Below are 114,524 nucleotides of genomic sequence, written 5' to 3' on the forward strand. Positions count from 1 at the left end.
CACCGCCTACTGGGAAAGCCAAGGCTTCACCGTCACCAGAACCGTCGACTGGACCGACCCCAGCGGCGAGCAGTCGGTTCTCCTCCGCGCCACACGACCGGACGGCGTCTACTACGGGCTCGACGCCTCCACCGGCCTTGTCGCCATCGATGTCTACACCGAGTGCTCCGCGCACCCCTCCATCGACGACTGGGCGGAGGAAGGGATGCAGGAGCGGCTGGACCAGCTGCCCACATACACGCCCTCCCCGTCGAGGTCGTCCCCCGGACAGGGCCGAGCCGACACCGAAAACCAGACAACCGCCACAGCGATTACCGACCCGTCGAACCTGTTCCGCGAGTTCCACGAGGACACCACTCCCCTCGACTCGACGGAGCTGTTCCGCGAGTTCCACGACGACGCAGACGACACCGAACCCGCAGCGACCACCGACACCTCAGACCTGTCCGCCCCGTCCACGACGACGCGGGCTCAGACAGCCCTCTCCCGACGGCGAAGCGGACCCGCGACGACTACAACTGGAGGTGGTGACCGACGATCTCCTCCGCACACCGACGCGCGGCTGCGCATCCGGTCATGAGACGCGCGGCCACACAGGGCCTCATGGGTGTACGCCGCCCATCCAGCAGCACCGAGCGCGCGGTGGTGAATCTCTGTGACGGGAATACCCCCGGGAATAGGCGGGCGCTCAGTGCGTTGATCTACACTCGACAACGAAACACGTGCTCCGGGGTCGGTGAGAGTCCGAACCGGCGGTGACAGTCCGCGAGCGGGACGCGAGAGCGTCCTGCTGAGCCGGTGGAATTCCGGCACCGACGGTAATGCGTCAGGCGAGAGCCTGCCGCTCAGTCCGGATGGGAGGCAGCACGGTGGGCGGCCCGCATGGGCCGACGCCCGCGCGACCCCGGCGACACGTCTCGAACGAGAGACAGGATGGCAACCGGATGACGTGGGAAGCCCCCATGCGCACGGCGCTGCAGCTGGCGGCGAACGGTCCCGCCGCGGGCGTGAACCCGCGGGTCGGCTGCCTGCTCCTCGATGCGGAGGGGAACGTCCTGGCCGAGGGCTGGCACCGTGGTGTCGGAACCCCGCACGCCGAGGTCGACGCGCTCGGCAAGCTGCCGGCGGGGGCAGCGCGCGGCGCCACCGCCGTCGTCACCCTCGAGCCCTGCAACCACTGGGGCCACACCGGCCCGTGCTCCGTCGCCCTCATCGAGGCCGGCGTCTCGCGCGTCGTCTACGCCATCGACGATCCGGGGCATCACTCCGGCGGGGGCGCCGAGCGGCTGCGGGAGGCCGGCGTGGAGGTGGTCGACGGCGTGCTGCGCGACGAGGTCGAGCGGTTCCTCGGCGACTGGCTCACGGCCGCGCGCCTGGGGCGCCCGTACATCGTCGTCAAGTGGGCGAGCAGCCTCGACGGCCGGGCGGCGGCCGCCGACGGGACGAGCAAGTGGATCACCGGCGCCGCCGCACGCCAGCGCGTGCACGAGCAGCGCGAGGCCTCCGACGCGATCGTCGTCGGAACCGGGACGGTGCTGGCCGACGACCCCAGCCTGACCGCCCGCGGAGACGCCGGCGAGCTGCTGGGCACCCAGCCGACGCCGGTCGTCGTCGGCACCCGGGCCATCCCGAACGACGCCGCGGTGTTCCGCCACCCCAACCCGGTGATCTTCGAGGGCACCCACGACCTGCAGGCGGTCGTGGCCGACCTGCACCAGCGCGGGTTCCGACGGGTCTACGTCGAGGGCGGCCCGACTCTCGCCAGCGCGTTCGTCGCGGCGGGGCTGGCCGACGAGTACGCGGTCTACCTGGCGCCGACGCTGCTCGGCGGCCCGCGGCTCGCGCTCGGCGACATCGGCGTCGAGACCATCGGCGATCAGCGGAGGCTGCGCATCCTCGACGTCGAACGGCTCGGCGGCGACCTCCTCATCCGGGCCGTTCCCGTTCCCGCCGGAGCGCCCCGCGCCGCCGGCACCGACCCGGCCGATGTGGCCGGCGCCGACATCTTCCCCGAGACCGAGGAGGTCTGATCACCGTGTTCACCGGAATCATCGAAGAGCTGGGCGAAGTCACCGCCGTCGACCGCACCGCCGACGCCGCGCGCGTCACCGTGCGCGGACCGCTGGCCGTCAGCGACGCCCGCCACGGCGACTCCATCTCGGTCAGCGGCGTCTGCCTCACGGTGATCGGCAAGGACGCCGAGACCTTCACCGCGGACGTGATGGCCGAGACCCTCGCCATGAGCACCCTCGACGGCGTCCGGCCGGGACGCCGGGTCAACCTCGAGCGCGCGGCGCAGGTCGGCGACCGCCTGGGCGGCCACATCGTCCAGGGCCACATCGACGGCACGGCGACCGTGCTCTCGGTCGCCGACGGCAGCGCCTGGCGCGTCCTGCGCTTCAGCCTCGACCCGGAGCACGCGCCGCTCGTCGCCCGGAAGGGCTCCATCGCGATCGACGGCGTCTCGCTCACCGTGAGCGACGTCGGCGGCGGCCGGGAGGACGGCTGGTTCGAGGTGTCGCTCATCCCCGAGACGCTCGCCGCCACCACCCTCGGCGCCCTCACCGCGGGCGACCGCGTCAACATCGAGACGGACATCCTGGCCCGTCACGTGGAGCGCATGCTCGCGCTCGAACCCCGGCTGACCGAACGGAGTGCGTCATGAGTCTGGCCACCATCCCCGAGGCACTGGCGGAGCTGCGCGCCGGCCGTCCCGTCATCGTCGTCGACAACGAGAGCCGCGAGAACGAGGGCGACGTCGTGCTCGCGGCGGAGCTCGCCAGCCAGGAGTGGATCGCCTGGACGGTGAAGAACTCCTCCGGCTTCATCTGCGCGCCGATGACGAACGAGATCGCCGACCGCCTCGAACTGCCCGTGATGGTCGCGCACAACGAGGACTCCCGGGGCACGAACTACACGGTGAGCGTGGACGCGGCCGACCGCCTCTCGACCGGCATCAGCGCCGCCGACCGTGCGCACACCCTCCGCGTCCTGGCGAACCTCGACTCGACGCCGTCGAGCCTGCACCGGCCGGGCCACATCCTGCCGCTGCGAGCGGTCGAGGGCGGCGTGCGCGAGCGCGACGGCCACACCGAGGCCGCGGTCGACCTGCTCAAGCTGGCCGGCATGACCCCGGTCGGCGCCATCGCGGAGATCGTCGCGGACGACGGCGAGATGATGCGCCTGCCCGGGCTGATCGAGCTGGGCCAGCGGGAGGGCGTGCTCGTCGTCACGATCGAGGCGCTCATCGACTACCTGCAGGAGTTCCACTGCGACCAGCCGCTGGAGACGGTGACGCCCATCCCCGAGACCTCCCGGGTGATCTTCGAGGTCGAGACCACCGTGCCGACCACGCACGGGCCCTTCCGGATGCGCGCCTACCGCGACCGGATGACCGGCGCCGACCACGTCGCCATCGTCGCGGGGACGCCGCAGCGCGACGGCACGCTGGTCCGCGTCCACTCGGAGTGCCTGACCGGGGAGGCGTTCGGCTCGCTCAAGTGCGAGTGCGGCCCCCAGCTCGACGCCGCGATGGACACCATCCAGCGCGAGGGCGGCGTCGTCGTCTACCTGCGGGGGCACGAGGGGCGCGGCATCGGCCTGATCAACAAGCTGCGCGCCTACAAGCTGCAGGAGGAGGGCCTGGACACGCTCGACGCGAACCTCGCCCTCGGCCTCCCGATCGACGCGCGCGACTACGGAGCGGCGACGGCCATCCTGCAGGACCTGGGGATCGAGTCGGTGCGCCTGCTGACCAACAACCCCGAGAAGGTGCGCCAGCTGGAGGAGCACGGCATCGAGGTCGAGGAGCGCGTGCCGCTCGTCGTCGGCGTCGGCGCCTTCAACGAGGGTTACCTGGAGACCAAGCGCGACCGCATGGGTCACGCGATCGGCGACATCGACGCGGTGTCGTCCGAGGAGACGGCCGCGGACCTCGCGGCGGGAAGGACGACACGATGAGCGGTGCGGGAGCGCCCAGCACGCAGGAGCGGATCGACGGGAGCGGCCTCAAGGTCGTCATCGTCGCGGGCACCTGGCACGAGACGATCACCGACGGCCTGATCGCCGGCGCGACGCGCACGCTGGACGAGGCGGGCGCGTCGTACTCGCTCGTGCGCGTCCCCGGGAGCTTCGAGCTGCCCGTCGTGAGCAAGGCGGCGCTGGAGGCCGGCGCGGACGCGGTCGTGGCGCTCGGCGTCATCATCCGCGGCGGGACCCCGCACTTCGAGTACGTCTCGGCGGCGGCGACCGACGGGCTCACCCGGGTCGCCCTCGACACCGGCAAGCCCGTCGGTTTCGGCGTGCTCACGCTCGACGACGAGGCGCAGGGCATCGACCGCGCGGGCCTCCCCGGCTCGAAGGAGGACAAGGGAGCGGAGGCGGCGCACGCCGCCCTCGCCACCGCCATCACCATCCGGGAGCTGCGCGCGCGCACCGACCTCGCGCTCTAGTGGACGTGACACGCCGTCGCCGCCTTCGGTGCGGCGGCGTGTCACGTCACCCAGGTGCGAATCAACTCACGTCGTAGAGGACGTGCGTCGCGTGCGGCGTCACGACGACGGATCGCTGCACCAGCTCGTGGCGCACGGCTCCCGCGAAAAGCGGGGTGCCGCCGCCGAGGATGAGCGGCGAGATGTGCAGGCCCAGCGTGTCGACCAGCCCGGCGGACACGGCGGAGCCCACGAGCGCTCCCCCGCCCATCAGCACCACGTCGACGTCCCGGCCGGTCGCCGCGGACCTCGCCTCGGCCGCCGTGCGCGCCTGCTCGATCGCGTCCGCCAGCCCTGTGGTCACGAACGTCCAGTCGAGCCCGGAGAGCCGCACCTCGGTGGGCGGCGTGCCGGTCACGACGAAGAACGGCGGCCTGCCGACCTCGTGCGCGCCATAGCCGAGGTCGTCGCTCCAGCCGTCCGGCGCGTCGATCACGTCGAAGAGCGACCGGCCCATGATCACGGCGCCCGACCGCTCCGTGCCCTCCTTCAGGATGCGTTCGTCCTCGGGGTCGCCCGCGAACACCCAGCGGTGCAGGGGCTCGCCGCCGTCGCCCAGTCCGTTGCCGGGACCGGCGTTCGGGCCGGTGACGAAGCCGTCGAGCGACATCGTGATGTCTGCGACGATGCGCGTCATGGCTCAGCCCTCCCCGAGCAGCTCGTCGAGCTTCTCGTAGCCCTCGCGCACGCCGTACTCCATGCCGCTCGCGATCATCCCCTCGAGGGCCTCCCGGGAGGTCATCACCGACCGGCCGACCAGGCGGGTGCGCCCCCCGGGCAGCGGCTCGAACCGCAGCCGGTCGAGGCTGACCTCGCCCGGCGCACCCTCGAACTCGAACGTCTGGATGAGCAGCTCGTTCTCGATGACGGTGTGGATGACGCCGCGGAAGGCGTAGACCGAGCCGTCCTCGTCGCGCTGCTCGAACGCGTAGCGGCCGCCGGTGCGGAAGTCCCAGTCGGTGATCGTCGTGACGAGCCGGCGCGGACCGATCCACCGGGCGTACAGCTCCGGGTCGGCGTGAGCGCGGAAGACGGCCTCGACCGGTGCGTCGAACTCGCGCGTGATGTCGGCGTACGAGGTGCCCTCGACGGCCTCGATGGTGACGGGGTTGCTCATGATGCACTCTCCTTATCGGTGTTCTGCTGCCCCTCCGCGAGGAGGTCGTCGAGGCGCCGGTAGCGCGCCTCGGCCTCGAGCCGGTAGCGGTCGATCCAGGAGGTGAGCCGCTCGAGCGCCGCCGCGTCCAGGTGGACGGGCCGGCGCTGGGCCTCGCGGGTGCGCCAGACGAGCCCGGCGGACTCCAGCACGCTGATGTGCCTGGACACCGCCTGGAGGGTGATGGCGAACGGCTCGGCGAGCTGGTTCACGGTCGCCGGCCCCCGGCTCAGGCGGGCGACGATCGCCCGCCGGACCGGGTCGGCCAGTGCCGCGAAGGCCCGGTCGAGAGATCCGTCATCCATCATTGCTCAACTCCCGGTTTGATCAACCTATTTGTTGAATACAAATTAGAAGAAAGCGCCGCCCGGGTCAAGACCCGAACGGCGCCCTAGTTCACGGCTTCCAGACCATCAGCACCACGACGGCCAGCAGCAGCAGGCTCGCGACCCCGGATCCGGCGGCGATCGCCGGGTAGCGGGACGCCGACCCGTCGCGCAGCGCCTCCGCGGCACGGCGCATGGTCGGCACCACCAGGAACAGCGTCAGCGCGAGCGCGACCACGTACAGGATGATCGACCACAGGATCCACGGCGTCGTCACGCTCAGTCCGTACTTCTTGTCGGCCAGCCCCATCACGCCGAACCCGAACACCACTACGAGGAGCGAGAGCAGCGAGAGCAGGTTCGTCGACTTGGCGAGCGTCTCGACCTGGCGGGCGTCCCCGGCGCGGACGGCGCGCATCGCCGTCATGGGGAGGATGGCCATCGGTCCGACGATGAAGACGGCGGTGACGACATGCAGTACGGCGAAGAGCGTTTCCATGCCCCCAGGCTACCGATCGCGCGGATTCGGCGTCCTCACCGCGCGCGCATAGGGTAGAAGGTGCGCCACAAGCGCTCTCCGACCTCCGCCCCCGCGCGCTTCCGCCCGACCGACGCCGCGCACGCCGTGCGACCTCTCTCGCTACACCGGAAGCTCTCCACACGCATGTCTACGACGGCCCCCGTCCTCTCCCCCGCCCCCGCGAACACCCGCGGACGCGTCATCCTCGCCAGCCTCATCGGCACGTCGATCGAGTTCTACGACTTCTACGTCTACGCGACCGCCGCCGTCCTGGTCTTCCCCGCGCTGTTCTTCACCACCGAGGACCCGACCACGGCGCTCCTCTCCTCGTTCGCCGTGTTCGGCGTCGCGTTCATCGCGCGGCCGGTCGGCTCGATCCTGTTCGGCCACTTCGGTGACCGCATCGGCCGCAAGGGCACCCTCGTCGGCTCTCTCCTCACCATGGGCATCGCCACCGTGCTGATCGGCTGCCTGCCGACGGCGCAGGTGCCGGGCTGGGAGTTCTGGGCGCCGTTCCTGCTGGTCGTCATGCGCTTCTGCCAGGGCCTCGGGCTGGGCGGCGAGTGGAGCGGCGCAGCGCTGCTCGCGACCGAGAACGCCCCGGCGGGCAAGCGCGCGATCTACGGCACCTTCCCGCAGCTGGGCGCGCCGATCGGCTTCATCGTCGCGAACGTGCTCTTCCTCATCCTGAGCTTCACCATCGCACCGGAGGCATTCGCCGCCTGGGGCTGGCGCATCCCGTTCCTGCTGAGCGCGGTGCTCGTCATCGTCGGCCTGTACGTGCGCCTCAAGCTCGTCGAGACGCCGGCCTTCCAGAAGGTCGTCGACACGGGTGAGGTCGCCAAGCTGCCGCTCGCGCGCGTCTTCCGCACCAGCTGGCGCCAGATCGTTCTCGGCACGTTCATCATGCTCGCCACGTACGTGCTCTTCTACCTGATGACCGCATTCACGCTGACCTACGGCACTGCCGCCGCGACCCCGGCCCAGGCGCAGGCCGCCGCGGAGAAGGCGGGCAAGACGTTCTCGGCGGCGACCTTCGTGCCCGGGCTCGGCTTCAGCCGCAACGACTTCCTGATCATGCTCATCGTGGGCGTCGTGTTCTTCGGCGTCTTCACCCTGGTCGCCGGCCCCCTGGCCGAGCGCTTCGGCCGGCGGAAGACGCTGATCTGGGTCACCATCGGCATCATCGTGTTCGGTCTGCTGTTCGTGCCGCTGTTCGCCGGCGGAACGGTCGGCACCATGGCGCTCCTCATCGTCGGCTTCACCCTCATGGGCCTCACCTTCGGGCCGATGGGCGCCGAACTGCCGGAGCTGTTCCCGACGAACGTCCGCTACACGGGCTCGGCGGTCGCCTACAACCTGTCCAGCGTCCTCGGCGCGGCCGTCGCCCCGACGATCGCGGTCTACCTGTGGACGCTCGGCCACGGCAGCACGTTCTGGGTCGGCGTCTACCTCTCCGCCTCCGGCGTGCTCACCCTCATCGCCCTCCTGCTCTCCAAGGAGACGCGCGACGTGGACTTCACCGACAACGTCAGCTGATCCGCACCGCCGAGTGGTGACATGATGTCGCAATCCGCGCCGGATAGCGACGACGAGTCACCACTCGGCGGGGTGTCTGCTCAGTCGAGGAACAGGGCGCGCAGGCGACGGGTCGTCAGGATGAGGCCGAGCACGATCATCACGGCGAAGTACAGCACGTGCCACAGCATCCCGACGTCGACCTGGCCCGTGGTCAGACCGCGGACGAGCTCGACGCCCTGCCACAGCGGGAGCGCCTTGATGACGACCTGCAACGGCTCCGGGTAAACGGTGATCGGGTAGAACGTGGCCGAGAGCAGGAACATCGGCAGCAGGATGAAGTTGATCCAGTCCATCTGCTGGAACGTCTTCATGTAGCTCGTGATGCCCATCCCGAAGCTCGCGAAGCCGAAGGCGATCAGCAGCACCGCGGGAAGCGCGAGCAGCGCCCACCAGGAGAGGTTGAGGCCGAGCGCCTGCATCACCAGCATGAAGCCGAGGGCGTAGAGCGCACCGCGGAGCAGGGCCAGCAGGATCTCGCCGAGCGCGACGTCGAGCGGCCCCAGCGAGGTCGCCAGCATCCCCTCGTACAGCTTCGCGAAGTGCATCTTGAAGAAGACGTTCCACGTCGAGTCGTAGACGGCGCCGTTCATCGCGGCCGTCGCCAGCAGCGCGGGCGCCACGAAGGCGGCGTACGGCACGGTCTGGCCCGACGACGTCTGCACGTCGCCGACCAGGTTGCCGAAGCCGAAGCCGAGCGACAGCAGGTAGAAGATCGGCTCGAAGAAGCCCGAGACGATCACCAGCCAGTTGGTGCTCCGGGTCGCCGACCACCCGCGGTGCATCACCGACCGCGCGTTGCCGGCGTAGAGAGCGCGCAGCGGCCGCGAGCGCGGCGTCTCCGCGGTCAGGAGCTCGTCGGTGGCGGTCACTTGTTCAGCCGCTTCCCCGCGATGTGCCGCGACCACTGCCAGAACACGACGAAGAGCACGGCCAGGTAGAGCACGTGGACGACCGACAGCCAGAGCGGTTCGCTCATCCCGTAGGTGAAGACCCGCGAGAGCTCGGTGGAGTGCCACAGCGGCGAGATCCAGCCGATCCACTGCAGGTACGACGGCATGCTCGCGAGCGGGAAGAAGGTGCCGGAGAACAGCGTCATGGGCAGCAGCACGAAGCGCATGAGCATCGCGATCTGCCCGGTGTCCTGCTCCAGCGTGGCGACGTACGCCATGATCGGTGCGCCGAAGGCCAGGCCGCCGAGCGTCCCCACCAGGATGCTCAGCCACCCCCACGGGCTCGGGACGGCGCCGAACAGCAGCATGAACGCGAAGTACACCACTGACGTGCCGAGCAGCCGCGCGACGACCGCGATCACCACCCCGTCGATGATCTGACCGGGCGAGATCGGCGACGCGTTGATGCCGAAGAAGGTCGGGTTCCATTTGAACCCGAGCATGACCGGGTAGGTGAACTCCTCGCTCGCGACCGTCACGGCGGCGGTGCAGAGCAGCGCGGGCGCGACGAACACGAGGTAGCTCACCCCGTCGACCGCGTGCGGGCCGAGGTTGGCGCTGACCAGGCTCCCCAGGCCGAAGCCCATCGCGAGCAGGTAGAGCAGTGGATTGCCGAACCCGGTGACGAGCACCGTCTGCAGGTACGAGCGCATCACGCGGAAGCGGTGCTCCGCCACGTACCAGGCGCCGAACCGACGCGGGCGGAGCGCGCCGGCGAGCGCCTCGTGCATCTCGTGCGTCTCGACGGTCATTCGATCAGGCTCCGTCCGGTCAGCCGGAGGAAGACGTCCTCGAGGCTGGAGCGGCGCACCAGGCTGGTGAGCGGGTGGAGGCCGCGCTGCGTGATCCGCACGAGCTCGGCCTCGCCGTCGTGGCTGTAGACCAGGATGCGGTCCGGCAGCACCTCGACGCGTTCGCCGATGCCCTCCAGCTGCCCGGCGACCTCCGCGTTGCGGTCGGAGCCGAAGCGCACCTCCAGCACCTCGCGGGTGGAGTACCGCCGGATCAGGGCGGCCGGCGACCCCTCCGCCATGATGGTGCCCTTGTCGACCACGACCAGGCGGTCGCAGAGCTGCTCGGCCTCATCCATGTAGTGGGTGGTCAGCACCAGGGTCGTGCCCTGTTCTTTCAGGCGGAACAGCCGGTCCCAGAGGATGTGCCGCGCCTGCGGGTCGAGGCCGGTGGTCGGCTCGTCGAGCAGCAGGATGCGCGGGTCGTTGATGAGCGCACGCGCGATCGTCAGGCGGCGCTTCATGCCGCCGGAGAGGTCGTCGACCTTCGCCTTCGCCTTGTCCTCCAGCTGGGCGAACGCGAGCAGCTCGTCGGCCCGCGCGCGGACGCGGGCCGAGGGCAGGCCGAAGTAGCGGCCGTAGACGATGAGGTTGTCGCGCACCCGGAGCTCGGTGTCGAGGTTGTCGGACTGCGGCACGACGCCGAGGCGGCTGCGGATCTCCGGACCGTAGCGGTCGGGATCGAGCCCCAGGATGCTGAGGTCGCCTCCCGTGCGCGTGGAGACCGCCCCGATCATGCGCATCGTGGTCGACTTGCCCGCGCCGTTCGGGCCGAGCAGCCCGAACGACTCCCCCGGCTCGACCTCGAAGCTGATCCCGTCGACGGCGGGGAAGTCTTTGTACTTCTTGACCAGGTCGCGGGCGGCGATGACGGGCGTCGGCATAGTTCAGCACTGTAGCCGCGACCGGTGACATCCGCCGGGGGCAGGACGTCAATCCAGGTTGACCATTGACTGGTCGTCAACTACGGTTGACGACATGGACAGCTCGACCCTCCACACCCTCGCCGGCGACGCCGACTCCGACGACCCGATCGTCGCACTCCGCGCCATCGCCCGCATGCACCGCGAGCTCGACCGCGTGGAGGCCGTCGCCGTCCGCCGTGCCCGCAACGCCAACGCCACCTGGCAGCTCATCGCCCTGGCCCTGGGTGTCAGCAAACAGGCAGTCCACAAGAAGTACGGTCGAAGCTAGCGGAGCGCCGCCCGACGCCCCGCACGAATCCTCACTCCCGAACGGAACGCACCCCCATGTCCAGCACGTCCACCACCGCCGCACCGCGCCGCCGCCGCGGCTTCGGACGCCCCTCCGACGACGCCGGCCCCCGCGCCCGCTTCTCGCAGCTGCTGCCCTACCTGCTCGAACACAAGCGCGTGCTCGCCTTCGTGGTGGTGCTCAGCATCCTGGGCGCCGCCGCGAGCCTCGCCCAGCCGCTGCTGGTGAGCCAGGTGATCACCGCGGTCGGAGCGCAGCAGCCGCTCGGCGGACTGGTGTGGGGACTGGTCGCGCTCGTCGTGATCTCGGGACTGATCTCCGGCTATCAGCACTACCTGCTGCAGCGCACCGGCGAGGGCGTCGTGCTGTCGTCGCGCCGCAAGCTGGTCGGCCGGATGCTGCGCCTCCCGATCAGCGAGTTCGACACCCGGCGCACGGGCGACCTGGTGTCCCGCGTCGGGTCCGACACCACGCTGCTGCGGGCGGTGCTCACCCAGGGACTGGTGGAGGCGATCGGCGGCGCACTGACCTTCGTCGGCGCCCTCATCGCGATGCTCATCATCGACCCGGTGCTGCTCGGGCTGACCGTGCTCGTCGTCGCGATCTCGGTCGTCACGGTGGTGCTGCTGTCCGGCCGCATCCGGGTCGCCAGCCAGAAGGCGCAGACCAAGGTCGGCGACCTGGCGGCTGCGGTGGAGCGCGCCATCAGCTCCGTGCGCACCATCCGTGCCGCCAACGCCACCGAGCGCGAGATCGCCGCGGTCGACGAGGACGCGACGGGAGCCTGGAAGATGGGCATCCGCGTCGCCAAGATCTCCGCGCTCGTCGTCCCGGTGGCCGGGATCGCGATGCAGGTGTCGTTCCTGGTCGTGCTCGGCGTCGGCGGCTTCCGCGTCGCGAGCGGCGCGATCACCATCGCGAGCCTGGTGTCGTTCATCCTCTTCCTGTTCATGATGATCCTGCCGCTCGGTCAGGCGTTCGGCGCGATCGCGGCCGTGAACTCGGCGCTCGGCGCGCTCGGCCGCATCCAGGAGATCCTCGACCTGCCGACCGAGGACCAGCGCGACCGCGAGCTCGCCCCGCTCGCCCTGACGGTCGGGGCCGCCAACGAAGGGCTCGCCCCGGATGCTCCCGCGATCGAGTTCGTCGATGTGCGGTTCGCCTACCCGGACACGGCGAAGGAGGAGCCTGCGGTCGCTGCGCCCGCGGTGAGCGCGGAGCCGTCGCCCGAGAGGCTCGCGTTCGAGGCGCTCACCGGCGCCGACGTGGTCGCCGAGGCCGAGGCGGCTGCAGGGTCGGGCGGCGGCGAAGGCCCGCTCCACCCCGGCGGCGTGCTCCACGCGGTCAGCTTCCGGGTGCCGCGCGGCAAGCGCACGGCGCTGGTCGGTCCGTCCGGCGCCGGCAAGTCCACCATCCTGGCGCTGGTCGAGCGGTTCTACGACCCGCAGGCCGGCGAGGTGCGGTTCGGCGGGATGGACGTGCGCTCGCTCGACCGCGTCGCCCTGCGGTCGCAGATCGGCTACGTGGAGCAGGATGCGCCCGTGCTCGCGGGCTCGCTGCGCGACAACCTGACGCTGGCGACGCCGGACGCCACCGACCAGCAGTGCACCGACGTGCTGCACGCCGTGAACCTCACCGAGGTGCTGGAGCGCAGCGAGCTGGGGCTGGACGCGCCGGTCGGCGAGGACGGCATCATGCTCTCCGGCGGCGAGCGTCAGCGCCTGGCGATCGCCCGCGCGCTGCTCGCGGCACCGCCGGTGCTGCTGCTCGACGAGTCGACGTCCAGCCTGGACGGACGCAACGAGCAGCTGATGCGGGAGGCGATCGACGCCGTCGCCGAGGACCGCACGCTGCTGGTCATCGCGCACCGCCTGTCGACCGTCGTGGACTCCGACCAGATCGTCGTGCTCGACCACGGACGCGTCGTGGGCACCGGCACCCACTCCGAACTCGTCGAATCCACCCCCCTCTACCGCGACCTCGCCAAGCACCAGCTCCTCGTCTGACCCCTCCCCAGCCAACAGCTCCGGACTTTTTCGACCGAATCGTGCGATTCGAGTCGAAAAACTCCGGAGCTGATGGCTTGGCGGCCGGGCTTAAGCGGGCGGTGGGGGGTCAGGCGCGGAGGTGGTAGCGGAGGGAGGCGAGCTCGGCGCGGAGGGCGGCCGGGACGCGGGAGCCGAAGCGGTCGAAGAACTGCTCGGTCAGGTCGCACTCGGCCTGCCAACTCTCGGGGTCGACCTCGAAGAGCGCCTCGACGTCCGCCTCCGCGAGGTCGAGGCCCGCGAGGTCGAGCTCCTCGACGATCGGGAGCCGGCCGATGGCCGTCCCGACGCTGCCGGCGGTGCCCTCGACCCGGCGGGCGATCCACTCGATCACGCGGGCGTTCTCGCTGAACCCGGGCCACAGGAAGCGGCCGTCGTCGCCCTTGCGGAACCAGTTCACCTGGAAGATCGCCGGCGCCTTGTCGCCCAGCTGCTCGCCGACCTCGAGCCAGTGCGCCCAGTGGTCGGCCATGTTGTAGCCGCAGAACGGCAGCATCGCGAACGGGTCCCGGCGCAGCTCGCCCACGACACCCTCGGCGGCAGCGGTCTTCTCGGACGAGATGGTCGCTCCGATGAACACGCCGTGCTTCCAGTCGCGGGCCTGCGCCACCAGCGGGACGTTGGTCCCCCGGCGTCCGCCGAACAGGATGGCGTCGATCGGCACGCCGTCGAACGCATCCCAGTCGTCCGCGATGGACGGGCACTGCGCGGCGCCCACGGTGAACCGGGAGTTGGGGTGGGCGGCCGGGCGGCCGGAACCCGGCGTCCAGTCGTTCCCCTCCCAGTCGACCAGGTGCGCCGGCGGCTCGTCGGTCAGACCCTCCCACCACACGTCGCCGTCGTCGCGCAGTGCCACGTTGGTGAAGATCGTGTTGCCCCACAGCGTCTGGACCGCCGTGCGGTTGGTACTGAGGCCCGTGCCGGGCGCGACGCCGAAGAAGCCCGCCTCCGGGTTGATCGCCCGCAGCCGGCCGTCCGGACCCTGCCGCAGCCAGGCGATGTCGTCGCCGATGGTCTCGACCGTCCAGCCCGGGATGCTCGGCTCCAGCATCGCGAGGTTCGTCTTCCCGCACGCCGAGGGGAAGGCTGCGGCGAAGTGGAACACGCGCCCCTCCGGCGAGGTCACCTTGATGATCAGCATGTGCTCCGCCAGCCAGCCCTCGTCGCGCGCCATCACCGAGGCGATGCGCAGCGCGAAGCACTTCTTGGCCAGGATGGCGTTCCCGCCGTAGCCCGAGCCGTACGACCACACCTCCCGCGTCTCCGGGAACTGCACGATGTACTTCGTCGGGTTGCACGGCCAGGGCACGTCCTCGCGGGCGACCCCGTCCGCGTCGACCAGCGGGTAGCCGACGCTGTGCACGGTCGGCACCCACGGCTGCCCGGCGTCGATCAGGTCGAGCACGACGTCGGTGACGCGGGTCATCATCCCGAGGCTGACGGCGACATAGGCGGAGTCGGTGAGCTGAATGCCGACCTGCGAGATCGGGCCGCCGACCGGTCCCATCGAGAACGGGACGACGTACATCGTCCGCCCGCGCATGCTTCCGGCGAAGACCTCCCGCAGTTCGGCGCGCATCGCGTCGGGCGCGCGCCAGTTGTTGGTGGGGCCGGCGTCCGACTCGTCCTCCGAGCAGATGAACGTCCGGTCCTCGACGCGCGCCACGTCTCCCGGGTCGGTGCGGGCGAGGAAGCTGTTCGGGCGCCACTCCGGGTTGAGGCGGATCAGCTTGCCCTCGGCGACGAGCTGCTTGGTCAGCCGGTCGGCCTCGCCGAGGGAGCCGTCGCACCAGACGACCTCGTCGGGCTGCGTGAGGGCGGCGATGTCGTCGACCCAGGCACGGACGGCGTCGACGCCGCCGGCGGGAACGGTGTCGGTCAGCGGAAGCTCGGCGATGCTCATGTCGGGTCCTTTGCGTGAAAGAATCGGTTGCACATCCAGGATCAGGGATGTTCCCCACCCTTGAACCGTCCATTTGCTTGCAAGAATCGCGAATCTTTCGCTAACGTGAAGCCATGAGCACCGTCGACACGGGCGACATCGACGTCGCCACCCTCGGCCATCGCATCCGTCACTTCCGGGTCCGCCGGGGCATGACCCTCGACGACCTGGGCGCCGCAGCGGGCGTGGCCCCCAGCCAGCTGTCGCTCATCGAGAACGGCAAGCGGCAGCCCCGGGTCTCGCTGCTCAGCGCACTCGCCGCCGCCCTCGGCGTGCAGCCCGCCGACCTGCTCTCGACCGAGCCTCCGGACGAGCGCGCCGCTCTGGAGATCGAACTCGCCCGGGCGCAGCGCGGCACGCTCTACGCGTCCCTCGGGCTGCCCGCGGTGAAGCCGACGAAGGGCACGCCGACCGAGACGCTGCGCGCCCTCGTCGGGCTGCACCGGGAGCTCGGCCGCCGCGCCAGCGAGGCGATCGCGACGCCGGAGGAGGCCCGGCGCGCCAACACCGAGCTGCGGGAGCGGATGCGGGCGCAGAACAACTACATCCCCGAGATCGAGGAGCTCGCGGAGCAGCAGGTGAAGGCGTCCGGGCACGTGCGCGGCGCGCTCACGCACCGCGAGGTGAGCGTGATGGCGGAGCGTCTCGGCTTCGAGCTCATCTACGTCAACGACCTGCCGCGCTCGGCTCGGTCGGTCACCGACCTCGAGAACGGCCGGATCTACCTCCCGCCCGCGTCCATCCCCGGCGGCCACGGCCTCCGCTCGATGGCCCTGCAGGCGATGGCGCACCGGCTGCTCGGGCACACCCGGCCGGAGTCGTACGCCGACTTCCTGCGCCAGCGGCTGGAGATCAATTACTTCGCCGCGAGCTGCCTGATGCCGCGGGAGGCCGCGGTCGGCTTCCTGCAGCAGGCGAAGAAGGAGAAGGACCTCGCGGTCGAGGACTTCCGCGACGCGTTCGGCGTCACCCACGAGGCGGCCGCGCTGCGGCTGACGAACCTGGCGACGAGCCACCTCGACATGACGCTGCACTTCCTCCGCGTCGGCGACGACGGCGCGCTCTACAAGGGGTACGAGAACGACGGGCTGCCGCTGCCGACGGATGTGACGGGATCCATCGAGGGACAGATCGTCTGCCGCAAGTGGGGCGCGCGCAGTGCGTTCACGCACACGAACCGCACCACGGAGCTGTACCAGTACACCGACACCCCGGCGGGGACCTATTGGTGCGCGACGCAAACCGGGACGACCGCGGAAGGCGGCTTCTCGATCAGCGTGGGTGTGCCGTTCGACGAGGCCAAGTGGTTCCGCGGGCGCGAGACGACGGCGCGCGCGGAGTCGCGCTGCCCGGACGAGTCGTGCTGCAAGCGACCGCCGGCGGATCTCTCCGGGCGCTGGGCGGGCAAAGCGTGGCCGAGCGCACGGCTGCACGCGCACATCCTGTCGCCGCTGCCGTCGGGTTCGTTCCCCGGCGTCGACGACGCCGACGTCTACGCCTTCCTGGAGGCCCACTCCGGCGTCTAGCCCGGCCCCCACGCCATCAGCTCCTGAGTTCTTCGACCCGGATACGGCGTGTCGGGTCGAAGAACTCAGGAGCTGACGGCTGGGGAGCTGGGGGCGGGGGGAGTTGGGGGCTACTTGGGCTGCATGCGGATGGCGCCGTCGAGGCGGATGGTCTCGCCGTTGAGCATGGGGTTGTCGACGATCGCGCGCACCAGGGCTGCGTACTCGGCCGGCTTGCCGAGACGCGAGGGATGCGGCACCTGCGCGGCCAGCGAGTCCTGCGCCGCCTGCGGAAGGCCCGCCATCATGGGCGTCTCGAAGATGCCCGGCGCGATCGTCATCACGCGGATGAGCGACCGCGCGAACTCGCGGGCGAGCGGCAGCGTCATGGCCGCGACCCCGCCCTTCGACGCCGAGTAGGCCGGCTGCCCGATCTGCCCGTCGAACGCCGCCACCGACGCGGTGTTGACGATCACGCCGCGCTCCTCCCCCACCGGCTCGGTCTGCGCGATCGCCGCGGCGGCGAGCCGCACGACGTTGAAGGTGCCGATCAGGTTCACCCGGATGACGCGCTCGAAGTGCTCGAGCGGGATGAGCCCGTCGCGCCCGATGACCTTCTCGGCCGTGGCGATGCCCGCGCAGTTCACGACGACGCGCAGCGGAGCCATCCCGCTCGCGGCGTCGACGGCCGCCTGTACCTGCGCCTCGTCGGTGACGTCGGCGGCGACGAACCGGGCGTTCGGACCGAGGGCGGTGGCCGCCTTCTCGCCCTCCGAGGCGGGGAGGTCGAGGATGACGATGTGGGCTCCGCCGTCGATGAGGGCCCGCGCGGTGGCGTTGCCGAGTCCGCTCGCTCCGCCGGTGACGATCGCCGAGCATCCGTCGAGTCGCATGGTTCTCCTTCTGATCGTGAGTGGATGGGGTACCCGCGCGGTCAGCGCAGCACTTCGATGAGGGTGGCGTTGGCGGTGCCTCCGCCCTCGCACATGGTCTGCAGGCCGTAGCGTCCGCCGCGTGCCTCGACCTCGTTGAGCAGGGTCGCCAGCAGCCGCGTGCCGGACGAGCCGAGCGCGTGCCCGAGGGCGATCGCGCCGCCGCGCGGGTTCAGTCTGGAGGGGTCGGCCCCGAACTCCTGCCGCCAGAGCAGCGGCACCGGCGCGAACGCCTCGTTGACCTCGTAGGCGTCGATCTCGTCGAGCCCGACGCCGCTGCGCTCGAGCAGCTTGTGCGTCGCGGGGAGGATGCCGGTCAGCATGAACAGCGGGTCGCTGCCGGCGACGGCGAAGGAGTGGAAGCGCGCCCGCGGCCGCAAGCCCAGCCGCTTCGCGGCGTCCGCGCTCATGATGAGCGCCGCCGAGGCACCGTCGGTGAGCGGAGACGAGTTGCCCGCGGTGATGCGCCACTCCAGCTGCGGGAACCGCTCGGCGAGCCGCTCGCTGCGGAACACCGGCCTCAACCCGGCGAGCGCCTCCGCGGTGGTGCCGGGACGGATCGTCTCGTCCGCCATGACGCTCCCCGAGTCGGGGGTCGGGACGCCGACCAGCTCGCCCTCGAACGCCCCGTTCGCCGCCGCCCAGGCGGCGCGGCCGTGCGACTCGGCCGCGTAGTCATCGAGCTGCGCCCGGCTGAAGCCCCACCGGTCGGCGATCAGCTCCGCCGCGACGCCCTGGTTCACCAGACCCTCCGGGTAGCGCTGCCGCACCAGCTCCCCGCCGAGCGACGCGCCCTGCACGTTGGAGCCCATCGGGACGCGGCTCATCGATTCCACGCCGCAGGCGATCACGACGTCGTACGCGCCGGAGATCACTCCCTGCGCGGCGAACGCCGCCGCCTGCTGGCTGGAACCGCACTGCCGATCGACCGTCACGGCCGGAACGCTCTCGGGGAAGCCGGCGCTCAGCAGCGCCGTCCGCGTGATGTTGCCCGCCTGCTCGCCGGACTGCGTGACGCATCCGCCGATCACGTCGTCGACCACGGCCGGGTCGATGCCGGTGCGGTTGACCAGTTCGATCAGGACCCCGGCGAGCAGGTCGGCGGGATGGATGTCGGAAAGCTCGCCGTCGGGCTTGCCGCGCCCCGACGGGGTGCGGATCGCGTCGACGATGACCGCCTCTGCGCGGGTCATGTCAGGCTCCGAACGGGTTGGGCGTGAGCGTGTACTTGGTGTTCAGGTACTCGCGGATGCCCTCGAAGCCTCCCTCGCGCCCGAGCCCCGACTGCTTCACACCGCCGAACGGGGCGGCCGCGTTGGACACGACGCCGACGTTGAGCCCCATCATCCCGGTCTCCAGCCGCTCGATCATGCGCTGTCCGCGGGCGAGGTCCCTCGTGAAGACGTAGGAGACCAGGCCGTACTCGGTGTCGTTGGCGAGCCGCACCGCCTCGTCCTCGTCAGAGAACCGGACGATCGAGAGCACCGGCCCGAAGATCTCCTCCCGGAGGATCTCGCTTCCCGGCGGCACGTCGGCGACGACGGTCGGCTCGAAGAACGTGCCCGTCCCCTCCACCCGCGAGCCCCCGGCGAGCACCGAGGCGCCACGGGTCACCGCATCGCGGAGCAGCTCCGAGACCTTGGCGACGGCGTCCTCGTTGATCAGCGGCCCGATGGCGACGCCGTCCTCCGTCCCGCGGCCGACCTTCAAGCCGTTCACCCGCTCGGTCACGCGGCGGGCGAACTCGTCGGCGACGGCCTCGTGCACGATGAACCGGTTGGCGGCGGTGCACGCCTCCCCGATGTTGCGGAACTTGGCGAGCATCGCGCCGTCCACGGCCTTGTCGAGGTCGGCGTCGTCGAAGACGACGAACGGGGCGTTGCCGCCCAGCTCCATGGAGGTGCGCAGCACGTTCTGGGACGCCTGCTGCAGCAGCTTCCTGCCCACCTCGGTGGAGCCCGTGAACGACAGCTTGCGCAGCCGGGGATCCGCGATGATCGGCGCGGAGACCTTCCCGGAGGTCGTCGTCGTGACGACGTTGAGCACGCCGCCCGGAAGGCCCGCGTCCTCCAGCAGCTTGGCGAAGTACAGCGTGGTCAATGGCGTCAGCTCCGCCGGCTTGATGACCACCGTGCAGCCCGCGGCGAGCGCCGGGGCGATCTTCCGTGTGGCCATCGCGAGCGGGAAGTTCCAGGGCGTGATGAGGAAGCTCGGTCCGACGGGATGCTGCGACACGATCATCCGCCCCGTGCCCTCCGGGTTGGCGCCGTACCGACCGGTGATTCGCACCGCCTCCTCGGAGAACCAGCGCAGGAACTCGCCGCCGTAGGTGACCTCGCCGTTCGCCTCCGCGAGCGGCTTGCCCATCTCCAGCGTCATCAGCAGCGCGAACTCGTCGCGCCGCTCCTGCAGCAGGTCGAACGCGCGGCGGAGGATCTCGCCGCGCTGCCGGGCCGGCGTGGCCGCCCAGTCGTCCGCCGCGGCGACCGCCGCGTCTAGGGCACGGATGCCGTCCTCCGGCGAGGCATCGGCGATCTCCTTGATGCGGTCGCCGGTCGCCGGGTCGAAGACAGGGAACGTCCCGGCCGAGCCGGCCGCCCACTCCCCGCCGATGTACAGCCCGTCGGGCACGCGCTCCAGCAGCGCCTTCTCATCCATCACCCGTTCTCCTCCTTCGTTGCGTCGTCGTCCGCCGCGACCGCGGCCTGCACCAGCGGGACGGTGCGGTGCGGGATCGCGGTCGCCAGCGCGATGACCGTCGAGGTGCGCACGATCCCTGGAGCGCCGACGATACGCCCGATCACACGCTTCAGGTCGGCGTTGCTCCGCGCGACGGCCCGGATCATCAGGTCGCCCGCGCCGGTGATCGTGTGCGCCTCGAGCACCTCGGGGATGCCCCGCAGGTGCTCGACGGCGGCCTCGCCGTCCTCCCCCGCGGCCAGTTCCGCGGTGACGAAGGCCGTCACCGGGTAGCCGAGCAGCTCCGGGTCGATGGCCGGCGCGAAGTCCCGCACCACGCCGGATCGCTGTAGCCGGTCGAGCCGCGCCTGCACCGTCCCGCGCGCGACGCCCAGCCGCCGGGACGCCTCGAAGACGCCCAGCCGGGGTTCGGCGGCCAGCAACGCGATCAGCTCGGCGTCGAGCTTGTCGACCATGCGGCCCTCCTTCGGTCCTCGCACATCGTACGACGCGAGGCCCGGACTAGGCAGGGTCGTCGTCCGTGAGGAACGGCAGTGCGGCCGCCTTGAAGCCGCGGGCGCTGAGCGCCGTGACATGGTTGCGCTTGGGCAGCTCCACCAGCCGTGCGCCGAGCAGCCGGGCGGCCTCCGCCGCATCCTGAGCGACCGGGTCGGCGTCGCCCGCGACCAGCAGCGTCGGCACCGTGCTGGCCAGGGGAAGCGGGTGCGCCGCCATCCCGGCCGCGCAGGCGGCGAGCGCCTCCCGGTCCACCCCGGGCGCCTGACGGAGCGACGCCAGCAGCGGAGCGACCGGACTATCCGCGTCGAGCGCGGCCGGCTCGCCGCGGAGGGCCGCCTGCACGGGCTCGACGCCCCACCGGCCGAACTGCTCCACCGTGCCGATCCCGCCGACGACGAGGCGCCGGACCCGCTGCGGCGCCAAGCCGACGAGGGCGAGCGAGACCCAGCTGCCCATGGAGTACCCGATCACGTCGACGCGGTCGACGCCCTGCTCGTCGAGCACCGCCACCAGGTCCTGGGCGAGCAGGTCGGGCGAGTAGGCGCTCGCGTCGTGCGGTGCGTCGCTCCGGCCGTGCCCGCGCAGGTCGGGGACGATCGCGCCGCGCCCGGCCTCGGCGAGCGCTGCGACCCATCCCGTCGCCTCCCAGGTGAGTGCTCCCGTCGACGCGAAGCCGTGGACGAGGAGGACGGGGTCGTCTCCGGGGTGCCGGTCGACGTGCAGGTGCGCCATCCCCCCACTCTCGTTCACGCGCGACAGGCGGGCAACTCCGTGCGGGTCAGGACGACAGCTCCGCCCGCGCCTCGTGCTCCTTCTTGCGCCACAGCTTCGACGGCCACCAGATCGCCCGGCCGATGTCGTACGACACCGCGGGCACGAGCAGCGACCGCACCACGACCGTGTCGAGGAGCACGCCGAACGCCACGATGAACGCGATCTGCACCAGGAACAGGATCGGGATGACGGCGAGCGCCGCGAAGGTCGCCGCCAGCACGACCCCGGCTGAGGTGATGACGCTGCCGGTCAGTCCGAGCCCGCGCAGGATGCCGGGCCGCGTGCCGAGGTGCAGCGACTCCTCGCGCACCCGCGTCATCAGGAAGATGTTGTAGTCCACCCCGAGCGCGACCAGGAACACGAAGCCGAAGAGCGGCACCGCAGCATCCGCGCCGGGGAACCCGAAGACGTGGTCGAAGACGAGGGCCGAGACGCCGAGCGCGGCCGCGTACGAGAGCACCACGCTGCCGATCAGCAGCACCGGCGCGACGATCGAGCGGAGGAGCAGCATCAGGATGAGCAGGATGACCCCGAGCACGATCGGGATGATCTTCTGCAGGTCGCTCTGCGCCGTCTCGTTGGTGTCGAGCGCGATCGCCGTGACGCCGCCGACCAGCACGGAGCCGTCGTCCGAGAGCGACGTGCGCAGCTTCTTCACGACGGCCTCGGCCTCGGCCGAGTCGGGCTCCGAGGCGAGCGTGGCCTGGATCAGCACGTGCCCGTCCTTCACCACGGGCTCCTGCTGCACACCCGGCTGCGGCCTGCCGCCGCCGGTGTAGAACGCGGCGGAGGCGATGCCGTCCGTCTTCTCCGTCGCCGCCAGCACCGCGTCGCCGTCGGATTTCGGCGCGACGATGAGCACAGGCGACCCGGAGCCCGCGTCGAAGTGCTTCGCCACGACGGCCTGGCCGTCGACCGCGTCGGACTGGGAGAGCACGACGTCGGTCTGCTGGACGCCGTTCGCCTTCAGCTGCGTGAGGCCGAGCGCGCACGCCGCGAGCAGCACGAACGACACGATCCACGTGACCCGCGGGCGTCGGGCGATCAGGCCGCCGACGCGCCGCCACAAGCCGCTGACGCCCTCCAGTCCGGTGAGGGTCGCCCCCTCCTGATGCGCGTGCCGGCGACCGCCGACGACGGGCCGGAACGGCCAGAACGACGCGCGCCCGAAGATCGCGAGCAGTGCGGGTAGGAGGGTGAGGGCCGCGAACAGGGAGAACACGATGCCGATGGCTGCGATCGGCCCGAGGCTCTTGTTCGAGTTGAGGTCGGAGAACAGCAGGCAGAGCAGCGCCAGGATGACCGTGGCGCCCGAGGCGACGATCGGCTCGAACGCGGCCTTCCAGGCCTTGAGGATGGCGACCCAGCGGGACTCGTCGCGCTCCAGCGCCTCCCGGTAACGGGCGACCAGCAGCAGCGAGTAGTCCGTGGCGGCGCCGATCACGAGGATCGAGAGGATGCCCTGGCTCTGCCCGGAGAGCTTGATCCAGCCCCACAGCGCGAACAGGTAGACCACGAGGATCGCGGCGCACAGCGCGAAGATCGACGTGAACAGCACCAGGAACGGCAGCAGCAGCGCGCGGTACACCAGCAGCAGGATGACGAACACGGCCGCGACGGCGACGAGGAGCAGGATGCCGTCGATGCCCCCGAAGGCGGCGACGAGGTCGGCGGTGAGACCCGCGGGACCGGTGACCCACGCCTTGGCGCCCTCGGGCACGCCCTGGTCGGCGACCGAACGCAGGTCGGCGACGACCGTCTTCAGCTCGTCCGACTGCTCGACGGGGACGATGTACTGCACCGCCTTCCCGTCCGCCGAGGGGATGGGGCCGGCGACACTGGTCGACTGGCCCTCCGGCGGCGCCTGCACACCGTCGACCTCGCCGAGCTTCCGCCCCAGCTCGGCGTAGGTGGTGGCGAGCTCGCTCTTCTGGATCGTCCCGTCCGCCTGCACCACGACGATCGCGGGGATGGCGCCGGAGTCGGTGAACCGCTTCTGCCAGTCCTGCACCTCGGTCGACTCCGCGCTGGCGGGCAGGAAGGAGGCTTGGTCGTTGCTGGAGACGCCCGAGAGCTTGCCGAACGTCGGGCCGCCGAGGCCGGCCAGAGTGAGCCAGATCAGCACGAGGGCGGTGGGGACCACGATGCGCAGCCAGCGTGCCGGCTGCCTGATCGTTCCCGGCTCGTTCGCCTGTCCGTTAGACACTACGCCTCCTGATTACTAGATGGGCTAGCAATCAGGGTAGCGCGGATGCCGCGCTCAGTCCACGAGCTCCGCACCGGCGTGCGCGAGCTCGGCCAACGCGGCCTCCGACGAGGCCGGATCGACACCTGCGACCAGCCCGGTCAGCACGCGCACGTGCTGTCCGCGCCCCACCGCGTCCAGCGCCGAGGCCCGCACGCAGTAGTCGGTCGCGATGCCCACGACGTCGACCTCGTGGATGCCCCGCTCGTCGAGCAGCTCGTGCACGGTCTCCCCCGCCTCCGTCCGCCCCTCGAACAGCGAGTACGCCGGAACCCCCTGGCCCTTGTGGACGTGATGCGTCACCCGCGTCGTGTCGAGCGCCGGGTGGTAGTCGGCCCCCGGCGTTCCGGCCACGCAGTGCGCCGGCCAGCTCTCGACGAAGTCAGGCTCGGCATCGGTGGCGAAGTGGCCGCCGTTGTCGTTGTGGCCGTCGTGCCAGTCGCGGCTGGCCACGATCAGGTCGTAGTCGTCCGCGTGGTCGCGCAGCCAGGCCGTCACGCCCTCCGCCACCGCGGCGCCGCCCGTGACACCGAGCGCACCGCCCTCCGTGAAGTCGTTCTGCACATCCACGATGAAGAGCGCCCTGCCCATGTGCCGCCTCCTCAGGTCAGCCGTTGGTGAGGTTGTCGCCGCACTTGTAGAAGCCGGTGACGAGGGTGTCGATGGCCTGCTTGGCGTTGTCGCCGACGTTGCCGAGCGCGAACACCGCGAAGGTGAGTGGGGTCCCGTCTGCCGCGTTCACGATGCCGGAGAGCGTGTAGCCGTGGTCGATCCACCCGGTCTTCGCGAACACCGCGCCCCGGGCGGCGGAACTGGCGCCGGTGAACCGGTTGTAACCCGGGCCGAGCGTGCCGGACTTGCCCGCGACGGGCAGACCGTCGTAGACCACGCCGAGACCGTTCTGCCGGTTCATCACCTTGATGAACAGCTGCGTCAGGTACGACGGCGGCACCGCGTTGTCATTGCTCAGGCCGGAGCCGTCGGCGATGTGGATGCCGGAGGTGTCGATCCCGTAGCCCTTCAGGCCGGCGAGCACGCCCGCATTCAGGGCGTCGAAGGTGTTGCCCGCACCGTTCTTGATGGCGACGAGCCGGGCCAGCTCCTCCATGATCGTGTTGTCGGAGACGCGCATCGCCTGGTCGATCAGCGTGGTCACCGGCTGCGACTGCACCACTCCGAGCTGCCGCGCCCCCGCCGGCGCGGCGCCCTGGCTGACGCCGACGTTCGTGCCGAGGTACTGCTGGAAGTACTGCACGGCCCGCGAGACGGGATCGGTGCTCCGCGGGGACTCGACCGCGGTGGGGTCGTCGCGGTCGCCGTCGACCATGAGCGAGGTCATGTACGACGTCGAGCCTTCAACGACGCGCTCCTCGCGCTCGTCCCAGCTCGGCTGCCAGACCGGCGCACCGAAGAGGGACGTGTCCACGACGATGGAGGTGATCGGCTGGCCGCCCATGGCCTGCTTCACCTGGTTCGCGAGGTCCTGGATCTTGGGCGCCCCGGTGTAGAACGACGCCTGGCCGTCGGGCAGGCGCGAGAGCGTCACGTCACCGCCGCCCACGATCACGACCTGACCGGGGGTGCTCCCCGCGACGACGGTGGTCGAGACGCGGTAATCGGGGCCGAGGGTGGCGAGCGCCGCGGCGGAGGTCAGCGTCTTCAGGACGGACGCGGTGGGTGCCGGCTTCCCGCCGTTGCGGTCGAACAGCACCTGGCCGGTCTTCGCGTTCACGACCTGCGCTTCGAGCGTGCCGAGCCGGCCGTCGGCGGCGAGGCCGGCGACGGAGCAGGTGCGGACACGCGTCGCCGCGCCCTGGTTGGCGGGCACGGGGCGTCCGGGGTCGACCGTCGGTGTCGGGGTCGGGGTGGCCGTGCGGGTCGCCGTCGCGGTCGGAGACGCGGGGCCTGCGGCGGCAGCGGGCGCTCCGACGGTCGCGCCGAGCGCGACGCTGCCGGAGGCGAGCAGGAGGAAGGCCACGGCCGCTCCGGCGGCCATCCAGGTCTTGGGGTGCGAGCGCACCGCGGTCATGATGCCGGCGAGCGGTCGCCGCGGCGGGCGCGCGGGCGCGCCGGTGTCGGGCTGATCCGATTCGTGCATCCGGGTATGTTACCCGGGCTTCCTGAACGTCGGAACTCCGGTCAGCCCTTGTCCTTGCTGAGCGCCTCCGGCTTGTGCACGGCCTCCTTGCCGCTCTTGTCGCTCTTCACCAGGTACTGGGGGTCGTCCTTGGAGGCGCGGACGGTCCTGCCGGCCGCCTCCGTGTCCTCGGTGATCTTCTTCTCGACCTCGCCTGGCACGTCCACCCCGTGGGAGGACCACTCGACCCGGTCGCCGTGCTTCAGCTCATCCGCCATGCCCGCAGCCAACCACCGCGGCTCAGATCCGACCAGGGGGGCGGCCGGCTCACGGCACGGCGGTCACCCGGTAGTTGTCGAAGGACACGGTCACCGGCGTCGCCGTCGCGGTGGCCGAGAGGTACGCGCGCAGACCGACGCTTCCCGCGGCCTGCAACCCGGCCGTGGAGTCGGTGGCCGTGACCTGCCAGGAGGCCGGCTCGGCCTGCGCCGCCGCCCACACCTTCGCACTCAGGACCGTCGGCGAGGAGCCGACCGCCTGGATCCGGACGCTCAGCTGCTGTCCCGGCGAGTAGGAGAGCCCGCTGACCGTCGAGGTCCGGAGGGCCGTCCCGTTCGCGAGGAGCTGGATCTGGACGGCACCGCTCGCGCTCAGCCAGACCCGCCCCTCGTACGCCGCCGACCCGACCTGGCGGCCGATCGCCGACACGAAGGCACCGCCCCCGGTCGGCGCGAGGTCGGTCGTGAACGACACCGTGGAATCCGTCCGGCTCGACGAGACGCCGCCGAGGGTCTGGGTCTTCGTGGATCCGGCCGGGTCGTTGATGCGGCCGGCGCCCGACGAGACGGAGTACGAGGATGTGGTGCCCGCCCCGGTCCACGCGCCTCCGGTGTCCGCCGCGCCCCAGCCTCCGGTCACCGTGCGCTCGAACCCGTCCCGGGCGATCGTCGTCCCGGTGTTCGCCGCCACGGTCGCCTGACGGGTCGTCGACGCCGTCGCTCCCGCGTTGTCTTTCACCGTCAAGGTGATCGTGTAGGTGCCTGCCGCGGCATAGGTGTGCCCGGCTGTCGAGCCGCTCGCGGTGCCGCCGTCGCCGAACGACCACGCGTACGACGAGATCGTCCCGTCCGGGTCGCTGGAGGCGCGGCCGTCCACCGAGACGGCGAGACCGTTGATCCCGACCGTGAAGGACGCCGTCGGCGGCTGATTCGCCCCGCCGCCGGCGATCACGACCCGGTTGCCCGTCCGGGCGATGCGGTTGCCGTCCGGGTCGGTCACCGTCAGCGTGTAGGTGTGCGCGCTGCCGCCGGCCAGCCCGCTGTCGGTGTACGACATCCCGGGGAGGCTCCAGAAGTTCGTCGAGCGCGTCACCTGGTAGACCGGATGGGCCGTATCGCCGTCGCGGGAGAGCGCGTAGGTGAGGGCGGCGTTGTCCTGGTCGTACGTCGCGGTCCAGCTGATTCTGGCCTGGCCCGCGGAGGGCGACGTGGCGTTCGGCGTCAGCGCGGTGTTGTTGTTCGGGCCCGTCGTGCTGCGCACCACCGAGTCGAACGCATACCGGGTCAGTCCGTACTGCGCGGTGCCGTTGACGGTCGGGAACTCCCCGCCTGCGACCAGGTACCGGCTGTCGCCTGCCAGACTCCACACCGCCTGGTACTGCCCGGTGTACGTGCCGACCGTGTAGTTCGGGAACCAGGTCTGCAGCGTCGGCGCGGGCTGACCGCTGAAGTTCGCGTACGACCGGTTGCCGTCGTTGGTCAGGGTGCCCGTCCTCGCCTTCGAGAACGCGATCGTGTGGTGGAACGTGCGCGGATTCGTCTCGGGGAACCCGCCGACGTTGCGGCACATGTGGGGATGACCGGCGACGTAGAGCGCGTTGCCGATCGGCGCGACCGTGTAGGTGTCGCCGTGGCAGTCCTCCAGCCAGATCAGGGCGCCCGTGACGGCGTCGGCGGAGAAGCTGCCTTCCAGGTTGCCGCCGGAACCGTAGACGTACCCCGAGCCGTAGATGCGGTCGGAGGTCGCCGCGAGCGACGTGATCCCCGCCTGCGTTCCCGCGTCGCGGACGACGTTGTTCGCCGGGAACGGGAGCGTGCTCCCGGTTGACCCGGTCAGCATCGCGAGCCCGTAGTGCGCCTCGCCGTTCACGTTCTTGAAGCGGCCGCCGGCGTACACGCGCGCCCCGTCCGGGCTGACGGCGAGCGCATCGACGACGTAGTCGGCGGAGGCTCCCCAGGAGCCGATCAGCGCGCCGTTCGTCGGGTCGATCTTGGCGAGGTAACCGCGCCTGACGCCGTTGACGCTGGAGAACGTCCCACCCGCGTAGACCGCCGTGTTCGTGACCGCGAGGGCGCGCACCTGGCTCTCCATGACCGGGCGGAACGACGCGATCGGTTGGCCCGTCGCGGTGCTGATGGCGACGATGCGGTAGTACGACGCGCCGCCCGCCGAGGTGAAGTCGCCGCCCACGTAGATGCGGGAGCCGTCCGGGCTCGCCGCGATCGCGAGCCCCTGGGCGTTCAGCGGCACGTTGAACGACGTCAGCGCTCCGGTGGTGACGTTGTAGGCGAGCAGGTTGCTGCGCGGGGTCGTGTTCGACCCGGCCGGCGAACCTGCCGGCCGGGCGGTGGCGAACTTGCCGGCGACGTACACGGTGTCGCCGACGACCACCTGCGCCCAGGCCACGCCGTCGATCTGGGTGGTCGGCAGCGCCGTCGCCCCGACCGTCGGCGGCGTCGCCGGATTGTTCGGGTCCGGCGGCATCGTGTCGGCGGAGGCGGGGACGCCCAGCCCGACGCCCCCTCCGATCAGCAGCAGCGCACTCAGCGCCGCGGTGAGCAGGCCGAGCGCGCGCGTCCGGCGGGACCCCTTCGTTGCATCCATCACAGCCCCCGGAAGACCTGATTAATTCTCAATTTGCGCACAGCGTACTCCGCGAGACGCGGCGGCGCAGCAGAATCGGGGATTCCGGCGAGAGAGGAGGGGGTGGAGCCGCCCAAGGGAATCGAACCCTTGACCTTCTCATTACGAGTGAGATGCTCTGCCGACTGAGCTAGGGCGGCGTGGGCCGGGCTGACGCCCGACGCACAGTCAGATAGCTTACCCGATCCGGCGGGGTGCTGCCGACCAGGGCGGGCTGCGGTCAGCGCACCTGCGTTCCGAGGGCGGAGAGCTGCTCGAACGAGCTGCGCAGGCGGTCGGAGAGCGGCTCGACGCCGCCGTGGTCGGCCCAGCACGACCAGGCGTGACGCATGCCCGCGAACGCCACATAGGTGACCAGCCGCGCCCGCTGGTGCAGCGCCTCCTGGTCTGCGGCGAGCTCGGGGTCGTCGTGGGCGAGGCGGCGCTGCACGACGCCGCTCAGGGCGTCCTCGAACTTGTGCATGCTGGCCATGCGCAGGGCGAACAGCTCCGGGTTGTCCTTCAGCAGGGCGCGGCGCAGTTCATGGAGGCGGTGGACGCTCTCCGGTCCGGACGCCCGGTCGTCGCCGTCGGGCTCTGCCGTGTCGCCGAGGTCGATCGCCGCGATGAGCAGGGTGCTGATCCCGTCCAGGATCGGCCGCTCCGGACCGGCGGCCACGAACTGTTCGATGGTCTCCTGGTCGGGCAGCTCCGGCAGCTCGCCGATGATGGCCGACTCCTTCGACGGGAAGTAGTTGAAGAACGTACGCGGCGAGACGTTGGCGACGTGACTGATCTCGTCGATCGTGACGCGGTCGAAGCCGCGTTCGCTCGCCAGCTCGACGGCGGCGAGCTGGATGGCGCGGCGGGTCGCGATGCGCTTGCGTTCGCGGAGGCCCGGCTCGCTCACCAGGGCATCGGGGGCGGCAGACACATCCACGATTATTTCACTCGCTGCAAAGTTGCACCACTCACTCTGTCACCACTCGTCGCTCAGCAGGTCTTGCCCTTCTCGGGCACCGTCCCGGAGACGAGGTAGGAGTCCACCGTGTCGTTCACGCAGGAGTTCGACTTGTTGTACGCCGTGTGCCCCTCGCCCTTGTAGGTCAGCAGGTGGCCGTTCTGCAGCTCGGAGGCGAGGTTCTTCGCCCACACGTACGGGGTGGCCGGGTCGTTCGTGGTGCCGACGACGAGGATGGGGGCGGAGCCGTCGGCCGAGATGGGGCCGCGGTCGCCGGTCGCCTTGTACGGCCAGTTGGCGCAGCCGATGTCGCCGTACGCCATGTAGGGGCCGATGACGGGTGCGGCCTTGGCGAGCTCCGCCGCCTGCTGCCGCATCACCGCGGGGTCGGCGTCGTACGTGTAGTCGAGGCAGTTGATCGCCACGAACGCCTCGGTGGAGTTGTCGGAGTAGGTGCCGTCGGAATCGCGGTTGTTGTAGGTGTCGGCGAGCGTGAAGGCCACGGACGCGCTCCCCTTCATCACCGACTCGAACAGCTTGTCGAGATACGACCACGCTGTGGCGTCGTACAGCGGCGTGATGATGGCCGTCACGAGCGTGTTCGCGCCGAGCTCACGGCCGTCGGAGTTCTGGATGGGACTCTTCTCCACCGCTGCGAGCAGCTGCCCGACGGTGGTCATCGCGTCGTCCACCGTGCCGGTGAAGGGGCAGTCCTTCCGGGTCAGGCAGTCGGCGAGGTAGGCACGGAGTGCGCTCTCGAAGCCTTTGGCCTGCACCTCGGTGACGTCGAAGTTGGTGGCGGCCGGATCCAGGGCGCCGTCGAGCACCAGCCGGCCGGTCTTGCCCGGGTAGAGCCCCGCGTAGACCGCGCCGAGGTAGGTGCCGTAGGAGTAGCCGAGGTAGTTCAGCTTCTTGTCGCCCAGGGTCGCCCGGAGCAGGTCGAGGTCGCGGGCGGCGGACACCGTGTCGACCCGAGGGAGCGGCGCGCCGGTGTTCTTCTTGCAGGCGTCGCCGAAGTCCTTCGCGACCTTGGTGTTGGCCGCGATCCACTCGTCGGAGCCCCGCTGGCCGGGCGTGATGCCGTAGAGGTAGTCGTCCATCTGCTTGGCGTCGTAGCACTTCACCGCGGTGGACCGGCCGACGCCGCGAGGGTCGAAGCCGACGATGTCGAAGTGGTCCTGGAGCGTCTTGTCGGCGACGAAGTCGACCGAGTCCTTCACGAAGTCGTACCCGGATGCGCCAGGGCCGCCGGGGTTGGTGAGCAGCGAGCCCTGCTTGGTGCCCTTCGCGGGCTGCCGGATCAGTGCCAGCTCGATCTCGCCCTTCGCCGGGTTGTTCCAGTCGAGCGGCGCCTTCGCGGTCGTGCACTGCATCCCGCTGCCGCAGCCGGTCCACTTCAGGACCTGGCCGTAATACGGCTGCAATGCGGCCGCCACCTTCTCGGGAGACGGAGTGGACGTGGCAGACGTCTTGGCCGGGAGGAACCACGTGACGCACCCGCTCAGGGTCAGCACGAGCACGGCGGCGAGCGCCACGACGGCGGTCGACGCTCTGCGCCGGCGGGGCGCCGAGGGGCCGGGTCGGGTGGTCACAGGTCGCTCCCCTTTCGTGCGGTCGTGCCGCGCAGGATCGTGGTCAGCATGGCCTCGAGGGCGAGGGCCGGGGCGACGTTGCCGTCGATGCGCTCCCGCGCGGTCGCCACCGCGTCCATCGCGGCGAGCGTAGCGGCCGGAGTCGTGTGGGTGCTGAGAGCGTCCAGCTCGGTGCGGAGCTCGCGGTTGACCAGCTCGCTGCCGGTGCCCAGCTGGAGCATCATGACGTCGCGGTAGAGCGAGAGCAGATCGACCAGGATGCGGTCGATGCCGTCGCGCAGGCTGCGCGTGGCGCGCCGCTTCTGGTCCTCTTCGAGCTGCCGGAGCTGGCCGCGCAGGGCGGGAGGGATGGTGCCGCCCGGCTCGATGCCGAGAGAGCGGAGGGCGTGCTCGCGCTCCTCCGCGTCGCGCTCCTCGGTGATGGCCTTCGCGTCGGCGCCCGCGATCTCGAGCAGCGTCGCGGCGGCGAGCACGGCGTCGGAGACGGAGCGGATGCCGAGGGCGAGCTGCAGCGTCTGCTCGCGGCGCCGCCGTGCCTCCTCATTGGTGGCGAGGCGGTGCGCCATCCCGATGTGGCTCTGGGCGTGCCGGGCGGCGCGCTCGGCGGCCTCGGCGTCCACACCGTCGCGGCGCTGGATGAGCTCCGCCACGTCGCCGACGCCCGGCACGCGCAGGCGGACGGTGCGGACCCGCGAGCGGATGGTCGGGAGCAGGTCGGCCTCGCTCGGCGCGCACAGGATCCAGACCGTGCGCTCCGGCGGCTCCTCCAGCGCCTTCAGCAGGACGTTGGAGGTGCGCTCAGTCATGCGGTCGGCGTCCTCGATGACCATCACCCGGTAGCGGCCGACGGACGGAGAGAACTGCGAGCTGGCGACCAGCGACCGCACCTCGTCGATGGAGATGATGACGCGTTCGGTGCTGAGCACGGCGAGGTCGGGGTGCGTGCGCGCCTCCACCTGGCGGCGCGCCGCGAGGTCTCCCTCCGGCGTGCCGGGGCTCAGCAGCGCGGTCGCGAACGCATAGGCGAGGTTCGAGCGGCCGGAGCCGGGCGGCCCGGTGATGAGCCAGGAGTGCGTCATCCCGCGGTTGGCGGGCCCGCCGGACGCGGCGCCAGACCCCTCCGCGGCGGCACGGACGACCTCGATCGCCTCGTCCTGGCCCGTGAGCTCGTCCCACACCGTCATGCCTTCCAGGCTAGCCGCCACCGCGGACACCCACGGACGGCTGAGGAGGGCGTGCGCGGCGTGGCCGGAGTCGTCAGACCCGGCCGCTGAGGCGCTCGCGGATCTCGGCCGCGATGTCGTCGACCGGCCGCGCCGCATCGACGACCAGGAAACGCTCCGGCTCGGCCGCGGCCAGCCCGAGGTAGGCCTCGCGGACACGGGCGTGGAAGTCGGATCGCTCCGCCTCCAGCCGGTCGTAGCGGGTGCGCGCGGTGTCGAGGCGCGCGCGGGCGGCGTCCTCGTCGAGGTCGAGCAGGATGGTGAGGTCGGGCAGGAGGCCCTCTGCGGCCCAGAGCGACAGGTCGCGGATCTGCTGCGCGTCGAGCACGCGCCCGGCGCCCTGGTAGGCGACGGACGAGTCGATGTAGCGGTCCTGCAGCACGATGTCGCCGCGCTCCAGGGCCGGTCGCACGAGCGTAGCGACGTGGTGTGCGCGGTCGGCCGCGTAGAGGAGCGCCTCGGCGCGCGGCGCGATGTCGCCGCGGTGATGCAGGACGATCTCGCGCACCTCCACCCCGAACTCCGTGCCGCCGGGCTCCCGGGTGCGGACGACGGTCCGGCCCTGGGCAGCCAGCCATTCCTCGAGGAGCGCGGCCTGCGTCGACTTGCCGACGCCGTCGCCGCCCTCCAGCGTGATGAAGAGACCGGCGGTCACTCGGCCGACTTCTTCGCGGCGGCCTTCGTCGTGGTCTTCTTCGCCGTCGCCGTCTTGGCCGTCGCCTTCTTCGCGGTGGTCGTCTTCGCCGTGGTCGCCTTCGCCGTGGTCGTTCGTCGCGCCGGCTTCTTGGCCGGACCCTTCGCCCGCTTGTCGGCGAGCAGCTGGACGGCCCGGTCGAAGTCGACCTCGTCGACGGTCTCGCCGCGAGGGATGGTCGCGTTGGTCTCGCCATCGGTGACGTAGGCGCCGAAGCGGCCGTCCTTGATCCGGATCGGCTTGCCGCTGACCGGGTCGGCGTCGAACTCCTTGAGGGCGCTGGAGGCTCGGCGGTTGCCGTACTTGGGCTGGGCGAACAGCTCCAGGGCTCCGGCCAGGTCGATGTCGAAGATGTCGTCCTCGCTCGGCAGCGAGCGGGTGTCCGTGCCCTTCTTCAGGTAGGGCCCGTAGCGCCCGTTCTGCGCCTGGATCTCGTCGCCGCTCTCGGGGTCGGCGCCGACGACGCGGGGAAGGTCGAGCAGCTTGAGAGCCGTCTCGAGGTCGATCGTCGCGAGATCCATCGACTTGAACAGTGACGCGGTGCGTGGCTTCGCCGCGGCGGTCTTCTTGGTCTTCTTCGGCTCGACCACCTCGCCGGTGGCGGAGTCGACCGTCGGCTCCTCCTCGGGGTCGGCCTCGGTCACGTACGGCCCGAAACGGCCGTCCTTCGCCAGCACGACCTTGCCGTTGCCGGGGTTGGTGCCCAGCACGCGGTCCGTCTGCACCGGCGCATCGATCAGCTCGCGCGCCTTGGCGGGCGTGAGCTCGTCGGGGGCGAGGTCCGGCGGGATGTTGACGCGCCGCGGCGGCGCATCCGGACCGGCGTCGGTGTCGGCGACCTCGAGGTAGGGCCCGTACTTGCCGATCCGGAGGGTGATCCCCTCGTCGATCGTGATGGAGTTGATGCTGCGGGCGTCGATCTCGCCGAGGTTGTCGATGACCCGGCGCAGACCCTTGTGCTTGTCGCTCCCGAAGTAGAAGCTGTTCAGCCAGTCGACGCGCTCCGCCTCGCCGTCGGCGATGCGGTCCAGGTCGTCCTCCATCTCGGCGGTGAAGTCGTACTGCACCAGATCGGCGAAGTAGTCCTCCAGCAGCCGGACGACGGAGAACGCCACCCAGCTCGGCACCAGAGCCTGGCCGCGCTGCGTGACGTAGCCGCGGTCGATGATCGTGGAGATGATGCTCGCGAACGTCGAGGGACGCCCGATCCCGAGCTCTTCCAGCGTCTTGACGAGGCTCGCCTCGGTGTATCGGGGCGGCGGCGTGGTCTCGTGGCCGTCTGCCGCGATGTCGCGCACCTCGAGCGCTTGCCCTTCCTTGAGCGGCGGGAGCTTCGCCTCGGCGGCGTCGGAGGCGTTGCGCTCCTCGTCCTTCCCCTCCTCGTAGGCGTTCAGGAAGCCGCGGAAGGTGATGACGGTGCCGCTGGCCGTGAACTCGGCGACGGTGCCGTCGAGCGGCCCCTCCGTGACGCGCGCCGACACGGTCACGGAGGCCGTCTGGCCCTTCGCGTCCGCCATCTGCGAGGCGACGGTGCGCTTCCAGATGAGGTCGTACAGGCGGAACTCCGGTCCGCGGAGCGAACGCTCGAGCTCGGCCGGGGTGCGGAAGGTCTCGCCCGACGGGCGGATCGCCTCGTGCGCCTCCTGCGCGTTCTTGCTCTTGGAGGCGTAGGTTCGCGGCTTCTCGGGGACGGTCTCCGGGCCGTACAGCTTCGCCGCCTGCGCCCGGGCGGCGTTGGTCGCCTGCTGCGAGAGCGACGAGGAGTCGGTTCGCATATAGGTGATGTAGCCGTTCTCGTAGAGCGACTGGGCGACGCTCATCGTCTGGCGCGCGGAGAAGCGCAGCTTGCGGGCGGCCTCCTGCTGAAGCGTGGAGGTGGTGAACGGCGCCGCCGGACGGCGGGAGTAGGGCTTGGAGTCGAGCTTGGACACGGCGACCGCCGTGCTCGGCTGCCGGACCGCCGCGGCGAGGGCGGTCGCCGTCGCCTCGTCGAGCGTGCGTGCGCCGGAGGTGAGGCGGCCGTGGTCGTCGAAGTCGCGGCCGGTGGCGACGCGGTCGCCGTCGATGCGCGCGAGCCGCGCCTCGAAGGCGCTGGCGTCCTCCGGGGCGAGCTGGGCAGTGAGCCCCCAGTACGACGCCGGGACGAAGGCGAGCCGCTCGCGCTCGCGGTCGACCACCAGACGCGTCGCGGCCGACTGCACACGTCCGGCGGAGAGGCCCGGGCCAACCTTCCGCCAGAGGACCGGCGAGACCTCGTAGCCGTAGAGGCGGTCGAGGATCCGCCGGGTCTCCTGGGCGTCGACGAGCGCGGTGTCGATCTCGCGGGTGTTGTCGCGGGCCTTCTCGATGGCCTCACGGGTGATCTCGTGGAAGACCATCCGCTTGACCGGGATCTTCGGCTTCAGCACCTCGACGAGGTGCCAGGCGATGGCCTCGCCCTCGCGGTCCTCATCCGTTGCGAGCAGGAGTTCGTCGGCGTTCTTCAGTGCGCGCTTGAGGTCGGCGACCGTCTTCTTCTTCTGGTCGGACACCACGTAGTAGGGCTCGAACTCGTTCTCGACGTCGACGGAGAACTTGCCGAGGGAGCCCTTCTTAAGCTCCGGCGGGAGGTTCTTCGGCTCGATGAGGTCGCGGATGTGCCCGACCGAGGCCATGACCTCGTAGCCGTCGCCCAGGTACTGCGCGATCGACTTCACCTTGTTGGGTGACTCGACGATGACGAGCTTCTTCGTGTCAGGCACGTGACTCCTCTTAATATGCACACACTGTGTCGTCCACAGCTGACGGTCTCGCCCGTTGGGACGAACACGGCGCTCCCCCTGCTGCGATGGTCCACGACCCGCGCGGTCCGTGCGGCCGACAGGCAAACCATACACACCTTCGCCGTTCGTCTGCCTAATCGTGTCCGTCTCGTTCGCCGTGGGCGCAGATCGCGCCCTGCCACCGGACCCTATGCGTGGCACGGCGCCGGGAGGACAATGACGGTATGGCAACGACGACGACGTACACCGCCAAATTGATCGACGGCCCGCTCGAGGGCAAGACCGTCTCGACCGACTTCCTCGACTCCGGAGACGCCCGTCCCCGCCTCGAGATCTCGGCCGTCGCGGGCTCGAAGCACTATCTCTATGTGCGCGCCGCGGGCTCGGAGGTCGAGTTCGCCTCCGACGACGGTCGGGGACGCCTTCCCACCGCGGTGGCGTACCGCTACGTGGAGACGGTCTTCGACTGACCCCGCCTGTCGCGGGTGCGCGACCGGCGGCTGCGGCCTCGCCGCGACCGCCCGGCGGTCCTGCGCGCGCGGTCCCGGACGCCGACAGCGCGAGATACGGCACGGTGACGGACACGGTGACCACCGCACCCTCGTGGGCGCACGAGGACAGCGCGGCGCCGTTGGCCCGGGCTACAGCCTCGGCGAGATCGCACGGGATGCCGGGCGAGCGCCCGCTCGCCGCATCGGCCGCGGCGAGGGCTGCCAGATCGGCCGCCGCGGCAGCGCGGGATCGCGCCGCGAACGCTCCCACCGCCGTGATCGCCCCCGCCGCGACCGCCACGACGACCCCGACGGACGCCAGTGCGAGCACGGACCCCGCGCCGGCCTCGGACCGGACCAGCCGTCGCAGAAGGTCCCCGGGCCCTCTCCTCGTCCGTCGTGCCCTGGTCATTCGTCGCTGCGTTCGTCGAGGGCGCACGCCCGCGCGCTGATCCGGACGCCGATGGCGCTGAGCGCACCCTCCGACGCGGTCAGTCTGACGCACGTGGCGCTCCCCTGCGGTTCGACCGACACGGCCGTTCCCGCCGGCAACCCGGCCGCGCCGGGATCGTCGCCGCGCGCCACCAGCCGGGCGGCAGCGGCGGCCGAGGCCACGAGGCCGGCCTGCGCGGCGGCGCCGATCACGACCGCGACGCACAGCGCGACGCAGGTCAACACGACGGGCATCGCGATCGCGAACTCCGCCGTCACGCTGCCCCGCTCGGATCGCAGGTCAGCCGCCGGCGAGCGCACGATGCACCAGGTCGCTCAGAATGGCCTTCACCTCGTCGCCTTTGAGCAGCGCGACGAGCAGTCCGGCGAAGCCGACCGCCGCCAGGATCGTGATCGCGTACTCGGCCGTCGCGGCGCCACGATCCTCCCTCAGCCGCGCGCAGAGGGCTCTTCTTCTCTGTATTCGCTCCATCGGTTCCTCCTCCGTGTCGGGTGAGCTGGTTCCATGCTTCCGGCGGCCGACCCGCCGCAGTCGTCGCCGTCGGGATCTGTGGGGAACTCACGTCCACCCCTCGGCTGTGGACGACAAGAGGGAGAGCAGGAGCGGAGCCACCGCGAGGAGGACGAAGCTCGGAAGCACGCACAGCCCCAGCGGGACCATCAGCCGGACCCCGAGCGCAGCGGCGGCCGATCGGGCCTCCGACCGCGCGCTCCGGCGCCGCTGACGGGCGGAGGCCGTCAGCAGCTCCACCGCTGGGACACCGGCGGCACCCGCGAGCTGCACCGTGGCCCGGGCACCACCGTCGTCCGGAGGCGCGAGCCCGCAGCCGCCCGCGGCGTCGCCCGCAAGGCGGATTGCGGCCTCCGCCGACAGCCCTCCCTGCAGCGCGATCGCGATCAGCTCCTCCGCGAGACCCGGCTGCGGTCGCCGCGCGGTCGCGCGGCGGACGAGCGAGCGCATCCACCAGCGGCCCGCCACCATGAGCAGCGCGCCGCCGACGAGAGCGACCGCGCCGGCGGGCGACGCCGCGGTGCCCGCCAGGTCCGCCCCCAGCGCGGCGGCCATGAGGACACCCCCGGCCGGGAGCCACGACACCAGACGCGCGGTCGCGCGGGGTCCGCTGAGGGCGACCCCGGCGTCGCGGTCCGCCTCCGCCGCGTCTCTCAGCGTCTCGGCGATCGTCCGAAGCGCATGCCCGAGCGGCGCGCCGGCCACCTCGGCGACACTCCACACCGCGGCAATGCTCCGCAGGTCGTCCGTCGTCGCCGCCCGCGCGAGCGCGGTGCTGCACGACTCGGTCTTCCGCTCGAGGGCCGCCCGCACTGCGACGGCGACGGGATGCACGCCATGGTCGGCCGCCGCATTCCAGGCCGCTCGTGGCGTCAGCCCCGCGTCGAGCATCACCGCGAGCGACTCGGCCAGCGCTGCCACCCGGTCCGCTTCGGCTCCCGGCGGCCCGGGCGTGCGCGCGCCCCACCGACCCGGAACAACCCGCCTCACGCGCCCACCACCGCGAGCCGGCCGGCCGCGTCGAGCCGCAGCCGCCCGAAGCCGGCGAGACGGCGGCTCCCGCCCTCGCGGACGAGATGGACCACCAGGCCGATCGCACTGACGGCCTGACGCGCGAGCGCGTGCTCGCTCATGCCCGCCAGGGCGCTGAGCGCCTCCAGCCGTGCCGGCACGTCGTGCAGCGAGTTCGCGTGCAGCGTCCCGGCTCCGCCGTCGTGACCGGTGTTCAGTGCACCGAGCAGATCCTGCACCTCGCCGCCGCGGCACTCGCCGAGCACCAGGCGGTCCGGGCGCATCCGGAGGGCCTCGCGCACGAGGCGGCGCAGATCGACGCCGCCTGCACCCTCCAGGTTGGGTTGTCTCGTCTCGAGACCGACCACGTGCGGGTGGTGGATGCGGAGCTCCGCGACGTCTTCGATCACGACGATGCGCTCCCCCGGGGGTGCGTGGCCCAGCAGCGCGGCGAGCAGGGTCGTCTTGCCCGTGCCGGCGGCCCCGGTGATGAGGAGGTTGGTGCGGGCGGCGACCGCGTCCAGCAGCACGCGGCGTGCCTCTTCCGCCATCGCGCCGGAGGCGACGAGCTCGGCGAGACTCGGCGGGGCCGGGGACGGCACGCGGATGGACAGCAGCGCTCCCCCGGTGGACACGGGCGGCAGCACGGCGTGGACCCGGACGCCGCCGCGCAGCCGCACGTCGACGAACGGGGTCGCTTCGTCCAGATGCCGGCCTCCCGCGGCGATCAGGCGCACGGCGAGCTCTCGCGCAGCCCTCCGGTCGGCCCGCCAGCCCGCCTCGAGGCGCAGCCCGTCTCGCGCGTCGTCGGTCCAGAGCTCGCCCGTGCCGGTCAGGAAGACGTCTGTCACGCCCGGCCGCAGCAGGTAGGGGGCCAAGGGCCCGAACGTCTGCCAGTGGCCCGGCTCAGCGAGAGACGCAGTGGGGTGGTCGACCATGCCCCGACGCTACGGATGTCTGCGACCGGCGTCGGGCGCAGACCGGAAGCTGTGGACAGCAGCCGGACGGACGATCCTGTGGACGGCGTCGAGCCACCGGTTAAAAAAGGGGGGCCGCACCTATTGGGGGGAACAGGTGCGGCCACTGCGGCGCAGGATTGGGGGGAATCGATTGCGCCGCACGCACGAATTTTCATTCGGCCGGGGTCCAGTTTACGCAGAATCAATGCAAACGCAAGTCTCCGGGGGCAGCCGTTCCGACAGGTTGTAGAGTCAGGGATTGTCGCGCCACGACTCGTATCGACCGCATCGCAAAGGAGCGAAAAGACTCCCCATGAGCAACACAATCGACAACCTGCTCCACGAAGCCCGCCGGTTCCCGCCGAGCGACGAGTTCGCCGCGAACGCCGTCGCCCAAGCCGAACTGTACGAGCGCGCGGCCGAGGACCGCCTCGGCTTCTGGGCCGACCAGTCCCGCGAGCTGCTCCACTGGCACACGCCGTTCACGCGCACCCTGGACTGGAGCGACCCGCCTTTCGCGAAGTGGTTCGACGACGGCGAGCTCAACGTGGCGTACAACTGCCTCGACCGTCACGTCCTCGCCGGCAACGGCGACCGTGTCGCGATCCACTGGGAGGGCGAGCCCGGCGACACCCGGACCATCACCTATGCCGAGCTGACCGCAGAGGTCAAGAAAGCGGCCAACCTGCTGACCAGCCTCGGCATCCACGCGGGCGACCGCGTCGCGATCTACCTGCCGATGATCCCGGAGGCGGTGATCGCGATGCTCGCCGTCGCGCGCATCGGCGCCGTCCACTCGGTGGTCTTCGGCGGCTTCAGCGCGGAGAGCCTGCGCTCGCGCATCGACGACGCCGAGGCGAAGCTCGTGATCACCGCCGACGGCGGCTGGCGCAAGGGCCGGGTGTTCCCGCTGAAGGACGCGGTGGACGCCGCCCTCAGCGGCGAGGCCACCACCGTGGAGCACGTCCTGGTGGTCAAGCGCGGCGAGAACGAGGTGGCCTGGACCGAGGGCCGCGACCTGTGGTGGCACGACGAGCTCGCCCTGGTCGACGCGGACCACGTCGCGAAGGCCTTCCCCGCGGAGCAGCCGCTGTTCATCCTCTACACCTCGGGGACCACGGGCAAGCCGAAGGGCATCCTGCACACCACCGGCGGCTACCTCACGCAGGCGGCGTTCACCCACAAGAACGTCTTCGACCTCCACCCGGAGTCGGACGTCTACTGGTGCAGCGCCGACGTGGGCTGGATCACCGGCCACACCTACGTCGTCTACGGGCCGCTCGCCAACGGTGCGACCCAGGTGCTGTACGAGGGCACCCCGGAGACGCCGCATCCCGGTCGCTGGTGGGAGCTGATCGAGAAGTACAAGGTCTCGATCTTCTACACGGCGCCGACCGCCATCCGCTCCTTCATGAAGCTCGGCCGCCAGCACCCCCAGCAGTTCGACCTGTCGAGCCTGCGGGTGCTCGGCTCGGTGGGCGAGCCCATCAACCCCGAGGCGTGGATGTGGTACCGCGACGTCATCGGCGGCGACCGGACCCCGATCGTGGACACCTGGTGGCAGACCGAGACCGGAGCGATCATGGTGTCGGCCCTGCCGGGTGTCACCACGCTGAAGCCGGGAAGCGCCCAGGTGCCGCTGCCGGGCATCTCGATCGACATCCTCGACGAGGCCGGGACTCCGGTCGGCAAGGACCAGGGCGGTCTCCTCGTGGTGACCGAGCCGTGGCCGAGCATGCTGCGCGGCATCTGGGGCGACCCGGAGCGCTTCAAGGAGACGTACTGGTCGAAGTTCGGCGACAAGTACTTCGCCGGCGACGGCGCCCGGTACGACTCCGACGGCGAGATCTGGCTGATGGGCCGTGTCGACGACGTGATGAACGTCTCCGGCCACCGCCTGTCGACGGCGGAGATCGAGTCGGCGCTCGTCGCGCATCCATTCACGGCCGAGGCCGCAGTGGTGGGCGCCGCCGACGAGACGACCGGTCAGGCCGTCGTCGCCTTCGTGATCATCAAGCAGAACCAGCTGGAGCAGGCCGAGGCGCTGGATGTGGCGGCCGAACTGCGCAAGCATGTCGCGCAGCAGATCGGCGCCATCGCGCGCCCGCGGGACATCTTCATCGTGTCGGAGCTGCCGAAGACCCGGTCCGGCAAGATCATGCGGCGCCTGCTGCGGGATGTGGCCGAGGGCCGCGAGGTCGGCGACACGACCACGCTGGCGGACACCGCGGTGATGAGCTCGATCCAGGCCAAGCTGTCCTGAGCCGGCAGTAAGACGGAAGGGGCGGCGCCATCCGGCGCCGCCCCTTCGTCGTCCGAGCGGTCAGTCGACGGCGAGGATCAGCTCCACCTCGACCGGCGAGTCCAGCGGCAGCACCGCCACGCCGACGGCCGAGCGGGCGTGCACCCCGGCGTCGCCGAAGATCTCCCCGAGCACCTCCGAGGCGCCGTTGACGACACCCGGCTGCCCGGTGAAGGCGGGGTCGGAGGCGACGAAGCCGACGACCTTGACGACCCGGGTGACGCGATCGAGCGACCCGAGGACGCTCTTCGCCGCGGCGAGCGCGTTGAGCGCGCAGGTGCGCGCGTAGTCCTTCGCGTCGGCCGGCGGCACCAGGCCCTCTGCCTCGCCGACCTTGCCCGTCGCGGGCAGCGCGCCGGCGACCATCGGCAGCTGGCCCGAGGTGTAGACGTGGGAGCCGTCGAACACAGCCGGTGTGTACGCGGCGACCGGGGGAACGACCTCCGGCAGCGTGATCCCGAGCTCCGCGAGCCGGGCCTCGATGTCCGCCATCAGGCCTGATCCTCGCTCGCCACCTGGCGCTTGAGGTAGGCGACCAGACCGCCCTCGGGTCCCGTCACGATCTGCACCAGCTCCCAGCCTTCGGAGCCCCAGTTGTTCAGGATCGCGGCGGTGTTGTGGATCATCAGCGGGGTGGTCAGGTACTCCCAGCGCGGCATCGTGCTCCTTGATTCGGGGGATTTCGCAGGTTCATCACCTACTCTGATCCTATGTCTGCGCAAAAACCACAGGCTAGAGGTGTGCTCGGCGCCACCGTTGCCTTCATCGGCATGAGTGTCGTGGCCGGTCTTCTGGTCACCGCCGCCGTCACCCCCGCGATCGCGGTCACCGGCATCGCCGCCAACAACAGCATCGGCGTCTTCGAGGGTCTCCCCGAGTACCTCAACGTCGACCAGCTGGCCCAGCCCACCACGATCTACGCCAAGAGCGGCGACCAGGATGTGGCGCTGGCGACCTTCTACTCGCAGAACCGGCTCCCGGTCGCGTTCAACCAGATCTCGCAGGCCGGGAAGGACGCCGCGATCGCCGGCGAGGACCCGCGCTTCTACAGCCATGGCGGCGTCGACATCCAGGGCACCGTGCGCGGCGTCCTGTCGACCGTCGCCGGCGGCGGCGTTCAGGGCGGTTCGTCGATCACCCAGCAGTACGTGAAGAACGTGCTGCTGCAGAAGTGCGAGGCGCTCCCGGTCAAGACGAAGGAGCAGAAGGCCGCCTATCAGAAGTGCGTCGACGACTCGACCGGCGTCTCCCCCGACCGCAAGCTCAAGGAGATGAAGTACTCGATCGGCATCGAGAAGAAGTACTCGAAGGACCAGATCCTCGTCGGGTACCTCAACATCGCCGGGTTCGGCGGATCGGTCTACGGCATCGAGGCCGCGGCCCGGTACTACTACAACACCACGGCGGCGGCGCTGACCCCGGCGCAGGCGGCCAGCCTCGTCGCGATCGTCAACGAGCCGACGAGCCTGAAGATCGACAATCCCGCGTCGACGACCAACGGCGCGGCCAACGGGTACGCCAAGAACAAAGAGCGACGCGACTACATCCTGCAGAAGATGTACCAGTACAAGAAGCTCACAAAGGCGCAGTACGAGGAGGCCGTCAAGACGCCGGTCACGCCGGACATCAAGCAGTCCGAGCGCGGCTGCCAGACGGCCGCCGGCGCCGCGTACTTCTGCGACTACGTGCAGAAGGTCATCTTGAACGACCCGACCTTCGGCGCCGACGAGGACACCCGTGCCTCCAACTTCAACCGCGGCGGGTACAAGATCTACACCACCCTCGACCTCGACCTGCAGAAGGTCGCAGAGGAGACCATCCAGTCGTACGTGCCGCCGTCGTACTCCAAGGCCGACATCGGCGGCGTCCTGACCGGCGTCCAGCCCGACACCGGCCGGGTGCTCTACATGGCGCAGAACAAGAAGTACAGCCAGGACGAGGAGCAGCTGAACAGCAGCACGGACTACTCCTCGATCAACCTCGCCACCGATCAGAAGTACGGCGGCTCGGGCGGCTTCCAGGTCGGATCGACGTACAAGGTCTTCACGCTGGCCGAGTGGTTCAAGGAGGGCCACTCGCTCAATGAGTCGGTCAACGCCAACATCCGCACGTACACGAAGTTCAAGAACTCGTGCGACGGCGACTGGAGCGGCACGTACCGCCCGACCAACGACTCGTCCGGCGAAGAGGGCATCCGGAACGCGCAGAGCGCGACCACCCAGTCCATCAACACGGCGTTCGTGAGCATGGCGAGCCAGCTCGACCTCTGCGAGATCAAGAAGGACGCCGAGGCGTTCGGGGTGCACACCGCCAAGGGCGAGCCGCTGGACACCAACCCGTCGTCGGTGCTCGGCACGAACTACATCGCGCCGCTCACCATGGCCACCGCCTTCGCGGGCATCGCCAACAACGGGAAGACCTGCACGCCCATCGCGATCGACAAGATCGTGGACGCCACCGGCAAGGAGGTGCCGCCGCCGGCGACCACCTGCACCCAGTCCGTCGACCCCGCCATCGCCAACACCATGGCGAAGGCGCTCAAGGGTCCGCTCCAGGGCGGCGGAACCGCCTCCGGTATGAACCAGACCGGCAAGGACATGCTGGGCAAGACGGGTACCACCGAGTACAACGACCAGCTCTGGCTCGTCGCCGCGACCACCAAGGTCGCCGGCGCGTACTGGGTCGGCAACATCAAGGACCACGTCGACTTCCGTCGGATCTATCCGACGCACGGAACGTCGCCCGCGAGTGCCCGCACCGCGGTGATGCGCACCATGATGTCGGCCGCCGTCGGGAAGTACGGCGGAGACGACTTCCCGGAGCCGCCGTCCAAGCTGACCAAGGGCATCCAGGTCGCCATCCCCGACCTGACCGGCAAGACCCCGGACGAGGCGAAGGCCATCCTGACCGGGCTCGGCCTCGACTCCGCCGACGGCCCGCAGCAGGACTCCGTCGCGCCGGCCGGCACCGTCTCCGGGACGGACCCCGCCGCGGGTACGCAGGTGAGCAAGGGCACCGTGGTGACGATCTTCACCAGCAACGGGTCGATGGTGGCGATGCCGAACGTGGTCGGCCAGAAGGCGGCCGACGCCCAAGCAACCCTCACGGCCGCCGGCTTCAAGGTGAAGACCGTGGGCGGCAACAGTCCGACCGCCACCGTCCAGGCACAGGACCCGCCTGCGAACACCCCGGTCAAGACCGGCTCGCAGGTCACCCTGACGCTCGCGGCGTCGAACCCGTCGTCGACCCCGGGCGCGGGCGGCTAGTGGCTCGCGGAGCATTCCGTCCGGCGGCGTCCGCCCTGGCGCTCGTCGCCGGGGCGGGCGCCGCTGCGTTCGCCTACGGGTCGCTGATCGAACGACGTGCCTACACGCTGCGTGAGGTGAGCGCGCCGGTCCTGCCGCCGGGAGCCGACCCGATCCGGGTGCTGCACCTGTCCGACCTGCACATGGCGCCGTGGCAGCGCGACAAGCAGGAGTGGATCCGGTCGCTCGCCCGTCTCTCGCCCGACCTGATCGTGGAGACCGGGGACGTCCTGGGTCACGCTCAGGGTCTCGAGGGTGTGCGCGCGGCCTACCAGGCCTTCAGCGGCATCCCCGGTGTCTTCGTGCACGGTTCGAACGACTACTACGGTCCCCAGTTCAAGAACCCGCTCAAGTACTTCCTCGGCCCGTCCAAGAAGCGCACCCCGACTGCTCCGCGGCTCGACACGGCGTCCCTCACGGCGTTCTTCCGCGACCTCGGCTGGATCGACCTCGACAATCGTGCGGCCGGCCTCGAACTGCGGGGAACGCACCTGGAGTTCTTCGGCGTCGACGACCCGCACATCCGCTTCGACCGGGTGGAGTCCATCCCGGGCGCCTTGGACGAGCTGCGCGAGAACGATCCGTTCTCCGACGACAACGCCTGGCCGGACGAGGGTCCGCGTCCCGAGCGGCAGGCGGTCACCATCGGTGTGACGCACTCCCCCTACCGCCGGGTGCTGGATGCGTTCGTGACCTATGGGGCCGAGATGATCTTCGCCGGCCACACCCACGGCGGTCAGGTGTGCGTGCCCGGGTTCGGTGCTCTCGTCACCAACTGCGACATCCCGCGTGCCCAGGTGAAGGGGCTCAGTGTGTGGCGTCATGCGTTCCGGTCGGCGTACCTGAACGTGTCGGCGGGGCTGGGCACGTCGATCTTCGCCCCTGTGCGCTTCGCCTGCCGTCCGGAGGCCACTCTGGTGACGCTCACCGCCGCCCCCTGAGTGCCTCCCGTGGTCATGAGCACTCTCGCGCTCGTGTATCCTGGATGAGGCCTTCGGGGTGTGGCGCAGCTTGGTAGCGCGCTTCGTTCGGGACGAAGAGGCCGCAGGTTCAAATCCTGTCACCCCGACGTAATGCAATAAGAGGAAAGGCCCCGGCTCGCTGAGCGAGCCGGGGCCTTTCCTCTTATTGCATTACTCGCTGGTGTCTAATGGGGCCCCCGCCCGCGAGGGGCCCCGGGCGCCGCTCCGAGCGCCAGCGAGGACCGGCGTCTGGGGTAGCGGGTGGGGCGCACCTCGCGACGCCCGTGGAGAAGTCTTGGACACCCCGTGGAGAGCCGCCGGCAAAGTCCGGCTAAAACGCATCCGGCCGAGCAAACTCCACCTCCCCCACCGGCACCCCCGGCTCGACCCGCGACCGGATCAGCGGCAGCGTCCGCGACACCGCGGTGTCGATGCGCTCGCGCAGGTCCTCCGACCGGATCTGGTAGTCGGCGAAGTCGCTCTCGGCGGCGTAGATGCCGAGCGGCAGGGTGAGGGACTGGAAGAAACCGAACAGCGGCCGCATCTGGTGCTCCACCAACAGCGCGTGCCGGTCGCTGCCTCCGGTGGCCGTGAGCACGATGGGCTTGTCGATGAGCGCGTACTGGCCGACATGGTCGAAGAAGAGCTTGAACAGGCCCGTGTAGGTGGCCCGGTAGGCCGGGGAGCCGACCACCAGGATGTCGGCCGCCTCCACGGCCTCCAGCGCCTCGGTGACGACGGGGCTGAGGCTGTTGCGGAACGGCCCGGCCCCGAGGTCCGGGAGCAGCGGCGCGAGCTGGATGGTGCGGGCGATGCCGCCGGTCGCTTCCGCGTACGAGCGGGTGACCTCGTCGACCAGGACCGTCGTGCGGGAGGGGTGGGTGGGGCTTCCGCTCACTCCGACCACGCTGAGTGGATGCGACATGTGGGAACCGCCTTCCGGCTGGGGATCGGGATTTCGCCCAACGGTACCCGGAGCCGTCGCCGACCGCGCGGGCGGCCGTCACGGTCCGTCATGCGGCGGGGTACAGCTCCCGGACGATCTCCAGCGAGCGGATGCGGCCTTCCACCGTCGCGGCTCCGGACGAGACCATGAGCTCGTCGGTGCCGGTGGAGGCGAGCAGGGATTCGAGCCGGCTCTTCACCTCGTCGGGCGTGCCGACGGCCTGGCGGGCGTTCCGGCTCGCGATGAACTCCTCCTCCAGGGGACCGAACTCGTACGCCAGCGCCTCCTCGATGCTCACCGGTTCGGGCTTGAGGCCCCGGCGCATGCGGAGGAACGACAGCTGGCCGGGCAGGGAGAGCGCGCGGACGGTCTCCGGGTCCTCGTCGGAGATGACGTTGACGGCGATCATCGTGTGCGGCTCGGCCAGAGTCTCGCTCGGCTCGAACTTCGACCGGTACAGGTCGAGCGCGGCCTCGGTGTTCTCGCCGGCGAAGTGGTGCGCGAAGGCGAAGGGCAGCCCGAGCGCCGCGGCGACCTGGGCGCTGTAGCCGCTGGAGCCGAGCAGCCAGACCTGCGGGGCGTCGCCGAGTCCCGGCACGGCGGTGATGCCGTGCAGCGGGTTGGCGTCGCTCATCCCGCCGTAGAAGAAGCCGAAGAGGTCGAGGAGCTGCTGCGGGAAGTCGTCGGCGCCCAGGCCCTCCTGGCTGCGGCGGAGCGCCGCGGCGGTGGCACCGTCGGTGCCGGGCGCGCGGCCGATGCCGAGGTCGATGCGGTCGCCGTAGAGGGCGCGCAGCGTCCCGAACTGCTCGGCGACGACCAGCGGCGCATGGTTGGGCAGCATCACGCCGCCGCTGCCCACCCGGATGCGCTCGGTCGCGCTCGCCACCCCGGCGATGAGGACCGCGGGGGCACTGGAGGCGATGGCCGGCATCCCGTGGTGCTCGGCGACCCAGAACCGGTCGTAGCCGAGCCGTTCCGCGTTCTGCGCGAGGCGGATGGTGCCGGCGACAGCGTCGGCGTTGGTTCCGCCTGCGGGGCGGCTGGCGAGGTCGAGGACGTTGAGGGGGATGCTGCGGGAAGTCACCCCCGGTGCAACGCGGCGCCCGGCACGACGATTCCCGGCCGGTTCGGAACCGGCCGGGAATCGGGTCGTTGCGGCAGGGCGCTCAGACCGTGGTCTTGAGCTTCCGGATCCAGGCCACGATCGCCAGGGCGATCAGGCCGAGGACCACAAGCGATCCGCCCGCCCAGGCCGCCCAGGTGGCGACGACGGAGCCGGTGTGCGCCAGTCCTCCGCTGCCCGGGTCGACCACCGTGCTGGCCTGGTCGGCCGGCAGGACGGTCAGGGTGGTCGGGCACTCGTGCCCGCTGGTCTGCCCGATGCCGACCACGCTGTACTGGCCGGAGGCGCTCGCCGGGAGGGTCACGGAGAGCACGTCGCTGCCGTCGGCGTTGGCGTGCTTGGTGAACTGGAGGCTGCTGGTGGCTGTGGTGAAGGAGGCCAGCTTGAAGCTGGAGCCGTCCTGTCCGGTCACCGTCCAGGTGATCGCCTCGCCCGGCGACCAGGTCCCGGGGATGCAGATGAGTGTCGCGCTGCTGCCGGCGTCGACGACGGAGACGTCGAACTTGCACTGGGCGCCGTCGGTGTAGTCGACGGCATTCGCAGCCGCGGGGGCCGCAAGCAGCAGCCCCGCGGTCACGGCGACTGCCGCCAGGATCTTCTTGAACATCGGCCCGCCTTTCTGTTTGGGGCCCGGCTCACGGTCGGGTAATTGAGTAATCTTCACTTTACGATGCCCGAGCACTGGACGACAATGGGCTCGACCGCCTTCTCTACCCCCACATCGGGGGTGGAACCATCGCCCGGAAGCGTCGGCGTGGTCACCACGGTCAGATCGGCGGACGACTGCTGCTCGTTGAGGAACTGCACGGAGACCGTCCGCGACTGGCCGGGCGCCAGCTCGACGGTGAACAGGCTCACCGGGCGGCCGCCGTCCACGCCGGAGACCGTGGAGTAGTTCGCACCGTCGCTCTCCGTCGCGGCGAGCAGGCCGCCGGACGGCCCGTACACGGCCACGCGGGTGCGGATGGACCCGGGCGGAACACCGTACGTCCCACCGCCCGTGACGTATTCCGGGAGCGAGGTGGCCGCATCCGCCGGCGCGCGATTGGTCAGTGTGACGCGCACGAGCGTCGACGGTTTGCCGTCGGCCCGGCAGATCGCGGCCCCGGCGGCCACGGAGGTACCGAGGTAGTAGTCCATCTTCGCCCCGGTGGCGTCGTTGTAGTAGACGCCGATCCCGGCACTCGACAGATCGGAGCGCGGCAGCGATCCCGCGAGGGTCGTCCTCCCCAGCACCTTCTCGTCGTCGGGATGGGCGCTCCAGACGAGCACGCGCCGCGATTCCCCGGCGGCGGCGAGCGCACTGACCAGCTTCTTCGCATCCACATCGCCGGACGAGAGCCGGGAGAAGACCGCGGACGCCGCGGAGGCGAAGAACGCATCCTGCTGCGCGGGCTGCGAGAACCGCTGGTACACGTCACTGAGCAGGAGCTTGACGGCGTTGGAGGAGGTGAGCGTGTCGCCGGACGGCAGCGTGACCGGACCGGTCGACTTCAGCAGCCCGCTGAGCACCACGGGGTCGACGGCGACGACACCATCCACCGTCCCGCCGTAGGTCTTCGTCCACATCGCGGCGGCGGTCGTGGCCGCCAGCGGGAAGTGGGGCGTCAGGTTGGCGTCCTGGAGGTAGCGGCCGACGAGCGGACCGTAGAGTCCCTGGGTCGTGCTGGGGACATCGGCGACGGATGCGCCCCACGGCCCGATCGACGTCCCCGCCTCCTGCCGCACGAGCGTGACCGCTCCGTCGTCGGCGTGGACGAGGGCCACGGCGCCGATGAGCCCTCCCGTCGCACGGAGCTCGGCCGGGTTCTGCGCGGCGAGCAGGTAGTCGCGCGGGCCATCGGCCCCGAGCATCGACGGCAGGAGCTTGACCGCGTTGCCGATGGCATCGATCTGCGGCGCCGCGTGGTCGAGCACGTCGTGCAGTTGCGAGATGCCGGCGGCGACGGGCGCCACCAGGCCGCCGGTCCGGATCGCCGCCACGCTCCCCCTCGCCGAGATGAACGCTGCCCTCGCCTTGGCGACCGCGGGCTGCGCCGCCACGATCGGCGCCAGGTCGACCCGGCCGTCCTTGACGGCGAGCGCACGCAGGTCGACCCCTTCGCCCGCCGCCACGAGGGGACTGACGACGCGCGAGGCGACGGTGTCGGAGGCGGCCGCCGCCGTGCGCACCGCGGTCAGGTTGGGCCCGATCCACGGCACGGCCTCGGCGGTGAGCCACACCGGGTCCGATGTCAGGCCGGCGGCCTGGCTCGTCTTCTCACTGAGAGCGGCGGCTGCGCGCTCCGCGGCGGGGAGGTCGCCGGAGCCGATCGCGGTCTTCACCCGGTCGGCGGCCGGGATGGCGTCGGCGAGGGCGCGCTGCGCCACGTAGCCGCGGACCCCGATCCACACGATCGCGAACAGGAGGACGACGCCGAGCCCGATCAGGATGGAGACGGTCGCGGGATGCCGGAGCGGCCGCCGCCGCGGCACGCTCGGTGGCACCGTGTCCGCGCGGCGCGGCGGTGCGTCCGGCTCGGTGAGACCTGTCGCCATGCGACAAACCTAACAAATCCTCACTTTTTTGGCGGCCCCCAAATGGGGCGAGTCTTGCCGGGTGCTCGCGTCAGCGGCCGAGGCCGCGGTAGGACCAGCCGGCAGCGCGCCACGCGACCGGATCCAGGGCGTTGCGCCCGTCGATCACGGTCCGGTGGGCCACCAGCGTGCCGAGCTCCTCCGGGTCGAGACCCGTGAACTCCGGCCACTCCGTGATGAGCACGACCACGTCGGCGTCGCGCACGGCCTCCTCCGTGGAATCCACCACGTCCACCTGCGGCGCTCGCCTGCGCGCGTTGTCGGCCGCCTCCGGGTCCGTCGCACGGACGACCGCGCCCGCCTCGGCCAGCCGCATCGCGATCTCGAGGGCCGGCGAGTCCCGGATGTCGTCCGAGTGCGGCTTGAAGGCGAGCCCGAGCACGCCCACGCGCACGCCCGCGAGGCCGCCTGCCGCCTCGCGCACCAACTCGACGACACGGGTGCGTCGCCGCAGGTTGATGCTGTCCACCTCCTCCAGGAAGCGCACCGACTCTCCGAGTCCGAGCTCGCGCGCCCGCGCACTGAACGCCCGGATGTCCTTCGGCAGGCACCCGCCGCCGAAGCCGACCCCGGCGTTGAGGAAGCGGCGCCCGATACGGGCGTCGTGCCCGATCGCGTCCGCCAGCTTGGTCACATCCGCCCCGGTGACCTCCGCGATCTCCGCCATCGCGTTGATGAAGGAGATCTTGGTGGCGAGGAAGGCGTTCGCGGACACCTTCACCAGCTCCGCGGTCGCGTAGTCGGTGACGATCACGGGCGTCCCGGCCGCGACGGCGGAGGCGTACACCTCGTCGAGCAGGCGCGCGGCGCGCTCCCCCGCCTCCCCCTCGGGGACGCCGTACACCAGCCGGTCGGGGCTGATCGTGTCCTTCACGGCGAAGCCCTCGCGCAGGAACTCGGGGTTCCAGGCCAGTGCCGCGCCCGGCGCCCGCTCGGCGACCGTGGCCGCCAGGCGGGCGGCGGTCCCCACCGGGACCGTGCTCTTGCCGACGATGAGGTCGCCCGCCTTCACGTGCTCCACGAGCGCGGCGAACGCGGCGTCGACGAAACGCATGTCGGCGGCGTCCCCATCCGCGACCTGCGGGGTGCCGACGGCGACGAAGTGCACGTCCGCGTCGGCAGCGGCGGAGAAGTCGGTGGTGAACCGGAGGCGGCCCGTGGCGGTGGCCGACTCGAGCACCTCGGGCAGCCCCGGCTCGAAGAACGGCGGGCGGCCGGCGGACAGGGAGGCGATCTTCGCCTCGTCGATGTCGATGCCGACGACCTCGTGGCCGAGGTGCGCCATCGACGCCGCATGCACGGCACCGAGGTAGCCGCAGCCGATCACGGAGATTCTCATCGGGTCAGATCCTTGGGTCGCAGTCGTCGCGCGAGGGGACGGCTTCTGGTCTCTTGGAGGGGGAGGCGAGCGTCAGGTGAAGTCGGGGTCCGGCTCGTCGACGTACGCCGGCGCGGCGTCGACCGGCCAGTGCCTGCGGCCGTTGTTGAGCACGCCGCGGCTCTCCTGAAGGTAGCAGTTGCCGCACAGCGACTCGTAGGAGACCGAGGCGCCGTCGATGGCCACCTGGTCGCCGTCGAAGACGAAGACGCCGTCGATCTTGCGGGCGTTGAAGATCGCCTTCCGGCCGCAGCGGCAGATGGTCTTGAGCTCTTCGAGGCTGTGCGCGACTTCGAGCAGCCTGCGGCTGCCCGGGAAGGCGACCGTCTGGAAGTCGGTGCGGATGCCGTACGCCAGCACCGGGACGTCGTCGAGAAGGGCGATCCGGAGCAGGTCGTCGACCTGCGCCTCGGTGAGGAACTGCGCCTCGTCGACCAGCAGGGCGCTCACATCCCGCCCGAAGCGCTTCATGGTGCGCTCGCGGTGCCGCTGGAACGAGCCGTACGCATCCGTCTCGGGTGCGATGAGGAAGTCGACCTCGCGGGTGACGCCGAGCCGGGACAGGATGCCCAGGTCGCCCTTGGTGTCGATCGACGGCTTCGTGAGCAGGACGCGATGGCCGCGCTCCTCGTAGTTGTACGCGGCCTGAAGCATCGCCGTGCTCTTGCCGCTGTTCATCGCGCCGTACCGGAAATACAGTTTCGCCACGCATCGATCCTATGCGGGCGGACCGGGCGCGCGTGTCAGCCGCTCAGGTGAGGTAGCCGTCCTCCGCGGCGCGGCGGATGAGGTCGGCCCGCGAACTGGTCGGACGCCCCGCCTTGCCGTACTTCTCGCGGACGCGGCGGAGGTAGGTCTTGGCGGTCTCGTACTGGACGTTCATCGCGCGCGCCACCTCCGACGTGGTGCGCCCGTCGGCGTACAGCACGAGCGCCTGACGCTCTCCGTCGCTCAGGCGCGGCCGGGACGACTCGGGGATGAGCGGCTTCGGCCGCCACGCCGACGGAGCGGCCTGGGTGCGGCCGGGGCCGCGTCCCGCCGCCGAGAGCGCGGCCGCGAGGAGTTCGGCCATCGGCTGCGACTTCGTGACGTAGGCGACGGCGCCGGCGGCGAGCGCGGCATCCCGGTCCTCGGGCGTGTCCACGGCGCTCAGCACGACCACCTTGGCGCCGGCGGCCCGGCAGGTGCGCACTCGGGCGCCGATGGAGACGGATTCCTTCAGCTGCAGGTCCATGATGACCAGGTCGGTCGGGAACGCGTCGCTGTGCACCAGTTCGAGCCAGCTCCCGGCCCGGACGACGAGGTCGAACTCGGGCGCGTTCTTCTCGATCCAGGTCGACAGGCTGTCGAGGAGGATCTCGTGGTCGTCGAGGATCGCCAGCCGGATGGGCGGTTCTGCGGTGCGCACGCCGGCCGCCGGGGAGGCGGAGGGCGGTGGGTCGGAAGGTGCTGCTGTCATCGTCGTCTCGCTTCAGCGTACGGGAGACCGGCGCCCGGCGAGGCGAACCGGATGGTGAGGTCGGCACCGCTCTGGCGCATCGTGGCATCCATCGCGACCGAGTTCAGAGCGCTCACGAACGGGAGCAGCGCGCGACGGACCTCCGAGCGCGACTCGTCGATGCGGGCGCGGAGGACGAAAGTGGGGCGCTCGGGGCGCGTCGCCACGATGCTCAGGCGGGCGGGGTCGAGCCCGGGAAGGCCTGCGACCGTCGCGAGCAGGGCGCCGACGATCGCGCGCTGGTCGGTGGTCAGCACGCGCTCCAGTCGGTCGGGGTCGTCGACACAGGCTCCCTCCGGGCGCGCCGTCGCCCCGCCGAGCCGTGGACCCAGTGCGAGGTCGAGCGCGTCGGCCAGCCAGGTCCGGCCGACGGCCTGCACCGACATGCCGCGCAGCCGGTCGGCGATGGCGCGCGCCTCCGCCCGGTCGCCGTCGGTCACCCGGCCGCGTTCGAGGAGTCCGGTCAGGAAGGGGACCGCCTCGGCGTTGAGCGCCGTCATCCGCTCCTGAGCGATCATCCGGGCCGCGGCCTGACGCAGTTCTCCGTCGAGCCGTGCCTGCCCGTCGCGGGCGACCTCCCGCCAGCGCAGCGTCTCGCCGGTGATGGTCCAGGCGTAGCCGGCGCCGCCCGCCGCGAGAGCGAGCACCGGAACCGCCGCGACCGTGGCGTACACGAGCGGAGCATTCGCGATGACGAGGGAGTGCTGGGCCGCGGCCAGCCCTCCGAGCACCAGGGCGGAGACGATGGCAGAGCCCGCGACCTCGCCGACCGGACGGTAGAACGGCATCACGATCAGCAGGAGTGCGACCGCGATCTGACCCCAGTCGTCCTGGATCCGCTCGTTGTGACCCCACACGGCCGAGTCGAACAGGCAGGCCGCCGTCACGGCGACGGCGATCACACAGAGGTGCGACCAGCGGCCGAAGGGCGCGAAACCGGGGTGCGAGCGGATGGCCGCCACCAGGACGGCGACGACGAGGACCGCGATCGCCACGCCCGCGACGGCGGGGTCGCGGAGCTGGTCGCGGTGGAGGAACGTGGAATATGCGGCGTACACCACGGCCAGTCCGCCGAGCAGCGGCACCAGCAGCCAGGCGGACTGCGCACCGAGCGGGTCGAGTCGCTGCGGCGTGCGTTCGAGGGGGACGGAGCGCGCATCCACGATGGCGCGCGACGTGAGGGCGGTCATGCGGCGGGGCCTCCGCCGGCCGCATGCTCCGACTCCGCCGGGACCGTGAGGATCACCGTCGTTCCGACATCGGTGCTGGAGTAGATGTCGACCGTGCCTCCGACACGGGCGATCCGGTCCTGCACCGACTGACGAAGGCCCAGCCGGTCCGCCGCCGGCCCGGCGGCGGGGAAGCCGCTCCCGCTGTCCACGACCATGACGGAGACGGAGCCGCCGCCGGCGGACAGCGCCACCTCGGCGACCGGGCTTCCGGAGTGCCGCATCACATTGACCAGGCACTGGCGGACGGCGAGCCCGACCGCCCGGCGCACATCCTCGTCGAGGCCGGTGAAGGCCGTGCGGTCGCCCGACACGTCCACCGTCAGTCCTTCGTCGCGCGCCGTCTCGATCGCCTGGTGCAGTTCGCTGTCGTACCACGGGTCCGCCGCCGTCGCGCCGGCGGTCTCGCCCGCGCCGGCGAAGTCGTGCGAGCCGGAGCCGTCCTCGCCCGGGACGCCGACCGCGAGACCGCGCAGGTCCGCCTCGATCCGGCGAGCGAGCCGCGGTTCGAGCTCACCGGGGCGAACCGACGCGACGGCGACGAGCTCGCTCAGCACGGTGTCGTGGAGCTCGGCGGTGGAGGCGGCTGTCAGCTCACGGCGGATGTCGACGAGCCGCGCATCCCGCACGGCACGGTGCAGGGCGGCCTGGGCACGGGAGCGCGTCCCGCGGGTCAGCCCGTCGAAGGCGAGCACTCCGACCAGCAGCAGGTAGGCACCGAGCGAGATGGCATCGGGCACGTAGCTGCGCTCCGCGGTCGCCGCCGCGAGGATGACGGCGGCCTCGGCGAGCGCGAAGCCCAGGGTCGCCCACAGGATGCCGACCAGCGATCCGGTGCCCGTGCCGCCGACCAGCGTCATCGCCACCACCGGCAAGGCGATCACGAACAGGTTCGTGTCACGGTAGGACGGCGTCGTGGTGAGCAGGGCGACGACGTAGAAGTAGGTGCAGACGGCCCCCACGATCAGGTAGGCGAGGGTCAGGACGACGGTGCGCCCGCGCGCGAGCATGAGCAGCAGCGCGACCATCGGGACGAGGAACAGCAGCGTGAGCCAGGACGTGATGTTGTGGCTGCCGAGACTCGACGTCGCAACGTTCAGCACCGCTCCCCCGAGGCAGACGAGGCCGGCCCACCGCGCGGCCGTCGCGATGGCGCGCGAATTCGCGGGTCGTGCCAGATGGCTGGGCAGACCGAGCGACACGACGTGCGTCCCTTCCGGGGCCGAGTGCGTCTCGGTCCTCCCGGGATTATGGCATCCGAGGCCGCCACTGTGTACCCCGGTGACGTACCCCGAATCCGGGGGAAAGCCCCGATCGACGCTCAGAACAGCGTCGGCTGCACCCCCAAGCCGGTCAGGGAAGCGCTGACGAGCGAGGCGGTGTCCGGCGCCTCGGAATTCGAGCCGGCCGTCCGGATCGCCGACCCGACGACCTGCCGCTCCCCCTCGTCGTCGCGCAGCATTCCGAGCGCGCTCGACCGGACCCCGCCGGTCAGCGGGTCTTCCCGACCGCGCTCCAGTCCGTGCGACCGGATCAGCGGCTTGATGCGCGCCGCCAGCCACGCCCGGTACTCCTTGGGCGCGTAGGTGCCGCGACCGTACATCGCGCGATACTGCGGCAGCAGCTCGGGGTGCTGCTCGCCGAGCCAGAGGTAGAACCACTCCTTGACGCCGGGCTTCAGATGCAGTGCCGAGTAGAGCACCGAGGTGGCGCCCGCCTCCTTCGCCTGCCGCAGCGCCTCGTCGAGGTGGGCTCGCGTATCGGTCAGGTACGGCATGATCGGCATCAGGAACACGCCGCAGTCGAGACCGTGCTCGCGCACCGCGGTGACCGTCGCGAGCCGGGCCTTGGTCGTGGGCGTGCCCGGCTCGACCGACTGCTGCAGTTCGTCGTCGTAGACCGCGATCGACATCGCGAGGTCGACGGGGACTCGCTTGTTGGCCTCCACCAGACGGTCGAGATCGCGCCGCAGGAGCGACCCCTTGGTCAGGATGCTGAACGGCGTGCCCGAGTCCGCCAGCGCATCGATGATGCCCGGCATGAGGGCGTACCGCCCCTCTGCCCGCTGATACGGGTCGGTGTTGGTGCCCAGGGCGACGGGATGATGCCCCCAGCTCGGCTTCGACAGCTCTTTGCGCAGCACCTCGGCGACGTTGACCTTGACGATGATCTCGTTGTCGAAGTCTTTGCCCGAGTCGAGGTCGAGGTAGGTGTGGGTCGGCCGCGCGAAGCAGTAGACGCAGGCGTGCGAGCAGCCCCGGTAGGGGTTGATGGTCCAGCCGAACGGCATCGGCCCGCCCCCGCCCGGGACGCGGTTGAGCGCCGACTTCGCCAGCACCTCGTGGAACGTGATGCCGGCGAAGTCGGGCGTGCGCACGGAGCGCACCAGGTTGTTCAACCGCGCGAGCCCGGGGAGCGCCGACGGCTCGTCGACCGACAGCTCCTGACTACTCCAACGCATGGCTTCATTCGAACATACGTTCGAACATTAAGCAAGGTGGACGCTCCCCCCACTCCAGCGCGACCGCAGCCACCGGTCGTGGCTCGCGACCACGACCGCTCCGGGATAGGCGCCGAGCGCCTCCTCCAGCTCTGTCGCGAGAGCGAGCGACAGGTGGTTCGTCGGCTCGTCGAGGAGGAACAGGTGCGGCGGCCGCGCCACGATCAGTGCGAGCGCCAGCCGGCGCTGCTGCCCGACCGAGAGGGCGCCGACCGGCCGGTCGGCGTCCCTCGGCGCGATCAGCCCGAGCGAGATCAGCGGAACGGTCTCCGCCCGCCTCTCGCCCATCGTCGCCGCGTAGATGCGGCGGGGCGACGCCGACGGATCGGCGAACCGCACATCCTGCTCCAGCAGCGCCACCCGGAGCCCGCGCCTGCGCTGCACGGTCCCGGCGGTCGGCTCGAGCCGGCCGGCCAGCACCGAGAGAAGCGTGGACTTGCCCGCCCCGTTCGCGCCGGTGACGAGGATCCGCGCGTCGGGCGCCACGCTCAGCTCCTCGAGCTGCAGACGCCCGGGGATTCGCACCTCCCGCGCCTGCACGAGCAGCCCGGAGCCGTCGCCCAGCACCTGGAAACCCGACGGGATGCCGGCGAACGTCAGCGGAGCGGGCGGCTTGCCCACCTGCGCGTCGCGCAGCTCGTCGAGCCTCCCCTCCGCGTTCCGGACACGGCGGCTGATCTGACGATCGAGCGTGTTGCCCTTGTACGACTTCGCGAACTTGTCGTTGTCGCGCACCTTCCCCGACCAGGCGATGGAGCGAGCGGTCACGTCGACGGCGTGCTTCAGCTCCGTGAGCTCCGCCTGCTCGTCGGCGTACTGCTTCTCCCACCGGGAGCGCTCCGCAGCCTTCTCGGACAGATAGTCGCTGTAGCCGCCGCCGAACACCGTCGTACCCGACCGAGCGGGGTCGAGGTCGAGCAGGCCGGTCGCCACCCCGTCCAGGAAGGCCCGGTCGTGACTGGCGAAGACGACCGGTCCGGGCCACGACCGGAGCTGGCGCTCCAGGAAGCCCGCCGCCTCGTCGTCCAGATGGTTGGTCGGCTCGTCGAGCAGCAGCGCGTCCGGGCGGCCGAGCAGCAGAGCCGCGAGCGCGAACCTGCTGCGCTGACCGCCGGAGACCTCGCCGAGGCGCCGGGCCAGCGGGATGCCGCCGACCCCCAACCCGTCGAGCAGCTCGTCGCGGCGTGCGTCGATGCTCCAGATCTCGGCACGCTCGGCCGCCGCCAGTGCGGTGTCGTAGCGGGCGTCCGCCGTCGGGTCTCCCGAGCCGAGCGCCGTCGCCGCCGCCTCGAGCTCGCGCTCGATCGCGCGGACGTCGGCCAGCGCGTGCTCGATGAGGGCCGCGAGCGTGTCGCCCGGCTCGAACCGGACCTCCTGCCAGAGGAAGCCCGTGCGCGGCGGGCGGGACAGCGTCCCGGAGTCCGGAGTCTCCGCCCCGGCGAGCACGCGCAGCAGCGTGGACTTGCCCGCGCCGTTCTCGCCGATCAGGCCGAGCCGGTGTCCCGGCGCGACGGTCAGCGAGACGTCGGTGAGCACCCGGCGATCGCCGTAGACGACGGAGACGCCGTCGGCGCGCAGGGGTGCGAGGGTGATGGTTGGCATGGGAACCGCCTTTCCGGGCGCTCCACAGGGAGCGGGTTCCCGCCGGGCGATCTCCGTCGTGAGCGGCGCCGGAGCGCCCAGGCGCCTGACCGGGCAGCGCGGTGACCGAAGAGTCCTCACTCACATCGACGGCGCCTCAGGCGCGGGACGTCAGGAGGTTCTCACTTCATAGCGTGGATGACCATAGCAGGCCGCCGACGCCGATGTAAAGCGATCAGTGCTGCAGGTGCAGCGTCTCCGCCGTGGCCGCGAGCACGCGCTCGGCCTCCTCCGGCCGGTCGTTCAGCGTCGTGCCGACGGTCGGGATCAGCTCCTTCAGCGTCGGCAGCCACGCCGAAAACCGGTCGGGGAAGCAGCGCTTCAGCAGGTCGACCATGATCGGCACGGCCGTGGACGCACCGGGCGAGGCGCCGAGCAGACCGGCGATCGAGCCGTCCTCCGCCGCGACCACCTCGGTGCCGAACTGCAGAACGCCGCCCTTCTTGGCGTCCTTCTTCATCACCTGGACACGCTGGCCGGCGGTGATGAGCTCCCAGTCCTCGCTCTTCGCGGTCGGCATGAACTCCTGCAGCGCCCGCATCTTCTTGTCGCGGTTGGCGAGCAGCTCACCGACGAGGTACTTGATGAGATCGAAGTTGTCGCGCGCGACCGCGAGCATCGGGCCGATGTTCTTGGGCCGGATCGAGCCGGGCAGGTCGAACCACGACCCCGTCTTCAGGAACTTCGGGCTGAACCCGGCGTAGGGCCCGAACAGCAGTGACGCCTGGCCGTCGACGACACGGGTGTCGAGGTGCGGCACCGACATCGGCGGAGCGCCGACGGCCGCCTTGCCGTAGACCTTCGCCTGGTGCTGGGCGACGAGCTTCGGGTCGGTGGTGCGCAGGAACTGCCCGGAGATCGGGAACCCGCCGAAGCCGTCGATCTCGGGGATGCCGGACTTCTGCAGCAGGTGCAGCGCGCCGCCGCCCGCGCCGACGAACACGAACCGTGCGGTGGCGACGTGCGTGGTGTGGCCGACCTCGTGCCGCACCTTCAGCCGCCAGAGGCCGTCCTTGGTGCGCTTGATGCTGCGCACGGAGTGGTTGAGCGCGAGCGTCGCTCCGTTCTCGACCAGGTTGTCGATCAGCGCCCGGGTCAGGGCGCCGAAGTCGACGTCGGTTCCGGAGCTCTGGCGCGTCGCGGCGATGCGCTGCTTGGCGTTGCGCTTCTTCGTCAGCAGCGGCGTCCACTCGCCGATCACCGCGGGGTCTTCGGAGTACTCCATGCCGGCGAACAGCGGCTGGTCCTTGAGCGCCTCATACCGCTTGCGGAGGTAGCGGACGTTGTCGCGGCCGCGCACGAAGGTCATGTGCGGGGTCGAGTTGATGAAGGTGTTCGGCTCGGGCAGGTCTCCCGCGGCGACCAGGCTCGACCAGAACTGCCGGCTCAGCTGGAACTGCTCGTTGATGCTGATCGCCTTGGCCGGGTCGACGGTGCCGTCGGACGCCTCCGGCATGTAGTTGAGCTCGCACAGGGCGGCGTGGCCGGTGCCCGCGTTGTTCCAGGGGTTCGACGACTCCTGGGCCACTTCGCCCAGGCGCTCGTAGATCCGGATGCTCCAGTCGGGCTGCACACGCTGGATCATGGCCCCCAGCGTGGCACTCATGATGCCGCCGCCGATGAGGACGACGTCGATGGGAGAATTGCTCACCCGACAATCCTATGATGCGCACGCCGGAGCGCCGCCTGATCGCCCCCACATCTCTCGATATCGAGACAACTCACGGCGCGAGCGGGCTACGCCGTGACGGGGTTCGCCAGCCGCTCGGCGACCAGCTCGGCGATCTGCACCGCGTTCAGCGCCGCCCCCTTGCGGAGGTTGTCGTTGCTGACGAAGAGCGCGATGCCGCGGCCCGCCGGCGCACCCTCGTCGGCCCGGATGCGGCCCACGAAGCTCGGGTCGTTGCCGGCCGCCTGCAGCGGCGTCGGGACGTCGGTCAGCTGCACGCCGGGTGCGTCGGCCAGCAGCTCGGCGACACGCTCCGGGCTGATCGGGCGGGCGAACTCGGCGTTGATCGACAGCGAGTGGCCGGTGAAGACCGGGACGCGGACGCACGTTCCGCTGACCAGCAGGTCGGGCACGCCGAGGATCTTCCGCGACTCGTTGCGCAGCTTCTTCTCCTCGTCGGTCTCGTTCAGTCCGTCGTCGACGATCGAGCCGGCGAGCGGGATGACGTCGAACGCGATCGGGCGGACGTACTTGACCGGCTCCGGCATGGTCACGGCCGAGCCGTCGTGCACCAGGTCGAGGAGGTGCTCGTCGGCGACCGCGGCGCGGGCCTGCTCGGCCAGCTCCTCCGCGCCGGCGAGCCCGGAGCCGGAGACCGCCTGGTAGGTGCTGACGACCAGGCGGGTGAGCCCGGCCTCCTCGTGGAGCGGCTTCAGGACGGGCATGGCCGCCATGGTGGTGCAGTTGGGGTTGGCGATGATGCCCTTGCGCGCCTGTGCGATGTCGTCGGGGTTGACCTCGGAGACCACCAGCGGCACATCCGGGTCCATCCGCCATCCGCTCGAGTTGTCGATGACGATGGCGCCGGCCTCGGCGAAGCGGGGCGCGTGCGCCTTCGAGCCGGTCGCGCCGGCCGAGAACAGGGCGATGTCGATGCCGGAGACGTCGGCGGTCGCGACGTCCTCCACCGTGATCTGCTGCCCCTTGAACGGCAGCGTCGTGCCGGCGGAGCGCGAGGAGGCGAAGAAGCGGATGCTCTTCACCGGGAAGGCGCGCTCCTCCAGCAGGCGGCGCATGACCGCGCCCACCTGGCCGGTCGCGCCGACGACGGCCACGCGGACGCCGTTGCTGTCGAAATCGGTGAACTCGCTCATGTCAGCCCCTTCGGGTCGTTTGTGAGGTGAACCGCCGCGGGCGCGCGGCCATTCCCTCGGGGGAGGTGCCGGCTCAGCGGCCGGTGCCGGCGTAGACGACGGCCTTCTCGTCGCCGTCGAGGCCGAAAGCGGTGTGGACGACCCGGGCGGCCTCGGCCACCGTGTCGGCACGCGTCACGACCGAGATGCGGATCTCGCTGGTGGAGATCATCTCGATGTTGATCCCCGCGTCGTAGAGCGCCTCGAAGAGCTTCGCCGAGACGCCGGAGTTGGTGCGCATCCCAGCGCCGACCAGCGCCAGCTTGCCGATCTGGTCGTCGTACTGCAGCGACTGGTAGCCCACTTCGTCCCTCTCGGCGGTGAGCGCGGTGAGCACGCGCTGGCCCTCCGATTTCGGCAGGGTGAAGGAGATGTCGGTGAGGCTGGTGGCCGCGGCGGACACGTTCTGCACGATCATGTCGACGTTGGCGTTGGCCTTCGCGACGATCTTGAAGATCTGCGCGGCCTTGCCGGGCACGTCGGGGACGCCGACGACGGTGATCTTGGCCTCGCTCAGGTCGGTGGCCACGCCGGAGATGATGGGCTCTTCCACGGTTCCATCCTTCTTGGCGGCCTGGGCGGCCGCGGCTTCGTTGAGGACGAGTGTGCCCTCTTTGTTCGAGAACGACGAGCGCACGTGCAGCGTCACGTTGTGGCGGCGGGCGTACTCCACGGCCCGGATGTGCAGCACCTTCGCGCCTGCCGCCGCAAGCTCCAGCATCTCCTCGCTGGTGATGCGGTCGATCTTGCGCGCGAGCGGCACCTGGCGCGGGTCGGAGGTGAACACGCCGTCGACGTCGGTGTAGATCTCGCAGACCTCGGCGCCGAGCGCGGCGGCGAGGGCGACGGCCGTCGTGTCGGACCCGCCGCGCCCGAGGGTCGTGATGTCGCGGGACTCGCGGCTGAAGCCCTGGAAGCCGGCGACGATCGCGATGGCGCCCTCGGTCAGGGCGTCCTGGATGCGGCCGGGCGTCACGTCGACGATGCGGGCCGAGCCGTGCTGCGCGTCGGTGATCATGCCGGCCTGGCTGCCGGTGAACGACCGGGCGTCGTAGCCCATGCTCTTGATCGCCATGGCGAGCAGGGCCATGGAGATGCGCTCCCCCGCCGTCAGCAGCATGTCGAGCTCGCGCGGCGCGGGGATCGGGGTGACCTCGTGCGCCAGATCGATCAGCTCGTCGGTGGTGTCGCCCATGGCGGAGACGGCGACGACGACCTCGTTGCCGGCCTTCCGCGTCTCGACGATGCGCTTCGCGACGCGCTTGATGCTCTCAGCTGTCGCGACGGACGAACCGCCGAACTTCTGGACGATGAGGGCCACGGACACTCCTGAACTCACGGGCTTCCCATCCTACCGGCCGGGATATGACGGTTCCCTTATGTGACGGCCGCTGTGGACAGCGGGGGCCCGGTGTGGCAGAAGCGAGGACGCGTCAGGAGACCTGGCGGCGGCCCTCGAAGGCGCGGCCCAGCGTGACCTCGTCGGCGTACTCGAGGTCGCCGCCGACGGGGAGACCGGACGCGAGGCGCGTGACGCGGATGTCGAGCGTGACCAGCAGCCGGCTCAGGTACGTGGCGGTCGCCTCGCCCTCCAGGTTCGGGTCGGTCGCGATGATGACCTCCTGGACCGTGCCGTCGGCGAGCCGCTGCATCAGCTGGCGGATGCGCAGGTCGTCGGGGCCGACGCCGTCGATCGGGCTGATCGCCCCGCCGAGCACGTGGTACAGGCCGCGGAACTCGCGCGTGCGCTCGATCGCGACGACGTCCTTCGCCTCCTCCACGACGCAGATCAGCGCGGGGTTGCGGCGCGGGTCGCGGCAGATGGAGCAGGTGGCCTCCTCGGAGACGTTGCCGCAGATCTCGCAGAACCGGACCTTGTCGCGCACTTCGAGCAGCACCTCGGCGAGACGGGTCACGTCGAACGTCTCGGTCTGCAGGATGTGGAACGCGATGCGCTGCGCCGACTTCGGGCCGATGCCCGGAAGGCGCCCGAGCTCGTCGATCAGCTCCTGGACGATGCCTTCGTACACCGGCTACCTCATCCCCGGGGTCGGAGGGGCGGGCTGCTCCTCGAGGAAGGTGGCGCCGAGGATCTCGCGGACGACCGCCTCGCCGTACCGCTGCGGCTGCTGGAAGGTCGGGGTGCGCGACCCCGAAGCCGGAGCCGACGACGGCCGCGCCGAGCGGGCGGGCTCGTCCGCGGCGCGCGGGGAGGCGGAAGACGGCGCCGCCGGGCGGGACGCGGCGTCGCCGGAGGGCGCGGCCGACCAGTCGCCCGCGGGCTCCTCCGGGACCGGCGGCTCGTAGGGCGGCTCGCTCTCGGGCGGCGGGACGTCGTCGAACGGCGGCTCGTCTGCCTCGGGCGCGGCCGGCGGCGCATCCGCGACGGTGGGCGCCGCCGCGACGGCGGCCGCAGCGGGGCGCTCGAGCGTGACGACGGCGGCCGTGGTCGATGCGGTGGTGACGGAGGCGTCGGCGGACGGCGCCGAGGGGATGGCGACGGTCGCCCACTCGGTGACGACGCCACCGGCGACGGCGGAGGCGCTCGGCGCCGCGCCGGAGCTCGCGGCCGGCGCCGCGCTCGACCGGGAGGGCGTGCCGCCGGCCGGGCCGGTCGCTGCCGGAGCGGACGCGCCGCCGTCGGGGGCCGCGGACGCGGGCGGTTCCGCGCCCTGCCAGGTCTCGGCGGTCGGCGCCGCCGGGGAGCCGCCGGACGGACGAGGCGAACCGCCGCCGCCCGGGGCGGAGTCGGCGCGGGCGATGAACTTCACGCGGATGCCGAGCACGTCGACGATCGCCTGGCGGAGGTACTCGCTGGTGCCGAGCGCTCCTCCGGCCTCGGGCTGGCGGAAGCTCTGCACGTCGTTGTCGCTCGGGAACGACAGGGTGAGCACGTCGCCGTTCAGCGAGCGGACCTGCGCGGTGAAGACGACCATCCACGCGCTGCGCTTCGCGCGCTGCACGGCCTCGAGGATCTGCGGCCAGGCGTCCTTCACCTGCTGCGTCGTGACCGGGCCGACCGGCGCTGCGGCCTGCGGCTCGGCCGCGGGTGCCGGCTCCGGTGACGGAGTCGCGGCGGTCGCGGGCACGGGCGCGGCGGACGGCGCCGGGGTGGACGGGGTCGCCGGGGCGGCGGCGGGCGTCGCAGTCGGCGTGGCCGCGGGCGCGGCTTCGGCGGGGGCGGCCGCTTCGGCCCGTGCGGGCTCGGGCGCCGCAGCCGCAGGGCGCACCGGTGCCGCAGGCGCCGCCGGACGCACCGGAGCCGCCGGCTCCGCGGACGAGCCGCCGACCGCGTCGCTGACGCCGACCCGGCGCTCCAGCCGCTCGACGCGGGCGAGGGCTCCGCGCTCGCTCTCGTCGCTCGACGGCACGAGCACGCGCGCGATCATGAGCTCCAGGTGGAGGCGCGGCGAGGTCGCACCGGTCATCTCGGTCAGGGCCGCGTTGACGATGTCGGCGGAGCGGCTGAGCTCGGCCGCGCCGAACTTCATCGCCTGCACGCCCATGCGGTCGAGCTCGTCCTGCGGGACGCCGCGGAGCACAGCCGCTGCACCCTCCACACTCGTCGCCGCGACGACGATGAGGTCGCGCAGGCGCTCGAGCAGGTCTTCGACGAACCGCCGGGGGTCCTGGCCGGTCTGGATGACGCGGTCGACCGCCGCGAAGGCTCCCGCCGCATCCCGCGCCGAGATGGCGTCGATGACCTCGTCGAGCAGAGCCGCGTGCGTGTACCCGAGCAGGGCCACCGCGCGCTCGTACTCGATGGCGCTGCCCTCGGACCCGGCCATCAGCTGGTCGAGCAGCGACAGGGTGTCTCGCGGCGAACCCCCGCCCGCGCGCACCACGAGCGGCAGCACGCCGGGGGCGACCGTCATGCCCTCGCTGTCGCACAGGCCCTGCATGTACTCCAGCATCTGCGCCGGCGGCACGAGCCGGAACGGGTAGTGGTGGGTGCGCGACCGGATGGTGCCGATCACCTTCTCGGGCTCGGTCGTCGCGAAGATGAACTTCACGTGCTCCGGCGGCTCCTCCACGATCTTGAGCAGCGCATTGAAGCCCTGCGGCGTCACCATGTGCGCCTCGTCGAGGATGAAGATCTTGTAGCGGTCGCGCGCCGGGGCGAAGATCGCCCGCTCGCGGATGTCTCGGGCGTCGTCGACGCCGTTGTGGCTCGCGGCGTCGATCTCGACGACGTCGAGCGACCCTCCTCCGTCGCGGCTCAGCTCGATGCAGCTGGAGCATTTTCCGCACGGGGTGTCGGTCGGGCCCTCTGCACAGTTGAGGCAGCGGGCGAGGATGCGCGCCGACGTGGTCTTCCCGCAGCCGCGCGGACCCGAGAACAGGTAGGCGTGGTTGACCCGGTTGGTGCGCAGTGCCGTCATCAACGGCTCGGTCACCTGGGACTGGCCGATCATCTCGGCGAAGGTGTCGGGCCGATAGCGGCGATACAGGGCGGTTACCACTCACACATGGTACTCACCGCCGCCGACATTCGGCTGGGCTCCGCCGTGGGTCACGGCCCCCGCACGTTCAGCGCCCGGGCGATGGCCGACCACAGCGCGACCCGGGCGTCCTCCGTCGCCTGCGCGGCGGGCGGCGGCGGCAGGTACAGCGGCGTGTACGGCGGCACGTAGAAGAGGTGCGTGGCCTGGGGTGCACGCACGTAGGCATCGCCGCCGTGCGGCGGCCGGATGGTCGCGGCGGCGTCCATCCAGCCGCACGCCGTCTCCAGCTGCTCGTCCTGTCCGGCGCAGCCGAGGACGACGGGTCCGGGGATGCGGTTCAACTCCAGCACCGCGGCGGTGCTCGGGTCGCGGTTCCCGCTCAGGCAGGGCACCCAGTCCCCGCCCACGGTCACCGCCGGTCCCGGGACGGGCGACGGGCAGACGAGCCCGGTCGTCCCGGCCGGGGCGATGGCGCCGTACACCAGCTCGGGATGCGCGACCGCCGCCCACAGCGCCAGCTGCGCGCCGCGCGAGGTCCCGAAGACGAAGATGCGCCGCGCATCCACCCCGGGCTGCGAGCGGAGCCAGGTGAGCGCGGCGACCACCCGCTCCCCTGCCAACGTGCGCACCACGTCGAGCCGGCCCTCCGCCCCGTAGGTCGACAGCATGAGGGCCGGATAGCCCATCGCGGACAGCGTGGAGGCGGCGAGCACCCCGGTCGGGGTGCCGGGGTCGGTGTCGTCGAACACCAGCACCGCCGGGCGCGGCGCCGGCGACGACGCGGCCGGGCGGAAGTAGTCGCCCAGGACCTCGCCGTCGGAGACCGCCGTCGACGGCGCGACCGAGATGAGACCTACGCGGTGCAGCCGCCGCGCGGCCACGCGCCTGCCGTCGATCGTCGCGGCGAGGTCGACGGCCACCGTCGTCCCGCCCCACTGCTCCGGCGAGGTGGCCGCGGCACCGCCGGCATTGCTCAGAGACCAGAACAGGCCCATCCCGTCGGCGCCGGTGAAGGGCGCCTCGACCGGCACGTCGTGGTCGAGGTCGACGATGCCCGACGAGGGCACCGAGTACTCCGCCCGCGACGTCCACCTGCCGCCGGTCAGCGCATCCGCCGTGATCGTGACCCGCGCACCGGGGGGAAGGGAGACCAGCCGGAGGTGCACCGGCTCCCACACGCCGCTCGGCTCCTCGCTCACCTCGAACCGCGGGCCTGCCGCCGAGGGCACGGCCCCGCAGCCGGCGAGGAGCGCCGTGACGAGACCGAGCAGGGCGGCGAGCGCCCCTCCGCGCTTCACGGCCGCATCGCCCCCGCCAGCCGGGCGAGCACCACCTGCCAGAAGGCGACCCTGGCGTCCTCCGTCGCCTGCGCCGTCGCGGGCGGCAGGTCGCTCAGCCCGACCGGCAGCTCCGGCGGCGTGGAGATCTCGTGACCGGCGCCGTCGGAGTAGAGGAATGCATCCCCGTCCTTCTCGCCCCGCACCCGCTCGCCGGCCCGGGTCCAGTCGCACGCGGTGGGCAGCAGCCGGTCGGCGGTCCCGCATGCCAGCACGACGGGGCCGGGGATGCGCTGCAGCGGGAGGATGTCGGTGCCCGCGATCGTGCGCTCCGGGTTCGCGCAGGGCAGCGGGAGGTTGTGCTGGATCAGCAGTGGGCTCCCCGCCTCCGACGTGCACTGCAGCGCCGTCGCACCGCTCGCGGCGAAGACCCCGTGCACCCGTTCCGGGTCGTGCGAGGCGAACCATAGCGCGAGCGAGGACGACGGGCCGGTGCCGTAGACGAAGACGCGGGCCTCGTCGACGATCGGGAGCGAGGAGAACCAGGTCAGCGCCGCGTCGAACGTCTCGACCGACAGCGCGGCGGACCCGGCGATGCGCCCCTCCGGCACGAACGCCGGCAGCACGAAGACAGGGAAGCCGGCCGCGGCGATCTGGTGGGCGGCGAAGGCGCCGGCGCCTCCGTCGTCGTCGCCGTCGATCACGATGACGCCGGGGCGCAGGTCGACCGGCGTGGGAACCGACTCGACCAGCAGTCCGACCTTCTCAGGCGCGGCGAGTCCGGCGGCCTCCGGGTCTCCCGTCGCGATCAGGTCGCTGCCGAGCACGTCCCGGTCGCTGGTGCCCGCGGCGAGCGGTGCACGGTGCAGGACGGCGGTGGCGACCGAGAGACCGGCCTGCTCGGCACGGAATTGGAGGTCGAGACCGCCGTAGACCCATTGCTGCTCGAGCTGCCGCTGGCTGAGCGACGGTCCGGCGAGGCTCCAGAGCAGCCCGGAGCCGTCCGGCCGGGGGTAGGGACCGGAGATCGGCTCCTGCGACCACAGCTGCACGCGGCCGTCCGGCGGCACCGCATACACCGCTCGCGACGACAGCCAGCCGGCGCCGGTGCGCGCCCGGACGGACACGACCACCGGCTCGCCCGGTTGCAGACCGGTCAGCCGCACGCCGAACGGCTGCGACATCCCGTCGCCGAACAGGCTGAACCGGATGCGCGCACCCCCGCCGCCGGCCGCCGCGCACCCCGACAGCACGGCCACCAGGGCGGCGACGGCGACCACCGCCCTGAGCATCCGGCGCCTCATCCCAGCACCGCCTTGAGCACGGCACGCCCCACCGCGTCCCAGAAGGCCACGCGCGCCCTCTCGGTCGGCTGCCCGCCCGAGGCGGGGAGGTCGATCGGCAGTCCGGGCGGAACGGAGACCGAGTGCGAGGAGCCCGCGGCATAGATCGTCGCGTCGCCCGCGCGGTGCCCCCGCGTCGCGGCGAGGGCGCGCTGCCAGTCGCAGGCGTTCGGCAGAACCGTGTCGCCCTCGCCGCACGCGATCACGACCGGGCCCGCGATGCCGTCGATGCTCGGGATGGCGTCGGGCACGACCGCCCCCGAGCGGGGCAGGCAGCGCAGGCCGTCCTCGTCTTCGTACGCCGGCGCGACCTGGGCGGCCGGCAGGCAGAGGAGGGCGGGCGACCCGGAGGCGACGAACAGGCCGTAGGTCCGAGAGGGGAACCGGGTGGCGGCCCAGACGGCGAGCTGCTCGGCGACGCCCGACCCGTAGACGAAGATCCGGTCGTGCTGGATGTCGGGCCGCTGCTCGAGCCAGTCGAACACCGCCGACACGGTGGTCGCCGAGATGATGCCCGTCGAGCGGACGCCGTCGGCCGACGCCGCGACCGGGATGCTCAAAACCGAGGCGCCGAGCTGGGCGATCAGCGGAGCGGTGAACTCGGAGGACGCCCCCTCCGACGGATCGTCGAGCATGAGCACGGCCGGCGTCTGCGGCCGCTCCAGCGACGCGGCGCTGTAGAACGTGCCGAGCGGCACGTCCTCGTGCGTCTGCCGCGGCAGCCGCAGGTCGATCGCCGGCCGCAGGTCGCGCGTGTACAGCGTGCGGACCGCGATCCCGGAGGCCAGCCCGATCAGGTCGAACCGGCGCGAGGCCACCACACGGCCGTCCGCGGAGGCCGTGAGGGTCACGGCGATCGAGTCGCGCATCCACTGCCGGGCAGCCGCCTGAGCGCCGAGCTTCGGGCCGCGGAGGGACCAGAACAGACCGGCGGAGTCCGCGTCGGCGAAGGGGGCAAGCTGAGGTCGGGCCCGCGCCAGGTCGAGGACGCCGGACGCCGGCACCGTGTAGGTGGCCCCCGAGGTCCACGTGCCGCGGCCGGTGACGAGGTCCGCCGTCACCCGGAGGCGCGCTCCCGGCTCTGCGCCGACCAGCTGCAGCGGCACCGGCCAGAGCACCGCGCTGTACCGCACCAGGGGTGGGGTGACGAAGCGCGGACCGGCCGCCCCGGCGTCGGATGCGCTGCAGGCGGCCAGGGCGGACACGGCGAGTACGCCCGCCGCGACCACCGCGGCGACGCGCGCGAGCAGCGACCGCCGGGGGCTCCGCCCCGTTCCGTCCCCGCCGCGCCGTCGCCGCATGGCCGTGCTCCCGTCAGCTCCCGGTCGACTCCCGAACGGCCTGCAACGATTGCCGGGCGATCTCGCGCTCCTCGTTCGTCGGCACGACGAGCACGGTCACCGCCGACCCGTCGGCCGAGATGACCCGCGCATCGTGCGAGGGATCGGCGTTGCGCTCCGGATCGAGCCGGATGCCGAGCACGTCCAGCCCGGTCAGGACCTCCGCGCGCAGGGCGGCGTCGTTCTCGCCGACGCCGGCCGTGAAGGTGAGGACGTCCAGGCCGCCGAGCAGAGCCGTGTACGCGCCGATGTAGTGCTTGAGGCGGTGCACGGCGACATCCAGCGCCAGCCGCGCCTCCTCGTCGCCGCCGCTTGCCGCCTGACGCACATCGCGCATGTCGCCGCGGCCGGAGAGGCCGAGCAGACCGCTGCGCCGGTTGAGGAGCTCGTCGAGCTCGTCGGTCGACAGGTGCGCGCGCCGGGCGAGGTGGACGAGCACCGCCGGGTCCAGGTCGCCCGACCGCGTGCCCATCACGAGCCCTTCGAGCGGCGTCATGCCCATCGACGTGTCGACCGAACGGCCGCCGTCGATGGCCGCGGCCGACGCGCCGTTGCCGAGATGCAGCACGATCTGCCGCAGCTCGCCGAGCGGGCGGCCGACGAACTCGGCCGCCGCCTCCGAGACGAACTTGTGCGAGGTCCCGTGGAACCCGTACCGGCGCACCCGGTGGCGCTCGGCGAGGCCGGCGTCGATCGCGTAGGTATACGCGGCGGGCGGGAGGGTCTGGTGGAACGCCGTATCGAAGACCGCGACGTGCGGCACGTCCGGGAACGCCTTCTTCGCGGCCCGGATGCCCTGCAGGTTCGCCGGGTTGTGCAGCGGTGCGAGGTCGGAGAGGTCCTCGATGTTGATCTCGACGAGCGGGGTGACGATGGTCGGCTCGAAGAAGCGCTTGCCGCCGTGCACCACGCGGTGGCCGACGGCGTCGAGCGGGTTGTCCGCGAGGCTCGGTCCCTCCGCCTCGAAGGCCTCGAGCATGGCCCGGAAGCCGGCGGTGTGATCCGGGATGGCGAGCGTGCGCTCCGTGCTCCCGTTCGGACCGCGGTGGGTCGTGTGCCCGCTCGGCTCGCCGATCCGCTCGACCAGCCCGGAGGCGAGCGACTCCTCCGTCTCGCTGTCGATCAGCTGGTACTTGAACGACGACGATCCGCTGTTGACGACGAGGACGGCGCTCACGACAGGGCCGCCTGGATCGCCGTGATGGCCACCGTGTTGACGATGTCGTCGACGGTCGCACCCCGCGAGAGGTCGTTGATGGGCTTGCGGAGACCCTGCAGCACCGGCCCGATCGCGACGGCACCGGCGCTGCGCTGCACGGCCTTGTAGGTGTTGTTGCCGGTGTTGAGGTCGGGGAAGATGAACACCGTCGCCCGCCCGGCCACCTCCGACCCGGGCATCTTCGCGGCGCCGACCGCCGCGTCCGCCGCCGCGTCGTACTGGATGGGACCGGCCACCGCGAGCTCCGGCGCGCGCTCGCGCACCAGGGCGGTCGCGGTCCGCACCTTCTCCACGTCGGCACCCGCGCCGGAGTCGCCGGTCGAGTACGACAGCATCGCGACGCGCGGCTCGATGCCGAACTGAGCGGCCGTCGTCGCCGACGAGATCGCGATGTCGGCGAGCTGCTCGGCCGTCGGGTCCGGGATGACGGCGCAGTCGCCGTAGACGAGGACGCGGTCGGCGAGCGCCATCAGGAACACGCTGGAGACGACGGACACACCCGGGGTCGTCTTGATGATCTCGAACGCCGGGCGGATGGTGTGCGCCGTCGTGTGGGCGGCGCCAGACACCATCCCGTCGGCGAGCCCGAGGTGCACCATCATCGTCCCGAAGTACGAGGCATCGGTCACCGTGTCCGCGGCCTGGTCGACGGTGATGCCCTTGTGTGCCCGGAGGCGGGCGTACTCCTCCGCGAACCGCACCCGCAGCACGTCGTCGAACGGGCTGAGCACCTCGGCGCCGGTCAGATCGAGGCCCAGCTCGATCGCGCGGGATCGCACCTCGAACGGCTCGCCGAGGATGGTCAGGCGGGCGACCCCGCGAGCGAGCAGGGTGTGGGCGGCGCGCAGGATGCGGTCGTCCTCGCCCTCCGGCAGCACGATGTGCTTCTTCGCGGCGCGGGCCCGCTCGATCAGGTCGTACTCGAACATCAGCGGCGTGACGACCTCGTGCCGGGAGACGTTGAGCCGCGCGAGCAGCGCGCCCGCATCCACGTGCCGTTCGAACAGGGCGAGCGCGGTGTCGTACTTGCGCTGCGAGTCGGCGGCGAGCCGCCCGCGGGCGTGCGTGATGCGGACCACCGTCTCGTACGTGTCGAGGCCCGTGCGCACGATCGGGAGGGGCGACCGCAGGCCGGCGAGCAGCCGCTCGATCGGCTCCGGCAGCTCGAAGCCGCCGTTCAGCACGATGCCCGCGATCGAGGGGAAGGTACCGGAGGCGTTCGCCATGAGCACCGCGAGCAGCACCTCGGTCCGGTCGCCGGGCACGACGACCACGGAGCCCTCGACCAGACGCGGGAGCACGTTGTTCATCGACATCCCGGCGACGACGACGCCGAGCGCCTCGCGCGAGAGCAGGGTCTCCTCGCCCGAGATCAGCGTGGCCCCGGTCTCCTCCATGATCGACCGGATGCTCGGGGCGACGAGGAACGGGTCCTCCGGGATGGCCCACACCGGCGGGCGGTCGGAGGTGCCCGCGGCCGCCGCCGCGGCGCCGACCACGGAGGCGACCGCCGCGACGATCGGCTCCAGCTTCTCGGCGTCGGCCCGGTTCGCGATCACCGCGAGCAGGCTCGCGTGCTCGGTGCGCAGCTCGGCGACGGCGATCTCGGCCAACTGGCGGAGATCCTCCGGCGAGCGCGGGTCCGCCTGGCCGAGCCGCTCGCCGAGGCCCTGCCCCACGCGGCCGCCGAGCACCAGCAGCACCGGGGCGCCGAGGTTCGCCGCGATGCGCGCGTTGTAGCCGAGCTCGGTCGGGCTGCCGACGTCGGTGTAGTCGGAGCCGAGGATCACGACCGTGTCGCACTGCGCCTCGACCGCGCGGAACCGCCGCACGATCTCGCCGAGAGCGGCATCCGCGTCCGCGTGCACATCCTCGTAGCCGACGCCGACCGCATCCTCGTACGCGATGCCCGCGGTGGTGCGCTGCAGCAGGAGCTCGAGCACGTAGTCCCGCTCGGCGGTCGAACGGGCGATCGGGCGGAAGACGCCGACCCGGCCGACCGAATGGCGCAGGGCCTCCAGCACGCCGAGAGCGACGGTCGACTTGCCGGTGTGCCCCTCCGCCGAGGTGATGTAGAGCGATCGCGCCACGTCAGCCGACCCGCTCGATCGCCGGGATCGTGTACGTTCCGTCGAGCACCTCCGCGCCCGGCTGGTACAGGCGCAGGATGGGGCGGAAGCGCCCGGTGGGCGCCGGCAGCCAGTTGGCCGCCGCTTTCTCGTCGGCCGGTCGGGTGGCGCTCATCGTGATGGTCAGTCCTCCGTCGTCGTCGTACACGAGCCCGCGCGTCCTGTCGCCGATCGAGTAGCGCCCGATGGGGTTGGCGACGAGGTAGTAGTGCGGGAGGTCGTACATGGTCAGCGACCAGAACGCACCGACGGGCGGGGTCGGGCTCAGTCGCAGGCGGTAGGTGCGGTCGCCGCTGAGCGGATCGCCCGCGGCATCCTCGTAGGTCATGATGTAGGCCGCCTCGTAGGCGTGGTTGCCCCACAGGCCGCCGAGCGCGGCGCCGGCGCGGTGGGCGTACCGGGTGCGCGGGTCGCTCAGCTTCCACTCCGGGGCGTCGATGGCGCCGACCTCGAAGAAGTCGAGGTTGTAGTCGAAGACGTGCAGGTTCACCTGCCAGTGATCGACGAGGGTGCCGGCCGTGCGCAGGGCCGACTCGAGCGCCTCCTTGCCGAGGGCGTATCCGGTGGCGAGCGCCGTCCGCACGGACTCCGGCTGATCGGCGATCGGGTAGGGGCTGAGCAGCCCGAGCGGCGCGTACGACTCCAGTGCCGGCCGGTCGCGCAGGGCCGGCGGGAACGCCTGCGACCAGACGCGCAGCTTCTCGAAGAAGTCGAGGGCCTCGCCCTGCCCGGTGGGGGCGGCGGGCACGCCCTCCGGCGGCACGAGGGTCTGATGCAGCGGGGTCAGCGTGAGGGCGTCCTGGAGGGCGTGCACGGCCGGGAGGTCGTCCTCGCCGTCGACGGCCCAGCGGCCGACGATCGTGCCGACGCGGGTCGAGAAGCGGATGGTGCGGACGCCGGTCCCCGTGTCGTCGCTGGTCTCGTCGGCGCCCGGCGGCAGCAGCAGGTACTCTCCGCCGGAGCCGCCGGTCGCGCGCGTCCCGACGTACGCGAAGTTGTCCGTCCACGCGTCCACGAACTGGAGGACGTGATAGCGGTCACCCGCCGCCGGGACGGAGAGCCGGACGGGGCCGACGCTCAGGTCGACCTGCGCGATCGAGTAGACGGTGTCGTTGTTGATCGAGACGAACGTGTCGTCCGGGCCGGCGAGCTCGCGCGCGTGACCGAAGACGTTGAACGGTGTGGGCGGGACGCCGCCGATGCCCTCCTCGACGAACCGGACCACCTGCTCCAGGTCGAACACCAGAGGGAAGCCCACGACGTAGGCCTCGGTCGCGAGCTCGGTCAGCTCCTCGGTCACTGCGCACCCCGTCCGTCCAACTCGGCAGCTATTCTACAAGCTGTAGAAGCCCGGCGCTCCTGGCCACAGGATACGCGGAGCAGGTGACACGCGGCTGGACGAAAAAAGACCCCCCACGCACCCGCCAGAGCCCGGTTACCCTTGCTGCGTTTCCGCCCTGGGGGAGTTGGCCTGGATGGCGCCACGTGGGGAGCCGGGAACCAGTGTAGCGGGTGCGGCTGGGAGGCGTGTGCGTCGGGGCCTTCGCGGATCAAGTAAGATACTGTGAGCCGCCGGCCGCGAGAGCGGAAGGCAGCGCCAGGAGAATTCGCCTAGTGGCCTATGGCGCACGCTTGGAAAGCGTGTTGGGTGCAAGCCCTCGGGGGTTCGAATCCCCCATTCTCCGCCATTTCCCCGTTCGACGAGCGCCGCCGAGCTGAGCAGTCGAACGTTCGAATCTCCGGCTGGGCTGCCTCCCGCCGGAGATTCGCACCGAGTGCGGCCGGATCCCCGACGCTAGAGCAGGATGACCGCGGTGCCGAGCAGCGCGAGCAGCCCGGAGAGCGGCGCCATCGCGTAGCGTTCCGGCCGGCTGCGCGACAGCGCGTTCATGACGGTCCCGAGGGCGAGGTAGGCGACGATCACCCACGCCAGCACCCTGACGACGACATCGGGGAGGCCCGAGGCGATCATCCCGGCCACGGCCAGAAAGACCGCTGCGAAGAGGGCGTAGAGCACGATCGCGACTGCGCTCGCGACGCGGCGGCGTGCGGGGAGCACGCGATCGGCTCCGCCCCACGCGAGCCGCCCCCACGGCGCGCCGGCGACGAGCGCCAGTTGGAACAGGGCGAGGGCGGCGAGCAGCACGCACAGGAGCAGCAGCGCGGCGGAGGCGACGGTCACCCGAGGAAGGTATCAGGCGACATGCCGACCGACGCACTGCGTACCGAGGGTCACGACTCCGGCGTCGGACCGTCCTGCCGCCAGATCACGGCCTGAGCCACGTAGCCGGTCGTCCCGTTCCAGGTCAGCGCCGGGCCGCCGTGCAGTTCGTAGCCGAGGTCCAGCGCCTCCGACACTCGCTCGCAGAACACCGAGTCGTCGATGCCGGTCAGCAGACGGTAGCGGGGCAGGCGTCCCTTCGTGGTCTCCATGGCACCCATCGTGACACGCTCAGCCGCCGAAGGAGGCGAGCGTGTCGTCGGCGAGCGCCGCCCGCAGCCGGGCCACCGCGCCCTGGTCCACGTTGACGATCGACTGGCCGTCCGCCGAGGTGCCGGTCCCGGCCGTCGGGAGGGTGAACGAGTGGATGCTCGACGCCCCCGACAGGCGCATGCTCGCGGCCAGCTGGAGCATGTCCTGCGTCCCGAAGTTCTGGTCGACCTTCACCGAGGAGCCGGCGGCTGCGGCGAACGAGGTGACCTTGCCGGGGTCGGCCAGCACGTCGAGGCTCATCAGCTTGGCCGCGAAGCCGCGCATCAGGGCCTGCTGGTCGGCGACGCGCTGGTAGTCGGCCGTCGGGAAGGCGTAGCGCTCGCGGGCGAAGGCGAGCGCCTGCGCTCCGTCGAGGTGGTTCATGCCCTTCACGAAGCTGTAGTGCGGCGACTTCACCGTGGTGAACGCGACCGGACTGTCCACATCCACTCCCCCGAGCGCGTTCGTCATGTCGGTCAGGCCGGCGAAGTCGACGATCGCGACGTGGTCGATGCGGGCACCGAGCAGGTGTTCGACCGTCTGCACCACGAGCGGCGTTCCGCCCCAGGCGAGGGCCGCGTTGATCTTCGCCGTCCCATTTCCGGGGATGGGCACCCAGAGGTCGCGCATGATCGAGATCAGGTAGACGTTGCGGCGGTCGGCGTCGATGTGCACGAGCATCATGGTGTCCGCGCGCTGGTTCGAGACGCCGGTCTGCCCGACTTCCGTCGGGGCGCCGCGCGAATCCGAACCGAGCAGCAGGATGTTCATCGCCCCGGTCGAGGTCGCAGCGGGCCGCACGGCGTCGGCGGGGAAGGCGCGCTGGATATGGGAGACGTGGGAGTCGAACGTCGAGGCGACGGAGCCGACGTAGACGGCACCGCCTCCCGCGGCGACGACGACCGCGACCGCCACAGCAACGACGACCGCCGCCAGCGCGACGAACCACGCATGGTGCGGCCGTCGGGCCGCCGGGTGGTGATGGTGGTGGTGAACCGAATAGGAGACCAAGGCCCCATCCCTCCTTCGCGTCTGATCGGGGACGCATCGTCGGGTTCTTGGAGGTGAGCTTTGCTCATCTATTCGTCAGGCTACCTCGGGATTCCTGAATTGTCCTCACTTTGGAGGACTCTTTTGTACCCCAGTTCGGGGGCGAAGGGCGTCGATGATCAGTTCGAGCAGCCGATCCGCCTGCGCGAGGCCTGTCTCGCCGTCGGGCACGCGCCACAGGGCGCTGAGCAGCAGGATGACGTCGTCCGGATCCACACCCTCGCGCACCTCCCCGCGCTCGGCGGCCGCGGCGAGCAGCCGGGCGATGGCGCGGCTCACCGGTGACCAGGTGGCCCCGATGACCTCCTGCGCCTCTGGACTCGTGAGCGCCTCGCCGATCCCGTGCTTGATCCGGGCGTAGGCGGCGAGCTTCCTCGCCCAGGAGCGGAACGCGTCGAGCGGCTCCTCCTCCTCGAGCATCCGGTCGACCGAGCCAACCAGCTGCTCCACCTCCTCCTGATAGACCGCCAGGAGAAGCGCCTCGCGCGTCGGGAAGTGCCGGTACAGGGTGCCGGCGCCGACGCCGACCAGCTTGGCGATGGAATTGAGTGAGACGTCCGGGTCGTCGGAGAACGCCCGGTACGCGACCTCCAGGATGCGGGACCGATTGCGCTGCGCGTCCGATCGGCGGCCTCCCGACGACGATTCCGTGGCCATGCGCCATCCTCTCTTGCAAAACGGAGAAGTCTCCGGTAACGTCCCTCCCACAAACGGAGAACTCTCCGACTATACCCGCGAGGAGATCCCATGCAGTATCGCAAGCTCGGCACGACCGGCCTCGACGTCTCCCCCATCGCGATCGGCGCGATGACCTACGGCGAGCCCGACCGCGGCCACCCCGTCTGGTCCAAGGGCGAGGAGGAGGCGCGACCGCTCATCAAGCACGCGCTCGAGGCCGGCATCAACTTCTTCGACACGGCGAACATCTACTCCAACGGCTCCAGCGAGGAGATCCTCGGCCGGGCACTCGCCGACTTCGCCGACCGCGACGACGTCGTCATCGCCACCAAGCTTCGCCACCCGATGCGGCCGGGACCGAACGGCCGGGGCCTGTCGCGCAAGGCGATCATGACCGAGGTCGATCACTCGTTGCGCCGCCTGGGCACCGACTACATCGACCTGTACCAGATCCACCGCAACGACCACTCCACCCCGCTGGAGGAGACTCTGGAGGCGCTGCACGACCTCGTCAAGGCCGGCAAGGTGCGCTATCTGGGCGCCTCCTCGATGTTCGCATGGGAGTTCGCCAAGGCGCTCAATCTGCAGCAGCAGCACGGCTGGGCCCGGTTCGTCACCATGCAGGACCACTACAACCTGCTCGCCCGTGAGGAGGAGCGCGAGATGATCCCGCTGTGCCTGGACGAGGGCGTCGGCACGATCGTGTGGAGCCCGCTGGCGCGCGGCCGTCTGACCCGGGCCTGGGACGATGCCCGCACCACCGCACAGTCCGAGAGCGACGGCGACTACGCCGACCTGCTCTACACGCCGGCCGAGGAGGAGTCCAACCACGCCATCATCGACGCGGTCGGCGAGGTCGCCGCCGCGCGCGGGGTCAGCCGAGCCACCGTCTCCCTCGCGTGGTTGCACCGCCAGCCGGTCGTGACCGCTCCGCTGGTCGGCGCGAACACCACGCAGCAGATCGACGAGGCCATCGCCTCCCTCGACGTGGAGCTCACCGACGACGAGGTCACCGCCCTCACCGCGCCGTACACGCCGCGGTGGGACTGGCAGGGCGTCTCGGATGAGGCGACACTGGAGGCCATCCGGCGCCGCGTGCCCGGGATGGCGCTGCGCTGATCGCATGGGGCCGCGCGGCCTCGTGGCCGAGCAGAAAGACACCGACGGGGCGTCGCTCGGCTGGGGGATACCGTCCGCCCCGCCGGCGTCATGCTCCAATTGTCCGCCGAACGCACCGAAAAGCCAACGAACGCATTCGCTTCGACCGTCAGCGCAGGATGCCGAGCCCCCGCGCCTCCGCCACCGCCGCCGTCCGCGACCCGACGCCCAGCTTCGAGAACACGTGCACGAGGTGCGACTTCACCGTCGCGTCCGTGACGTGCAGCCGCGCGCCGATCTCGCCGTTGGACGCGCCCTCCGCGACCAACTGCAGCACCTCGATCTCGCGCGCCGACAGGCTCACCTGCGGAGCGCGCATCCGGGCGAGGAGCCGGCCGGCGATCGCGGGGGCGAGGGCGCTCTCCCCGCGCGCCGCCGCCCGAACCGCCGCCACCAGCTCGTGCGGCGGCGCGTCCTTGAGCAGGTAGCCGCTCGCCCCGGCCTCGACCGCGCCGAGGATGTCGCCGTCGGTGTCGTAGTTGGTGAGGACGAGCACGTATGGCGCCGCATCCAGCGCCCGGATGCGGCGGGTCGCGTCCGCTCCGGTGTCGGCCTCGCCGAACTGCAGGTCCATCAGGACCAGCTCCGGCGTGAGCTGCTCCGCCAGGGCGACCGCCTCTTCCGGCGTCGCCGCCTCGCCGACCACCGTCACGTCGTCGGCCGCCGTCAGCAGGGCGCGCAGGCCGGCGCGCACGACCGGATGGTCGTCGGCGATGAGGACGTGGATCATCGCTCCCCCTTCCCGAGCGTCACCGCGAGCGTCGTGCCGCGGCCCGGTGCGCTGTCGATGCGGAGCTCTCCCCCGAGCTGGTCCACGCGCTCCTGGATGGCCCGCAGCCCGAACGAGTCGGTCGAGGCGGCCACAGCACGCGCGACGGCGGGATCGAAGCCGGACCCGTCGTCGGCCACCACCAGGCGGGCGCGGGACGCGTCGGCGTCGAGCTCGATGCGGACGTTCGCGGCGCCCGCGTGCTGCGCGACATTCGCCAGCGCCCCCTGGGCGATCCTGAGCAGGGCGGTCTGCGCGTCCATCGGGATGCGGTCGTCGCCCGCCGCGGTGACCGTCACGGTCAGCCCGTCGCGCGTCCACTGGTCGCCGAGCCGCCGAAGCGCCGAGCCGAGGCCCTGGTCGAGCGACGGCGGCGTCAGCTCGCGGATGAAGCGGCGCGTCTCTGAGAGAGCGTCCGCCGCCGTCTCGCGCGCCAGCCGGACATGCTCGATCCCGGGCCGGTCCTCATCGGCCTGCTCCGCGGCGAACAGCAGCAGCCGGATGCTCGACAGGCTCTGCGCCACGGTGTCGTGCAGCTCCCGCGCCAGGCGGGAGCGCTCCGCCAGCATGCCCTGCTCCCGCTCGGACGCGGCCAGCCGGTCCCTGGTCGCCAGCAGCTCGGCGAGCAGCGCCTCCCGCTCGGCCGCCTCCCGGGCGAGCGCGCGGTAGCCCAGACCGATCAGCAGGGCGACGCCGGCGCCGACCAGCGGCCCGATCACCCCGCCGAGGGTGAAGCCGGAGTGCAGGCCGAGCGCGACGATGGCGACGACGGTCGCCGCCACCACCGCGACCGGGCCGATCCTCGGCGGCAGCACGTGCAGGTAGAGGAAGAACAGCGGGAAGACCAGGTAGGCCGCCTCGGGCACGAGGAAGACGAGGGCCACCCACACCAGGGTGAGCGCCGAGATCCACAGCACGCCGCCCACCCGGCGGCGGCCCGCGGGCTGACGGGCGACGACGGCGCCCGCGACGTAGACGACGGCGAACAGGAGGGCCAGCAGCAGCGCGACCCAGCCGAGCGGCGACGGCACGAGCAGCACGCGCAGCACCACGAGCGCGAGGAGGGCGGCGACCAGCACGTGCAGGCCGATGCGCAGGCCGACGAACACGGGGGTCAGAGGGGTGTGCGGCATGTCGTCCTCAGGATACGGAACGTGCGTCCGGAGCGGATCAACCGAAAGTTCGATCGCAGGACCCATCCGGCTGGCGATGACCCGCCGGCCGCGCGACGGGAGGCTGGAGAAGGCGTCGCGGAGGGTCCGCGGCCCGGAAAGGACCAACGTGTTCGTCGCCTGGCGCGACCTCCGGCACGCCCGTGGCCGGTTCCTCCTGATCGGCGCGGTCGTCGCCCTCATCACCCTCCTCGTCGGCTTCCTCGCCGGCCTCGCCGGCGGGCTCGCCGCGCAGAACGTCTCCGCCGTCCTGAACCTGCCGGGCGACCGGCTCGTGCTGCAGACCTCGGCCGGCGCGCGACCGTCGTTCTCCGAGTCGACGCTCTCGCCCGAGACGGTCTCCGCGTGGCGGGACGCCGACGGCGTCCGCGACGCCACCGCCATCGGCATCGTGCAGGGCAGGGCCTCCGACACCGCGTCCGGCGGCTCGACCTCGGTCGGGGTCGCGCTGTTCGGGATGCCCGACGACGCTCCCGCCTCCGCCGTCACCGACCTCGCCCCGCGGCGCGACGGCGAGATCGGCCTGTCGGCCGGGGCCGCGAAGGACCTCGGGGTGGGCGTCGGCGGCCACGTGTCGATCGCCGGCACGAGCTACCGGGTGACCGCCGTGGGCGGCGACCTCTGGTACAGCCACACCCCCGTCGTCGCGCTGACCCCCGCCGCCTGGGCCGCCGCGGACGGCCGGCTGGGCGGAACCGGCGAGCCGACCGTGCTCGCCGTCAGCGGCTCCCCCGACTGGGACGCCGTCGCCTCCGCCACCGGCACGATCGCGAACCCGCCGCTGCTGAGCCTCACCGCGCTGGAGACCTTCACCTCGGAGATCGGATCGCTCGGGCTCATGATCGCGCTGCTGTTCGGCGTGTCCGCCCTCGTCGTCGGCGCGTTCTTCACCGTGTGGACGATGCAGCGCTCCGCCGACATCGCCGTGCTCAAGGCGCTCGGCGCATCCACCGCCGCTCTGGTCCGGGATGCCCTCGGCCAGGCCCTCGTCGTCCTGGTCGCCGGCATCGGCGTCGGGATGGCCGCGGTCGTCGGGCTCGGACTGCTGGCCGGCGGCGCGCTGCCGTTCCTGCCGAGCCCGCTCACCTCCGCCCTCCCCGCCGCCGCCATGGCGCTGCTGGGCCTCGCCGGCGCGGCCGTCGCGCTGCGCTCCGTCACCTCCGCCGACCCCCTCACCGCACTCGGGAGCAACCGATGATCACCCTCGACGACGTCACCCTCACCTTCCCGGACGGGGACGCGCGCATCACCGCCGTCGACCACGTCTCGCTCACCGCCCGCCCGGGCGTCGTGACCGGCATCACCGGGCCGTCCGGCTCCGGCAAGTCCTCGCTCCTCGCCGTCGCGGCGACGCTGATCCGGCCGGACTCCGGCCGCGTCCTGGTCGACGACGTGGATGCCGCCGGCCTGACCCGCCGCGAGGCGACGGCTCTGCGCCGCGACCGCATCGGCATCGTGTTCCAGCAGTCGAACCTCCTGCCCGCGCTGACCGCCCGGGAGCAGCTGCTCGTCATGGCCGAGCTCGGCGGGCGGCGCGACCGGCGCGGCGACGTACGGCGGCGCGCCGACGAGCTCCTGGACGCCGTGGGACTCGCCGCGCACGCCGGCAAGCGCCCCGCGCAGCTCTCCGGCGGCCAGCGCCAGCGGGTGGCGATCGCCCGCGCGCTGGTGCACGAGCCGTCGGTGCTGCTCGTCGACGAACCGACCAGCGCACTCGACCAGGAGCGCGGCGCCGCCATCATGCAGCTCATCCAGGACCTCAGCCGCGACCGCGGGACCGCCACCCTGCTGGTGACGCACGACCTCGTGCACCGCGGAGCGCTGGACGAACTGGTCACGATGGTCGACGGCCGGGCGGAGGTGCCGGAGGCGGCGCGAGTGTCGTGATCGGTGTTCGCTGAGCGCTCGTCGGCACCTGGCAAACGCCTGGGCGAGACTGGACCGGGCCGCTGAACGCGTCTACCGTCCGATGTCGGTCTGTGCCGTCTCCGTGCACGGGCCGCGGAAGGAACCACCGTGATCGACCTGACCTCATCGCCGCACCTGAGCGCGCGGCTCTCGCCGGACGCGACCGGCGAGCTGACCGGCGACGGCGTCCACGAGAGCTTCGCCGAGGACAGCACGCAGCGCCTGCGCGAGGCCGTGTTCGGCCGCGTCGGCGAACTCGCGGCGGCCGCCGGCCGCCCGGTGCGGCTCACCGTCTCCGACGAGGAGGGCGACTGGCTCCTCGCCGTCCAGCCCGACGGCAGCATCGGCGACGAGGAGGCCCTCTCGGTCGGTTCCGCCGACGCCCCCACGCCCGTCGCCTCCACCGAGCCGCCGTCGCGCGAGTCGTTCCTGTACGTCGAACGGCCGCGTCCGGACCGCGCGAAGCAGGGCCTCCGCGGCGCCCTCGCCCGGGCCGGGATGCCCCTCGCGCCCTCCGCCGCCGAGCTCCGGGAGCGTGCGGAGCTGGATGCGGTGAGCCGCCACTGGGCCGGACCCCGCACCATTGCGATCGTCAACGGCAAGGGCGGAGCCAACAAGACGCCGACCACGGCCCTCCTGTCGGCCGTGTTCGCCCGCAACGGCGGCTCCGGCGTGCTCGCGTGGGACAACAACGAGACCCGCGGCACGCTCGGCTGGCGCACCGAGAAGGACGAGCACGACGCGACCGTGCAGTCGCTCCTCCCGGCGACCGACGCGCTCATGTCGGCCGGCGCCAGAACCGCCGACATCGGCCACTACGTGCACCACCAGAACGCCGACAAGTACGACGTGCTGCGCTCGAACCCGACGATGCTCGCCACCGAGCAGCGGATCTCCAGCGCCGACTTCGACCGTCTCCACACCGTCGCCACGAAGTTCTACCGGCTGGTCATCATCGACAGCGGGAACGACGAGTCGGCCGAGCGCTGGCTGCGGATGATCGACCACACCGACCAGCTCGTCATCGCCACGACCGCGCTCGGCGAGCACGCCGAGGCCGGGGCGCTGCTGCTGGAGGCTCTGCTGCAGCGCGACGCGCACTCGGCGCGGCTCGCGCGCGAGGCGGTCGCGATCGTGTCGCAGTCCGAGCGCACCGGACCGGCCTCCGAAGTCGGGCGGGTCGCCAAGGGGTTCGAGCCGCTCGCGCGGCGGGCGGTCACCATCCCGTTCGACCCGGAGATGCACGGCGGCCGGCTCTCATTCGAGTCGCTGGCGCCGCGGACGCGCCGCGCCTGGCTGCACGCGGCCGCCGCGGTCGCCGAAGGGCTCTAGCGGCGGTCGAGCGTGCCGACCTGCTTCCCGCCCGTGCGGTAGACGACGAGCGTGCCGCCGTCCACCTTCGCGGTGTCGGCGAGGTTCAGCCACGGCGTGACGCCGGGGCATGCCTTGGCGATCGAGGCGAACGGCCCGAACGTGAACGTGTCGCCCGAGATCGAGCCCTTCCCCTCCACCGGATTGCAGCCGTCGGTGCCGGAGAACGAGCCGTCGGACGAGATGGTGAGGGACGGCTGTCCTGAGGCGACCGTGCCCCAGTCGCCGACGAACGGGGAACCGGAGGACGTGCATCCGGTGAGCGCGAGGAGTGCCACCACCACGGTCGCCGTCAGGGCGCCGCGAGCCGATCGGCTTGTCATGGCTCGACCGTAGTGGGCGCGCACGCCCCCGGCCAGCCCTGTCGTGCGGAGAGCAGTTTCGGAGAAGCGCGACCTGCAGCCGACCCTCTACGGTCGGAGGCATGACGAAGACCACCGAGACCGCATCCACGTCCGCCGCCTTCACCGAGGAGGAGCGCGCCGCCATGAAGGAGCGCTCGAAGGAGGTCAAGGGCGCCCGCCGCGGCAAGGCGACGCGCGAGGAGGACACGCAGGACGTCCTCGACAAGATCGCCGAGCTGCCGGACCACGACAGGCGGCTCGCCGAGCGCGTCCACGCGATCGTGACAGAGACCGTGCCGGACGCCTGGCCGAAGACCTGGTACGGGCAGCCGGCGTACGCCATCGGCGGCAAGACGTTCTGCTTCTTCCAGCCGTCGTCGAAGTTCAAGACCCGGTACTCCACTCTCGGCTTCAACGACCCCGCCCAGCTGGACGACGGCACGATGTGGCCGGTCGCCTTCGCAATCGTCGACCTGACGGCGGAGGACGAGGAGCGCATCCGGGAGCTCGTGAAGACGGCCGCCGGCTGACGGACCTGCACCGGGGGCACCGACCCACCACCCCCGCATGGGTGTCCCCCAAAATGCCGCTACCGGGAGCGCTCCGATTCCTAGAGGCTCATGGAGTGAACGAGCAGACCGGGGTGCACAGGGACGCGGGACCGACCCGCGAGATCGTCCTGCGCCCGCACCGCCACCTGTTCCTCCGCGGCATCGTCGCGGTGCTGGCCCTGACGACGCCCGTCTTCGCGGTGCTCTACTGGCTGACCATCCCGGGCGAGGGGTGGCCGGTCGTGCTCGTCGCGCACCTGATCGTGATCGCGGCGACGATCGTGGGCGTCGCGTCGTTCCTCAACACGACCATCGCCGTCGGGCCCGGCGGGGTGCGGGAGCGGGGCTTCTTCGGCCGCACGGTACGGGTGGCCCCCGGCGAACCCGGTGCCGTCATCATGGTGAAGGTGTACGAGGGCAGTACCCTCGACGTGCTGCCCCAGCTCTTCGTCGCGTCGGCCGAGGGCCGGCTCCTCATCCGGATGCGCGGCCAGTTCTGGTCGTCGGAGGACATGGAGCGCGTCGCCGAGGAGCTCGACGTGCCGGTCACCCGTCCCGCCGAGCCGATGACGCCCGCGCAGCTGCGGCAGACGTGGCCGCGGCTGCTGTACTGGTTCGAGCGCGTGCGCTTCGGGCGCTGACCGTCGCCGCCGCCGCGGCGCGGTGTCCCCGGTCCGTGCCAGGATGACAGCGTGACCGCGCGCACCGATGCCGAGCCGCGAAGCAAGGGGCTGCTCACACCGGGGGCGCCCGTACGGATCGCGCGCCTGTTCCCCGGCGACCGCGCGGCGCTCTTCGTGCGCCACTACTGGCTCCCGCGATGGGAGCTGCCGGCCGTAGCGCGCATCCGGCAGGACGTGCTCGAGTACCCGACGGCGAACCTCGTCGTCGAGCCCGAGGGCGCTGCGCTGTTCCGCGCGCACCGCGGGCTCACCTCGCGCACGCTGGAGGACTCGGGATGGGCGTTCGGCGTGCTGCTGCACCCGGGTGCCGCGCGCGGCTGGGGCGGCGCGTCGCTCCGCGCTCTGCCGCCGGTCGTCCCGCTCCCCCGCCTCCGGGTCGACGGCACGGGCGGCATGGCAGAGGCGGTGCGCGCCGGGATGGCTCGCGGCGACGACCGCGCGGCCGTGGCCGCCTTCGAGGCCTGGCTCGACACCCTTCCCGAGCCGGACGACGATGCCCGGCTGGTCGACCGGATCGTGGCGGCCGTCGAGGACGACCGCGACCTGCTCCGGGTCGAGCAGCTGGCCGAGCGGTTCGGACTGGGCGTGCGGCACCTCCAGCGCCTGGTCGCCGGTCACATCGGCTTCGGCCCGAAGTGGCTCATCCAGAGGTACCGGCTCCAGGAGGCCGCGGCCGCGCTGCGATCGGCGGAGCCGCCGCAGCTCGCCGGCCTCGCTGCCGCGCTCGGCTACGCCGACCAGGCGCACTTCAGCCGCGAGTTCAAGGCGGTCGTCGGTTCCGCGCCCGGTGCCTACGCGGCCGCGGTGCGGGGATGAGCGGCACCGGACGCGACCACGACGCGGCCCTCGCGCCCTGGCGCGAGCGCTGGGGCCTGCGGCCGGACGGGGAGGCGTTCTCGACCCCGTCCAGCGTGCTGCAGCCGGTCCGCCGCGGCGACGAGCGGCTGTTCCTCAAGCGGGCCGTGTCCGGCGAGGAGCGCGCAGGCGGCGACGTGCTCGCCTGGTGGCACGGCGAGGGGGCGGTGCGCGTGCTCGTCGCCGACGACGGCGTGCAGCTGCTGGAGCGGGCCGGCGGTCCGCGCGACCTGGCGGCGCTGGCGCGGAGCGGACCGGACGGCGACGACGAGGCGACCCGCATCCTCTGCCGAGCCGGTCTTCGCCTGCACGCGGCCGGAACGCCGCCCAGGCCGGCCGGACTGATCCCGCTGCGCCGCTGGTTCCGCGACCTGGTCGACCGCGAGCACGACGACGACCTCCTGGCAGACGCCCAGGACACCGCGCTCGACCTGCTCGCTCATCCCGTGGGGGATGTCGTGCTCCACGGCGACCTCCACCACGGCAACGTGCTCGACGGCGGCGAGCGCGGGTGGCTCGCGATCGACCCCAAGCCGCTGCACGGCGATCCCGGGTTCGACGTGGCGAACGTGCTCTGCAACCCGGACGCGGCGGTCGCGCTGGCGGCGGGACGGCTCGAGCGCGCGGTGGGCGTGATCGCGTCGGAGACCGGGATGGGCGAGCGCCGCATCCTGTGCTGGGCGCTGGCCTGGGGCGGGCTCTCGGCGGTGTGGTCGGAGGCCGACGGCGGCGACGCGACCGCCGCGCGCGGCGTCGCCCACCGAGCACGGGCGCTGCTCGGGGAGGGCACGCGCGCTCGCTAGCGCCGGCGTCGCGTACCGAAGATCCCCTCCACCACGCTGCCCAGGATGTCGCGCGTCGCCTTCGATCCCAGCACCTGCTCCAGCACGGTCCTGTCGCCGCGGGAAGTACTGCGGGAGGAGCTTCGCCGCGTGGTCTGACGCGGCGAGGTCTGCCGCAGGATGCGCTCGTACTCCTTCTGCGCCGCGCGGTCCGCCGCCTCGCGGGCCTTCGCGTCCGCCTTGGCCTGCGCCTCCGCGTCCGTGTGGGCCTGCTCAGCCGCCTTCGCCGCGGCCGCCTCCGTCTCCGCCTGGGCAGCAGCGGCCGCGGCCGCATCGAGCTTCCGGCCGAGCATCTCCCTCGCCGAGTCGCGGTCGAGCGGCGTGCCGTACTTCTGCTGCAGCGGCGAGGCCGCGACGGAAGCCTCCACCCGGTCGTCCGGGGTCGGCGACATGGAGCCCTGTGGTGCGCGCAGCCGCGTCCAGGCGACCGGGGTCGGTGCGCCCTTCTCGTTCATCACCGTGACGACCGCCTCGCCGGTGCCGAGCGACTGCAGCACCTGCGCCAGGTCGTAGCCGGAGGTGGGATAGGTCGAGACCGTCGCCTTCAGGGCCTTCGCGTCGTCGGGAGTGAACGCCCGCAGCTGGTGCTGCACGCGCGAGCCGAGCTGGGCGAGCACGTCCGACGGCACGTCTTTCGGCGTCTGGGTGACGAAGAAGATGCCGACACCCTTCGAGCGGATGAGGCGGACGGTCTGCGTGATGGACGCCAGGAAGTCCTTCGACGCGTCCCGGAACAGCAGGTGCGCCTCGTCGAAGAAGAAGACCAGTTTCGGCTTGTCGAGATCGCCGACCTCCGGAAGGTCGTTGAACAGGTCGGCGAGCAGCCACATCAGGAACGTGGAGAACACGGCGGGCTTGTCCTGCACGCCCGGGACCTCCAGCAGGCTGACCACGCCGGTCCCGTCAGGGGCGACGCGGAGGAACTCGGCCGTGTCGATCTCGGGCTCGCCGAAGAACGCCTCGGCGCCCTGGTCGGCGAACGCGATGAGCTCGCGCAGGATGACGCCGACGGTCGCACTGGAGAGCCCGCCCAGCCCGGTGAGCTCGTCCTTGCCGTCGTCGCTGGTCAGATACGTGAGCACCGCACGCAGGTCGGCGAGGTCGAGCAGCGGGAGACCGGCCTGCTCGGCGTAGTGGAACACCAGGCCGAGGCTCGACTCCTGCGTCGCGTTGAGGCCGAGCACCTTCGACAGCAGGAGCGGCCCGAAGCCGGCGACGGTCGCACGCAGCGGGACACCACGTCCCACCCCGCCGAGCGAGAAGAACTCCGTGGCGGCTGCCCGCGGCGCCCAGTCCTGCCCGATGCCCCGGGTGCGCTCCAGGAGCTTGTCGTTCGGCTCGCCGGGTGTCGCGATCCCGGACAGGTCGCCCTTGATGTCGGCCGCGAAGACCGGGACACCGGCCGCGGAGAGCTGCTCGGCGAGCACCTGCAGCGTCTTCGTCTTGCCGGTTCCGGTGGCTCCCGCGACCAGCCCGTGACGGTTCGTCATGGCGATCGGGAGGCGGACCGGGACGTCGGGACGGGCGTCGCCGTTCACCAGGGCGCCCAGCTCGAGCACGGCTCCGTCGAAGGCGTACCCGGCGCGGACCGCGTCAACGGCAGTGACGTCGAGCGGCCCGGGTGCCGGATCCGCCGGGTCGGGTGACGGGGCCGTGGCGGCCGCCCGCGCCGCCTCCGCCGCGGCGGACGCCTCCTGAGCCCGCCGCACCGCTTCCGCCGCCTCCGCCTGCAGCCGTTCGGCCTCCTGCGCCGCCGCCTCGGCTTCCGCCTGCGCCTTCGCCAGCGCGTCCGCGTCGCTCATGCGGCACACTCTACTGGCGGCGGTGCGCCAGGAAGAAGGGATGCGGCTGCGTCGCCTCGAGGGCGAGCTTGTGCGCCAGCGGCGTCCACACGATGACGGCGACGGCGGAGCCGAGCAGCAGGCCGCCGACGGTGTCGCTGATCCAGTGCGCCCCGAGGTACGTGCGACTGACCGCCATCAGCACGGCCCACGCCACGCCGAGGCACCACACCCAGACCCGCGGGAACAGGATGCCGAGCACGACCACCATGGTCGCCGCGTTGGCCGTATGCCCGGAAGGGAATGAACCCGTGTCGGCGTGCACGAGGATGTCCGTCGGCCGCGCCCGGTCGACGGTGTGCTTGAGGATCTGGACACAGATCACCGACACCGCACTCGCGATGGCGAAGTAGCCGGCGCCCCACGGCCTGCGAAAGGCCAGCAGCAGCAGGACGATCACGACGGGCACGACGACCGAGCCCACGATGCCGCCGCCGGCGTAGTTGAAGAACAGAGCGGGACCGAGCCAGAACGGCGAGCGGTGCTCCACGATCTCGCCCATCCACTCGGTGTCGAGCTCGAACGGCAGCTTCGGGCGCAGCGCGATGATGATGCCGAGCCCGACGACCAGGGCGACCGCGACCGACCCCGCCACCACCGGCCAGCGCCGAGTGACCTGGGCCGCCTTCGCGACGTCGTGGCCCTCGGCGTCGGGCTTCGGCGAGTCGCTGTGCTGCACGGTCATGCCCGCCACCGTACCCGGAGCGGCATGTGTCGCCTAGCGGTGCGTCAGTGCGCGAGTTCGGGAACCGTCCGCGGACGCACCACCAACCAGAGCGACGCGATCGAGACGAGCGCGCAGATCGCCATGACGGCGCCCATCGGCGCCGCGCTTCCGACCCCGAGGATGCCGACGATCGGCGAGACGATCCCCGCGGTGCCGAAGTTGAGCGCGCCGAGCAGGCTCGCGGCCGTCCCGGCCTCGTGGCCGTGGCCGTTGAGCGCGAGCACCTGGACGCACGGGAAGCCGAAGCCGCACGCCGCGATGAAGAACCAGAGCGGGATGGCGATGCCCCACAGCCCGACGTGGGCCTGGTCGAGCACGACGATCGTCACCGACGCGAGGAACATCACGACGGTCGAGCAGGCGAGGATCCACTGCGGGCCGACGTACTTGGTCAGCCGGGACGCCGACTGCACGCCGATGATGATGCCGATCGAGTTGACGGCGAACAGGAGGCCGTACTCCTGGGCGTTGAACTTGTAGATCTCCTGGAAGATGAACGAGCTCGACGACAGGTACGAGAACAGTCCGGTGAAGTTCGCGGCCCCCACGATCGCGATGCCGACGAACACGCGGTCGCTGAGCACGGCCCGGTAGCGCTGCCCCACGGTGGAGTGGCCGGCGTCGTGGCGACGCGCCTTGGGAAGCGTCTCCACGATCCACAGGGCGACGCAGGTCACCACGAACAGGCCGTACACCGCGAGCACGACGAAGATGCCGCGCCACGGCATGACGAGCAGCAGCCACGACCCGATGACGGGCGCGAGCACCGGCGCGAGCCCGTTGACCAGGGCGAGGCGGCTGAGCATCCGCACCAGCGGGCGTCCGCCGAACAGGTCGCGGACCATCGCCATCGCGACCACACCGCCCGCCGCAGCGCCGATGCCCTGCAGGGCGCGCGCGACGCCGAGCAGCTCGACGTTCGGGGCGATCGCGGCGGCGAGGCAGGCGATGATGTGCACGCCCGTCGCGACCATGAGCGGAGTGCGGCGGCCGATCTTGTCGGACCACGGCCCGACTAGCAGCTGCCCGACTCCGAAGCCGATCGTCGTGGCGGTCAGGGTCAGCTGGATCGCCGCCGTCGAGACGCCGAAGTCGTCCTGCAGCGTCGGCAGCGCCGGCAGGTAGGTGTCGATGGTGAACGGTCCCAGTGCGGTCAGCGCACCCAGGATGAGGATGTAGGCGAGGCGCTGGCGGCCGGAGAGCGAGTCCCCGGGATGCACGACGGTGGTCACGAGACGTCCTTGACGGGTCGGAGGTGGGAGGAGGAGCCGCGCCCGCCGTCGGACGCACGAGAACAGCACCGCGGGATCCGCGGTGCTGGAGGACCGCCCCGGTCGAATCGATTCGACCGGACGGGTACGACCAATGCTATACCCAGGGCAACGAAAATGTGAACGTGCGCATGAGCGCATTCGAAAACCGAATGAGCCCTCCCGTCACGTCTGCGGCCGCTCGCGCACCCGCGGTCGTGACAGGCGCCCGCAGTCGCCGCGGTCAGCCCGCCGGGTCGGCCAGCAGGGGGCGGAAGGCCAGCTCCGCGGCGCCGATCATCAGGATGTCGGACCCGAGCTCCGAGCGGACGATCGAGAGCCGCTCGGCGCTCGCGGCGAGCGCCTGCTCCCCCACCAGGCGCGGAAGCCGCTCCGGGTCGAGGCCGTGCAGCGCACCGAGGAACCCGCCGAGCACGATCAGCTGCGGGTCGAAGACGTTCGTCGCAGTGCGCAGCGCGGTCGCGAGGAAACCGGTCTGCCGTTCGACCTCCGCGACCACTGCCGGATCGCCCGCTGCGACGGCAGCGGACAGCGCCCGCTCCAGCTCGTCGGCGTCGGCGGCGTCCATCCCGAGCACCCGCAGCAGCGCGCCCTGGCTGACCTCGGTCTCCAGGCAGCCGATCGCGCCGCAGTGGCAGCGCACGCCCGCCGAGTTCACGAGGGTGTGACCGAGCTCGCCGGCGTACCCGCTGATGCCGGTGAGCGGCGCCCCACTGACGATGACGCCGGCGCCGATACCCGACGCGCCTCCGTTGAGGTAGACCAGGTCGCTCGCGCCGCGGCCGGCGCCGAACAGGCGTTCCGCGTTGGCGCCGAGGCTGGCGTCGTTCGCGGCGAGCACGGGATAGCCGGTGGCGGCGGAGAGCTCGGCGGCGAACGGCTCCTCGCGCCACTGCAGGTGCGGGGCCAGCCGCACGACCCCGTCCTCCTCGCGAACGAGACCGGGGACGGCGACACCGATCCCGGCCACGCGGGTCGCGGCCCCGAGGGATGGCCGCAGCCCGTCGATCACCGCACCCGCCACGGCGACGGCCTCTGCCGCGGTCGGGATGTGCCCGATCGGATACCGCACCCGGCGGTGCACGACGGCGTCGAGCCCGACGACGCCCACCGTCACGGCGTCGATCTCCGGGTTCACGGCGATCGCGACGACCCGCCCGTCGGCGGCGACCACCGGCGACGGGCGCCCGACGCGGTTGCTCAGCTCCGGCTCCCGCTCCTGCACCAGCCCCAGCTCGGCCAGCTCGCCGACGAGGGCTCCGACCGTCGAGCGGTTCAGCCCCGTCGCCTGGGTGAGCGCCGAGCGCGCCAGCGGACCGTCCCGGTGCACGATCCCGAGCACGGTGGAGAGGTTGTGCCGTCGCACCGTGTCGAGGTTCGTCCCCGTCGCCCTGCCTTTCATTTTCCCCGTAACCCTACCGTCGTACAGGACACGGTGGCGCGGGCGCCAGGCGAGCACCCGCGCCACCGTGCGGCCAGGCCGAGAGGCCCGGCCCAGGCTCAGCCGAGGGTCGCCGTCCCCGACTCCGCCTCCGCGGTGCGGCCGGTCGCCGCATCCCGCAGTGTGAAGGGATGCCCCGCCGGACCCGTCGCGGTGAGCGCATCGCCCCGGCGGCTCACCGTGTACTCCGCGACCTCGCCGGAGGGCGTCGTCACGGTCACCTGCCGGTCCCCGTCCGGTCCCGGGTAGACCGCCAGCGTCAGGCCGTCGCGGTAGTCGTAGTCGGGCCGGTCGTCGCGCGCACCCAGCGGCAGCACTGCACCCTCGCGCACGTACAGCGGAAGGCTGTCGAACCCGTGCGTCTCGCGCAGCCAGCGGCCGCCCTCGACCCGGCGGCCGGAGAAGAACTCGGTCCAGACGCCCTCCGGCAGGTAGAACTCCACCTGGTCGGGCGAGAAGACCGGCGCGACCAGGAGGTCGGCGCCGAGCATGTACTGCCGGTCGAGGTGGTCGACCGCCGGGTCGCCGGCGAACTCCAGCTGCATCGGCCGCATCACCGGGGTGCCGGCGGTGTGCGCCTCCTGGCCCGCGGCGAACAGGTACGGCATGAGCCGCAGCTTCAGCTTCGTGAAGCGGCGAGTGACCTCCACCGCCTCCTCGTCGAACGCCCACGGCACCCGGTACGAGTCGCTGCCGTGCAGCCGGGAGTGGCTGGAGAGCAGGCCGAACGCGGTCCAGCGCTTGAACACGCCGGGGTCGGGCGTTCCCTCGAAGCCGCCGATGTCGTGGCTCCAGAAGCCGAACCCGCTGAACGCGAGCGACAGTCCGCCACGCAGCGTCTCGGCCATCGACTCGTAGCTGGAGGTGTTGTCGCCGCCCCAGTGCACCGGGAGCTGCTGGCCGCCGGTGGTCGCCGAGCGGGCGAACAGCACCGCCTCGCCCTCGCCACGCGCCTCCTGCAGCACCTCGAACACGGCCTCGTTGTAGAGCTGCGTGTAGTAGTTGTGCATGCGCTCCGGCGACGATCCGTCGAAGTACTCGACCTCCAGCGGGATGCGCTCGCCGAAGTCGGTCTTGAAGCAGTCGACGCCTTGGGCGACGAGCCCGCGCAGCTTGTCCTGGTACCAGCGCGTGGCGTCCGGGTTGGTGAAGTCGACCAGGCCCATCCCGGCCTGCCAGAGGTCCCACTGCCAGACGTCGCCGTTCGGGCGCTTGACCAGGAACCCGGCGGCCGCCGCCTCGGCGAACAGCGGGGAGCGCTGCCCGATGTAGGGGTTGAGCCACACGCAGACGCGGAGGTCCTTGTCGTGCAGGCGCGCGAGCATCCCCTCCGGGTCCGGGAAGGTGCGCGGGTCCCACTCGAAGTCGCACCAGTTGAACTCGCGCATCCAGAAGCAGTCGAAGTGGAAAACCGACAGCGGCAGGTCGCGCTCGGCCATGCCGTCGATGAACGAGGTGACCGTCTCCTCGTCGTACGCGGTCGTGAAGCTGGTCGACAGCCACAGCCCGTACGACCAGGCCGGCACCGACGCCGGGCGTCCGGTGAGGGCGGTGTACCGCTCCAGGATCTCCTTCGGCGTCGGGCCGTAGATCAGGAAGTACTCCAGGCTCTCGCCCGGCACGGAGAACTGCACGCGCTCGACCGACTCCGACCCGACCTCGTACGAGACGTGACCCGGGTGGTTGACGAGCACGCCGTAACCGCGATTCGTCAAGTAGAAGGGGATGTTCTTGTACGCCTGCTCGCTGGAGGTGCCGCCGTCCGCATTCCAGATGTCGACGACCTGGCCGTTCTTCACCAGCGGTCCGAAGCGCTCCCCCAGGCCGTAGACGAGCTCGCCGACGCCCAGCGCCAGCTGCTCGTGCACGTACGTTCCGTCGCCCGCCACGGTCATGTGGCCGAGCGACTTGTGACCGCTCGAGGTGAGGACGCGGTCCCCGGCCGAGAAGGTCAGCGACCAGGGGGCGCCGCGCTTCACGGTGGCGGTCAGGCCGCCGGTGGTGAGCACGCCCGCGGCGGCCTCGACCGAAACCTCCGCGTGGCCCTCCTCGACGTGCAGGTCGAAGCCGCGCTGCGGGCGGACGCCCTGCCAGTGCTCGACGCGCACCCCGACGATGCCGGGAAGCGGCGAGCTCAAGGTGACCGTCAGGGTCGGGCGGTTGAGGGTGTCGCCACGGCGCTCGATGACCTTGCCTGGCGCGGTGATCGTCAGGGTGCCGTCTCCGGCCGTCACGTCGTACGCCTCCTGGGCGTAGACCGGTGTGACGCCGTCGCGCAGCATCCAGAAACCATCGGTGAACTTCATGCGGGAGGGGTGCTTTCGGTTACTTGACCGCGCCGGCGGTGATGCCGCGGGTCAGGGTGCGCTGGAAGATGAGGAAGAAGATGAGCGTGGGGATGAGGCCCAGCAGCGCCGACGCGGACGTGGTCGTCACATCCATCAGCCGGTCGCCCTGCAGCACGCTGATCGCCACGGGCACCGTCTGGTTGTCGTTCGACACCAGGAAGGTGAGCGGGATCAGGAACTCGTTCCACGTCCAGATGAAGAAGAAGATGAGCAGCACGCTCAGTGTGGGCCGGGAGATCGGCACGACGACCCGCCACAGGATGCGCCAGCGGCCGGCGCCGTCGAGCGACGCGGCCTCCAGCACCTCCTTCGGGAAGGTGCCGTACACGCTAGACAGCAGGTACGTGCCGAAGGCGCTCTGAATCACCGTGAAGATGATGATGACAGCCCACACGTTGTCGTACAGCCCGACCTGCTTGAACATGAAGTAGAGCGGGTAGAGCAGCGCCTCCTGCGGGAGCATGTTGGCGAGCAGGAAGAGGACGATGATCCACGTCCGGGCCTTCACCCGGCCGATGCCGAGGGCGTACGCGTTGAGCACCGAGAGCACGACCGAGAGGATCGCGACCATTCCGGCGATGAAGAACGAGTTCCACAGCTTCTCGGGGAAGTCCACCCGGTTCCAGAAGTTGACGATGCCGTCCGTGTAGAACGACGTCGGCAGCTGGAGCGGGCCGCCCGAGTTGTAGTCCGCCGGGCTCTTGAACGAGTTCAGCAGGATGAGCAGGAACGGGAAGGCGATCGCGACCCCGATGACGATGGCGACGACCAGGATGACCCAGTCGGTCGCGGTCTTGCGCGGCTTCTGCCGCTTCAGCCGGCGGGGTGCTTCCTGGCCCGCGTCGGCGCGCGGGCGTTCGAGGGTGGTCGACATCAGATCTGGTTCTCCCTGCGCTCTGCACGGTTCTGGGCGACGATGAAGAGGATCGACACGGCGACGATGACGACGGTGAGCGCCGTCGCGATCGTGGCGCCGTATCCCACCTGCTGGCTCTGGAAGAACTCGCTGTACGAGTAGACGCTCGGCACCATGGTCGAGTTGCCGGGGCCGCCGCGGGTCAGCGTGTAGACCGGGCCGAACACCTTCAGCGCGGCGATCGTGCAGGTCAGGGTGACGACGAAGATCTCCGGCCGGATGATGGAGACGGTGATCGAGCGGAACCGCTGGAACCAGTTGGCCCCGTCCAGCTCCGCCGCCTCGTACAGTTCGGGGTCGACCCGCTGCAGCGCGGCCATGAAGATGACGACCGGGTAACCGATCTGCACCCAGACCATGACCGCCATGATCGACAGCAGCGCCGTGTCCGGGCTGCCCAGCCAGTTGTGCGCGAACTGGCCGAGGCCGACCGTCTCGAGCATGGTGTTGAGCGCGCCGTTGTCGGGGCGCAGGATCCAGCCGATGACGATCGCGGCGATGACGACCGGCAGGATCTGCGGCAGGTAGTAGGTGGCGCGGAGGAAGCTGGCGATCCGGCCGCCGAACTTCTTGCCGATCAGGTCGAACAGCATGGCCGCGAGGATGAGGCCGACCACGGTCGGGATGACCACCATCGCGACGACCATGGCGATCGAGTTGCCGAACGAGGTCCAGAACTTGTCGTCGCCGAACAGCCGGACCCAGTTGTTCAGCCCGATGAACTTCGGCGGGCGGATGCCGCGGTAGCTGGTGAAGCTGAGGTAGATGTTCCACACCAGCGGCACCAGGACGATGACCGTCAGCAGCACGAACCCCGGCAGCAGGTACCACCAGAACCGCCCGTGCCCTCCTCCCGGCACGAGTGCCTCACTGCCCGGTCGCTGCTGCTTGCGCCGTCCCGGCGCGCGCACGCTCACGTCGACCATGCGTTCTCCTTACGTTCTCAGCGTCACGTTCTCCCGTCGCCATCCGCTCCGGAGTTCTTCGCCCCGACACGCCGGTCGGAGGTCGAAAAACTCAGGAGCGGATGGCTTGGGAGCGGGTTACTGGTTCTTGATCTGGTCGACGCCGTCCTGGTACTCGGAGCCGAGCTCCTTGTTGACGGCGGCGGGATCCTTCGTGCCGTTGATGAGCTCCTGCAGGCCGGCGTTCAGCTGGTCGTAGAAGGTCGGCGTGGGCCAGTCGGGGTAGAAGGCGATGCCGTCCTCACCGGTGAGGGTGTTGAAGTTCGCGATCAGCTCCTTCGACTTCTCGTCGGTGATGTCGCTGGTCTTCGCCGCCACGGGGACGCCGCCGTTGTTGCCGATCAGCGCCTGGACCTTCGGCGTCATCGTGATGTCGATGAACTTCTCCGCGAGTCCCTTGTTCTTGGCGTTCTCCGGGATGACCCACATGTTGCCGGCCGAGCCGGGCGACAGCTTCGCGCCGGGGAAGAGGAACGTGCCCCACTGGTAGTCCTTGATCTCCGTCTGGAACCGGCCGTACCACCAGCTGCCGGAGAAGAAGATCGGGTACTTGCCGGCGATGAACGAGGTGCCCGCATCCTCGGCCTTGAGGCCCGACGCGTCCTTGGAGATGTAGCCCTTCTGCACCCAGTCGTCGACGGTCTTGGTGGCGTAGGAGAGCTCGCTGCCCTGCCAGTCCACCTTGCCCTTGTAGAGCTGGTAGTCGTCGACGAACTTCCGGTCGGCCTTGGTGAGCGCGAGCTGGTACCAGAGCTGGCCGAGCGGGTACTCGGCGGCCGACTCGGCGAGCGGGGTGACGCCGTTGTCCTTGAAGGTCTGCATCGCCTTCACCAGGTCGTCGAAGGTCTTGGGGACCTCGACGCCGTACTTCGCGAACATGTCCTTGTTGTAGTAGACCTCGACGTACTCGCCGTAGTTCGGGACGCCGTACCAGGAGCCGGAGCCCATGATGCCCTTGTCGTCGTACCGGGCGGTGGTCTGGAGGCTCGTCGCGAGCTTCTTGTCCCAGCCGTACTTCTTCACGGCGTCGTCGAGGTTGGTGAGCAGGCCCTGGCTGGCGAGGAGGCCGGCGGTGGCGTTGCCCTTGTTGTACTCGAGGATGTCGGGCGCCTGGTTGGAGTTGAGCACCTGCGAGGCGGTGGAGCGGATCTGCTCGAAGGCCTTCGCCTCGAACTTGACCTTGGCGCCGGTCTCGGACTCGAACTCCTTGATGGCCTCGTTCCAGGCCTTGCCCATGGCGGAGTCTTCGCCCTCGTAGTGCCACAGGGTGAGGGTCTTGCCCTTGCCGTCGGTGCTGTCGTCCGACGATCCGGACGAGCCGGAGCAGCCGGCCAGCATCAGCGCACCGGCGGCCAGGACGGCGCCGATCGCGAGGTGCTTCTTGCGCATCTGTTACCTCCTTGTAGTGGAGTGGACGCGCGTTTGCAGGCCTCGCAGCCACTCCGATGCATTTTGTTGACGAACACAACATAAGCGACGTCCGAGGCGATTGCAAGTTCGTTTTTCGATGCAGAACCGCATGTTTGAAAGGGAAGGAAGTTAGTTCTCGGCAACAACAATCGCCGCACCAGCGCGGCAGGCGAGGTGTCAGGCGGCGGCGAGAGCGCGCGCCGGGTCCGCGATCAGCTCGGAGAAGACCAGCTCGGCCGCCCCGATGAGCAGCTGGTCCGCGCCGAGCGCCGCCTCCGCCACCACGACCCCCTCGCGCGAGGAGTGCACCACCTCGGCGAGCAGGTCCGCAGCTCCGTGGGCCCGGGCGCCGCGGTACAGCGCGGCCAGGAATCCGCCGAGCACCAGCAGCGACGGGTTGAAGACATTCACGGCGTTCCTGGCCGCGATCTGCAGCATCCGGTAGTCCCGCTCGATCACGGCGAGCGCACCGGCGTCGCCGGTCGCCACCAGCCGGTCGGCGAGGGCCGACGCGTCGGGGGAGGCAAGACCTACGGAGGCCAGCAGCTCCGCCTGGGTGACCTCGGCCTCCAGACAGCCGTACGACCCGCAGGAGCAGTGCCGGCCGTCGGTGCGCACCAGGGTGTGGCCGAACTCCCCCGCGTAGCCCGCCGCGCCGGTCAGCAGCCGGCCGCCGCCGACCGCGCCGCCGCCGATGCCCGAGGCGCCGCCGATCATGTACACCAAGTCGTCGACCCCGCGTCCCGCGCCGAAGGCGCTCTCGGCCCGCAGGCCCAGCACGGCGGCGTTCGCCGCCCACGCGCGATGGCCGGTCGCTTGCGACAGCATCGCGGCGAGCGGCTCGTCCACCCAGCCGAAGTGCGTCGCCTCCCGCACCATGCCGTCCGACAGGCGCACCTGCCCGGGAACGGCCACGCCGATGCCGGCGACGCGGATGCCGGTCTCGCCCGCGAGCATGCCCGCGATCCCGGCCGACGCCAGCGTGACGGTCTCCGCCGCGGAGCGGGCCGAGGCCGTCTCCACGCGGACCCGCTTCAGCACGCGGCCACCGAGCGCGACGAGTCCGACGATGACCGCATCCACCTCGGGGTTCACCGCGATCGCCGCGACCCCGTCGCTCGCCCGGACGACGGGGCTCGGCCGTCCGGCCCGCCCGCCGCCGGGCGTTTCGTCGACCTCGACGAGCCCAAGCCCGGCCAGCTCGGCGACCAGGTCGCCGACCGTCGAGCGGTTCAGCCCGGTCAGCCGGGTCAGGTCGCTGCGCGACAGGGCACCATCGCGGTGCACCAGCCCGAGCACGGTCGCCAGGTTGCTGCGGCGCAGCGCATCCGTGGCTCCGCCCGACGCCGGGCGCACCGTGCTCAGGTCGGAAGCGGTCATGGAATGACCATAACGTGCGCCGACAGGGCGGGCGTCACCACGTCTCGGGCCGCGCCCCCGCGGGCACCGGCGCCGGTCGGTCGACCGTCGACGTCAACTCGACCACCGCGTGCGTCGACCCCGCACGGATCACGGACTCCATGATCTCGAGCACGTGGAAGGCCACCTCGCCCGAGGCCCGGTGCGGCCGGTCCGTCTCGATCGCGCGCGCCAGATCGGCCAGGCCGTAGCCGCGGCCGGCGTCCGCGTAACCCGCCAGCGGGGCGACCTCGCGGAACTCCCGGTCGTCGGCCGTCGCCAGGTGCACGGTGTCCGAGAACATGTTCGGGTCGGGAACGGCGATCGTGCCCGACGTCCCGTACACCTCGAACTTCGGCGTCTGCGTCGCCCAGACCTCGAACGACACGGTCACGGTCGAGATGACGCCGGAGGCGTGCTCCAGGATCGCGGTGACGTGCGTGTCCACGTCCACCGGGATGGTGGAGCCGGCGAGCGGGCCCGTCGCGACCCGGCGCTCCCGAGTCGACCGGCCGGTCGCGCCGGAGACGCGGACGACCGGGCCGAAGAACTGCACCAGGCTGGTCAGGTAGTACGGGCCCATGTCGAACAGCGGACCTCCGCCCGGCTGGTAGTAGAACGCGGGGGCGGGATGCCACAGCTCGTGTCCCGGCGCGCTCCAGGCGACCGCGGCGGCCACCGGGTCGCCGATCCGCCCGTCGTCCAGCAGGGCGCGGGCGGTCTGCACGCCCGTCCCGAGCACGGTGTCGGGCGCGCAGCCCACCCGCAGTCCGCGCTCGGCGGCGTGCTGCAGCACGGGCGCCGCCTCCGCCGTCGAGAGGGCCAGCGGCTTCTCGCCGTAGACGTGCTTGCCCGCGGCGAGCGCGCGCAGGGCGACCTCGGCGTGGGCCTGCGGGATGGTCAGGTTGAGCACCGCGTCCACCCGCTCGTCGGTGAGGAGGTCGTCGACGGAGAGGGCGACGACGCCCTGCTCGGCGGCCACCGCGGACGCGCGGTCGAGGTCCAGGTCGGCGACGGCCGTCAGCCGCAGGTTCGGCAGCTGCGGGAAGTGCTCGAAGTACTGGCGGCTGATGACGCCGACCCCGACGACTCCGATGTTCAGCGGGCGGCCCACAGCATCCCCCTCTCGATGATGGTGCGCACAGGCCGGCTCTCGACGATCTCCAGCCGGTGGCCGGGAGCCGAGACGAAGATGCGGCCCTTCCCCCACTGGCGGGTCCAGATCGCCGGGGCGGTGACCGGACGGTTCCACGCGTCCCACGGTCGCACCTCCTGGGTGGTCGTGGCGAGCACGTCGTTGTACTCGTCGCTCAGCACCCAGTACTGCTCGGTGACCAGGTCGAAGTCGTCGAGCCCTGAGGTGATGGGATGCGTCTTGCCGTACTCGGTGATGTGCACGGTGTACGGGATGTAGTTGTCGGACTGCTCGCCGACGCGCTCGGCCGGGTCCTTGCCCGCGTGGTGGGCGAACTGGCCGCCGATCATGTGCAGGTAGTCGGCGTTGTTGCGGTACGAGTCGGCGATGCCGCCGTGCCAGCCGGCCATGCCGGTGCCGTTCAGGACGGCCTTCTGGAGGCCGCGGAACTCGGCGTCCTCGATCGTGTTCATGGTGTTCACCTGCACGATGAGGTCGACCGTCGCCATGTAGTCCTCGTCGGCGTAGACGGCGGTCCCCTCCTCGACGCGCACGTCGAATCCGTTGTCGCGCAGGAAGGGGCGGAACAGGTCCGTCGTCTCCACGGGCATGTGCCCGTCCCATCCCCCGCGCACCATCACTGCCTGCCTGCTCATGCTTTCCTTCCGGTTGCTCACGTTCGACGCCATCGCCTCCTGAGTTGTTCGCGTCCGCGACGGCGTGTCGCTCGAAGAACTCAGGAGCTGATGGCTTGGGGGTGGGGGGTTACGGGATCGGGGTCCAGGCGGACGAGGCGTCGGCGCTGCGCTCGACGGCGTCCAGGACGCGCTGGATGTGGAGGCCGTCGGCGAAGGACGGCTCGGGATCGGCGTCCGCGGCGATCGCGGTGACGAAGTCGACCACTTCGTGGCTGAACGCGTGCTCGTAGCCGATGGCGTGGCCGGTGGGCCACCAGTTGGCCATGTACGGGTGCTCCGGCTCGGTGGCGATGATGCGCGTGAAGCCCTGCTCGCCCGCGGGGGCGGTCGCGTCGTAGAACTCGAGCTCGTTCATCCGCTCCAGGTCGAACGCGATGGCGCCGCGCGAGCCGCTCAGCTCGATGCGGAGCGCGTTCTTGCGTCCCGTCGCATAGCGGGTGGCCTCGAAGCCGCCGATCGCGCCGTCCGCCGCGCCGCCGGCGAGTCGCGCGGTGAACCAGGCGGCGTCGTCGACGGTGACCCGACCGCGCTCGGCGGAGGCGGTTCCCGAGAGCCCGACGCCCTCGGCGAGCAGCGGGCGCTCCTCGACGAAGGTGGCGAGTGTGCCCGAGACGCCGGTCAGGCGCGAGCCGGTCAGGTGCTCGACCAGGTCGACGGCGTGCGCGCCGATGTCGCCGAGGGAGCCGGACCCGGCGAGCGACTTGTCGAGCCGCCAGGTCATCGGGCCGTCCTCGTCGCGCAGCCAGTCCTGGAGGTAGAGGGCGCGCACCTGGCGGATCTCGCCGAGCCGCCCATCCCGCACCAGGGTCCGCGCCAGCCCGATCGCGGGGACGCGACGGTAGCTGAACCCGACCATCGAGCGGATGCCGCGCTCCGCGGCGCGCTCGGCGACGACGGTCATCGCCTCGGCCTCCTCGACCGTGTTGGCGAGCGGCTTCTCGCAGAGCACGTGCTTCCCGGCCTCCAGTGCGGCGATCGCGATCTCGGCGTGGCTGTCGCCGGGCGTGCAGATGTCGATCACGTCGATGTCCGGATCGCCGACGACGGTGCGCCAGTCGGTCTCGGCCCGCTGCCAGCCGAAGCGGACGCGGGCCTCCTCGACCCGGGCGGCGTCGCGCCCGACGATGACCGCGAGTTCCGGCTCGTACGGCAGGTCGAAGAAGCGGGGCGCGGTGCGCCAGCCCTGCGAGTGGGCAGCGCCCATGAACCCGTAGCCGATCGTCGCGACCCGCAGCCGCGGCTTGTCGTCGGTCATCCTCGCCCTCCGTCTCCGTCGATCCCGTGGCGACGCTAGTTCGCGTCGCGGAGGGCGGGCAAGTTTCGGGGGGAGGTTGGAAAACTTTCGTCAGGCGGGCGGCGCTGCGGTCGAGCCGCGCTCGATCAGCGTGGTCGCCAGCTCCAGCCGGGGGTTCTCGACCTCCCCCGCACGAAGGCGCAACGCCAGTCGGGTCGCCTCCTCCGCCATCTCCTGCAGCGGCTGCCGCACCGTGGTCAGCGGCGGCCGCGCCCATGACGCTGACGGCGCGTCGTCGAACCCGACGACGGACACGTCGCGCGGAACGTCCAGCCCGAGCGCGAACGCGGCGTCGCAGACGCCGAGCGCCTGCATGTCGTTGCCGCACACGATCGCCGTGGGGCGGTCGGGGCCGGCCAGCAGCCTCCGTCCCTCCCGTTCGCCGTCGGCCCGCGAGAACCCGGCGGCACGGGCTCGGCCCGGGATGCGGACGCCCGCCTCGTTCAGCGCCGACTCGTACCCGGCGAGGCGCGCACGGGAGCAGAGCATGTCGGCCGGGCCGCCGATCGCCGCGATCCGGGTGTGGCCCAGCGCGAGCAGGTGCCGGGTCGCGGCGACGCCGCCCGCCCAGTTGGTCGCGCCGATGGCCGGGACGTCCGGCGGCGGATCGCCCGCCGGGTCCACGACCACGAACGGGATGTTCCGCGTGCGCAGCTGGCGGCGGTGGTCCGCGGTCAGGTTCGAGAACTGCAGCACGATCGCCACGGGCTTCCTGCGCAGGACGCCGGTGATCAGCTCGTCCCCGACGGCGTGGTAGTCGCCGATCGTCGAGAGCGTCAGGGCGAGTCCGTTCTCGCGGCTCACCCGCTCCACCCCGCGGATCACGGCGACGGACCACTCGCTCGCCAGGTTCTCGATCACGAGCTCGACGGTCTCGCCGCGCTCGGCATCCACACCCCGCCGGGCGTAGCCGGAGTCGTGCAGCAGCTCCTCCACGCGCCGCCGGGTCACGGCCGACACCCCCGGCCGGCCGTTCAGCACCTTGGACACCGTGGACAGCGAGACGGAGGCCTCGCGCGCGATCGCCTCCAGCGTCGGACGGGTGGGAGCGGGCATGCAGCCACTGTGCCACAATGACGCCCACGCTCCCCCACGAACGAAACCCCCTCCGAAAGCGAGACCGATGCCGCTCAGCGACCTCACCCACGACGAACTGCTGGCGTTCCGCCCGGACGTTCAGGAACCCGCCGACTTCGACGCCTTCTGGGAGCGGACCATCGCGTCGGCCCGGGAGGCCGGCGGCGTGCCGGAACTGACCCCGGCGGACACCCCGGTCACGCAGCTGCGGATCGACGACCTCGTGTTCCCCGGGTTCGGCGGCGAGCCGATCCGGGCATGGGTGTCGCGTCCGCTGAACGCCGACGGGCCGCTGCCCGCCGTCGTGCAGTACCAGGGCTACGGCGGCGGCCGCGGGCTCGCGGGCGAGAACGTGTCGTGGGCGCTCGCCGGCTACGTGCACGTCTTCGTCGACACGCGCGGGCAGGGCAGCGGCTGGGGCTCCGGCGGAGACACCGCCGACCCGCACGGCTCGGGGCCGGCGACGCCGGGCGTGATGACCCGCGGCATCCACTCGCCGGAGACCTACTACTACCGCCGCGTGTTCACGGACGCCGTGCGCGCCGTCGACGCGACCCGCGCGCTGCCGTTCGTGGACGCCTCCCGCGTGGCCGTGGCCGGCGGCAGCCAGGGCGGCGGCATCGCCCTGGCGGCCGCCGCGCTGTCGGGCGACGCCGTGTCGGCGGTCCTGCCGGACGTCGCGTTCCTGTGCGCCTTCCGCCGCGGCGTGGAGGTCGCCGTGGGGGGCCCCTACCAGGAGCTCGCCACGTACCTGTCGGTGCACCGCGACGAGGTCGCCGACGTGTTCCGGACCGTGTCGTACTTCGACGGGGTGAACTTCTCCCGCCGCATCCACGCGCCCTCGCTGTTCTCGGTGGCGCTGATGGACACCGTGGTGCCGCCGTCGACGACCTTCGCGGCCTACAACCACCTCGCCGCGGAGGACCGCACCATCGAGGTCTACCCGTTCAACGACCACGAGGGCGGCGGCGCCCTGCACTTCCGTACGCAGGCCGCCTGGCTCGCCGCGCGCTTCGCCCGCTGACCCCCGCCCCGGCCCCGCCACTCGTCACGAACCGCCTCCGTTCGTGACGAATCGCGCCCATTCGTCACGAATCGCGTGCACTCGTCACGAATCGGATCGCAGCCGTTCGTGACGAATCGCGTGCACTCGTGACGAATCGCGGGCGTTCGTGACGAATGGTGCGGGTCAGGCGGGCGGGGCGGTGGTGGCGCGGCGTACGAGGCGGGTCGGCAGGCGCAGGTGGATGCGCTCGGGCGTCTCGCCGTTCATCAGCGAGATCAGCAGGTCGGCGGCCGCCGCTCCGAGTCCCTGCATCGGCTGCCGCACGGTGGTCAGCGGCGGGCTGAACTGCGACGCCTCCGGGATGTCGTCGAAGCCGATCACGCTGAGGTCGCGGGGCACGTCGAGGCCGAGCTCCGCCGCGACCTCGATCACCGCGATCGCCGAGATGTCGTTGGCGGCGAACACCGCGGTCGGCCGGTCCGCGCGGCTCAGCAGCGGCAGCGCGACCCCGCGCACGGTGTCGTGCTCGAAGCGGCCGACCGCGACCAGCGACGGATCGAACGGGATGCCAGCCTCGCCGAGCGCCCGCCGGTAGCCGGCGTCGCGCAGGTTGGACGAGCGCAGGTCGGGGCGGCCGGCGACGAAGGCGATCCGGCGGTGGCCCAGCGCGATGAGCGCCGCGGTGGCGTTGCGCGCGCCGCCGAAGCTGTCCGACTCGACCGTCGGCACGTCGGCTCGGCCGGTGTGCGGGTCGATCGCGACGATGGGCACCTCGGCGTTCGCGTTCACGACCGTCGGGGTCACCATGATGACGCCGTCGATGAGCGTCCCACTGAGCCGGCTGAGCGAGCGCCGCTCCCATCCCTCGCTCGACGGCTGGCGGGAGCCGCTGTAGGCGAGCAGGTCGTAGCGCGAGTCGTGCAGGGCCGCGCCGACGCCCTTCAGGATCTCGGCGGAGAACGGCTCGAAGTCGGCGACGAGCACCCCGATCACGCCCGTGCGCCGCGAGCGCATGCTCGATGCGACGAGGCTGGACTCGTACCCGAGCTCCTGGACGACCTGCAGCACGCGCTCCACGGTCTCCACCGCGACGCCGTAGCGGCCGTTCACCGCCTTGGACACGGTGGCGACCGAGACGCCGGCCGCCTCGGCCACGTCATTGATCGTCGGACGCCGTCCCATGGCGGTCGAGCATACAGTAGAAAAGGTTTTCGAAAACGTTTGACACCGCTCCGGGCGCTTGCGACACTTCCGAGCGTCCCCACCTCAACGAAGAGAACAGGTTGGAATCACATGAAAGGCACCAAGCTCCTCACCGGGGCCGCCGTCGTGATGGCCGGCGCGCTCGCCCTCAGCGGGTGTAGCGGCGGCTCCGACAGCTCCAGCAGCAACGGCAAGGTCAGCATGACCCTCTGGCAGAACTCCACCACCGGCCCCGGCCAGGAGTTCTGGAAGAACGCCGTCGCCGCATTCGAGAAGGCGAACCCCAACGTCACCATCAAGGTCCAGTCCATCCAGAACGAGGACCTCGACGGAAAGCTCCAGACCGCGCTGAACTCCGGCGACGCTCCCGACATCTTCCTGCAGCGAGGCGGCGGCAAGATGGCGGCGATGGTCAACGCGGGCCAGCTCATGGACATCACCGGCAAGGTGTCGTCCGAGACCAAGAAGAACATCTCCGAGGGCTCCTTCAAGGCGGAGACCTACCAGGACAAGATCTGGGCCATGCCGATCGCCGTGCTCCCGGGCGGTCTGTTCTACAGCCAGGACCTGTTCAAGGCCGCCGGCATCACCGACGCTCCGAAGACGATCGACGACCTCAACGGCGACGTCACCAAGCTGAAGGCCACCGGCGTCGCGCCGATCGCCCTCGGCGCCAAGGACGCCTGGCCCGCCGCGCACTGGTTCTACTGGTTCGCGCTGCGCGAGTGCGCCGGCTCCACCATGGAGAAGACGGCCGACTCGAAGTCGTTCTCGGACGGCTGCTGGCTGAAGGCCGCGGAGGACCTGCAGAAGTTCGCCGACACCAAGCCCTTCAACGACGGCTTCCTGACCACCTCCGCCCAGCAGGGCGCGGGCAGCTCGGCCGGCCTCGTCGCCAACCACAAGGCCGCCATGGAGCTCATGGGCGCGTGGGACCCGGGCGTGATCGCGTCCCTGACCCCCGACCAGAAGCCCCTGCCCGACCTCGGCTTCTACCCGTTCCCGGAGGTTCCGGGCGGCAAGGGCGAGCCCGGCTCGATCATGGGCGGCGTCGACGGCTACTCGTGCTCGGTCAAGGCTCCCAAGGAGTGCGCCGACTTCCTCAACTTCGTGGCCACCACGGACCAGCAGGAGGCCTACTACAAGGCCTTCAACGCCCCGCCGGTGAACTCCGAGGCCCAGAAGGTCGTCACCGAGCCCTACCTGAAGGATGTGCTCAAGGCGTACAACGCGGCCCCGTTCGTCTCGCAGTGGCTCGACACCGTGCTCGGCCAGAACGTCGGCAACGCGCTGAACGTCGCGGTCGTCGACATGCTGGCGGGCAAGAGCGACCCGAAGCAGCTCATCCAGGCGGCCAACGACGCCGCGAAGAAGGGCTGAGGTAGTCCGACGTGACGAACATCCGCGAGAACACCACCGGCCTCGCGCCGGCCGCGGGTCTCGCGCAGCACGGCGGGGGCGACGCGATCGTGTCGCCCCCGTCGCGGCAGCGCCGCCCCCGCAAGGGCCGCTGGTCCGGCCGGCTCGAGATCCTCCTGCTCGCCGGGCCCGCAGTCGTCGTCTTCCTGGGCTTCGTGATCGCCCCGGTCGTGATGGCGGCCTACTACGGCTTCTTCCGCTGGGCGGGCTACGGCACGCCGACCGACTTCGTCGGCCTGCAGAACTACATCACCATCCTGACCGACTCCGCGTTCCAGCAGGCGCTGGCGCACAACGCGTTCATCGTCGTCATGTCCCTCGTGCTGCAGGGACCGGTCGCGATCCTGCTCGCGCTGCTGCTCAACCGCAAGATGCGCGGCCAGTCCCTCATCCGCGTCCTGATCTTCGTGCCGTACGTGATCGCCGAAGTCGTGGTCGGGACGGGCTGGAGCCTGATGCTCGCCACGAACGGCGCGCTGAACGGCATGCTCAAGAACCTCGGGCTCGACTTCCTCGTGCACGACTGGCTGTCCGACCCGAGCCTCGCCATCTGGACGCTGATGGGCATCCTGACCTGGAAGTACGTCGGTTTCGCCGTCATCCTCTTCCTCGCAGGCCTCCAGGGCATCCCGGAGGAGCTGTACGAGGCGGCGGCTCTGGACGGGGCCTCGTACTGGCAGATCCAGCGTCGCATCACGCTCCCGCTGCTGGGTCCGACCCTCCGCATCTGGGCGTTCCTGTCGATCATCGGCGCACTGCAGCTGTTCGACCTCGTCTACATCATCTGGGGCCAGTACGTCGCATCGACGGCCGGCACCTCCACCATGGCGACCTACATGGTCGCGAACGGCCGCAACGCCGGCAACTTCGGCTACGGCAACGCCGTCGCCGTCGTGATCTTCCTGATCTCGCTCGTCGTGGCCCTCGTCTACCAGCGGTTCGTGCTCCGGCGCGACACGGCGGGCGCCCTCACCGGCGACAGCCGGAAGGCGCAGCGCGCAGAAAGGAAGGGACGATGACGACCCTCACCGCGACCCCCGAGCCGACGCTCCCCACCGAGACCCGCAAGAAGGAGAAGGGCCTCCCGTGGGGTTCCCCGGCGATCTACTTCGTGGCGCTCGTCGTCATCGCGCTGATGCTCGCCCCGATCGCGTACATCGTGATCGGCGGCTTCCGCACCAACTCGCAGATCACGGTCGACCCGGCGGGCTTCCCGAACCCCTGGAACGTCGCCAACTACCTGGACGTCCTCAGCGGCAGCACCTTCTGGCAGGAGGTGCTCAACTCCACGATCGTGGCGGTGGTCACCACGCTCGGCGTCATCGCGCTCGGCCTGATGGCGAGCTACGTGCTGGCGCGGTACCGCTTCCGCGGCCGCGGAGTGCTCTACGCACTGTTCGCGGCGGGCCTGATGTTCCCCATCACGGTCGCGATCACGCCGCTCTACATCGTGGTGCGCAACCTCGGCCTGATGAACTCGCTCGGCGGCGTCATCCTGCCGCAGATCGCGTTCGCGCTGCCGACGACGATCATCATCCTGGTGCCGTTCCTGCGGGCCATCCCGGACGAGATCGAGGAGGCCGCGTTCATCGACGGCTGCAGCCGGCTCGGCTTCTTCTGGCGGATGGTGCTCCGGCTGTCGCTGCCCGGCGTCATCACCGTCGGCATCCTCGCCTTCATCGCCAGCTGGAACAGCTACCTGCTGCCGCTCTTCCTCCTCAACAACGACGCGACATTCACCCTCCCGCTCGGCGTCCAGGCGTTCTCGTCGCAGTACTCCCAGGACACGGCGAAGGTGCTCGCCTTCACGTCGCTGTCCATGATCCCGGCGCTGGTGTTCTTCAGCCTGTTCGAGCGCCGCATCGTCGGCGGCCTGACCGGCGCCGTCAAGGGCTGACGCCCTCTCCATCAGAAGTGAGATCGAGAATGACCGAAACCTCCACGGGGCCGACTGCGCCCTCCGAGCGCGTCCGAGCCCTGCTCGCCGACATGACCCTGGATGAGAAACTCGCCCAGCTGGTCGGCTTCTGGGTCGACAAGGGCGACGAGCTCGTCGCCCCGATGGCCGGCGAGATGGGCAACCCGGGGGCATACGAGGAGGTCACCGCCAACGGCCTCGGTCAGCTCACCCGCGTGTACGGCACGCGTCCGGTCGAGCCGGCGGAACGCGCCGCGTGGCTGTGGTCGGAGCAGCGGCGGCTGAAGGAGGAGACCCGGCTGGGCATCCCCGCGCTCGTGCACGAGGAGTGCCTCACGGGACTCGCCGCGTGGAAGGCGGCGACCTTCCCGACCCCGCTGGCGTGGGGCGCGTCGTTCGACCCCGAGCTGGTGGAGGAGATGGCCGGGCTGATCGGCGCCTCGATGCGCCAGCTGGGCATCCACCAGGGCCTCGCTCCGGTTCTGGATGTCATCCGCGACCCGCGCTGGGGCCGCGTCGACGAGTGCATCGCCGAGGACCCGTACGTCGTCGGCACCCTCGGGACGGCCTACGTGCGCGGCCTGCAGGGCGCGGGCGTGCACGCCACCCTGAAGCACTTCGTCGGCTACTCCGCGTCGCAGGCGGGGCGCAACCACGCTCCCGTCCACGCCGGCCCGCGCGAGGTGCGCGACACCCTCCTCCCCCCGTTCGAGATGGCGGTGCGGGACGGCGGCGTGCGGTCGGTCATGAACTCGTACGCCGAGATCGACGGCGAGCCGGTCGCGGGAACACCCGCCTACCTGACCGGCATCCTGCGCGACGAGTGGGGCTTCGACGGGACGGTTGTCTCCGACTACTTCTCCGTCGCGTTCCTGCACACCATGCACGCGGTGGCGGCCGACCTCGGCGAGGCGGCGGCGCTGGCTCTCGCCGCGGGGATCGACGTCGAGCTGCCGACCGGCGACGCCTTCCTCGGCCCGCTGGCCGACCTGGTCCGTTCCGGAGGGGTCGACGTCGGCCTGATCGACCGGTCCGTGCTCCGGGTGCTGGCGCAGAAGGAGGAGCTGGGCCTGCTCGACGCCACCTTCGACGAGCCGCCGACGGAGATCGACCTCGACACCCCGGCCCACCGCGACGTCGCGCTGCGGCTGGCCGAGGAGTCGCTCGTGCTGCTGACCAACGACGGCACGCTGCCGCTCGCCGGCTCCCCCGCGCGCATCGCGGTCCTCGGGCCGAACGCGGATGCGCCGGAGGCGCTCATGGGCTGCTACTCGTTCGCCAACCATGTGCTCGCCCACCACCCCGAGGTGCCGCTCGGCTTCGAGCTGCCGTCGGTGCTGGACGCGGTCCGCGGCGAGTTTCCGGACGCGTCCGTCGCGCACGAGCGCGGCTGCGCCGTCGAGGGCGACGACCGCTCCGGGATCCCGGCGGCGGTGAACGCGGCGAGCGCCGCGGACGTCGCCGTGGTCGTCGTCGGCGACCGGGCCGGACTGTTCGGCCGCGGCACGGTCGGCGAGGGCAACGACGTTGAGAGCCTGGAGCTCCCGGGCATCCAGCGCGAGCTCGTGGAGCGGGTCGTCGCGACGGGAACGCCGGTCGTGCTCGTCGTGCTCTCCGGCCGGCCGTACGCGATCTCCTGGGCCGTCGAGGGCGTCACCGCACCGGCCGCCGTGCTGCAGGCGTTCTTCCCCGGCGAGGAGGGCGGCCGTGCTATCGCGGCCGTGCTGTCCGGCCGGGTCTCCCCCTCCGGGCACCTGCCGGTGTCGCTGCCCCGCTCCGCCGGGGCTCAGCCGTACTCGTACCTGCACCCGATCCTCGGCGGCCCGAACGAGATCACCAGCGCCGACAGCACCCCGGTGCTGCCGTTCGGTCACGGTCTGTCGTACACGTCGTTCGAGCGCTCCGGGCTCAGCGTCGACCGTGAGGTGGAGGCGGGCGACGCGTTCACCGCGACCGTGCGCATCCGGAACACCGGCGAGCGCGCGGGCACCGACCTCGTCCAGCTGTATGCGCGGGATGTGCACGCCAGCGTGACCCGCCCGGTCGCGCAGCTGCTCGGCTACCACCGGGTGGCGCTGCAGCCCGGCGAGGAGACCGTGGTGCGGTTCTCCGTGCCGACCTCGCGGCTCGCCTTCTCGGACCGCGCGATGCGCCGGATCGTCGAGCCGGGCGCGGTGGAGGTGTGGGTCGGACCGTCGTGCGCCGAGCGCGAGACGGCGGCAGAGCTGACGATCACCGGCGCCGTGCACGCGATCACCCCGGCCGACGCGCGGCTGGTGACGTCGACGGCCGAAGCGGCTACCGTGAGTGCCGTCTTCACCGACGCGCTCTGAGACGGGGTCGCGCCGCGGGCGCACATCCTGTATAAGTTTATTGGAACAACAAATCACCGACGAAGCTGAAGGAATCCCCATGAGCCTCACCCCCACCCGCGCCGACAAGTTCTCGTTCGGACTGTGGACCATCGGCTACAACGGCACCGACCCGTTCGGCGGCCCGACCCGGCCGCAGCTCGACGTGGTCGAGGCGGTGCACAAGCTCGACGAGCTCGGCGCCTACGGCCTCACCTTCCACGACGACGACCTGTTCGCGTTCGGCTCGACCGACGCCGAGCGCCAGAAGCAGATCGACCGCCTCAAGCAGGCCCTGCAGGACACCGGCATCATCGTCCCGATGGTGACCACGAACCTGTTCTCGGCCCCCGTCTTCAAGGACGGCGGCTTCACCTCCAACGACCGCGCCGTCCGCCGCTTCGCGCTGCGCAAGGTGCTCCGCAACCTCGACCTCGCAGCCGAGCTCGGCGCCAAGACGTTCGTCATGTGGGGCGGCCGCGAGGGCGCCGAGTACGACGCCGCGAAGGACATCCGCTCGGCCCTCGAGCGCTACCGCGAGGCCGTCAACCTGCTCGGCGACTACGTCACCGACAAGGGCTACGACATCCGCTTCGCCATCGAGCCGAAGCCGAACGAGCCGCGCGGCGACATCCTGCTGCCGACCGTCGGTCACGCGCTCGCGTTCATCAACTCGCTGGAGCGCCCGGAGCTCGTCGGCCTCAACCCGGAGGTCGGCCACGAGCAGATGGCGGGCCTCAACTTCGCCGCCGGCATCGCCCAGGCGCTGTACCACGACAAGCTGTACCACATCGACCTCAACGGGCAGCGCGGCATCAAGTACGACCAGGACCTGGTCTTCGGCCACGGCGACCTGCAGAACGCGTTCGCCCTCGTCGACCTGCTGGAGAACGGCGGCCCCGACGGCGGCCCGGCCTACGACGGCCCGCGCCACTTCGACTACAAGCCGTCGCGCACCGAGGACATCACCGGCGTGTGGGACTCGGCCGCGGCCAATATGCGCACCTACCTGCTGCTCAAGGAGCGGGCGCAGGCGTTCCGCGCCGACCCCGAGGTGCAGGAGCAGCTGGAGGCGTCGCGTGTGATCGAGCTGTCGCGCCCCACCCTCGGCGAGGGCGAGTCGTACGACGACCTGCTGGCCGACCGCAGCGCCTACGAGGACTTCGACCCCAGCGCCTACTTCGGCGGCAAGGGCTTCGGCTTCGTCCGTCTGCAGCAGCTCGCCCTGGAGCACCTGCTCGGCGCCCGCTGAGCCTCCCCCATCCCATCCCCATCCCCCATTTCCGTGAGGTGCTCGCAGTTGCTCGCCCGGCCCGCGTGTCGGCAGCATCTGCGAGCACCTCGCGTCGTTGAAAGGACGCCGGCGTGACGTTGGTCGCGGGAGTCGACTCGTCGACTCAGAGTTGCAAGGTCGTGGTTCGGAACCTCGAGACGGGAGGACTGGTGCGCTCCGGGCGCGCGGCGCACCCGGACGGGACCGAGGTCGACCCCGCCGCCTGGTGGTCGGCGCTGCAGGAGGCGCTGGCGGACGCGGGCGGGCTCGACGACGTCGACGCGATCTCCATCGCCGGGCAGCAGCACGGGATGGTCGTGCTGGATGCGGAGGGCCGGGTCATCCGCGACGCCCTGCTCTGGAACGACACCCGCTCGGCGCAGGCCGCCCGCGACCTGATCGCCGAGGTCGGCGCCGAGGCCTACGCCGAGCGCGTGGGCGTCGTCCCCGTCGCCTCCTTCACCGCGACCAAGCTGCGCTGGCTGCGGGATGCGGAGCCCGCGAACGCCGCCCGCGTCGCGGCCGTCGCGCTCCCCCACGACTGGCTGACCTGGCGCCTGCTCGGCTACGGCCCCTCCGGCGAGAGCGAGCTCGGCCCGGACCTCGAGGCGCTCACCACCGACCGCTCCGACGCCAGCGGCACCGCGTACTGGAGCGCAGCGACCGGTGCGTACGACCTCGACCTGTTCGAGCGCGCCCTCGGGCGCCCCGGCCGCGAGGCGGGAGCCGCCGACGCGGACACGAACGCCGTTGTGCTGCCGCGCGTGCTCGGCTCCGCCGAGTCCGCCGGCCGCACGCCCTCCGGGGTGCTCGTCGGCCCCGGCGCGGGCGACAACGCGGGAGCCGCGCTCGGGCTCGGCGCCGCCGAGGGCGACGTGGTCGTCTCGATCGGGACCTCGGGCACGGTCTTCGCCGTCACCGACGGCCCCGTCTCGGACGCGTCCGGGACCGTCGCCGGCTTCGCCGACGCGTCCGGCGTCTCCCTCCCGCTCATCGCGACGCTCAACGCGGCGCGCGTGCTGGGGTCCATCGCGGGACTGCTGGGCGTCGACCACGACGGACTGGCGGAGTTGGCCCTGTCGGCCGAGCCCGGGTCCGGCGGGGTGGTGCTCGTGCCCTACTTCGAGGGCGAGCGCACGCCGAACCTGCCGGACGCGAAGGCCAGCATCCACGGCCTCACCCTCGCCTCGACGACGCCGGCCAACCTGGCGCGGGCGGCGATCGAGGGGATGCTGTGCGGGCTCGCCGACGGACTCGACGCGGTGCGGTCGGTCGGGGTGAAGGAGCGGCGCATCCTGCTGATCGGCGGCGCCGCGCAGAACCCGGCCGTCGCCCAGGTCGCCGCGCAGGTCTTCGACGCCCCGGTCGAGGTTCCCGCGCCGGGCGAGTACGTCGCCGACGGCGGAGCCGTGCAGGCCGCCTGGGCCCTGACCGGCTCCCGCCCCGCCTGGACCGTGGAGACCCTCACGACCCTCCCCGTCGACACCCGCCCCCTCATCCGCACCCAGTACGCCGCCGCCCGCCCCTGATCCCGGGCCGGCTACGACGCCAAGAGCTCCTGAGTTTTTCGAGCGACTCGCCGCGTGGCGGGTGGAAGA

99 protein-coding genes, 3 tRNA genes, 1 other RNA gene, 2 pseudogenes and 1 riboswitch are annotated in these 114,524 nt (G+C 71.4%); of the genes and pseudogenes, 30 read left to right on the forward strand and 75 right to left on the reverse strand.

Translation table 11 applies throughout. The features are described from left to right. From HNO83_RS00585 to ribH, 5 genes and pseudogenes are all read left to right on the forward strand, one after another. Positions 1 to 580: pseudogene (locus HNO83_RS00585) on the forward strand (hypothetical protein); the annotation flags it as partial. A 138-nt stretch (positions 581 to 718) separates the two neighbouring features. Then, positions 719 to 872: riboswitch (FMN riboswitch) on the forward strand. 72 nt (positions 873 to 944) lie between these two features. After that, a complete protein-coding gene (ribD, locus tag HNO83_RS00590; RefSeq protein ID WP_175335567.1) occupies positions 945 to 2,030 on the forward strand; it encodes a bifunctional diaminohydroxyphosphoribosylaminopyrimidine deaminase/5-amino-6-(5-phosphoribosylamino)uracil reductase RibD in 1,086 nt (361 codons plus the stop codon). 5 nt (positions 2,031 to 2,035) lie between these two features. Then, positions 2,036 to 2,665 carry a riboflavin synthase gene (locus HNO83_RS00595; protein ID WP_175335568.1) on the forward strand — a complete coding sequence of 210 codons (630 nt, stop codon included), beginning with the start codon at positions 2,036 to 2,038 and terminating at the stop codon, positions 2,663 to 2,665. After that, the gene (gene ribA, locus HNO83_RS00600) at positions 2,662 to 3,960 is read left to right on the forward strand and encodes a GTP cyclohydrolase II (RefSeq protein WP_175335569.1); all 1,299 of its coding nucleotides are present in this window, start codon (positions 2,662 to 2,664) and stop codon (positions 3,958 to 3,960) included. Before HNO83_RS00595 ends, ribA begins: the two co-directional genes overlap by 4 nt. Then, complete coding sequence (gene ribH / locus HNO83_RS00605) at positions 3,957 to 4,451, forward strand: 6,7-dimethyl-8-ribityllumazine synthase (protein ID WP_175335570.1); 495 nt, start codon at positions 3,957 to 3,959, stop codon at positions 4,449 to 4,451. Before ribA ends, ribH begins: the two co-directional genes overlap by 4 nt. A 61-nt stretch (positions 4,452 to 4,512) precedes the next feature. Here ribH and HNO83_RS00610 read toward each other — a convergent pair whose 3' ends face one another. The 4 genes from HNO83_RS00610 to HNO83_RS00625 all read right to left on the reverse strand — a co-directional run bounded on the left by HNO83_RS00610 (position 4,513) and on the right by HNO83_RS00625 (position 6,471). Next, a complete protein-coding gene (locus HNO83_RS00610; RefSeq protein WP_175335571.1) occupies positions 4,513 to 5,127 on the reverse strand; it encodes a dihydrofolate reductase family protein in 615 nt (204 codons plus the stop codon). Between the two features lie 3 nt (positions 5,128 to 5,130). Further along, on the reverse strand, positions 5,131 to 5,607 hold the full coding sequence (locus HNO83_RS00615) for an SRPBCC family protein (RefSeq protein ID WP_175335572.1): 477 nt from the start codon (positions 5,605 to 5,607) through the stop codon (positions 5,131 to 5,133). Beyond that, positions 5,604 to 5,954 carry an ArsR/SmtB family transcription factor gene (locus HNO83_RS00620; RefSeq protein WP_217498547.1) on the reverse strand — a complete coding sequence of 117 codons (351 nt, stop codon included), beginning with the start codon at positions 5,952 to 5,954 and terminating at the stop codon, positions 5,604 to 5,606. Before HNO83_RS00620 ends, HNO83_RS00615 begins: the two co-directional genes overlap by 4 nt. 88 nt (positions 5,955 to 6,042) lie before the next feature. Continuing rightward, positions 6,043 to 6,471 carry a DUF2269 family protein gene (locus HNO83_RS00625; protein ID WP_175335573.1) on the reverse strand — a complete coding sequence of 143 codons (429 nt, stop codon included), beginning with the start codon at positions 6,469 to 6,471 and terminating at the stop codon, positions 6,043 to 6,045. A 165-nt stretch (positions 6,472 to 6,636) separates the two neighbouring features. Between HNO83_RS00625 and HNO83_RS00630 the strand changes: the two genes are divergently transcribed. Continuing rightward, on the forward strand, positions 6,637 to 8,031 hold the full coding sequence (locus tag HNO83_RS00630) for an MFS transporter (RefSeq protein WP_175335574.1): 1,395 nt from the start codon (positions 6,637 to 6,639) through the stop codon (positions 8,029 to 8,031). Positions 8,032 to 8,111: 80 nt separating this feature from the next. On the opposite strand, the gene HNO83_RS00635 is transcribed toward HNO83_RS00630, so the two are convergent. From HNO83_RS00635 to HNO83_RS00645, 3 genes are read right to left on the reverse strand one after another with little or no spacing between them, the layout of a single operon-like run. Next, complete coding sequence (locus HNO83_RS00635; protein WP_175335575.1) at positions 8,112 to 8,942, reverse strand: ABC transporter permease; 831 nt, start codon at positions 8,940 to 8,942, stop codon at positions 8,112 to 8,114. Beyond that, positions 8,939 to 9,775: an ABC transporter permease gene (locus HNO83_RS00640; RefSeq protein ID WP_249776397.1), complete on the reverse strand. Its 837-nt coding sequence runs from the start codon at positions 9,773 to 9,775 to the stop codon at positions 8,939 to 8,941. The genes HNO83_RS00635 and HNO83_RS00640 overlap by 4 nt, the downstream gene beginning before the upstream one ends. Then, positions 9,772 to 10,698: an ABC transporter ATP-binding protein gene (locus HNO83_RS00645; RefSeq protein WP_175335576.1), complete on the reverse strand. Its 927-nt coding sequence runs from the start codon at positions 10,696 to 10,698 to the stop codon at positions 9,772 to 9,774. The genes HNO83_RS00640 and HNO83_RS00645 overlap by 4 nt, the downstream gene beginning before the upstream one ends. A gap of 94 nt (positions 10,699 to 10,792) precedes the next feature. Here HNO83_RS00645 and HNO83_RS00650 point away from each other — a divergent pair, with 94 nt between their 5' ends. Next, positions 10,793 to 11,008, forward strand: coding sequence for a hypothetical protein (locus HNO83_RS00650; RefSeq protein ID WP_175335577.1), 216 nt, complete (start codon positions 10,793 to 10,795; stop codon positions 11,006 to 11,008). Positions 11,009 to 11,064: 56 nt separating this feature from the next. Continuing rightward, a complete protein-coding gene (locus HNO83_RS00655; protein WP_175335578.1) occupies positions 11,065 to 13,035 on the forward strand; it encodes an ABC transporter ATP-binding protein in 1,971 nt (656 codons plus the stop codon). 109 nt (positions 13,036 to 13,144) lie between these two features. Here the strand turns inward: HNO83_RS00655 and HNO83_RS00660 are convergent, their stop codons facing one another. Beyond that, positions 13,145 to 14,977 (reverse strand): phosphoenolpyruvate carboxykinase (GTP), encoded by a 1,833-nt coding sequence (locus tag HNO83_RS00660; protein ID WP_175335579.1) that lies wholly within the window; start codon positions 14,975 to 14,977, stop codon positions 13,145 to 13,147. Between the two features lie 113 nt (positions 14,978 to 15,090). On the opposite strand from HNO83_RS00660, the gene HNO83_RS00665 reads away from it, so the two are divergent. Continuing rightward, positions 15,091 to 16,542 carry a helix-turn-helix domain-containing protein gene (locus tag HNO83_RS00665; protein WP_175335580.1) on the forward strand — a complete coding sequence of 484 codons (1,452 nt, stop codon included), beginning with the start codon at positions 15,091 to 15,093 and terminating at the stop codon, positions 16,540 to 16,542. A 110-nt stretch (positions 16,543 to 16,652) separates the two neighbouring features. Here the strand turns inward: HNO83_RS00665 and HNO83_RS00670 are convergent, their stop codons facing one another. The 16 genes from HNO83_RS00670 to topA form a co-directional block, all read right to left on the reverse strand. Beyond that, positions 16,653 to 17,414, reverse strand: coding sequence for a 3-hydroxyacyl-CoA dehydrogenase (locus tag HNO83_RS00670; RefSeq protein ID WP_175335581.1), 762 nt, complete (start codon positions 17,412 to 17,414; stop codon positions 16,653 to 16,655). Positions 17,415 to 17,455: 41 nt separating this feature from the next. Next, positions 17,456 to 18,646 carry a thiolase family protein gene (locus tag HNO83_RS00675; protein WP_175335582.1) on the reverse strand — a complete coding sequence of 397 codons (1,191 nt, stop codon included), beginning with the start codon at positions 18,644 to 18,646 and terminating at the stop codon, positions 17,456 to 17,458. A gap of 1 nt (position 18,647) precedes the next feature. Next, complete coding sequence (locus tag HNO83_RS00680) at positions 18,648 to 20,111, reverse strand: NAD-dependent succinate-semialdehyde dehydrogenase (RefSeq protein ID WP_175335583.1); 1,464 nt, start codon at positions 20,109 to 20,111, stop codon at positions 18,648 to 18,650. Beyond that, positions 20,111 to 20,608, reverse strand: coding sequence for an Lrp/AsnC family transcriptional regulator (locus tag HNO83_RS00685; RefSeq protein WP_175335584.1), 498 nt, complete (start codon positions 20,606 to 20,608; stop codon positions 20,111 to 20,113). Before HNO83_RS00685 ends, HNO83_RS00680 begins: the two co-directional genes overlap by 1 nt. Before the next feature lie 46 nt (positions 20,609 to 20,654). Further along, positions 20,655 to 21,383, reverse strand: a complete 729-nt coding sequence (locus HNO83_RS00690) for an alpha/beta fold hydrolase (protein ID WP_175335585.1) — start codon at positions 21,381 to 21,383, stop codon at positions 20,655 to 20,657. A gap of 46 nt (positions 21,384 to 21,429) precedes the next feature. Then, positions 21,430 to 23,631 (reverse strand): MMPL family transporter, encoded by a 2,202-nt coding sequence (locus HNO83_RS00695; protein ID WP_175335586.1) that lies wholly within the window; start codon positions 23,629 to 23,631, stop codon positions 21,430 to 21,432. Positions 23,632 to 23,685: 54 nt separating this feature from the next. Beyond that, a complete protein-coding gene (locus tag HNO83_RS00700) occupies positions 23,686 to 24,261 on the reverse strand; it encodes an isochorismatase family protein (protein WP_175335587.1) in 576 nt (191 codons plus the stop codon). Positions 24,262 to 24,277: 16 nt separating this feature from the next. Next, positions 24,278 to 25,768 carry a D-alanyl-D-alanine carboxypeptidase/D-alanyl-D-alanine-endopeptidase gene (locus HNO83_RS00705; protein WP_249776398.1) on the reverse strand — a complete coding sequence of 497 codons (1,491 nt, stop codon included), beginning with the start codon at positions 25,766 to 25,768 and terminating at the stop codon, positions 24,278 to 24,280. Positions 25,769 to 25,809: 41 nt separating this feature from the next. Next, entirely contained in the window at positions 25,810 to 26,025 is a 216-nt protein-coding gene (locus HNO83_RS00710) for a hypervirulence associated TUDOR domain-containing protein (RefSeq protein WP_175335588.1), read from the reverse strand. A gap of 49 nt (positions 26,026 to 26,074) precedes the next feature. Continuing rightward, positions 26,075 to 28,630, reverse strand: a complete 2,556-nt coding sequence (locus tag HNO83_RS00715) for a PKD domain-containing protein (RefSeq protein WP_175335589.1) — start codon at positions 28,628 to 28,630, stop codon at positions 26,075 to 26,077. A gap of 103 nt (positions 28,631 to 28,733) precedes the next feature. Next, positions 28,734 to 28,809 (reverse strand) — tRNA-Thr (locus tag HNO83_RS00720). 80 nt (positions 28,810 to 28,889) lie between these two features. Further along, positions 28,890 to 29,582, reverse strand: a complete 693-nt coding sequence (locus HNO83_RS00725; RefSeq protein WP_175335590.1) for a TetR family transcriptional regulator — start codon at positions 29,580 to 29,582, stop codon at positions 28,890 to 28,892. A gap of 59 nt (positions 29,583 to 29,641) precedes the next feature. Then, on the reverse strand, positions 29,642 to 31,201 hold the full coding sequence (locus tag HNO83_RS00730; RefSeq protein ID WP_175335591.1) for an alpha/beta hydrolase: 1,560 nt from the start codon (positions 31,199 to 31,201) through the stop codon (positions 29,642 to 29,644). Beyond that, the gene (locus HNO83_RS00735; protein WP_175335592.1) at positions 31,198 to 32,385 is read right to left on the reverse strand and encodes a DNA polymerase III subunit delta'; all 1,188 of its coding nucleotides are present in this window, start codon (positions 32,383 to 32,385) and stop codon (positions 31,198 to 31,200) included. Before HNO83_RS00735 ends, HNO83_RS00730 begins: the two co-directional genes overlap by 4 nt. A gap of 73 nt (positions 32,386 to 32,458) precedes the next feature. After that, a complete protein-coding gene (gene tmk / locus HNO83_RS00740; RefSeq protein ID WP_175335593.1) occupies positions 32,459 to 33,079 on the reverse strand; it encodes a dTMP kinase in 621 nt (206 codons plus the stop codon). After that, on the reverse strand, positions 33,076 to 35,859 hold the full coding sequence (gene topA, locus HNO83_RS00745; RefSeq protein WP_175335972.1) for a type I DNA topoisomerase: 2,784 nt from the start codon (positions 35,857 to 35,859) through the stop codon (positions 33,076 to 33,078). The genes tmk and topA overlap by 4 nt, the downstream gene beginning before the upstream one ends. Positions 35,860 to 36,104: 245 nt before the next feature. On the opposite strand from topA, the gene HNO83_RS00750 reads away from it, so the two are divergent. Next, the gene (locus tag HNO83_RS00750) at positions 36,105 to 36,350 is read left to right on the forward strand and encodes a hypothetical protein (protein WP_175335973.1); all 246 of its coding nucleotides are present in this window, start codon (positions 36,105 to 36,107) and stop codon (positions 36,348 to 36,350) included. A 67-nt stretch (positions 36,351 to 36,417) separates the two neighbouring features. Here HNO83_RS00750 and HNO83_RS20850 read toward each other — a convergent pair. The 5 genes and pseudogenes from HNO83_RS20850 to HNO83_RS00775 all read right to left on the reverse strand — a co-directional run. Next, positions 36,418 to 36,783 (reverse strand): annotated as a pseudogene (locus tag HNO83_RS20850) (Rv3654c family TadE-like protein); the annotation flags it as partial. After that, on the reverse strand, positions 36,780 to 37,082 hold the full coding sequence (locus HNO83_RS00760; RefSeq protein WP_349627038.1) for a hypothetical protein: 303 nt from the start codon (positions 37,080 to 37,082) through the stop codon (positions 36,780 to 36,782). The pseudogene HNO83_RS20850 and the gene HNO83_RS00760, both read right to left, overlap by 4 nt. Before the next feature lie 22 nt (positions 37,083 to 37,104). Beyond that, complete coding sequence (locus HNO83_RS00765) at positions 37,105 to 37,296, reverse strand: DUF4244 domain-containing protein (protein WP_175335595.1); 192 nt, start codon at positions 37,294 to 37,296, stop codon at positions 37,105 to 37,107. 87 nt (positions 37,297 to 37,383) lie between these two features. Then, entirely contained in the window at positions 37,384 to 38,256 is an 873-nt protein-coding gene (locus HNO83_RS00770) for a type II secretion system F family protein (RefSeq protein WP_349627039.1), read from the reverse strand. A gap of 65 nt (positions 38,257 to 38,321) precedes the next feature. Beyond that, positions 38,322 to 39,284: a TadA family conjugal transfer-associated ATPase gene (locus HNO83_RS00775; RefSeq protein WP_175335596.1), complete on the reverse strand. Its 963-nt coding sequence runs from the start codon at positions 39,282 to 39,284 to the stop codon at positions 38,322 to 38,324. Positions 39,285 to 39,618: 334 nt separating this feature from the next. On the opposite strand from HNO83_RS00775, the gene acs reads away from it, so the two are divergent. Further along, on the forward strand, positions 39,619 to 41,568 hold the full coding sequence (acs, locus tag HNO83_RS00780; RefSeq protein ID WP_175335597.1) for an acetate--CoA ligase: 1,950 nt from the start codon (positions 39,619 to 39,621) through the stop codon (positions 41,566 to 41,568). 60 nt (positions 41,569 to 41,628) lie between these two features. Here acs and HNO83_RS00785 read toward each other — a convergent pair whose 3' ends face one another. Both HNO83_RS00785 and sp36 read right to left on the reverse strand, forming a co-directional pair. Then, positions 41,629 to 42,099, reverse strand: a complete 471-nt coding sequence (locus HNO83_RS00785) for a RidA family protein (protein WP_175335598.1) — start codon at positions 42,097 to 42,099, stop codon at positions 41,629 to 41,631. Then, positions 42,099 to 42,266, reverse strand: a complete 168-nt coding sequence (gene sp36, locus HNO83_RS00790; RefSeq protein ID WP_175335599.1) for a Sp36 family protein — start codon at positions 42,264 to 42,266, stop codon at positions 42,099 to 42,101. The genes HNO83_RS00785 and sp36 overlap by 1 nt, the downstream gene beginning before the upstream one ends. Before the next feature lie 81 nt (positions 42,267 to 42,347). On the opposite strand from sp36, the gene HNO83_RS00795 reads away from it, so the two are divergent. The 3 genes from HNO83_RS00795 (at position 42,348) to HNO83_RS00805 (ending at position 45,981) form a co-directional block, all read left to right on the forward strand. Beyond that, positions 42,348 to 44,873: a transglycosylase domain-containing protein gene (locus tag HNO83_RS00795; protein ID WP_175335600.1), complete on the forward strand. Its 2,526-nt coding sequence runs from the start codon at positions 42,348 to 42,350 to the stop codon at positions 44,871 to 44,873. Then, positions 44,873 to 45,853, forward strand: a complete 981-nt coding sequence (locus HNO83_RS00800; RefSeq protein WP_175335601.1) for a metallophosphoesterase — start codon at positions 44,873 to 44,875, stop codon at positions 45,851 to 45,853. The genes HNO83_RS00795 and HNO83_RS00800 overlap by 1 nt, the downstream gene beginning before the upstream one ends. Before the next feature lie 54 nt (positions 45,854 to 45,907). After that, a tRNA-Pro gene (locus HNO83_RS00805) sits at positions 45,908 to 45,981 on the forward strand. A 224-nt stretch (positions 45,982 to 46,205) separates the two neighbouring features. Here the strand turns inward: HNO83_RS00805 and msuE are convergent. From msuE to ffs, 23 genes are all read right to left on the reverse strand, one after another. Then, a complete protein-coding gene (gene msuE / locus HNO83_RS00810) occupies positions 46,206 to 46,799 on the reverse strand; it encodes an FMN reductase (protein ID WP_175335602.1) in 594 nt (197 codons plus the stop codon). Between the two features lie 88 nt (positions 46,800 to 46,887). Beyond that, positions 46,888 to 47,904: an LLM class flavin-dependent oxidoreductase gene (locus tag HNO83_RS00815; RefSeq protein WP_175335603.1), complete on the reverse strand. Its 1,017-nt coding sequence runs from the start codon at positions 47,902 to 47,904 to the stop codon at positions 46,888 to 46,890. An 82-nt stretch (positions 47,905 to 47,986) separates the two neighbouring features. Further along, a complete protein-coding gene (locus tag HNO83_RS00820) occupies positions 47,987 to 48,550 on the reverse strand; it encodes a hypothetical protein (protein WP_175335604.1) in 564 nt (187 codons plus the stop codon). Positions 48,551 to 48,603: 53 nt separating this feature from the next. Continuing rightward, positions 48,604 to 50,481, reverse strand: a complete 1,878-nt coding sequence (locus HNO83_RS00825; protein WP_175335605.1) for a DUF4012 domain-containing protein — start codon at positions 50,479 to 50,481, stop codon at positions 48,604 to 48,606. 70 nt (positions 50,482 to 50,551) lie between these two features. Beyond that, positions 50,552 to 51,859, reverse strand: a complete 1,308-nt coding sequence (locus HNO83_RS00830) for a UDP-glucose dehydrogenase family protein (RefSeq protein WP_175335606.1) — start codon at positions 51,857 to 51,859, stop codon at positions 50,552 to 50,554. A 72-nt stretch (positions 51,860 to 51,931) separates the two neighbouring features. Further along, complete coding sequence (locus HNO83_RS00835) at positions 51,932 to 52,606, reverse strand: thymidine kinase (protein ID WP_175335607.1); 675 nt, start codon at positions 52,604 to 52,606, stop codon at positions 51,932 to 51,934. Positions 52,607 to 52,649: 43 nt separating this feature from the next. Beyond that, entirely contained in the window at positions 52,650 to 53,357 is a 708-nt protein-coding gene (locus HNO83_RS00840) for a response regulator transcription factor (RefSeq protein WP_175335608.1), read from the reverse strand. Further along, on the reverse strand, positions 53,354 to 54,586 hold the full coding sequence (locus HNO83_RS00845) for a hypothetical protein (protein WP_175335609.1): 1,233 nt from the start codon (positions 54,584 to 54,586) through the stop codon (positions 53,354 to 53,356). The genes HNO83_RS00840 and HNO83_RS00845 overlap by 4 nt, the downstream gene beginning before the upstream one ends. Then, a complete protein-coding gene (locus HNO83_RS00850; protein ID WP_175335610.1) occupies positions 54,583 to 55,827 on the reverse strand; it encodes a sensor histidine kinase in 1,245 nt (414 codons plus the stop codon). The genes HNO83_RS00845 and HNO83_RS00850 overlap by 4 nt, the downstream gene beginning before the upstream one ends. Before the next feature lie 119 nt (positions 55,828 to 55,946). Then, positions 55,947 to 57,086 carry an Rv2578c family radical SAM protein gene (locus tag HNO83_RS00855; RefSeq protein ID WP_175335611.1) on the reverse strand — a complete coding sequence of 380 codons (1,140 nt, stop codon included), beginning with the start codon at positions 57,084 to 57,086 and terminating at the stop codon, positions 55,947 to 55,949. 27 nt (positions 57,087 to 57,113) lie between these two features. After that, positions 57,114 to 58,727, reverse strand: coding sequence for an ABC-F family ATP-binding cassette domain-containing protein (locus HNO83_RS00860; RefSeq protein WP_175335612.1), 1,614 nt, complete (start codon positions 58,725 to 58,727; stop codon positions 57,114 to 57,116). Positions 58,728 to 58,941: 214 nt separating this feature from the next. Further along, positions 58,942 to 60,417: a malate:quinone oxidoreductase gene (locus HNO83_RS00865; RefSeq protein ID WP_175335613.1), complete on the reverse strand. Its 1,476-nt coding sequence runs from the start codon at positions 60,415 to 60,417 to the stop codon at positions 58,942 to 58,944. 86 nt (positions 60,418 to 60,503) lie between these two features. Then, entirely contained in the window at positions 60,504 to 61,589 is a 1,086-nt protein-coding gene (locus HNO83_RS00870) for an aspartate-semialdehyde dehydrogenase (protein ID WP_175335614.1), read from the reverse strand. A 73-nt stretch (positions 61,590 to 61,662) separates the two neighbouring features. After that, entirely contained in the window at positions 61,663 to 62,949 is a 1,287-nt protein-coding gene (locus HNO83_RS00875; protein WP_175335975.1) for an aspartate kinase, read from the reverse strand. A gap of 112 nt (positions 62,950 to 63,061) precedes the next feature. Next, positions 63,062 to 63,658 (reverse strand): recombination mediator RecR, encoded by a 597-nt coding sequence (gene recR, locus HNO83_RS00880; protein ID WP_175335615.1) that lies wholly within the window; start codon positions 63,656 to 63,658, stop codon positions 63,062 to 63,064. Positions 63,659 to 63,661: 3 nt separating this feature from the next. Next, positions 63,662 to 66,091 carry a DNA polymerase III subunit gamma and tau gene (locus tag HNO83_RS00885; protein ID WP_175335616.1) on the reverse strand — a complete coding sequence of 810 codons (2,430 nt, stop codon included), beginning with the start codon at positions 66,089 to 66,091 and terminating at the stop codon, positions 63,662 to 63,664. 50 nt (positions 66,092 to 66,141) lie between these two features. Then, positions 66,142 to 67,371 carry an acyl-CoA thioesterase/BAAT N-terminal domain-containing protein gene (locus HNO83_RS00890; RefSeq protein WP_349627040.1) on the reverse strand — a complete coding sequence of 410 codons (1,230 nt, stop codon included), beginning with the start codon at positions 67,369 to 67,371 and terminating at the stop codon, positions 66,142 to 66,144. Then, complete coding sequence (locus tag HNO83_RS00895; RefSeq protein ID WP_249776399.1) at positions 67,368 to 68,642, reverse strand: acyl-CoA thioesterase/bile acid-CoA:amino acid N-acyltransferase family protein; 1,275 nt, start codon at positions 68,640 to 68,642, stop codon at positions 67,368 to 67,370. Before HNO83_RS00895 ends, HNO83_RS00890 begins: the two co-directional genes overlap by 4 nt. A gap of 8 nt (positions 68,643 to 68,650) precedes the next feature. After that, positions 68,651 to 69,994, reverse strand: coding sequence for an acyl-CoA thioesterase/BAAT N-terminal domain-containing protein (locus HNO83_RS00900; RefSeq protein WP_175335618.1), 1,344 nt, complete (start codon positions 69,992 to 69,994; stop codon positions 68,651 to 68,653). Between the two features lie 13 nt (positions 69,995 to 70,007). Further along, a complete protein-coding gene (locus HNO83_RS00905; protein WP_175335619.1) occupies positions 70,008 to 71,210 on the reverse strand; it encodes an acetate/propionate family kinase in 1,203 nt (400 codons plus the stop codon). Next, a complete protein-coding gene (gene pta, locus HNO83_RS00910) occupies positions 71,207 to 73,342 on the reverse strand; it encodes a phosphate acetyltransferase (protein ID WP_175335620.1) in 2,136 nt (711 codons plus the stop codon). Before pta ends, HNO83_RS00905 begins: the two co-directional genes overlap by 4 nt. A gap of 1 nt (position 73,343) precedes the next feature. Then, positions 73,344 to 74,681, reverse strand: a complete 1,338-nt coding sequence (locus HNO83_RS00915) for a DUF1254 domain-containing protein (protein WP_175335621.1) — start codon at positions 74,679 to 74,681, stop codon at positions 73,344 to 73,346. Positions 74,682 to 74,782: 101 nt separating this feature from the next. Next, positions 74,783 to 74,879: signal recognition particle sRNA small type (gene ffs / locus HNO83_RS00920), an RNA gene on the reverse strand. 102 nt (positions 74,880 to 74,981) lie between these two features. Here ffs and HNO83_RS00925 point away from each other — a divergent pair. Beyond that, positions 74,982 to 75,069 (forward strand) — tRNA-Ser (locus tag HNO83_RS00925). A gap of 107 nt (positions 75,070 to 75,176) precedes the next feature. Here HNO83_RS00925 and HNO83_RS00930 read toward each other — a convergent pair. The 4 genes from HNO83_RS00930 to HNO83_RS00945 form a co-directional block, all read right to left on the reverse strand. Further along, positions 75,177 to 75,563, reverse strand: coding sequence for a hypothetical protein (locus HNO83_RS00930; protein ID WP_349627041.1), 387 nt, complete (start codon positions 75,561 to 75,563; stop codon positions 75,177 to 75,179). Between the two features lie 50 nt (positions 75,564 to 75,613). Beyond that, positions 75,614 to 75,814, reverse strand: a complete 201-nt coding sequence (locus HNO83_RS00935; RefSeq protein WP_175335622.1) for a DUF1737 domain-containing protein — start codon at positions 75,812 to 75,814, stop codon at positions 75,614 to 75,616. Positions 75,815 to 75,833: 19 nt separating this feature from the next. Further along, the gene (locus HNO83_RS00940; RefSeq protein ID WP_175335623.1) at positions 75,834 to 76,865 is read right to left on the reverse strand and encodes an LCP family protein; all 1,032 of its coding nucleotides are present in this window, start codon (positions 76,863 to 76,865) and stop codon (positions 75,834 to 75,836) included. Positions 76,866 to 76,970: 105 nt separating this feature from the next. Then, positions 76,971 to 77,561: a TetR/AcrR family transcriptional regulator gene (locus tag HNO83_RS00945; RefSeq protein ID WP_175335624.1), complete on the reverse strand. Its 591-nt coding sequence runs from the start codon at positions 77,559 to 77,561 to the stop codon at positions 76,971 to 76,973. A gap of 90 nt (positions 77,562 to 77,651) precedes the next feature. On the opposite strand from HNO83_RS00945, the gene HNO83_RS00950 reads away from it, so the two are divergent. Then, positions 77,652 to 78,701 (forward strand): aldo/keto reductase, encoded by a 1,050-nt coding sequence (locus HNO83_RS00950; protein ID WP_175335625.1) that lies wholly within the window; start codon positions 77,652 to 77,654, stop codon positions 78,699 to 78,701. A gap of 148 nt (positions 78,702 to 78,849) precedes the next feature. Here the strand turns inward: HNO83_RS00950 and HNO83_RS00955 are convergent, their stop codons facing one another. Together HNO83_RS00955 and HNO83_RS00960 are read right to left on the reverse strand one after the other, a co-directional pair. Continuing rightward, entirely contained in the window at positions 78,850 to 79,470 is a 621-nt protein-coding gene (locus HNO83_RS00955; protein ID WP_175335626.1) for a response regulator, read from the reverse strand. After that, positions 79,467 to 80,642: a sensor histidine kinase gene (locus HNO83_RS00960; protein ID WP_175335627.1), complete on the reverse strand. Its 1,176-nt coding sequence runs from the start codon at positions 80,640 to 80,642 to the stop codon at positions 79,467 to 79,469. The genes HNO83_RS00955 and HNO83_RS00960 overlap by 4 nt, the downstream gene beginning before the upstream one ends. A 148-nt stretch (positions 80,643 to 80,790) precedes the next feature. Here HNO83_RS00960 and HNO83_RS00965 point away from each other — a divergent pair, with 148 nt between their 5' ends. The 3 genes from HNO83_RS00965 (at position 80,791) to HNO83_RS00975 (ending at position 83,921) form a co-directional block, all read left to right on the forward strand. Next, positions 80,791 to 81,879 carry an FtsX-like permease family protein gene (locus tag HNO83_RS00965; protein ID WP_175335978.1) on the forward strand — a complete coding sequence of 363 codons (1,089 nt, stop codon included), beginning with the start codon at positions 80,791 to 80,793 and terminating at the stop codon, positions 81,877 to 81,879. After that, a complete protein-coding gene (locus HNO83_RS00970) occupies positions 81,876 to 82,568 on the forward strand; it encodes an ABC transporter ATP-binding protein (protein WP_175335628.1) in 693 nt (230 codons plus the stop codon). Before HNO83_RS00965 ends, HNO83_RS00970 begins: the two co-directional genes overlap by 4 nt. A 129-nt stretch (positions 82,569 to 82,697) precedes the next feature. Continuing rightward, a complete protein-coding gene (locus HNO83_RS00975) occupies positions 82,698 to 83,921 on the forward strand; it encodes a MinD/ParA family ATP-binding protein (RefSeq protein WP_349627042.1) in 1,224 nt (407 codons plus the stop codon). On the opposite strand, the gene HNO83_RS00980 is transcribed toward HNO83_RS00975, so the two are convergent. Next, positions 83,918 to 84,283 (reverse strand): META domain-containing protein, encoded by a 366-nt coding sequence (locus HNO83_RS00980; protein ID WP_175335629.1) that lies wholly within the window; start codon positions 84,281 to 84,283, stop codon positions 83,918 to 83,920. The two genes, HNO83_RS00975 and HNO83_RS00980, sit on opposite strands and share 4 nt — an antisense overlap. Positions 84,284 to 84,384: 101 nt before the next feature. Here HNO83_RS00980 and HNO83_RS00985 point away from each other — a divergent pair, with 101 nt between their 5' ends. From HNO83_RS00985 to HNO83_RS01000, 4 genes are all read left to right on the forward strand, one after another. Continuing rightward, positions 84,385 to 84,834, forward strand: a complete 450-nt coding sequence (locus HNO83_RS00985) for an iron chaperone (RefSeq protein WP_175335630.1) — start codon at positions 84,385 to 84,387, stop codon at positions 84,832 to 84,834. A gap of 95 nt (positions 84,835 to 84,929) precedes the next feature. Continuing rightward, complete coding sequence (locus tag HNO83_RS00990; RefSeq protein WP_349627043.1) at positions 84,930 to 85,496, forward strand: hypothetical protein; 567 nt, start codon at positions 84,930 to 84,932, stop codon at positions 85,494 to 85,496. A 51-nt stretch (positions 85,497 to 85,547) separates the two neighbouring features. Then, positions 85,548 to 86,354, forward strand: coding sequence for a helix-turn-helix domain-containing protein (locus HNO83_RS00995; protein WP_175335631.1), 807 nt, complete (start codon positions 85,548 to 85,550; stop codon positions 86,352 to 86,354). Then, entirely contained in the window at positions 86,351 to 87,196 is an 846-nt protein-coding gene (locus HNO83_RS01000) for an aminoglycoside phosphotransferase family protein (RefSeq protein ID WP_175335632.1), read from the forward strand. Before HNO83_RS00995 ends, HNO83_RS01000 begins: the two co-directional genes overlap by 4 nt. On the opposite strand, the gene HNO83_RS01005 is transcribed toward HNO83_RS01000, so the two are convergent. From HNO83_RS01005 to HNO83_RS01065, 13 genes are all read right to left on the reverse strand, one after another. Then, on the reverse strand, positions 87,193 to 89,037 hold the full coding sequence (locus tag HNO83_RS01005) for a helicase HerA-like domain-containing protein (RefSeq protein WP_175335633.1): 1,845 nt from the start codon (positions 89,035 to 89,037) through the stop codon (positions 87,193 to 87,195). The genes HNO83_RS01000 and HNO83_RS01005 overlap by 4 nt on opposite strands. A 10-nt stretch (positions 89,038 to 89,047) precedes the next feature. Further along, positions 89,048 to 89,761: a phosphatase PAP2 family protein gene (locus HNO83_RS01010; RefSeq protein ID WP_175335634.1), complete on the reverse strand. Its 714-nt coding sequence runs from the start codon at positions 89,759 to 89,761 to the stop codon at positions 89,048 to 89,050. A 44-nt stretch (positions 89,762 to 89,805) separates the two neighbouring features. After that, a complete protein-coding gene (locus HNO83_RS01015) occupies positions 89,806 to 91,035 on the reverse strand; it encodes a multidrug effflux MFS transporter (protein ID WP_175335635.1) in 1,230 nt (409 codons plus the stop codon). A 262-nt stretch (positions 91,036 to 91,297) separates the two neighbouring features. Continuing rightward, on the reverse strand, positions 91,298 to 92,476 hold the full coding sequence (locus HNO83_RS01020; protein ID WP_175335636.1) for an ROK family transcriptional regulator: 1,179 nt from the start codon (positions 92,474 to 92,476) through the stop codon (positions 91,298 to 91,300). A 98-nt stretch (positions 92,477 to 92,574) separates the two neighbouring features. After that, positions 92,575 to 94,821: an alpha-xylosidase gene (yicI, locus tag HNO83_RS01025; RefSeq protein WP_175335637.1), complete on the reverse strand. Its 2,247-nt coding sequence runs from the start codon at positions 94,819 to 94,821 to the stop codon at positions 92,575 to 92,577. 19 nt (positions 94,822 to 94,840) lie between these two features. Further along, positions 94,841 to 95,737, reverse strand: coding sequence for a carbohydrate ABC transporter permease (locus HNO83_RS01030; protein ID WP_175335638.1), 897 nt, complete (start codon positions 95,735 to 95,737; stop codon positions 94,841 to 94,843). Next, complete coding sequence (locus HNO83_RS01035) at positions 95,737 to 96,705, reverse strand: carbohydrate ABC transporter permease (protein WP_175335639.1); 969 nt, start codon at positions 96,703 to 96,705, stop codon at positions 95,737 to 95,739. Before HNO83_RS01035 ends, HNO83_RS01030 begins: the two co-directional genes overlap by 1 nt. 117 nt (positions 96,706 to 96,822) lie before the next feature. Further along, the gene (locus HNO83_RS01040; protein ID WP_175335640.1) at positions 96,823 to 98,133 is read right to left on the reverse strand and encodes an ABC transporter substrate-binding protein; all 1,311 of its coding nucleotides are present in this window, start codon (positions 98,131 to 98,133) and stop codon (positions 96,823 to 96,825) included. 198 nt (positions 98,134 to 98,331) lie between these two features. Beyond that, positions 98,332 to 99,534 carry an ROK family transcriptional regulator gene (locus HNO83_RS01045; RefSeq protein ID WP_175335641.1) on the reverse strand — a complete coding sequence of 401 codons (1,203 nt, stop codon included), beginning with the start codon at positions 99,532 to 99,534 and terminating at the stop codon, positions 98,332 to 98,334. 34 nt (positions 99,535 to 99,568) lie between these two features. Further along, positions 99,569 to 100,666: a Gfo/Idh/MocA family protein gene (locus HNO83_RS01050; protein WP_175335642.1), complete on the reverse strand. Its 1,098-nt coding sequence runs from the start codon at positions 100,664 to 100,666 to the stop codon at positions 99,569 to 99,571. Continuing rightward, on the reverse strand, positions 100,651 to 101,343 hold the full coding sequence (locus tag HNO83_RS01055; protein WP_175335643.1) for a ThuA domain-containing protein: 693 nt from the start codon (positions 101,341 to 101,343) through the stop codon (positions 100,651 to 100,653). Before HNO83_RS01055 ends, HNO83_RS01050 begins: the two co-directional genes overlap by 16 nt. A gap of 109 nt (positions 101,344 to 101,452) precedes the next feature. After that, a complete protein-coding gene (locus tag HNO83_RS01060) occupies positions 101,453 to 102,640 on the reverse strand; it encodes a Gfo/Idh/MocA family protein (RefSeq protein WP_175335644.1) in 1,188 nt (395 codons plus the stop codon). A 90-nt stretch (positions 102,641 to 102,730) separates the two neighbouring features. Next, positions 102,731 to 103,735, reverse strand: a complete 1,005-nt coding sequence (locus HNO83_RS01065) for a LacI family DNA-binding transcriptional regulator (protein WP_175335645.1) — start codon at positions 103,733 to 103,735, stop codon at positions 102,731 to 102,733. Positions 103,736 to 103,802: 67 nt separating this feature from the next. On the opposite strand from HNO83_RS01065, the gene HNO83_RS01070 reads away from it, so the two are divergent. Beyond that, positions 103,803 to 104,780 (forward strand): acetylxylan esterase, encoded by a 978-nt coding sequence (locus tag HNO83_RS01070; protein ID WP_175335646.1) that lies wholly within the window; start codon positions 103,803 to 103,805, stop codon positions 104,778 to 104,780. 165 nt (positions 104,781 to 104,945) lie between these two features. Here the strand turns inward: HNO83_RS01070 and HNO83_RS01075 are convergent, their stop codons facing one another. Further along, positions 104,946 to 105,944 (reverse strand): LacI family DNA-binding transcriptional regulator, encoded by a 999-nt coding sequence (locus HNO83_RS01075; protein WP_175335647.1) that lies wholly within the window; start codon positions 105,942 to 105,944, stop codon positions 104,946 to 104,948. 111 nt (positions 105,945 to 106,055) lie between these two features. Here HNO83_RS01075 and HNO83_RS01080 point away from each other — a divergent pair, with 111 nt between their 5' ends. The 6 genes from HNO83_RS01080 (at position 106,056) to xylB (ending at position 114,455) form a co-directional block, all read left to right on the forward strand. After that, positions 106,056 to 107,345, forward strand: a complete 1,290-nt coding sequence (locus HNO83_RS01080) for an ABC transporter substrate-binding protein (protein ID WP_175335648.1) — start codon at positions 106,056 to 106,058, stop codon at positions 107,343 to 107,345. Between the two features lie 11 nt (positions 107,346 to 107,356). Continuing rightward, positions 107,357 to 108,403 carry a carbohydrate ABC transporter permease gene (locus HNO83_RS01085; protein ID WP_175335649.1) on the forward strand — a complete coding sequence of 349 codons (1,047 nt, stop codon included), beginning with the start codon at positions 107,357 to 107,359 and terminating at the stop codon, positions 108,401 to 108,403. Next, complete coding sequence (locus tag HNO83_RS01090) at positions 108,400 to 109,281, forward strand: carbohydrate ABC transporter permease (protein ID WP_175335650.1); 882 nt, start codon at positions 108,400 to 108,402, stop codon at positions 109,279 to 109,281. The genes HNO83_RS01085 and HNO83_RS01090 overlap by 4 nt, the downstream gene beginning before the upstream one ends. Before the next feature lie 29 nt (positions 109,282 to 109,310). Then, positions 109,311 to 111,635 (forward strand): beta-xylosidase/alpha-l-arabinosidase, encoded by a 2,325-nt coding sequence (locus HNO83_RS01095; protein ID WP_175335651.1) that lies wholly within the window; start codon positions 109,311 to 109,313, stop codon positions 111,633 to 111,635. 79 nt (positions 111,636 to 111,714) lie between these two features. Continuing rightward, the gene (xylA, locus tag HNO83_RS01100) at positions 111,715 to 112,905 is read left to right on the forward strand and encodes a xylose isomerase (protein WP_175335652.1); all 1,191 of its coding nucleotides are present in this window, start codon (positions 111,715 to 111,717) and stop codon (positions 112,903 to 112,905) included. Positions 112,906 to 113,018: 113 nt separating this feature from the next. After that, positions 113,019 to 114,455: a xylulokinase gene (gene xylB / locus HNO83_RS01105; protein WP_175335653.1), complete on the forward strand. Its 1,437-nt coding sequence runs from the start codon at positions 113,019 to 113,021 to the stop codon at positions 114,453 to 114,455. The last annotated feature ends 69 nt before the right edge of the window (positions 114,456 to 114,524 follow it).

Origin of the sequence: Leifsonia sp. C5G2 (assembly GCF_013359685.1) — a bacterium.
Classification (GTDB): Bacteria; Actinomycetota; Actinomycetes; order Actinomycetales; family Microbacteriaceae; genus Leifsonia.

Excerpts from the sequence above, each read along its gene's own strand:
- ribH (WP_175335570.1), top strand. The coding sequence starts at position 3,957 with ATGAGCGGTGCGGGAGCGCCCAGCACGCAGGAGCGGATCGACGGGAGC.
- HNO83_RS01000 (WP_175335632.1), top strand. The coding sequence starts at position 86,351 with ATGAGCGGCACCGGACGCGACCACGACGCGGCCCTCGCGCCCTGGCGC.
- HNO83_RS00645 (WP_175335576.1), bottom strand. The coding sequence starts at position 10,698 with ATGCCGACGCCCGTCATCGCCGCCCGCGACCTGGTCAAGAAGTACAAA.
- HNO83_RS01020 (WP_175335636.1), bottom strand. The coding sequence starts at position 92,476 with ATGAAAGGCAGGGCGACGGGGACGAACCTCGACACGGTGCGACGGCAC.
- HNO83_RS00665 (WP_175335580.1), top strand. The coding sequence starts at position 15,091 with ATGAGCACCGTCGACACGGGCGACATCGACGTCGCCACCCTCGGCCAT.
- HNO83_RS00710 (WP_175335588.1), bottom strand. The coding sequence starts at position 26,025 with ATGGCGGATGAGCTGAAGCACGGCGACCGGGTCGAGTGGTCCTCCCAC.
- HNO83_RS00855 (WP_175335611.1), bottom strand. The coding sequence starts at position 57,086 with ATGCGTTGGAGTAGTCAGGAGCTGTCGGTCGACGAGCCGTCGGCGCTC.
- HNO83_RS00950 (WP_175335625.1), top strand. The coding sequence starts at position 77,652 with ATGCAGTATCGCAAGCTCGGCACGACCGGCCTCGACGTCTCCCCCATC.
- HNO83_RS01055 (WP_175335643.1), bottom strand. The coding sequence starts at position 101,343 with ATGAGCAGGCAGGCAGTGATGGTGCGCGGGGGATGGGACGGGCACATG.
- HNO83_RS00705 (WP_249776398.1), bottom strand. The coding sequence starts at position 25,768 with ATGCACGAATCGGATCAGCCCGACACCGGCGCGCCCGCGCGCCCGCCG.
- HNO83_RS00680 (WP_175335583.1), bottom strand. The coding sequence starts at position 20,111 with ATGGATGAGAAGGCGCTGCTGGAGCGCGTGCCCGACGGGCTGTACATC.
- HNO83_RS01065 (WP_175335645.1), bottom strand. The coding sequence starts at position 103,735 with ATGCCCGCTCCCACCCGTCCGACGCTGGAGGCGATCGCGCGCGAGGCC.
- HNO83_RS00655 (WP_175335578.1), top strand. The coding sequence starts at position 11,065 with ATGTCCAGCACGTCCACCACCGCCGCACCGCGCCGCCGCCGCGGCTTC.
- HNO83_RS00825 (WP_175335605.1), bottom strand. The coding sequence starts at position 50,481 with ATGGCGACAGGTCTCACCGAGCCGGACGCACCGCCGCGCCGCGCGGAC.
- HNO83_RS01040 (WP_175335640.1), bottom strand. The coding sequence starts at position 98,133 with ATGCGCAAGAAGCACCTCGCGATCGGCGCCGTCCTGGCCGCCGGTGCG.
- HNO83_RS00840 (WP_175335608.1), bottom strand. The coding sequence starts at position 53,357 with ATGACAGCAGCACCTTCCGACCCACCGCCCTCCGCCTCCCCGGCGGCC.
- HNO83_RS01060 (WP_175335644.1), bottom strand. The coding sequence starts at position 102,640 with ATGACCGACGACAAGCCGCGGCTGCGGGTCGCGACGATCGGCTACGGG.
- HNO83_RS00775 (WP_175335596.1), bottom strand. The coding sequence starts at position 39,284 with ATGGTCGACCACCCCACTGCGTCTCTCGCTGAGCCGGGCCACTGGCAG.
- HNO83_RS00980 (WP_175335629.1), bottom strand. The coding sequence starts at position 84,283 with ATGACAAGCCGATCGGCTCGCGGCGCCCTGACGGCGACCGTGGTGGTG.
- HNO83_RS00765 (WP_175335595.1), bottom strand. The coding sequence starts at position 37,296 with ATGGAGCGAATACAGAGAAGAAGAGCCCTCTGCGCGCGGCTGAGGGAG.
- HNO83_RS01090 (WP_175335650.1), top strand. The coding sequence starts at position 108,400 with ATGACGACCCTCACCGCGACCCCCGAGCCGACGCTCCCCACCGAGACC.
- HNO83_RS00735 (WP_175335592.1), bottom strand. The coding sequence starts at position 32,385 with ATGACGGTGTGGGACGAGCTCACGGGCCAGGACGAGGCGATCGAGGTC.
- HNO83_RS00960 (WP_175335627.1), bottom strand. The coding sequence starts at position 80,642 with ATGCCGCACACCCCTCTGACCCCCGTGTTCGTCGGCCTGCGCATCGGC.
- HNO83_RS00715 (WP_175335589.1), bottom strand. The coding sequence starts at position 28,630 with ATGGATGCAACGAAGGGGTCCCGCCGGACGCGCGCGCTCGGCCTGCTC.
- ribA (WP_175335569.1), top strand. The coding sequence starts at position 2,662 with ATGAGTCTGGCCACCATCCCCGAGGCACTGGCGGAGCTGCGCGCCGGC.
- yicI (WP_175335637.1), bottom strand. The coding sequence starts at position 94,821 with ATGAAGTTCACCGATGGTTTCTGGATGCTGCGCGACGGCGTCACACCG.
- HNO83_RS01075 (WP_175335647.1), bottom strand. The coding sequence starts at position 105,944 with ATGGGACGGCGTCCGACGATCAATGACGTGGCCGAGGCGGCCGGCGTC.
- acs (WP_175335597.1), top strand. The coding sequence starts at position 39,619 with ATGAGCAACACAATCGACAACCTGCTCCACGAAGCCCGCCGGTTCCCG.
- HNO83_RS00970 (WP_175335628.1), top strand. The coding sequence starts at position 81,876 with ATGATCACCCTCGACGACGTCACCCTCACCTTCCCGGACGGGGACGCG.
- HNO83_RS00870 (WP_175335614.1), bottom strand. The coding sequence starts at position 61,589 with ATGAGCGAGTTCACCGATTTCGACAGCAACGGCGTCCGCGTGGCCGTC.
- HNO83_RS01045 (WP_175335641.1), bottom strand. The coding sequence starts at position 99,534 with ATGACCGCTTCCGACCTGAGCACGGTGCGCCCGGCGTCGGGCGGAGCC.
- HNO83_RS00660 (WP_175335579.1), bottom strand. The coding sequence starts at position 14,977 with ATGAGCATCGCCGAGCTTCCGCTGACCGACACCGTTCCCGCCGGCGGC.
- HNO83_RS00900 (WP_175335618.1), bottom strand. The coding sequence starts at position 69,994 with ATGCGGCGACGGCGCGGCGGGGACGGAACGGGGCGGAGCCCCCGGCGG.
- HNO83_RS01070 (WP_175335646.1), top strand. The coding sequence starts at position 103,803 with ATGCCGCTCAGCGACCTCACCCACGACGAACTGCTGGCGTTCCGCCCG.
- sp36 (WP_175335599.1), bottom strand. The coding sequence starts at position 42,266 with ATGCCGCGCTGGGAGTACCTGACCACCCCGCTGATGATCCACAACACC.
- ribD (WP_175335567.1), top strand. The coding sequence starts at position 945 with ATGACGTGGGAAGCCCCCATGCGCACGGCGCTGCAGCTGGCGGCGAAC.
- HNO83_RS01095 (WP_175335651.1), top strand. The coding sequence starts at position 109,311 with ATGACCGAAACCTCCACGGGGCCGACTGCGCCCTCCGAGCGCGTCCGA.
- HNO83_RS01030 (WP_175335638.1), bottom strand. The coding sequence starts at position 95,737 with ATGTCGACCACCCTCGAACGCCCGCGCGCCGACGCGGGCCAGGAAGCA.
- HNO83_RS00640 (WP_249776397.1), bottom strand. The coding sequence starts at position 9,775 with ATGACCGTCGAGACGCACGAGATGCACGAGGCGCTCGCCGGCGCGCTC.
- HNO83_RS00945 (WP_175335624.1), bottom strand. The coding sequence starts at position 77,561 with ATGGCCACGGAATCGTCGTCGGGAGGCCGCCGATCGGACGCGCAGCGC.
- HNO83_RS00650 (WP_175335577.1), top strand. The coding sequence starts at position 10,793 with ATGGACAGCTCGACCCTCCACACCCTCGCCGGCGACGCCGACTCCGAC.
- HNO83_RS01035 (WP_175335639.1), bottom strand. The coding sequence starts at position 96,705 with ATGGTCGACGTGAGCGTGCGCGCGCCGGGACGGCGCAAGCAGCAGCGA.
- HNO83_RS01080 (WP_175335648.1), top strand. The coding sequence starts at position 106,056 with ATGAAAGGCACCAAGCTCCTCACCGGGGCCGCCGTCGTGATGGCCGGC.
- HNO83_RS00615 (WP_175335572.1), bottom strand. The coding sequence starts at position 5,607 with ATGAGCAACCCCGTCACCATCGAGGCCGTCGAGGGCACCTCGTACGCC.
- HNO83_RS00895 (WP_249776399.1), bottom strand. The coding sequence starts at position 68,642 with ATGCTCAGGGCGGTGGTCGCCGTCGCCGCCCTGGTGGCCGTGCTGTCG.
- xylA (WP_175335652.1), top strand. The coding sequence starts at position 111,715 with ATGAGCCTCACCCCCACCCGCGCCGACAAGTTCTCGTTCGGACTGTGG.
- HNO83_RS00935 (WP_175335622.1), bottom strand. The coding sequence starts at position 75,814 with ATGGAGACCACGAAGGGACGCCTGCCCCGCTACCGTCTGCTGACCGGC.
- HNO83_RS00620 (WP_217498547.1), bottom strand. The coding sequence starts at position 5,954 with ATGATGGATGACGGATCTCTCGACCGGGCCTTCGCGGCACTGGCCGAC.
- HNO83_RS00625 (WP_175335573.1), bottom strand. The coding sequence starts at position 6,471 with ATGGAAACGCTCTTCGCCGTACTGCATGTCGTCACCGCCGTCTTCATC.
- HNO83_RS01005 (WP_175335633.1), bottom strand. The coding sequence starts at position 89,037 with ATGAGCGACGCGGACGCGCTGGCGAAGGCGCAGGCGGAAGCCGAGGCG.
- HNO83_RS00985 (WP_175335630.1), top strand. The coding sequence starts at position 84,385 with ATGACGAAGACCACCGAGACCGCATCCACGTCCGCCGCCTTCACCGAG.
- HNO83_RS00750 (WP_175335973.1), top strand. The coding sequence starts at position 36,105 with ATGGCAACGACGACGACGTACACCGCCAAATTGATCGACGGCCCGCTC.
- HNO83_RS00955 (WP_175335626.1), bottom strand. The coding sequence starts at position 79,470 with ATGATCCACGTCCTCATCGCCGACGACCATCCGGTCGTGCGCGCCGGC.
- HNO83_RS00830 (WP_175335606.1), bottom strand. The coding sequence starts at position 51,859 with ATGAGAATCTCCGTGATCGGCTGCGGCTACCTCGGTGCCGTGCATGCG.
- HNO83_RS00610 (WP_175335571.1), bottom strand. The coding sequence starts at position 5,127 with ATGACGCGCATCGTCGCAGACATCACGATGTCGCTCGACGGCTTCGTC.
- HNO83_RS00630 (WP_175335574.1), top strand. The coding sequence starts at position 6,637 with ATGTCTACGACGGCCCCCGTCCTCTCCCCCGCCCCCGCGAACACCCGC.
- HNO83_RS00690 (WP_175335585.1), bottom strand. The coding sequence starts at position 21,383 with ATGGCGCACCTGCACGTCGACCGGCACCCCGGAGACGACCCCGTCCTC.
- HNO83_RS00860 (WP_175335612.1), bottom strand. The coding sequence starts at position 58,727 with ATGCCAACCATCACCCTCGCACCCCTGCGCGCCGACGGCGTCTCCGTC.
- HNO83_RS00670 (WP_175335581.1), bottom strand. The coding sequence starts at position 17,414 with ATGCGACTCGACGGATGCTCGGCGATCGTCACCGGCGGAGCGAGCGGA.
- HNO83_RS00675 (WP_175335582.1), bottom strand. The coding sequence starts at position 18,646 with ATGACCCGCGCAGAGGCGGTCATCGTCGACGCGATCCGCACCCCGTCG.
- HNO83_RS00785 (WP_175335598.1), bottom strand. The coding sequence starts at position 42,099 with ATGGCGGACATCGAGGCCCGGCTCGCGGAGCTCGGGATCACGCTGCCG.
- HNO83_RS01010 (WP_175335634.1), bottom strand. The coding sequence starts at position 89,761 with ATGACCGTGCAGCACAGCGACTCGCCGAAGCCCGACGCCGAGGGCCAC.
- msuE (WP_175335602.1), bottom strand. The coding sequence starts at position 46,799 with ATGTCGCATCCACTCAGCGTGGTCGGAGTGAGCGGAAGCCCCACCCAC.
- HNO83_RS00685 (WP_175335584.1), bottom strand. The coding sequence starts at position 20,608 with ATGGTCGACAAGCTCGACGCCGAGCTGATCGCGTTGCTGGCCGCCGAA.
- HNO83_RS00820 (WP_175335604.1), bottom strand. The coding sequence starts at position 48,550 with ATGTTCAAGAAGATCCTGGCGGCAGTCGCCGTGACCGCGGGGCTGCTG.
- HNO83_RS00700 (WP_175335587.1), bottom strand. The coding sequence starts at position 24,261 with ATGGGCAGGGCGCTCTTCATCGTGGATGTGCAGAACGACTTCACGGAG.
- HNO83_RS00845 (WP_175335609.1), bottom strand. The coding sequence starts at position 54,586 with ATGACCGCCCTCACGTCGCGCGCCATCGTGGATGCGCGCTCCGTCCCC.